Below are 113,079 nucleotides of genomic sequence, written 5' to 3'. Positions count from 1 at the left end.
AACAGCATCAGTTCGAGCAGTTTGCAGGTCGCATCGGTTGCATGGATCGGACCTTTGAAACCCTCGGCAACAAGCTTGGGCAGCAGGCCGCTATGGTCGATGTGAGCATGCGACAGGACCACGGCGTTCAGACTTTTCGGATCGAAGGGGAAGGCCGCCCGGTTGCCTTCTTCGTCCTTGCGTCGCCCCTGATGCATGCCGCAATCGAGCAGAACGCGAACCCCGTCATGAGTCTCTATCAGATAGCATGAGCCGGTGACCTGCTGAACGGCGCCGAAGAAACTGAGCAAAGCCATGGTAGGTTCCTGTCTATACGATGAACTCCAGAATGCCCGCTACCCAGGCTTCGTGTCTTGATACATATCAGCGATAGCCGGGCGAGTGCTGTCTAGACTACCGCAACCGCCAAGTTATGGAGCGACCTCATGAATCAACTACTGCCCAGTCTTGCCGAAATGGACCGCCACGCCGAACTTCAACCGGAATTTGGCGTCTGGCGAGCCGGTTATGGTCCGTTCGAGCATTCACTGGAAACCCAGGCGGCGGTTTTTCGTCTGGCCCACCAATTGGTCCAGGCTGGTTTGCAGGAGGATCTTGCCAGCGTGTATCGCCTGCTGCAGGCCATCGACCGGCTGAGTTCTGCGGGGCTCTGGCTGGTGGTGCACATGACTTATGCGCGTCAGGTCCGACTCGATGGCTCGCCGCTGGCAGCCGAGGATTTCAAGCCCTCCCCCGAGGGGCATACGGGCGGTTCGCTGAACATGGTCCCGGCCTATGCCGGCTACCTGGGGCTCAATGCCCTGACAGGAACAACCCGCGCCTGGTTGATGGGGCAGGGCCATTGCGTGGCGGCAATCGAAGCGCTGAACCTGCTCACCGACAACCTGCATCCCGAGCAGGCACAGGCCTATGGCGGTGGTGAGGCGGGCATCAATCGCCTGCTCCAGGATTTCTACGGCTATCACCTGGCGCCCGATGGCAGCCCTGCCGCGCCGCTGGGCAGTCACGTCAATCCGCATACCTCCGGTGGAATAGCCGAAGGCGGCTATCTTGGCTTCGCCGAATTGCAGTACGCGCACATGCCGCTGCCGGGCGAAACGCTGGTGGCCTTTCTTTCGGACGGCGCGGCTGAAGAGCAGCGCGGCAGTGACTGGATTCCACGCTGGTGGCGGGCCGAGGATTGCGGCATGGCGCTGCCGATCATGATTGCCAATGGCCGGCGCATCGAGCAGCGCACCCAGCTCGGCACCGATGAGGGCTTGGCAGGGTTCCGTCAGCATCTGAGTGGCTGCGGCTTCGATCCGGTTCTTTTCGATGGTCGCGATCCGGCTGCCTTCGTCTGCATGCTGTGGGAGATGGAGCAGCGCCTGGCCAGGCGCGTCGAGGAAAAGGAGCGGGGCATTCTCAACTACCCGTTGCCTATTCCCTACGGTATCGCCGAGACGGTGAAGGGCTTCGGTTTCTATGGCGCCGGCAGCAATGCCTCGCACAACCTGCCGCTGCCGGGCAATCCGTCCCGGGACGAGGTTTCACGCGATCTGTTCAACGAGCACGTCGCACCACTGTTCGTCCCGCAGGACGAGCTGCGCGCCGCGCGTGAATTGCTGCTCAAGCACCGCCAGGGACGTCCACTGGAGCGCGACAATGCGCTGGCGCGACGTCACCCCGACGAGCCGACGATGCCGGCACTCAACTATCGCGATGACAGCTGCTCGCCCATGACGGCGGTCGATGACTTCTTCGTGGCGCTGACCCAGGCCAACCCGACGCTGCGCCCGCGTGTCGGCAACCCCGACGAGCTTGCCAGCAACCGCCTGGGTGGCGTGCTCAAAGCGCTCAAGCATCGTGTGATCGACCCGGAAAGCGAGCTTGAGGCGGTCGATGGCCAGATCATTACCGCACTCAACGAAGAGGCCGTGGTTTCCGCCTGCCTGGCCAACCAGGGCGGGCTCAACCTGGTGGCCAGCTATGAAGCGTTCTGCGTGAAGATGCTCGGCGCGGTGCGCCAGACCCTGATCTTCTCGCGTCAGCAGAAGGAAGTCGGTCGCCCGGCTGGCTGGCTCGGCTGGCCGCTGATCGCGACGTCGCACACCTGGGAAAATGGCAAGAATCAGCAATCCCATCAGGACACGACCTTCTGCGAGGCGCTGCTGGGAGAAATGAACGACATGGTGCGGGTGCTCTTTCCCGCCGACCACAACAGTGCCCTGGCGCTGCTGCCATCGATCTATCAGGCACGAGGTGAGCTGGCCTGCCTGGTGATGCCCAAGCGAGATCGACCGGCGTTCTTCAATCGCGATCAGGCCGAGCAGTTGGCCAGGGATGGCGCGCTCGTCGTCGATGAACAGATCGGCGACAGCCCCGTCCTGCTGATCGCCAACGGCAGCTACCAACTGAGCGAAATGCAGCGGGCGGCGCTGCGTCTGAAGGAGGCGGGTGTCGCCTATCGACTGGTTTATCTACAGGAACCGGGGCGTTTCCGCGCACCGCGCGACCGCTGGGAAATCGATGCGCTGGCGGCAGATGGCGTCAGCGAGCGACTGTTTCCCGAACGGATGGCGCTTAGGGTCATGCTGACGCACATGCGCCCCGAGGTGCTGCGTGGCCATCTCTGGCCCATCCTGCCGGATGCGCGTTGCAGCTCGGTGCTGGGTTATCGCAATCGGGGCGGGACGTTGGACGAAGCGGGCATGCAGTTCGCCAACCGTGCCTCCTGGGCGAACGTGCTGGCCGCCTGCGCACGGCTACTGGGTATGCCGCGCACTGCGCTGCTCAAGACCGACGAGGCCGCTGCCGTGGCCGGCAAGGGCGATCCGGGCGTGCTGCGCTAAAACTACCTGCGTTGGCATACGGCGTTAAAAACAGGCTCGGCAAGCCGCTTGCGGCTAACGCGCTTCAGCGCGGCCCGGAGGGCGAACGAAGTGAGTACTGCTCATTTAGGCCACTAAACTCGTACGCGAGCCCGGTTCGTTCCTCGCCTGTTTTGACTCGTTGCACTCGCCCTTCGGGCCAGCCTTCGGCTGTTACTCCCGTTGGTCGTTGCGCCTTGTCTTGCCTGCCTCGCCTACGTTTTTTTCAATGGTTCGCTGAAGTTGAGAGGCCGGGGCGGTTTACGCTGCTCCGGCACTTCATGTCTAGCAGTCGCTGGCGCGGTAGCGCTCGCGGGTGATCGGCTTCTTGCTCTGGTATTCGTTGAACTCGAAGCGCAGCACGGCACCCTGGGCCATCAACTGGCGCAGGCCGTCGTTATTGCACACGCTCGATGCCAGTTGGCTACGGACCTGCTGGGGGTTGTCGCGCATCTGCGCGGCATGACGTGGTCGGACGCTCAGGTGGTTGACCAGCTCGTTGCCATCGACGGTGTAGCCTTCGTCAAGAAGGTCTTCATTGATGGCGCGGGGCGTGCCGACGCTGCTTTCGTGAGCGACCTTTTCGAGCAGTTGGGTCAGTGTCTGCTGCTCCTGCGCCGCGGCGATGTGGCTGAAGGGCAGGGCGAGACAGAGTGTGAATAAAGCGGTCGTGCGGTACATGGCGATCTCCTGATGACTGCCGTCGTTCGACCGATGGCTGCCTGCGCGGTTCATTGCCCTTTGCTAGACTGCCGGCCCACTCGCAGCCTCAGTCGTTTCAATACCCATGCCCCATGCCGTAGCCCGTCTGCGCGAGGCGCGCCTTGCGCGCAGCCTCAAGCCCTTCATTGCCAGAGGCTCGCGTGCTCCGCGCTGCGTCCGTTGTCGTGTCCGGGACAGCCACTGCCTGTGCGCCTGGCTACCGCAGGTGGAGGCGCACAGTGCGGTATGCCTGATCATGCACGATATCGAGCCGCTGAAGCCGAGCAACACCGGCTGGCTGATCGCCGACGTGGTCGCTGATACCCATGCCTTCGGCTGGCAGCGCACGGCGGTCGAACCGGCGCTGATCGAATTGCTGGCCGATCCGCAATACCAGCCGTTCGTGGTCTTTCCCGGCGAGTATGCCGCGCCTGAGCGCGTGGTCGAAACGGTTCAGGTCGATACGGGCAAGCGGCCACTGTTCATCCTGCTCGATGCGACCTGGACCGAGGCGCGCAAGATGTTTCGCAAGAGTGCATACCTGAACAGCCTGCCGGTGCTGAGTCTGCAGGCCGAGGTGTTGTCGCGCTATCGACTGAGACGTTCCACGCGCAGCGAACATCTGTGTACCGCCGAAGTGGCGGCGTTGTGTCTGGGGCTGGCGGGGGATGCCCAGGCCTCGACTGCGCTGGACGCCTGGCTCGACGTCTTCACCGATCACTATCTGGCGGCCAAGCATCAGCGCGCGCCCAGTCTGGACGATGCCGCCCATCGGATGTTGGCGGCTAGGTTTTAGACACGGCTGGCGCGACGTCGCTGTCCGTCATTGGCGGGGCTGGCTTGCGTGGCCAGAGCTGGGCGGCGAGCATGCCGATGAACATCAGGGCGCAGCCGAAATAACCGCGCAGGCTGAGGCTTTCATCGAGAAACAGCGCGCCGGCGATTGCCGCGAACACCGCTTCGAGCGAGAGAATGATGGCCGCGTGGGAGGCAATCGCATGTTTCTGTGCGACGACCTGCAGCGTGTAGCCGACGCCGACGGCGAACATGCCGCCATAGATGAGTGCCGGCGCGGCCAGCCAGATGCTGTTCAGGCTGGTTTCCTCGAACAGCGCCGCCAGTGCCAGGCTCACCACCGCGCAGGTGACGAATTGCACGAATGCCAGACGAATGGCGTCGTGTCGACCGACGAAAAAGCTCACCAGCAGGACGTGGACACCCCAGACGAAGGCGCCGGCCAGCTGGATCCAGTCGCCGGAGGCCACCGTGAAGTCATCACCGATACTCAGCAACGCCATGCCCACGACCGCCAGGGTCGCGCCCAGCCAGGTGCCCATTCCGGTTCTTTGACCGATGATCAGCCCCAGCAGGGGCACCACGATGACGTAGAGTCCGGTAATGAAGCCGGAGTTGGTCACGCTGGTGAACAGCAGGCCGACCTGTTGCAGGTTGATGCCCAGCGTCAGTGCGAGCCCCATGCACAAGCCACCCAGCAGCATGCTGCGTTTGAGGAATGGCTCGTGCCGTGCGGGGCCGCGGCCCTGGCGCAGCAGCAGCGGCAGCAGAACCATGGCGCCCAAGGCGAAGCGCAGGCCGGTGAACAGGAACGGACCGATGTTATCCATGCCGATCCGCTGCGCAACAAAGCCGGTACCCCAGATCATCGCAGTGATCAGCATCAGAAAGTCGGCGCGAAGGGCCTGGTTGCGCATGTCTGGACTCGTCGGGAAAAGGCGGGAACTTTGCCTCAAAACGATTGACTTGACCACTTATTCCCAGGCCGGCATGCTTGCGCCGCCTGATTTAAATGCGGGTTGCCAATCGAATTCCGGATGGTGGCGCGATATCATCACGCCATACCATTTCCGAACTATAATTTCGGGCTCCCCCTGACGACAGTCTGTCGGATTCGGCTCAGGCCGATGAAAGCGCCAATAAAAACTATAGGTCTGCCAATGGCTGCTTACGAAATCCTTATCGCCGATGATCATCCACTGTTTCGTAGTGCGCTCCAGCAAGCGCTGACGCTTGGACTGGGGAGCGAGGTACGGCTCTGCGAAGCAGCCAGCATTGCCGAGCTGGAAACATTACTGAACCGAACCTCGGACTGGGATCTGGTGCTGCTGGACCTGAATATGCCGGGCGCCTATGGGTTTTCCGGGCTGGTCCTGCTCAGGGGACAATATCCGCAGTTGCCAGTCGTGATGATCTCCGCCCAGGAGGATGCCGCGGTGGTTGCCCGCTCTCGCGAGTTCGGCGCCAGTGGCTTCATTCCCAAATCCAGTTCGCTGGAGACTATTCAGGAAGCGGTGCGAGCCGTGCTTGACGGCGACGCCTGGTGGCCCAGCAACATTCAGGACGTAGCGCATGTCAGTCCCGAGGCCAAGGCGGCCAGCGAAGGCCTTGCCAGTCTCACGCCCCAGCAGTTCCGAGTGTTGACCATGGTCTGCGACGGTTTGCTGAACAAGCAGATCGCCTATGAACTGAGCGTCTCCGAGGCGACCATCAAGGCGCATGTGACGGCGATCTTTCGCAAGCTCGGTGTTCGCACCCGGACCCAGGCAGCCTTGCTGCTGCAGCAGATGGGTTCCATTCCAGCCAATTGATGACGGCCTGATTGCCTTGACTGGCGCGAAGCTTCGGTGCACGGCATGCAGTGCAGACGTTGCTCAGGCAATTGCCGGCAGCACTATTTCGTCGCTGCGCCGCACCCCCTCGGTAAGTGCCTGACAGAGTTCGGTAAATTCGCGCATGGCGGCTGTCTGGTACTTCTGCGCATGCCAGATGAAATTGAACTGCCGGGTCAGGTCCAGATCGGGTGTTTCCAGCGCCACCAGACTCCCGCGTCGAAAAGCATCGCGCAGCGCCAGGCGGGAAATGCAGCCGATCCCCAGCCCTGACTCGACGGCGCGCTTAATTGCTTCGGTGTGCTCCAGTTCGAGGCGGATATTGAGTCTGAGCGAGTGGCTGTCAATGGCGTGGTCGAAGGTTCGCCGGGTTCCCGAGCCCTGTTCACGCAGAATCCAGGCTTCTCGTGACAAGTCTTCCAGCGTGATCATCGAACGCCCGGCCAGAGGATGCTGCGGCGCGCAGAACACTACCAGCTCATCTTCGACCCAGGGCAGCACCTCTATATCGGGGTGCTGGCAATCGCCTTCGATCAGGCCCAGATCAAGTTCATATTGCGCGACCTGCTGGACAATATGCGCCGTGTTTTGAACGTGCAGTTTCACCCGGCATTCGGGGTGGCGCTGCATGAAGCTGCCGATCAGCAGGGTCGCGAGATAATTGCCGATAGTCAGTGTCGCTCCGACATGGAGGGAGCCAAAGCCTGTCTTGCCGGCAAGCAGGTCCTCGATGGCCTTGGCCTGGTCGAGCAGGCTGACCGCTTGCGGCAGCAGCTGACGGCCCAGGGCGTTGAGCCACAAGCGTTTTCCGGCGCGGTCGAACAGCTGGCAGCCGGACTGGCGTTCCAGCTCGGCCAGCGAAGTGCTGGTCGCCGATTGCGAAAGTGCCAGGCTTTGCGCCGCGCGTGAAACGCTCTCCTGGCGGGCGACGGAAACGAATACCTGAAGTTGCCTCAAAGTAAAGTGCATATCTATATAACCGATAAAGCATATCGTTAATATTCATTTAACGAATATTAGTCGTCCCGCTAGACTTCGCATAGATTTGATGCGCCATCGCGCACTAGAAGGGGTATCCATACATGAGCAACCTGAACGTCGAGCGAGTCCTCAGTGTGCATCACTGGAACGACACGCTGTTCAGTTTCAAAACCACCCGCAATCCCGGGCTGCGCTTCGAGAATGGCCAGTTCGTGATGATCGGCCTGGAGGTGGCAGGCCGCCCCCTGATGCGGGCTTACAGCATTGCCAGTCCGAACTACGAAGAGCACCTGGAGTTCTTCAGCATCAAGGTGCCGGATGGGCCGCTGACATCGCGTCTGCAGCATCTCCAGGAAGGGGATTCGCTGATGATCAGTCGCAAGCCGACCGGCACCCTGGTGCTCGATGATCTGCTGCCGGGCAAGCACCTGTATCTGCTCAGTACCGGTACCGGTCTCGCACCTTTCATGAGCGTCATCCAGGACCCGGAAGTCTATGAGCGCTTCGAGAAGGTCGTGCTCGTACATGGTGTGCGCTACGTCAACGAAGTCGCCTACCGTGATTTCATCACCAGCCATCTTCCGCAAAACGAGTTTTTCGGCGAAGCGCTGAAGGAGAAGCTGATCTACTACCCGACGGTCACGCGCGAACCCTTCGAGAATCAGGGCCGGCTCACCGATCTGATGCGCAGTGGCAAGCTGTTCCGTGACATCGGCCTGCCACCGATCAATCCCGAGGATGACCGCGCGATGATCTGCGGTAGCCCGAGCATGCTGAGCGAAACCAGCGAAGTGCTGAACAGCTTCGGGCTCAAGGCTTCGCCGCGAATGGGCGATCCGGGGCACTACCTGATCGAGCGGGCCTTCGTCGAGAAGTAGCAGCTCGCACGTATTGACGAAGGCTGGCTGGCGCGATGCGTCTGCCAGCCTTTTTCATAGATAGGCCGCGCAACATTTCTTGAACTTCTGCTCGCTGCCGCATGGGCAGGGATCGTTCCGGCCTGCTTTCAGCGCAACGGTCGGATCGATGAAATACCACTGGCCGCCATGTTGCACAAAAGCCGAGCGCTCGTGCTGGGCGTGCTCTCCCGTCTGGTCGTGCCAGCGGGCGGTGAAGGTCACCAGAGCATGTTCCGGCTGGCCGCCGAGCACCTGGCTATGCTCCACCTCCAGCCCCAGCCAGGTGCTGGCGGCGCTCCAGTCTCGCATTGACTGCAGGTCCAGCGATGCTTGCTGGGCAGGCAGGGTGGTAGCCTGCAGGTAATCGATCAGACCCAGTACATAGGCGCTGTAACGCGAGCGCATCAGCAATTCCGCGCTGGGTGCCGGTGCTCCGGCGTGATAGCGCCCGCAGCAGGCATCGAGTATGTCGCCGCTGCCGCAGGGGCAACTGGCATTGCCGGGATTCTCAATGTTCATCGTTCACTCACTATCAGTCTTGTTTCGGCAGCTGTGGATCAGACCCGGTTTGCACGTCAACGATTCGGAACCTGCTAGCGCCCAGGCGGGTCACACATGCAGTGAGCAGGGCCTGTTCGTTCGTTGTTGCGGCCTGCGCGTCTTTTTGCAGCCTCTATGGGCTTAAAGACTAGCGCGGCGGCGCTTGCCGGCCTAGTCTCGTTCTAACTGGAGCCGCTTGTGCTTGCTGCATGCGCTCTAGCCGATTTCAAACCAGGAGGCTTTACCGATGAGTAGCTTACGGACAGCAGTACCCGTGATTGTAATGACCACCTTTCTGGCCGGTTGTGCAGGAGTACAAAAACAGGATTGGCCCACCTGCGCTGCGGTCGGCGGCGTGACGGGGGCGGCCCTGGGCGCGATAGAAAGCAGTACCTACACCGGTTACGGGGCGTTGATTGGTGCAGGCGTAGGCGCGGCTTATTGCTGGGCCAACGGCACCGAGGAGCAGACCGTCGCGCTGGTCGAGACGGTCGAACCCACCCCGGTTGCCGAGCCGGAACCCGAGCCGATGGCCGAGCCTGTGCGTGTCGAACTTGACGTCAAATTCGATTTCGATCGCGCCGTGGTCAAGCAGGACAGCATGAGCGACATCCAGGATCTGGCGGACTTCATGAAGCAGTACGGCCAGACCTCCACCGTCGTTGAAGGCCACACCGACTCGGTAGGCACTGACGCCTACAACCAGCGCCTATCCGAGCGTCGGGCCAATGCCGTGCGCGATGTGCTGGTCAATCAGCACGGCCTCGATGCCAGCCGTGTCGACGCAGTCGGCTATGGTGAATCCCGCCCGGTTGCCGACAACTCGACCGCGGAAGGCCGCGCCATCAACCGCCGCGTGGAAGCCGAGGTAGAAGCGCGTCCTTGACGGACTGGTGAAACCACGAAGCCGGGCACCTCGCCCGGCTTTTTCATGCGTGAAAAAACTGTTAGAACAGCGGACGAGCACTGGCCAGCGCCACCACGCCCAGCCCCAGCAACAGGTTGATGCCCACCAGCCGGCGAATGCGCCCCAGGGTTGCACCACCTTCAGGCCAGTTCTGCGCGGCAATTGCGCGCTTGAGTTGGGGAAGCTGCAGCATCTGGATGCGCAGGAACAGCGCCAGCATGACCAGGAACAGGCCCGCCATGACATGCACATAGCGAGGCGCCGCGACCAGGCTGTCGAAACGCATGTGCCAGAGGCCGATACCGCTGATCGGCAACAGCAGCACCGCGGCCCAGACCCACTGGAAGAAACGGCGAAACACCTCGGCCCAGAGTTTCAGGCGTTCGGGCGGCTGCAGTTCGGACACGGCGGCAGGGCGCAGCACCATCCAGGCGAAGAACATGCCGCCTACCCAGATCACGGCGGCCAGTACATGCAGCGAATAGAGCAGGGCGAAAGGGGTCATGGAAATCTCCGGTGGCAGTTGGGAAAACGCGCGCTATCATAGCCATCCCTTCGAAGTACTGAAAATATATACAGCCCCCACGCCCATGCTCAGCACTGAACTCAAGACCCAGATCCAGGGCGCCTACTCCCGCTTTCTCGAGGCCAAAAATCTGAAGCCTCGTTATGGCCAGCGCCTGATGATTGCCGAGGTGGCGAAAGTGCTGGGCGCGATCAAGGCTGACGACGAAGGCCGTCGTGATGGCGAACCTGCAGTCGTCGCGGTCGAGGCCGGCACCGGGACCGGCAAGACGGTCGCCTACAGCCTGGCGGCGATTCCTGCGGCCAAGGCGGCTGGCAAGCGGCTGGTCATCGCCACCGCCACGGTCGCCTTGCAGGAGCAGATCGTGCACAAGGATCTACCGGATCTGATGCGCAACAGTGGCCTGAGCTTTTCCTTCGCACTGGCCAAGGGGCGAGGACGCTATCTGTGCCTGTCCAAGCTCGATCTGCTATTGCAGGAAGGCCAGGCGCAAAGCGCCACCGCTCAGCTGTTCGAGGAGGAGGGCTTTCGCATCGATGTGGACGAGCGCAGCCAGAAGCTCTTCGGCAACATGATCGAGAAGCTCGCCGGCAATCGCTGGGATGGTGACCGCGACAGCTGGCCGGAAGAACTGGCCGACCCCGACTGGGCGCGGCTGACCACCGATCACAGCCAGTGCACGGGTCGCCACTGCCCGAATTTCCAGCAGTGCGCCTTCTACAAGGCCCGCGAAGGCATGACCAAGGTCGATGTGATCGTCACCAACCACGACATGGTGCTGGCCGACCTGGCGCTGGGCGGCGGCGCGGTGCTGCCCGATCCGCGTGACACGCTTTATGTGTTCGACGAAGGCCACCATCTGCCGGACAAGGCCATCGGTCATTTCGCTCATTTCACCCGCCTGCGCTCCACGGCAGACTGGCTTGGGCAGGTCGAAAAGAATCTGACCAAACTGCTGGCCCAGCATCCCTTGCCAGGCGATTTGGGGCGATTGATCGAGGCGGTGCCGGAAATCGCCCGCGATCTGCGCGGCCAGCAGCAGTTCATGTTCAGCGCCTGTGAACAACTGGCCGATTTCAAGGCCGGCGAGGACATGGAGGGCCGAGAGCGGCCCAGGCACCGTTTCGTTGGCGGCGTGGTGCCCGAGCATCTGCTTGAAATGGGCGTCGAGCTGAAGAAGGGTTTTTCCAAACTGACCGATCTGTTCACGCGCCTGGCCGAGCTGCTCAAGGAAGCGATGGATGGCGAGTCCGGGGTCGGCATTGCCAGTCATCAGGCCGAGGAGTGGTATCCGCTGTTCGGCAGCCTGCTGACACGTGCCCAGGGCAACTGGGAGCTGTGGACCGCATTCACCGTCGACGATCCCGAAGACAGTCCGCCGATGGCCCGCTGGCTGACGCTGGCCGAGGGCGGCGCGCTGTTCGATATCGAGGTCAATGCCAGCCCGATCCTCGCGGCTGAAACCCTGCGGCGCAATCTGTGGAACGTCTGCTACGGCGCGCTGGTGACTTCCGCGACGCTCACCGCGCTGAACAGTTTCGACCGTTATCGCATGCGCGCCGGCCTGCCGCGCTGCGCGGTGACCGCCGTGGTGCCGAGCCCCTTCCAGCATGCCGATGCCGGCGTGCTGCGGGTCCCTGATCTGAATGCCGATCCGCGTGACGCCACGGCGCATACCGCGGCCATCGTGCGCGAACTGCCGCAACTGGTGGAAGGTTCACGCGGCACCCTTGTGCTGTTTTCGTCGCGCAAGCAGATGCAGGATGTATTCGATGGCCTGGAGCGCGACTGGCGCAAGCGGGTGCTTATCCAGGGCAACCTGTCCAAGCAGGAAACCCTCAACAAGCACAAGGCGCGTGTGGACGAGGGCCAGGACAGTGTGCTCTTCGGGCTGGCCAGCTTTTCCGAGGGGGTCGATCTGCCCGGCGCTTACTGCGAGCATGTGGTGATTGCCAAAATCCCCTTTGCGGTGCCCGACGACCCGGTCGAGGCGGCGCTGGCGGAGTGGATCGAGGCGCGCGGCGGCAATCCGTTCATGGAGATCGCAGTGCCGGATGCCTCCCTGCGCCTGGTGCAGGCCTGTGGTCGGTTGCTGCGTAGCGAAGAGGATCGCGGCACCATAACCCTGCTCGACCGGCGGGTGGTGACCCAGCGTTATGGCAAGGCGATTCTCAATGCGCTGCCGCCGTTTCGCCGGGAAATCGGCTAGCAAGCATTTGAAAACTACCTGCGTTGGCAAGACTGCGTTAAAAACAGGTTCGGCAAGCCGCTTGCGGCTAGCGCGCTTCAGCGCGGCCCGAAGGGCGAACGAAGTGAGTACTGCTCATTTAGACCACTAAACTCCGCGTCCTCGCCTGTTTTGGCCTTGTCTTGCCTGCCTCGGCTACGTTTTCAAAGGCTTGCTCGCAGGCCCGCTGAATATTATCGGAGAAGCGAACACATGCAGATTCAGGGCTATTTCGATTTGCGTTTCGAGGCGGTCAGGGACTGTTTTGAGGAATTATTCGAACAGACCGGCCAGCGTGGCGCGGCGGTTTGCGTGATGATTGGTGGTGAAACCCTGGTCGATCTCTGGGCCGGCAGCGCCGACAATGCCGGCGAGCAGGTCTGGCAAAGTGACACCCTGGTCAATCTGTTTTCCTGCACCAAGACCCTCACCGCCGTGGCGGCGATGCAGTTGGTGGAGGAGGGCAAGCTCCAGCTCGATGCACCGGTTGCACGGTTGTGGCCCGAATTTGCCGCAAACGGCAAGCGGGACATCACCCTGCGCCACTTGCTCAGCCATCAGGCCGGGTTGCCGGCGATTCGTCAGCCGTTGCCCGCTGAGGCGCTGTACGACTGGGACACCATGGTTGCCGCGCTGGCCGCCGAGCGCCCATGGTGGACGCCGGGCGAAGGGCATGGCTACGCCGCGATTACCTATGGCTGGCTGCTGGGCGAGCTGATTCGTCGCGCCGATGGCCGTGAGCCGGGCGAGGCGATAGTCGCGCGCATCGCCCGTCCGCTGAATCTGGATCTGCATATCGGGCTCGATGCCGCCGAGGACCATCGTGTCGCCTATCTGACACGGCAGAAGAACGACTTTGGCGATGAGGCCAGCCAGCGCCTGCTCAAGGCGATGATGGGCGATCCGCAGTCGCTCACGGGGCGGGCCTTCACCAATCCGCCGTCGGTCATGAACAGCGCCAACAAGCCTGAATGGCGACGCATGACGCAGCCTGCGGCCAACGGGCATGGCAATGCGCGCTCACTGGCAGGTTTTTACCAGGGGCTGCTGAACGGCGACCTGCTTGATCCGATGTCGCTTACGGAAATGACACGCGAGCACAGTATCGGCGAAGATCGCACCCTGCTGGCGCGCACCCGCTTCGCTCTGGGTTGCTGGCTGGACCAGCCGGGTGTGGCCAATGCTACCTTCGGCATGGGGCCGGGCGCCTTTGGCCATCCGGGCGCGGGCGGCTGCATTGGCTTCGCCGATCCGCAGCGTGAACTGGCATTCGGTTTTGTCACCAATACCTTGGGGCCTTATGTGCTGATGGACCCGCGAGCGCAGCGCCTGGCGCGGGTGGTGAACGCTTGTCTGGGCTGAGCCGCTCGTCTGTTTGTGCCAACACGACTTTTCAGAACAAGGACCTGCGTCCACAATCTGAAGCAAATCCTTGCTTAAGCTGTCCCACCCGTTATCTGCCGCATCAACATTCACATTCATGGAATCCGCTACATGAACCTGCTGAAAAGCACCTCCCTGATCCTGCTCATGATCCTTGCCGGCTGCAGTTCCAAAAGCGAGAAGCCAACCGAAGCGGCGGCGCTGCCGGAACCGGTGATCGATCATGCCTGGCTGGATGACTACGAGCCACGCCTGCGCGATGCCCTGAAAGAAAGCCGTTTCGAAGTCGAGCGGCGCAAGGAAGGGATGCTGGTGGTCACGGCACCAGTGGATGCCAGCTTCAACCCGGATCGCCCTGGCATGTTGCTGCCAGTGACGCTGGGGCCGATCAGCCGCGTGGCGAAGATGGTCGAAGGGGATGAGAAAACTGCAGTCGTGGTGCTGGGGCATGCGGACAGCACGGGTTCGCTGGAAATCAATCGCACCATCAGTCGCCAGCGCGCGGGTGCCGTGGCGGCTATCTTCCGCCTCAGCGGGCTCAAGCATGACCGGTTGCGCATTCGGGGCATGGGCTCGGATATGCCGCGAGCGTCGAACGAGCATGAAGAAGGTCGCGCGTTGAATCGTCGCGTGGAGATGATGCTTGCACCGCAAGCCACGCTGCTCGCCCTGATCAGTCAATACAATACGCCGCCGACCGAGCAGACTCAGGTCGCAGCCGCCGAGGTGAGCAAGGCCAAGTAACCCATGCCGTTGCTGCCTTGTGCAGGTAACTGTTTGGGTTTGTTTTGCGCTGAGTCAAGCGGAGTATGGCGCCAAACCGACTAAGCTTCGACTCCGACTGTTTCAGGAATGCCTGCGATGACCCAGACCTTGGCCGATATGCGCCGCGACTACACGCGTAATGGACTCAGTGAAGCCAATGCGCCGAACGAGCCTTTCGGCCTGTTCCGTCAGTGGTTCAGCGATGCCGTGCAGACCGAGCAGTTGCCGGTCGAGCCGAACGCCATGACCCTGGCCACGGTCGATGCCCAGGGTCGTCCGCATTGTCGCGTGCTGCTGCTCAAGGCGCTGGACGAACGCGGCTTCACCTTTTTCAGCAACTACGAAAGCGCCAAGGCCGAACAGCTTGATGTCTGCCCGTTTGCAGCGATGACCTTCTTCTGGCCTAGCCTTGAACGGCAGGTGCGCATCGAGGGGCGAGTCGAGAAGGTCAGTGCTGCCGATTCGGACGCCTACTATCAGGTACGACCGCTGGGCAGTCGCCTGGGTGCCTGGGCTTCGCCGCAAAGCCGGGTGATCCGTGATCGAGCCGAACTGGAGCGGATGCTGGCCGAAGCCGAGCAGCGGTTTCTCGACAAACAGCCGCATTGTCCGCCGCACTGGGGCGGTTATCGGTTGCTCCCGGAACGGATGGAGTTCTGGCAGGGGCGTTCGAGTCGGTTGCATGATCGACTCAATTACCGGCTCGTTGCCAGTGATTGGCAGCGTGAGCGTCTCGCTCCCTGATCAGGTAAGACTGCTCCGGCGCAACGCCGGAGCATTGGCCGGCTCGTTCAGGTGTGATTTTCCAGCTCCCGTTCCAGCCAGCTTTGCAAATCCTTTCTTTTGACTTTCGCCGCTTTGGCGGCTGCCAGTCTTTCCAATATCCAGGTGCGTCTATCCGGGTCATTCCCTGCCAGGGAAAGTGCCAGGTCGCGGTCGGCCCAGCGTCTGAAACGCACGAACAGCCAGGCATGAAATGCCAGACCGGCAATGGTGGTGACGGCTATGATGAAGTAATCCATGGAGAAGTCTCATGAGTTGCAGAGGGCTTTTCGCCTGTGCGGGGCGCTATAGCCTCGGGTACAGTAGGGCCTTGCCAAGGTCTGTTATGTTTCATCGGACCGGGATGAAGGACCAGGATAGCCTGAACATGCTGAGTCAGGACGAGTCTGTTGCCAAGGGGTTCTTCGCCACAGGCCTACCCAGCGCCGGGTCAATATCGTTTCAGGAGAGTACATATGCGCAACCCTGTCTTAGTTGCTTCGTTCACCGTCATGGCGCTGGCCGTGGGCGGTTGTACATCCAATCTGACCGGTGATTCCTATTCCCGCGATGAAGCGCGAACGGTGCAGACCGTTCGCTATGGAACCATCGAGTCGCTCCGTCCGGTCCAGATCGAAGGGACCAAGACGCCCATAGGCGGCGGCGCTGGCGCCGTTGTGGGTGGCATAGCTGGCAGTGGTGTCGGTGGTGGACGTGGCAGTGCGGTGGCCGCCGTGATCGGCGCGGTGGCTGGCGGTATGCTGGGTGCCGCAGCGGAAGAAGGTATCACGCGCACCCAGGGCGTCGAGATTACGCTGCGTGAGGACGATGGCAGCCTGCGTGCCTATGTGCAGCAGGTCGAGCCCAATCAGGTATTTCGAGTGGGCCAGCGGGTGCGGGTCATGACCGTCAATGGCACCAGTCGTATAGCGCCCTGATACTTTCGGCTGGTGCGGTGGTTTTGTACCGCTCCAGTTGTTAGGTTGAGCCCGTCATGCGAAGAAGTGCGATCCACGCAAGCGGATCGCGCTTTCGTTTTTAGAAATATATCAATCCATGACGTTACGGTAGTCGGTGTGGATAATCGTCGCACGCCGTCATGCCTCTTTGGGCTGAGTGCTGGCCTACCAAAGGATATAACCGCTGCGCACTTGCGCGGCTCAAGGGGTTTTGCTCATGGCGCTTGCGCTGATAATCGCTCTGCCATTCCTCGGAATCTGCCTGCCGTTGCTGTTCGAAAGGCTTGGCCGGTCCGCCTGTGCTTTCGGTGCAGGCCTGGCTCCACTGGCGGCGCTGATTCTCCTCATGACCAAACGTGCCGCGGTGTTCGACGGCGAAGTCGAAGTGCAGATGTTGCCCTGGCTATCGGAGCTCGGTCTGAATCTGAGCCTGAGGCTCGACGGGCTGGGCTTCCTGTTTGCCCTGTTGATTCTGGGCATTGGCTTGCTGGTCATTCTCTATGCGCGTTACTACCTGTCGAAACATGAGCCGATGGGGCGCTTTTACAGTTTTTTCCTGCTGTTCATGGGCGCGATGCTTGGCGTGGTGCTGTCCGAAAACCTGTTGCTGATGCTGATGTTCTGGGAGCTGACGAGCCTCTCTTCCTTTCTGCTGATCGGCTTCTGGAATCATCGCTCCGATGCGCGCCAGGGCGCTCGCATGGCGCTGGCGGTGACGGGGGGCGGCGGGCTGGCATTGCTGGCCGGCATCCTGCTGATCGGTCATATCGTTGGCAGCTACGAATTGAGTGCGGTGCTGGTCTCCGGCGACCTGATTCGGGCGCATGCCTTGTATCCGTTGACGCTGATTCTGGTGCTGCTCGGGGTTTTCACCAAGTCCGCACAGTTCCCGTTCCATTTCTGGCTGCCGCAGGCGATGGCCGCGCCGACGCCGGTTTCGGCCTTTCTGCATTCGGCCACCATGGTCAAGGCCGGGGTGTTCCTGCTGGCGCGCTTGTATCCGGCGCTGTCGGATTCGGAGTGGTGGTTCTACCTGGTCAGCATGACCGGGCTGGCAACGCTGCTGATCGGCGCCGTGATGGCGCTGTTTCAGCACGATCTCAAGGGGCTGCTGGCCTACTCGACCATCAGCCATCTGGGGCTGATCACCCTGTTGTTCGGTCTCGACTCGCGGCTGGCGGCGGTGGCGGCGATTTTTCACATCATCAACCACGCCACCTTCAAGGCCTCGCTGTTCATGGCCGCAGGGATCATCGATCACGAGACCGGAACCCGCGACATGCGGCGTATCAACGGCATGCTGAAATACATGCCGCACACGGCAGTACTGGCGATGATCGCCTCGCTGGCGATGGCTGGCGTGCCCCTGCTCAATGGCTTCCTGAGCAAGGAAATGTTCTTCGCCGAGACCCTCGACCAGCATCTGCTGGGCAGCTTCTACTGGACCATCCCGGCGCTGGCGACCCTGGCTGGCGCTTTCTCGGTAGCCTATTCGCTTCGCTTCGTGCATGACGTGTTCTTCAATGGCGAGCCGATCGACCTGCCCAAATACCCACCGCATGAGCCGGCGCGCTACATGAAGATTCCGGTGGAGATCCTGGTGCTGCTCTGCCTGATGGTCGGCATGTTGCCGGCCTATACCGTGGCGCCTCTGCTGGCGACTGCGGTTGCCGGAACCCTGAATGGCACGGTGCCCGAATACAGCCTGTCGATCTGGCACGGCTTCAACCTGCCGCTGTTGATGAGTTTTGTCGCGTTGCTCGGTGGGGTGCTCATCTATGGACTGCGCAAGTGGATATTCCTTTGGTACGAGGGGCTTCCCCGGGTCGATTCGCTGGAGGTTTTCAGGCGTGTGATCAGCGACCTTACCGCAGGCGCGCGCTGGGTGACCGAGCGCCTGGAGAACGGTTCATTGCAGCGCTACCTGATGCTGGTATTGTTCAGTTCGCTGCTGTTGGTGATCTATGCCCTGACGCCGCTGAAGATTTTCAGTGGTCCGGTTGCACTCACCCCTCTGGATATCATCACTGTCGGCGGAATGGCGATCCTCAGTCTGGCATCGCTGCTGACAGTGCTTTTCCACCGTCGGCGACTTGTGGCGCTCATGGTGCTGAGCGTGGTCGGGCTGATGGTGGCGCTGGCCTTCGCTCGCTATTCGGCGCCAGACCTCGCCTTGACGCAACTGTCGGTCGAGGTGGTGACCATCATCCTGCTCATCCTGGCGCTGTTCTTCATGCCTGACCGAACTCCGGCGGAGTCGAGCAGCCTGCGCAGCTTCCGTGACCTGATCCTTGCCGGCAGTTTCGGCACCATGATCGCCTTGCTCACGTATGCGGTACTGACGCGGCCTTACGAGAGCATCGCATCCTTCTTTCTGGAGAACAGCGTTTCGGGGGGCGGCGGCACCAACGTGGTCAACGTGATTCTGGTGGACTTCCGTGGCTTCGATACGCTCGGCGAAATATCGGTCCTGGCCATCGCTGCGGTGGGCATCTATGGATTGCTCTATGGATTGCATCTGCCCCATCCGCTGCGTGACTACGGCGGTAGGCTGTGGAGCACCGACAGCCACCCGATGGTCCTGGACACACTGGCCCGTGCGTTGCTGCCGATGGCCTTGCTGATTTCCGTGTTCATTTTCCTGCGTGGGCACAACCTGCCGGGTGGCGGTTTCATTGCAGGCCTGATTACGGCGGTCGCATTGATCCTGCAATACATTTCCCACGGCGTGACCTGGGCGCAGCAGCGCCAACCCTTCAGCTACCACGGCATCGCCGGCCTCGGTGTTCTCACCGCAGGTCTGACCGGGTTGGGCAGCTGGCTGTTCGGTTATCCGTTCCTGACCTCAGCCTTCGACCATTTCCATCTTCCATTCATTGGTGAGTTCGAGCTGGCTACGGCCATGCTGTTCGACCTGGGCGTATATCTGGCGGTAGTCGGTGCAACCCTGCTGATCCTGTCCAATATCGGCCACGTCAGCCAGGATGAATCGTGCAAGGAGGTGCTCTGATGGAAGCTGTACTGGCGATAACGCTGGGAATCATGATGGCCAGCGGTGTCTATCTGCTGTTGCGTGCGCGAATATTTCCGGTGGTGATGGGGCTGACGCTCATATCCTACGCTGTGAACCTGTTCATTTTTTCCATGGGCCGGCTGACCACGGGCATGCCGGCTGTCATCGGCAGAAGCGCGGAATATGGCGATCCGCTCCCGCAGGCGCTGGTACTGACCGCCATCGTCATCGGCTTTGCCATGACTGCATTTGTCGTGGTGCTGTCTCTGCGTGGTCTGGGTGAGCTGAAAACCGATCATGTGGACGGTCGGGAGCCGCGCGAATGAATCATGTGTTGATCCTTCCGATCCTGCTGCCGTTGCTCGTCGGCAGTCTGCTGTTGCTGACCCATAGAATGGGTACGCCTTTCAAGCGTCTGCTGTCCTTGCTGGCGACCTGGTTGCTTGTGCCGCTGGCCCTGTGGCTGCTGCTGCAGGCCAATAGCGGAACGCTGTTCGTCTACCAGCTTGGCAATTGGTTGCCACCGTTCGGCATCATGCTGCTGCTCGATCGCCTGAGTGCGATGATGCTGTTGGTGACGGCAGTGCTGGCGGGCTTTGCGGTTCTTTACGCCTCGCGTGGAGACGATGAAAAAGGCCCGAATTTCCATGCGCTGTTCCAGTTTCAGCTGGCTGGCATCAACGGCGCCTTCCTGACTGGTGACCTGTTCAACCTGTTCGTGTTCTTCGAGATCCTGCTGATTTCATCCTATGCGCTGTTGCTGCATGGCAACGGGGCGAAGCGCGTGCAGGCCGGTATTCACTATGTGGTGTTGAACCTGCTGGGTTCGGGGTTGTTCCTGATCGGGGTCAGCATGCTGTACGGCCTCACCGGAACCTTGAACATGGCCGATCTGGCCATCCGGGTCGGCGCGACCGATCCGGCCGATGCACCCCTGCTGGCGGCGGCGGGCTATCTGCTGCTGATCGTATTTGCGCTGAAAGGTGCGATTCTGCCGTTGTACTTCTGGTTGCCGCGCGCCTATGCCGCGGCGACGGCACCGGTTGCGGCGCTGTTCGCGATCATGACCAAGCTCGGTCTGTATGCGATTGTCCGGGTATTCACGCTGGTTTACGGCAGCGAGGCAGGCATCCTGAACAATATGGTGCTCGACTGGCTGTGGCCGCTGGCGATGCTCACCCTTGCCGCTGGCGTGCTGGGCGCGCTCGCGGCGCGCAATCTGCAGATGCTGTTGGCGTATCTGGTGGTGGTTTCGGTGGGAACCCTGCTGGCCGGGTTTGCCCTGGGCACCGAGCAGGGTCTGAGCGCTGCGCTCTACTACCTGCTGCACAGTACGCTGGTCGCCGGTGGGCTGTTCCTGCTGGCGGATCTGATTGCCTGTCAGCGGGGTGAGAAGGGCTCAGAGCTGGTATCGGCGCCAGCGCTGAGGCAGCCGTTGCTGCTGGGGGCGCTGTTCTTTTTTGGTGCCATTTCGGTTGCCGGACTGCCACCTTTTTCCGGCTTTCTGGGCAAGGTGATGCTGTTGCAGGCGGTATCGCCCGGTAACGGCGCTCTGGCGCTCTGGCCCGTGGTGCTGGTGGGCGGGCTGGGCATGGTAATCACCCTGAGCCGCGCTGGGAGCACGATCTTCTGGCGACCGAGCGATGCGGTAGCAGAGGTTGTAGGGGCGCCGTCCGATTCGCTGCGCTTGCTGGCGACTCTTGGCTTGCTGCTGGGCAGCGTGCTGCTGGTCGTTTCCGCACAGCCGGTGCAGGCGTATGTCCAGGCCACGGCTGCACAGTTGTTCGACCTCGGTCCTTATCTGCAGATCATTCAGGGAGGTGGTGCATGAAGAGGTTCCGTCTGCTGCCCAATCCCATGCTGACGCTGCTGTTGGCTGCACTCTGGCTGCTGATGAACAATACCCTGGGGGTCGGTCATATCGTACTGGGGTTGTTCCTCGGCTGGGTGATCCCGCTGTTGGTCGCAGGCTTCCTGATCGATGTACCGCCTGTGCGCAAGCCGCTCAAGCTGTGCCTGTTCATGCTGATGGTGTTCTATGACATCGTGATCGCCAACATTCATGTGGCCAGGCTGGTGCTCGGGTCGAAGGAGAAACTGCAGCCTGCGTTCATCGAAGTACCGATGCTGATTGAAAACGAATTCGTACTGGCGACGCTGACCAGCATCATCTCGCTGACACCCGGTACGGTATCGGCTGGCCTCAGTGCCGATCACAGGAGCTTGCTTCTGCATGCGCTGGATGCACCCGATATAGAGACGGTGGTCGCCGAGGTGAAGAGCCGCTATGAGGCGCCGCTGCTGGAGATTTTCGAATGCTAGCCTACGTGATTCTCTTCTGTATGGGCCTGCTGGGTGTGGCGGTGCTGCTCAATCTCATTCGCCTGGTCAGGGGGCCGGACATGCCAGACCGGGTGCTGGCGCTCGATACGCTGTATATCAATGGCCTGGCGCTGATCGTGCTGTTCGGTATCTGGCTGGCTTCCGATCTGTTCTTCGAGGCCGCGCTGCTGATTGCGGTGATGGGCTTCGTCAGTACCGTTGCGGTAGGCAAGCATTTGCTGCACGGCGACATCATCGATTGAGGAGAGCACATGCCGTTCTGGATTGAATTGCTGGTCAGCGTCTGCCTGATCGTCGGAAGCATCTTTGCGCTGGTCGGAGCGATAGGCCTGTATCGCCTGCCCGACTTCTATACTCGTCTGCATGGGCCGACCAAGGCCACCACCCTCGGAGTGGGTGGGATACTTGTCGCCTCGATGCTTTTCTTCAGCTATCAAAACGATGGCCTGAGCCTGCACGAGTTGCTGATAACCCTGTTCCTGTTCATCACCGCCCCGGTCAGCGCTCACATGCTGGCCAAGGCGGCCATGCAGCAGAAGCTGTTCAGCGTCGAGCGCACCAAGGGCCGGCCTTGGGATTGAACGGCGCTTGGCAAGGTGGGCTGTTCAGATTTCGATGCTGCTGGGCGATGCCTGATGCTCGTTTTCCTGTGATAGCTGCCTGACCAGCGCCTCCTGCAGCTGGAGGCACAACTGCGGGTCAGACAGTGGCTGATTGTCGGCATTGGTCACGAAGAACACGTCTTCCACCCGCTCGCCCATGGTGGCGATCTTGGCATTCTGCACCGACAGGTCGAAGTCCAGGAACAGCTGGCCAATACGTGCCAGCAGGCCGGGGCGATCCGGCGCGATGACCTCGATGATGGTCTGTGGTCGCTGGGTGTCGTTGTGGATGGTGACCTGCGGCGGAAAGGCGAAGTGCTTGAGTTGCCGGGGCACGTGCCGCTTGATGATCGTCAGGTACTCTTCCGGTCTACGCAGCGCCTCGATCAGCCCGTGGCGAATCTCCCGGATGCGTTCAGGGTCGTGGCCGATCGGCGTGCCATTGACGTCCAATACGATATAGGTGTCGAGGGTGAACTGGCTGCTTGAGGTGATGATGCGGGCGTCATGGATGTTCAGGTTGAGCTGATCCATGGCGGCCACGGTCACGGCAAAGAAGTCATGCTGGTCGGCGGCGTAGATGAAGATCTGGGTGCCACCCTCGAACTCGCGCTGGGTGGTTTCCTTGATCAGTACCAGCGGCTCGCTGCTGTCGCCATGCTGGAGTATGGCTTCGGTATGCCAGGCCACATCGGTCGGCGAGTGACGCATGAAATAGTCATCGCCCAGTTGCGCCCAGAGCTGTTCGGCATCGTCCGGGTCGGTGCCGTTGCGTACCAGGCTGTCGAGCGCGGCGCGCTGGGTCTGGCGGATCTGTTCCTCGCGCTCCAGCGGGTTTTCCAGACCGCGCCGCAGGGCTCGCCTGGTCTCGTTGTGCAATTGGCGCAGCAGGCTGGCGCGCCAGGAGTTCCAGAGCGTCGGGTTGGTAGCGTTGATGTCCGCCACGGTGAGCACGTAGAGATAGTCCAGATGCGTCTCGTCACCGACCATCTGGGCAAAATCGTTGATCACCTGTGGATCGGAAAGATCCTTGCGTTGTGCCGTGGTGGACATGATCAGGTGATTGGCCACCAGCCAGACCACCAGGCGCGTGTCCCAGGCCGGCAGCTTGTGCCGCACGCAGAACGCCTGGGCATCGACCGCCCCGAGTTCGGAGTGATCGCCGCCGCGGCCCTTGGCGATATCGTGGTAAAGACCGGCGATGTAGATGAGTTCCGGCTTGGGCAGCAGCCCCACCAGTTTGCTGGCCAGCGGGTATTTCTCGGCGACGCCGGGCTTGCTCAGCTTGCGCAGGTACTTGATGACGTTGAGCGTGTGGGCGTCGACGGTATAGATGTGGAAAAGATCGTGCTGCATCTGCCCGACGATATGGCCGAACTCCGGCAGATAGCGCCCGAGAATGCCGTAGCGGTTCATCCGCCGCAGGTTGCGGTGGATGCCTTCCTTGCATTTGAACAGTTCGATGAACAGGCTGGTGTTGCGGATATCGCTGCGAAATTCGTCGTCGATCAGGTGGCGGTGATCGCGCAGCAGGCGGATGGTCTCGGCGCGCACGCCCTTGATCTCGGGGTGCTGTGCGAGCAGCACGAAGACTTCCAGCAGGGCAAAGGGGCGATGGACGAAGACCGAGTCCCTGGCGACTTCCAGGTAACGATCACGCACCAGAAAGCGACTGTTGAGCGGGACGGCATCGCCACTGTCGCCTTCCCAGAGAATCACTTCGGCGAAGTGCTGGCCCACCAGGTCGCTGAGTTCGGAAATGCTCATCACCACCCGGTAGTACTTCTGCATGAAGCGTTCGATGGCCAGCTTGGCATCGCTGTCTTCATAGCCGAGCAGGGCGGCGAGGCTGCGCTGGTGATCGAACAGCAGGCGGTCCTCGGCGCGCCCGGCGAGCATGTGCAACCCGTAGCGGACCCGCCAGATAAAGGCCTGGCTGGACACCAGCAGCGAATATTCTCCTTCGGTGAGAAAGCCCTGGTCGACGATGGCGCTCAGGTTCAGGCTGCCGAACTGGCGCCGCGCGATCCACAGGATCGTCTGGATGTCGCGCAATCCGCCCGGGGAGCCTTTGACGTTGGGTTCCAGGTTGTATTCGGTATTGTTGTATTTTGCATGGCGGGCGCGCTGCTCGTTGCGCTTGGCGAGGAAGAACTCCTTGCTTGGCCACATTTCACTCGGGCTGGTGACCTTCAGCATGTTCTGCCTCAGGCGCTCGGGACCGGCAATGGTGCGGCTTTCCATCAGGTTGGTGATGACGGTGAGGTCTGCGCGAGCCTCTTCGGCGCATTCGGCCACCGAGCGCACGCTCTGGCCGACCTCCAGGCCGATGTCCCAGAGCAGGGTCAGAAAACCTTCGATGGCGTCGCGGAACAGTTCCTGATCGCTGTCGTCGAGCAGGATCAGCAGGTCGATATCGGAATAGGGGTGCAACTCGCCGCGCCCGTAGCCGCCCACGGCCACCAGGGCGATGTCGGCCCCCTTGTTCCAGTCGAAGCGCGACCAGGCGGCGCGCAGGATCTGATCGACGAACCAGGCGCGGTCGACGATCAGGCGGCGAATGTCGCAACCTGCGATAAAGCGTGCGTCCAGCACCTGACGTGCCTTGCTGATGACCTTCTTGAATGCGGGAATCGGGCTGGCCTTGAGCGCCAGCTCCGCCTGGAACTGGCTGCGGTCGAAGAGTCCGGGATCAACCTGTGGCATGCCAGTTCTCCATCAAGCAGTATTCAGGGGCGGGTGCGGGCTATGGTGTCATCGCTGCGCAGGGTGAAGATTTCGTAGCCATCGGCGGTGACCACCAGCGTGTGCTCCCATTGCGCGGACAGCTTGCGGTCCTTGGTGATGGCCGTCCAGCCGTCGCCCAGCAGGCGGGTTTCCGAGCGGCCCTGGTTGATCATCGGTTCGATGGTGAAAGTCATGCCTTCCTTCAGCTCCAGGCCGGTGCCGGCACGTCCGTAATGCAGCACCTGCGGCTCCTCGTGGAACACCTTGCCGATGCCATGACCGCAGTATTCGCGCACCACGGAGAAGCCGTTCTTCTCGGCGTGCTTCTGGATCACTTCGCCGATATCGCCGAGGCGCGCGCCGGGGCGCACGAGTTCGATACCTTTATAGAGGCACTCCTGGGTCACCCTGCACAGGCGCTCGGCCCATTCGGGGGCTTTGCCGACGATGAACATCTTGCTGGTGTCGCCGTGATAGCCGTCCTTGATCACGGTGATGTCGATATTGAGGATGTCGCCATCCTTCAGTGGCTTGTCGTTGGGAATGCCATGGCAGACCACGTGATTGATCGAGGTGCAGATCGACTTCGGGTAGCCCTTGTAGTTGAGCGGCGCCGGAATGGCCTGCTGCACATTGACGATATGCTCGTGGCAGAGTCGATCCAGCTCTTCGGTGGTGACGCCCGGCTTCACATGTTCACCGATCATTTCCAGCACTTCGGCCGCCAGGCGGCCGGCAATGCGCATCTTCTCGATATCTTCAGGCGTCTTGATGGTGACAGTCATGCAAAACCTCAGAGGGTGCCGGGAAGCCCGGCGAAAAAAGGAAAGTTCGAATGATAAACCAAATAGGCGCAGAGCCGACAAAAGCGCTGGAAGGCTGGAGGCTGAACGACAAGTGATCCAGGTTCGGCATTTTCGTCCAGCCTCCAGCTTGTAGCTTGTAGCTTGTAGCTTGTAGCTTGTAGCTGCTTTCTATGCTATAAAACGCGCCGCTCGACGGGACAGCCCGTTGCGCCTGACCCCACACACGTGTCGACACGGTATCCTGGGTGCTCGAAAGAGTTGGATATCGGGGCGCGTGGAGGCCTAACCCGTTTTATCCGAGGAAGTATCAATGACTCAAGTCACCATGCGCGACATGCTGAAGGCCGGTGTGCACTTCGGCCACCAGACCCGTTACTGGAACCCGAAAATGAACAAGTTCATCTTCGGTGCGCGCAACAAGATTCATATCATCAATCTTGAAAAAACCCTGCCGATGTTCAACGACGCACTGCAGTTCGTCGAGAAGCTGGCCGCAGGCAAGAACAAGATTCTGTTCGTCGGCACCAAGCGTTCCGCTGGCAAGATCGTTCGCGAAGAGGCTGCTCGTTGCGGCTCGCCGTATGTCGATCATCGCTGGTTGGGCGGCATGCTGACCAACTACAAGACCATCCGCGCCTCGATCAAGCGCCTGCGTGAGCTGGAAGCCCAGTCCCAGGACGGCACTTTCGACAAGCTGACCAAGAAAGAAGCACTGATGCGCACCCGCGATCTGGAAAAACTGGATCGCAGCCTGGGCGGCATCAAGGACATGGGTGGTCTGCCGGACGCCATGTTCGTCGTTGACGTCGATCACGAGCGCATTGCCATCTCCGAAGCCAACAAGCTGGGCATCCCGGTCATCGGCATCGTCGATACCAACAGCAGCCCGGAAGGCGTCGATTACATCATCCCCGGTAACGATGATGCCATCCGCGCCGTGCAACTCTACCTCGGCGCAATGGCCGACGCCGTAGTGCGTGGCCGTCAGAATGGCGCCGGTGGTGCTGACGAATTCGTCGAAGAAGCCGCCCCTGAGGCCGCTCAAGGCTGAGTGAGCAGTACCGCCTAGTTGAACCCGGTGAACAAGAAGGGGGCTATGCCCCCTTTTTGCCACTTCCGAATTTGATCGCTCTGGTGAAGGGCGATGATCGATAACGAATCGAGAGGATTTGCGAACATGGCAGAGATTACTGCAGCCCTGGTTAAAGAACTGCGCGAGCGTACCGGCCAAGGCATGATGGATTGCAAAAAGGCACTCACCGCTGCTGGTGGTGATATCGAAAAAGCCATCGACGACATGCGTGCTGCGGGTGCCATCAAGGCAGCCAAGAAAGCCGGCAACATTGCCGCCGAAGGTTCCATCGCGATCAAGGTCGCCGATGACAACTCGCGTGCCGTGATCATCGAAGTCAACTCCCAGACCGATTTCCTGGCCCTGCAGGAAGACTTCAAGAATTTCGTCAACAACAGCGTCGAGCAGGCTTTCGCCGAAAACCTGACTGATGCCGCTCCGCTGATCGCCGCTCAGGAAAGCAATCGCGAAGCGCTGGTCGCCAAGTGCGGCGAGAACGTCAACATTCGTCGCCTGACCGCCGTTGCCGGCGAAACCGTGGGTGCCTACCTGCATGGTCACCGCATCGGTGTCCTGGTGGTGCTCAAGGGTGGTAGCGAAGAGCTGGCCAAGCATGTTGCCATGCACGTCGCCGCCAGCAACCCGGCCGTAGTCAGCCCGGATCAGGTGTCCGAAGAGCTGATTGCCAAGGAAAAGGAAATCTTCCTGCAGCTGAACGCCGAGAAGATCGCCGGCAAGCCGGAAAACATCGTCGAGAACATGGTCAAGGGCCGCATCAACAAGTTCCTCGCCGAAGCCAGCCTGGTCGAGCAGGCCTTCATCATGGACCCGGAAGTCAAGGTCGGTGAGCTGGTGAAGAAAGCCGGCGCCGAAATCGTTTCCTTCGTGCGTTACGAAGTGGGCGAAGGCATCGAGCGTGCCGAGGTCGACTTCGCTGCCGAAGTGGCCGCTCAGGTCGCCGCGACCAAGCAGTAACAGCTCCCTGCTGTCCCTCGAAGAGGCTGCCCGCTCACGCGCGCGGCCTCTTTGTCGAACTGGGATAAAGAAATGGTTATTTGTCCCTGTATAGTTACCGCTTGGCACCAAAACGCAGTCGCGCTGTCATAGCGCAGATATTTCTGGTTGTGTGGCCCGAACCGACATGCAACCTGGTCATAACGCCGCAGGAGAAACAACGCCAATGGCTCAGCAGATGAGTGCACGCAACCCACGCTACAAACGCATTCTGCTCAAATTGAGTGGCGAAGCCCTGATGGGTTCGGAAGATTTCGGCATCGATCCCAAAGTGCTCGATCGCATGGCTCTGGAAGTTGGGCAACTGGTCGGCATCGGCGTTGAGGTGGGGCTGGTCATTGGTGGTGGCAACCTGTTCCGTGGCGCGGCGCTGTCGGCTGCCGGGATGGATCGGGTCACCGGCGATCACATGGGCATGCTGGCGACCGTAATGAACGCCCTGGCCATGCGCGATGCCCTGGAGCGCTCGAATATTCCTGCGCTGGTGATGTCCGCCATTTCCATGGTCGGCGTGACCGATCATTACGACCGTCGCAAGGCGATGCGTCATCTGAAGACCGGTGAGGTGGTGATTTTCTCCGCCGGGACCGGCAACCCCTTCTTCACCACCGATTCGGCGGCATGCCTGCGCGCTATCGAGATCCATGCCGACGTCGTGCTCAAGGCCACCAAGGTCGATGGTGTCTACACCGCCGACCCTTTCAAGGATCCTAATGCCGAGAAGTTCGAGCAACTGACTTATGATGACGTGCTCGACCGCAAGCTCGGCGTGATGGACCTGACCGCCATCTGCCTGTGTCGCGACCACGAGATGCCGCTGCGGGTATTCAACATGAACAAACCCGGCGCCCTGCTCAATATCGTGCTTGGCGGTGCCGAAGGAACCCTGATCGAGGAGCCGAATCAATGATCAACGAGATCAAGCAAGATGCGCAGGAGCGCATGAAGAAAACCCTGGAGTCGCTGGCAGGCGCCTTCGCCAAGATCCGCACTGGCCGCGCGCATCCGAGCATTCTCGATGGCGTGATGGTGTCCTACTACGGCAGCGATACACCGCTGCGTCAGGTTGCCAACGTCACCGTCGAGGATTCGCGCACCCTGGCTCTGACCATCTTCGACAAGAGCATGATCCAGGCGGTGGAAAAAGCCATCATGACCTCCGACCTGGGCCTGAACCCGGCCACTGCCGGCACCACCATCCGCGTACCGATGCCGGCGCTGACCGAGGAAACGCGCAAGGGCTTCACCAAGCAGGCGCGTAGCGAGGCCGAGAATGCCCGTGTCGCGGTGCGCAACATCCGTCGTGACGCCATTGCCCAGCTCAAGGATCTGGTGAAGGAAAAGGAAATCAGCGAAGACGAGGAACGTCGTGGCCAGGATGACGTTCAAAAGCTCACCGACAAGTACGTTACGGAAATCGACAAGGCGCTGGAAAACAAGGAAAACGACTTGATGGCGGTTTGACCGAGCCGTGTCGGCACCCTTCGTACTGCTCGCTTGTACAGCATGCCAGGCCGCATCGGACTGGCATGCGTGGGGCTGATGAGTCGTATCCCCGGAATTCCGCTGGTTGTTTCTCCTATTGTTTGCAGCGTGATTGAGCGCAGGTAGTCGTTTCATGGAAAAGGTCAGGCCGATTGCCGGGCGGAATGTACCCCGTCATGTCGCAATTATCATGGATGGCAACAATCGCTGGGCAAAGCGGCGTCTCCTGCCTGGCGTGGCCGGGCACAAGGCGGGCGTCGATGCGGTGCGGGCGGTCATCGAGGTATGTGCCGAGGAGGGCGTCGAAGTCCTGACCCTGTTCGCCTTTTCCAGCGAGAACTGGCAAAGACCGGCTGATGAAGTGGGCGCGCTGATGGAGCTGTTTCTGTCGGCCCTGCGCCGCGAAGCGCGCAAGCTCAATGAAAACGGTATCAGTCTGCGCATCATTGGCGACCGCACGCGTTTCCATCACGAATTACAGATGGCGATGGCCGAGGCCGAGGCGATGACGGCTGGCAATGACCGCTTCGTGCTTCAGGTGGCGGCCAACTATGGCGGGCAGTGGGACATTCTCCAGGCTACGCAGCGCATGGCACGCGAGGTTCGGTCGGGCCAGCTTGATGCCGACGCGATCACCGCATCGCTTTTCCAGAGCTACCTGGCCACCGGCGATATGCCGCTGCCGGATTTATGCATCCGCACGGGTGGCGAGCGGCGCATCAGCAATTTTCTGCTGTGGCAGATGGCTTACGCCGAACTCTATTTCTCCGACCTGTTCTGGCCGGATTTCAAGCACGAAGCAATGCGCACCGCACTGGCTGATTTCGCCAGGCGGCAGCGGCGCTTCGGCAGAACCGGCGATCAGCTCGAAACAGAGGTTCGTGCAGAATGTTGAAGCAACGCATCATCACCGCTGCGATTCTCCTGCCGATCGCGCTGATCGGCTTTTTCCTGCTCGAAGGGCTCGCCTTCGCCCTGTTCATCGGTGTGGTGGTGAGCCTCGGCGCCTGGGAGTGGGCAAGGCTGGCCGGGCATGTCGGTCAGCCAGCGCGGGTGGCTTATGCGCTGTTCGTGGTCGCGCTGCTGGCCGTGCTCTACCAGCTTCCGGCACTGGCGCCCTGGCTGCTGGCCGCCAGCGTGCTCTGGTGGCTGGCGGCGACGGCACTGGTGCTGAATTACCCGGACAGCCAGCGCCACTGGCGTGGCCGGACAGGCAGCCTGGTGATCGGCCTGCTGATCCTGCTGCCGGCCTGGCAGGCGCTGGTTGTGCTCAAGCAGTGGCCGCAAGGCAACTGGCTTATCGTTGCCGTCATGGTGCTGGTCTGGGTCGCCGATATCGGTGCCTATTTTTCCGGCAAGCGTTTCGGGCGGCGCAAGCTGGCGCCACAGGTCAGTCCCGGCAAGAGCTGGGAAGGGCTGGTGGGCGGTCTGCTGACCAGCCTGCTGGTTACGCTCGGGGTCGGCCTCTATCGCGGCTGGTCCGCACGTGAGCTGGTGCTGGCGCTGCTGGGGACGACAGTGGTGGTACTGATATCGGTGGTGGGTGACCTGACCGAAAGCATGTTCAAGCGCAGTGCGGGGATCAAGGACAGCAGTCAACTGCTGCCGGGCCACGGCGGCGTCATGGATCGTATCGATAGCCTGACCGCAGCCGTGCCCGTATTTGCCGTTCTGCTGTGGCTCGCCGGCTGGGGTGCCTGGTGACTGAGCCCTTGCAGATAACGGTGCTCGGCGCGACGGGTTCGATCGGTCTGAGCACGCTGGACGTGATCGCGCGTCATCCGGGGCGCTATCAGGCTTTCGCCCTGACGGCCTTCAATCGCATTGCTGAGTTGCGCGAGTTGTGTCGCCTGCATCGTCCGCGTTACGCGGTGGTGGCGAACAGCGATCAGGCGCGGCTGTTGCAGGATCAGTTGATCGGCGATGACCTGCAGACCCGTGTGCTGGTGGGTGAGGGTGGGTTGAGCGAAGTGGCGGCCCATCCCGAAACCGATGTGGTGATGGCGGCCATCGTCGGTGCGGCGGGTTTGCGTCCGACCCTGTCGGCGGTGCAGGCCGACAAGCGCGTATTGCTGGCGAACAAGGAAGCCCTGGTCATGTCCGGCGCGCTGTTCATGCAGGCGCTGCGCCAGAGCAAGGCGGTGCTGCTGCCCATCGACAGCGAACACAATGCGATTTTCCAGTGCCTGCCCGGTGATTATGCCCAGGGCCTTGCGGGCGTCGGCGTCAGGCGCATATTGCTCACCGCGTCCGGTGGGCCGTTTCGCGAGTGGCCGCTGGAGCAGTTGGTTGACGTGACTGTCGAGCAGGCCTGCACGCATCCCAACTGGTCCATGGGGCGCAAGATTTCGGTGGATTCGGCGAGCATGATGAACAAGGGCCTGGAGCTGATCGAGGCGTGCTGGCTGTTCGATGCGCGCCCGGATCAGGTCGAGGTGGTGATCCATCCCCAGAGCGTCATCCACTCGATGGTCGATTATGTCGACGGCTCGGTGCTGGCGCAGTTGGGCAATCCCGACATGCGCACGCCGATTGCCCATGCGCTGGCCTGGCCGGAGCGCATCGACTCTGGCGTATCCGCGCTGGATCTGGTGCGCATTGGTCGGCTGGATTTCCATGCGCCGGATGAGCGGCGCTTTCCCTGTCTGCGCATGGCGCGTCAGGCAGCGCACAATGGCGGGACGGCGCCGGCGATGCTCAATGCCGCCAACGAGGTGGCCGTCGATGCCTTCCTTGATGGACGGATTCGCTTCACTGAAATCGCGAGTATCATCGAAGACGTGCTGAATCGTGAGGCGGCGGTTGCGGTGCACTGCCTCGGTGATGTCCTGGGCGCCGATGCGCAGGCGCGCAGGCTGGCGTCGCACTGGCTTGAGGGGCGCAATCGCTAGCGGGTCGGTCTTGGACCGGCGGAGCGGGCGAGCCCCATCGCTGCAGAACGGCCTTTCGAGGCAGAGGAATTTATGAGCGCGCTGTACATGCTTGCCGGCACCCTGGTTGCTCTGGGTGTACTGGTCACCTTTCACGAATACGGGCATTTCTGGGTCGCGCGGCGTTGTGGCGTCAAGGTGCTGCGCTTCTCGGTAGGCTTCGGGCGGCCCCTGGTGCGCTGGCACGATCGCCAGGGCACCGAGTTCGTCATCGCGGCCATCCCGCTCGGCGGTTATGTGAAGATGCTCGACGAGCGCGAGGGCGATGTGCCGCCCGCACTGCTCGATCAGACCTTCAATCGCAAGACGGTGAAGCAGCGCTTCGCCATCGTCTCTGCCGGGCCGCTGGCCAACTTCCTGCTTGCGCTGGTGTTTTTCTGGGCGCTGGCGCTGCTCGGCAGCGAGCAGATCCGGCCGGTAGTGGGCGCCGTTGAGGCGGGCAGCCTTGCCGAACGTGCTGGTTTGGTATCGGGACAGGAGATCATCGAGGTCAACGGCAAGCCCACCTCCGGCTGGGCCGAGGTCAACCTGCAACTGATCCGCCGGCTGGGCGAGAGCGGTTCGCTGGACATGCGTGTGCGCAGCCTTGGCAGCACTCAGGAACAGTCCATACGGCTGGAGCTGAACGACTGGCTGAGAGGCGCCGAAGAGCCCGACCCGATCGGCTCGCTGGGCATCCGTCCCTGGCGACCGGCCATCGCCCCGGTGGTCGCACAGCTGGACCCCGAAGGTCCTGCGCAGGCTGCCGGCGTGCGTCTGGGGGATCGACTGATCAGTCTCGATGGCGAGCCGCTGCAGGAATGGCAGGAGGTCATCGACCGGGTCCGGTTGCTGCCCGGCAAGTCCGCGCAGCTGGAAGTGGAGCGTGAAGGGCGGCGTCTGGAACTGCCCCTGACCCTGGCGACACGTGGCGAAGGTGAGGATTTGCGCGGCTACCTGGGGGCCGGTGTTGCCGCCGGAGAATGGCCGGACGACATGCTGCGCACCATCAGTTACGGGCCTCTGGAAGCCATTGGCGAGGGGCTTCGGCGGACCTGGGCGATGAGCCTTCTGACCCTCGATTCCTTGAAGAAAATGCTCTTTGGCGAGCTCTCGGTAAAAAACTTGAGCGGCCCGATAACCATTGCTAAAGTGGCGGGCGCTTCTGCACAGTCCGGCCTGGGTGACTTTCTAAACTTCCTCGCCTACCTGAGCATCAGCCTTGGAGTACTCAATCTTTTGCCTATCCCGGTTCTGGATGGCGGGCATCTGCTCTTCTATCTGGTCGAGTGGGTCCGTGGACGTCCCCTGTCGGACAGGGTCCAGGGTTGGGGAGTACAGATTGGTATCAGCCTGGTTATCGGGGTGATGCTGCTTGCGTTGGTCAATGATATTGGCCGGCTTTAATCGCCTACAACTTGATGTCGCCGCGCCCTGCGCAGGTTCAATTTTCAGGTTTGAAAAGAAAGGACTTCATGAAACGTCTGCTGCTACCTGCGGTGATTTCCGCACTGATGATTGCCGAAGTTCACGCCGAGTCCTTCACCATCTCCGATATACGCGTCAACGGCCTGCAGCGGGTTTCCGCCGGCAGCGTCTTCGGTGCCCTGCCGCTGAACGTTGGCCAGGCCGCTGATGACCGTCGCCTGGTCGATGCGACCCGTGCGTTGTTCCGCACCGGTTTCTTCGAAGACATTGAGTTGGGCCGAGAAGGCGATGTGCTGGTCATCAGCGTAGTGGAGCGACCTTCGATCTCCGGTATCGAAATCGAGGGTAACAAGGCGATCAAGACCGAAGACCTGCTTTCCGGTTTGCAGCAGTCAGGCCTGGCCGAGGGCGAGATTTTCCAGCGCGCCACCCTTGAGGGCGTGCGCAACGAGCTGCAGCGCCAGTATGTGGCCCAGGGTCGTTACTCGGCCACCATCGAAACCGAAGCCGTACCGCAGCCGCGCAACCGTGTCGCGTTGAAGATCACCATCAACGAAGGCTCGGTCGCTTCGATCAAACACATCAATGTGGTGGGCAACACGGTCTTTGCTGATGAGGACCTGACCGACCTGTTCGAGCTGAAGACCAGCAACTGGCTGTCGTTCTTCCGCAACGACGACAAGTATGCCCGTGAAAAGCTCTCCGGCGATCTTGAGCGCCTGCGTTCCTATTATCTGGATCGCGGCTACATCAACATGGATATCACCTCTACCCAAGTATCCATTACGCCGGACAAGAAAGACGTCTACGTCACGGTGAACATCGACGAAGGCGACCGCTATACCGTCAGCGACGTCAAACTGAGCGGTGACCTGAAGGTCCCTCAGGAAGAGTTGCAGGCGCTGCTACTGGCGAAGGAAGGTCAGGTTTTCTCGCGCAAGGTCATGACCACCACCTCGGAACTGATCACGCGGCGGCTCGGCAACGAGGGTTACACCTTCGCCAACGTCAACGGTATCCCCGAAGCCAATGACCAGGACAATACCGTCTCGATCACCTTCATGGTCGATCCCGGCAAGCGTGCCTACGTCAACCGCATCAACTTCCGCGGCAACACCAAGACCGAGGACGAAGTACTGCGCCGCGAAATGCGCCAGATGGAAGGTGGCTGGGCCTCGACCTATCTGATCGACCAGTCCAAGACCCGCCTGGAGCGTCTGGGCTTCTTCAAGGAAGTCAACGTCGAAACCCCGCAGGTACCAGGGACCGACGACCAGATCGACGTCAACTACAGCGTCGAGGAGCAGCCCTCCGGCTCGATCATGGCGAGTATCGGTTTCGCCCAGAACGCCGGTCTGATCCTCGGTGGCTCGATCAGCCAGAACAACTTCCTCGGCACCGGCAACCGCGTCAGCATCGGCCTCAACCGCAGCGAATACCAGACGCGCTACAACTTCGGCTTCGTCGATCCCTACTGGACCGAAGATGGCGTGAGCCTGGGCTACAACGCCTTCTACCGCACCACCGACTACGACGAGCTCGATTACGACGTGTCCAGCTACTCGGTGGACAGTCTGGGTGGCGGCATCAATATCGGTTATCCGATCAGCGAGACCTCGCGCCTGTCCTTCGGGCTTACCGTGCAGCAGGACGATCTGGGCACAGGTCGTTATACCGTCGACGAGATCTACGATTTCATGGAAGAGGAAGGCGACAGCTTCCTCAACTTCAAGGCGTCGGTGGGCTGGTCCGAATCGACCCTGAACCGTGGTGTGCTGGCAACCCGTGGTCATTCGCAGAGCCTGGTGTTCGAAACCACCATTCCGGGCAGCGACCTGTCGTTCTACAAGCTCGACTACAACGGTCAGCTGTTCGTGCCCATGACTCAGAACTATACCCTGCGCATGCACACGCGCCTGGGTTATGGGGACGCCTATGGCTCCACTTCGCGCCTGCCGTTCTATGAGCATTACTATGCCGGCGGCTTCAACTCGGTACGCGGTTTCGAGGACAGCAGCCTCGGCCCGCGCAGTACGCCGAGCCAGGCTTATGATCCTGTCACTGGAGCTCCATTGAATGGTGAAGGCCAGTGTGGCGTCGATAGAAAGGGCCGACCGACCTGTACCGATGACCAGGACCCAAGGCCCTTCGGTGGCAACGTACTGGTCCAGGGTGGCCTCGAAGTACTGTTCCCGATGCCGTTCGTCAAGGACCAGCGGTCGCTGCGTACCTCTGTCTTCTGGGATGTTGGTAATGTGTTCGACACCAACTGCCCCTCCGGTTCGAACAATTGCAGCGATATCGACTTCGGCGACATGGCCAGCTCGGTCGGCGTAGGCCTGACCTGGATCACCGCCATGGGCCCGCTGAGCTTCAGCCTGGCGATGCCGGTGGTCAAGCCGGATGATGCCGATACCCAAGTCTTCCAGTTCTCCCTGGGACAAACCTTTTAACGACCTGGGGCGTTTCGCTCCAGGGCTTTCTTTCAAGAGTGGTATATACCGTGCGTAAGTTGACCCAACTGCTTTTCGTTGTTGCTGCACTGGCAGCCGCCCCTGCATTCGCCGATATGAAAATCGCCGTGCTGAACTACCAGATGGCATTGCTCGAATCCGACGCCGCCAAGCGTTATTCGGTCGATGCGGAAAAGAAATTCGGCCCTCAGCTGGACAAGCTCAAAGGGCTTGAAAACGATGCCAAGCGCATTCAGGACCGTCTCGGCAAGGACGGCGACAAGATGCAGCAGGCCGAGCGTGAGCGCCTCGAACTGGAGTTCAAGCAGAAGGCCCGTGATTTCCAGTTCCTCTCCAAGGAGCTCAATGAATCCAAGGCTGCAGCCGATCGCGACATGCTCAAGCAGCTCAAGCCGAAGCTGGACAAGGCCGTCGAGGAAGTCATCAAGAAAGGCGACTACGATCTGGTTCTGGAGCGTGGCGCGGTGGTCGATGTCAAACCTCAGCTCGACATTACCCGCCAGGTCATCGAGCGCATGAATCAGCTGCGCTAATGAACGGGCCTGTCTATACGCTCGGTGAACTTGCCGAGCAGCTGGGCGCCACATTGCGTGGCGAGGCGGCACAATCGGTGACGGGGCTGGCTACGCTGCAGGATGCCGGCCCGCAGCAGCTGAGCTTTCTGGCCAACGCGCAGTACCGCAAGTATCTCGCCAGCACCCGCGCCGGGGCCGTCCTGCTTACACCGAAGGATGCCGAAGGTTACCCCGGTACCGCGTTGCTCGTTGCCAATCCCTATCTTGCCTATGCGCGCATCTCGCACCTGTTCGAGACGCGGCCAAAGGCAGCGGGCGGCATTCACCCCAGTGCCATCGTCGATCCGCGCGCGAAGATCGATCCCAGTGCCAGCATCGGCGCTCAGGTCGTGATCGAGGCGGATGCATGGATTGGCGCGGATGTGGTGATCGGCGCCCAGTCGTTCGTCGGCGCACGTAGCCGGGTGGGCGCGGGTGGTCGTCTGGCTTCGCGCGTCACCCTCTGCCATGACGTCTGCATCGGGGAACGGGTCGTGATACAGCCGGGGGCGGTGATCGGTGGTGAAGGTTTCGGCTTCGCCAACGAAAAGGGCAACTGGGAGAAGATCGCCCAGCTCGGCGGCGTGCGGATCGGCGATGACGTCGAAATCGGCGCCAACACCACGATCGATCGTGGGGCGCTTTCCGACACGCTTATCGGCAACGGCGTCAAGCTGGATAACCAGATCATGATCGCGCACAACGTGCAGATCGGCGACAACACGGCCATAGCCGGTTGTGCCGGGATTTCGGGAAGCGCCAAGATCGGTCGCAACTGCATGCTGGCGGGTGGTGTCGGGCTCGTCGGGCATATCGAGATATGTGACAACGTATTCGTCACCGGTATGACCATGGTGACCCGCTCGATCACCGAGCCAGGCAGCTATTCATCGGGCACTGCCATGCAGCCTGCCGCTGAATGGCGCAAGAGTGCCGCCAGAATACGGCATCTCGACGAGATGGCCCGCCGACTGCAACAGGTGGAAAAAAGCCTGGCTGCCGTGACCCCGGACGGGGATTCGTCTTCAGATGCCTGATCCTATCCTCTGATTGCCCTGCCAGCCACTCAGCGACTGGCTGCACAGCCGTGATGGCGTGCTGCTTCCCTACTCATTACAGGCATTTCCCCACATGATGGACATCAACGAAATCCGCGAATACCTTCCGCACCGCTATCCTTTTCTGCTGGTTGATCGGGTGGTGGAGCTGGATACGGAAAGCAAGCGTGTTCGCGCCTACAAGAACGTCACCATCAACGAACCGTTTTTCAATGGGCACTTTCCGCAACATCCCATCATGCCGGGCGTGTTGATCATCGAGGCGATGGCGCAGGCGGCTGGATTGCTCGGTTTCAAGATGATGGGCGTCAAACCGGCTGACGGCACGCTCTACTACTTCGTCGGCTCGGACAAGCTGCGTTTTCGCCAGCCCGTGGTGCCGGGCGATCAGCTTGTGCTTGAAGCGTCCTTCATCAGTGCCAAGCGCGGCATCTGGAAGTTCGATTGCCGCGCCAGCGTTGATGGCAAACCTGTATGCTCGGCTGAAATCATCTGTGCGGAACAGAAGATATGAGCTTGATTGACCCTCGCGCCATCGTCGACCCTGCCGCACGGCTGGCCGACGACGTTCAGGTCGGACCGTGGTCGATCATCGGCCCGGACGTCGAGATAGGCGAGGGCACGGTGATCGCGTCTCATGTGGTCATCAAAGGGCCGACCCGGATCGGTCGACACAATCGTATCTACCAGTTCTCCTCGGTAGGCGAGGACACCCCCGATCTCAAATACAAGGGCGAGCCAACGCGCCTGGTGATGGGCGATCACAACGTGATTCGCGAAGGAGTGACCATTCACCGGGGCACCATACAGGACCGCAGCGAAACCACCATTGGGGATCACAACCTGATCATGGCCTATGCGCATATCGGTCATGACAGCGTCATCGCCAATCACTGCATTCTGGTCAACAACACAGCGCTCGCCGGCCACGTGCATGTCGGTGACTGGGCGATTCTTTCCGGCTACACCCTGGTGCATCAGTACTGCCATATTGGCGCCTTCAGCTTCTCCGGGATGGGCACCGCCATCGGCAAGGATGTCCCCGCGTTCGTCACGGTATTCGGCAGCCCGGCAGCGGCGCGCAGCATGAACTTCGAAGGCATGCGTCGTCGTGGTTTCAGTGCCGAGACCATTGCGGCTCTGCGCAACGCCTACAAGATCGTCTATCGCAAAGGGCTTACCGTCGAGCAGGCGCTTGGCGAGCTGGCCGGCGATGCAGGGATCTTTCCGGAAGTGGCGCTGTTCCGTGATTCGATCCAGGCATCCAGCCGTGGTATCACCCGCTGATATGTCCAGACCTCTGGTAGTGGCGCTGGTCGCTGGTGAGGCTTCAGGCGACATCCTCGGTGCGGGCCTGATGCAGGCGCTCAGGGCGCAACGACCGGATGTTCGTTTCGTCGGCGTCGGTGGGCCGCGCATGGAGGCTCAGGGCCTCACTTCCTATTTTCCGCTTGAACGCCTGTCCGTGATGGGGCTGGTGGAAGTGCTCGGTCGCCTGCCGGAGCTGCTGATGCGTCGCAAGCGTCTGGTGCAGACGCTGTGCGAGCTGCGTCCCGATGTATTCATCGGTATCGACGCGCCGGATTTCAACCTGGATCTGGCCCTCAAACTGCGACGTTCCGGCATCAAGACCGTGCATTACGTCAGCCCTTCGGTGTGGGCCTGGCGGCAGAAGCGCGTGCTGAAGATTCGCGCCGCCTGCGACCTGATGCTTACCCTGTTCCCCTTCGAGGCGAAGTTCTACGACGAGCATCAGGTGGCCGTATGTTTCGTTGGCCATCCACTGGCCGATGCCATCCCGCTGGAGCCTGATCGCGATGCCGCGCGGGATGCGCTCAACCTGCCCCGGGAAGGCCAGGTCGTGGCGCTGATGCCGGGCAGTCGTGGTGGCGAGGTCGGGCGGCTTGGCGAGCTGTTCCTGGATGCGGCTGACCGCCTGCGGGCGATGCGCCCCGGCATCCATTTCGTGATGCCCTGCGCGAGCCCCGAGCGTCGGGCGCAGCTTGAGCAGATGCTGGCAGGGCGCGACCTGCCGCTGACATTGCTCGATGGTCGTTCCCACGAGGCACTCGCTGCGTGCAATGCGGTGCTGATCGCTTCCGGTACGGCAACGCTCGAAGCCCTGCTGTACAAGCGCCCGATGGTGGTGGCCTACAGCGTTGCGCCGCTGACCTTCGCCATTCTCAAGCGTATGGTAAAAAGCCCCTACGTCGCACTGCCCAACCTGCTTGCACAGCGCCTGCTGGTGCCCGAGCTGTTGCAGGATGCGGCAACTCCCGAGGCCATGGCGCAATTGCTGTCGCCCTTGCTGAGCAACGGCGAGGTGCAAACCGAAGGCTTTGACGCCATTCATCGCACGCTGCGCCGCGACGCGTCGGATCGGGCTGCCCAGGCGGTGCTCGAACTGGTCGAGGCAAGCTGATGCAGATGGGGCTGGATTTCAATCTCGTCGAGGAACTGGTGGCGGGAGTCGATGAGGTGGGCCGGGGGCCACTGTGCGGGCCTGTCGTCACCGCTGCGGTGATCCTCGATCCCAGGCGTCCGATTGAGGGCCTCAACGATTCCAAGAAGCTCACCGCCGCGCGCCGCGAAGTATTGTTCGACGAGATCTGCGAGAAGGCCCTGGCCTGGTGCATTGCCCGTGCCGAGGTGGACGAAATCGACCGTCTCAACATTCTCCACGCCACCATGCTGGCCATGCAGCGTGCTGTGGAGGGGCTGAGCATTACCCCGAAGCTGGCACTGATCGACGGCAACCGATGCCCGCAGCTTGGCGTGCCCTGTGCACCTGTGATCCAGGGAGACGGTCGAGTGCCGGCGATTGCCGCCGCCTCGATCCTGGCCAAGGTCAGCCGCGACCGTGAGATGCAGGCCTTCGATCTGGTTTATCCCGGTTACGGCCTGGCCGGACACAAGGGCTATCCCACACCGGCCCACCTCGAAGCCCTGCAACGCCTTGGCGCCACCCCGATTCATCGCCGCAGCTTTGCGCCGGTGCGGATGGCGCTGGAGGTCGAAAACCTGGCGTGCGCTGAGCAAGTCACGGTCTGAAGACATGTCTGCTCGCAGCGTGTTGCGCGAGAAAGAATGGGTTTTGCGGAAAGTCCCTTCCTGGAGCAAAGCAGCAAGCCGCCTCGGCAAAGTCGGTCGCTATCTTCTGTGACAGAATTCCGTTGCGACGTTATGCCAGGGAATCAGGGGCTGAAGTGAGAGAGCGTGCCAAGTATCTGTTGACGTTGTTGCAAAGCGATATCGCAGCCAACCGGCTGATATTGCCGTCGCTGCCCGAGGTGGGGTTGCGCGTTCGTTTGATCACCCTGCAGGAAAACTGCACCCTCGGTGAACTGGAGCGCGAAATCGCTACCGATCCTGCCCTCGCTGCCCGTCTGGTCAAGGTAGCCAGTAGCTCGGTCATGCGCCGGGGCGTTCCCGTCAGTTCCCTGAAGCAGGCCATCGCCGGCCTGGGTTTCGACCTGGTGCGCCTGCTGGTCAGCCAATTGGCCATCCTGCAAACAATGAAGAGTACCCAGGGTGACAAGGTGCGCCTACGTGGTTTCGTTGCCAGCGGTTCGCATATCAGTGCGCTCTGCCGTGCTCTGTCCGCCCCGTTTCCGCATCTGGATGCCGAGCTGGCCACCCTTGGCGGGCTGCTGCACGACATCGGTAAGCTGCCCCTGCGTGATTTCCTTCAGCGCCAGGAAAACCTGACGCCGATCGAGCGGCTGCATTTCGAGCTGATGCTGCATCCCCATGTGGGCGCCATGATGCTGCGCCAGTGGAAGGTGTCCGAGGAGCTGGTGCAGATGGCGCGCGGGCATGAGTCTATCCTGCGTGAAACCGGGCAGCCCTTGCCCGACTATGTGGACTTGGTGATCGCCGCCAACCTGCTGCACTACGGCGTGGAAAAGGGCCGTTATGCGCGCTTCGCCGGTCTCGACATTCCGGCGCTGAGAAAATGCACTGGCGGCACCCATACCCGCGAAGACGCCCAGCGCGCTGACGAATGCCTTCGCATGGCGCAGCTGCTGGCCTGCGCCTGATGTCGGCCTGTTTTTCCGTTTATTAAGTATTGTAAGAGTTAAAATTTTTGCGCATTGACACCAAGCTCTCTCTGAATTGTTTGGGATAGTCGGGTTACCCAGTTGTTATAGTTTCTGTGTATTCGTTCATTGCGATGGCCAAGTTTTTCGCTGCTTTTATAATAAATGCTGTAGTTGCTTTTTGAGTACGGGATGCTTATCTCCGCGCGATGAGTGCGGACCGAAATTCTGGCTTCTATGAGGCCCGGCCTGACTATGCGCGAACTCCAGCCACGCTTCTGGGATGCGGATAGTATTGCTTTCTCTATTTCTTCAATAGCAAAATCCTTTCCGCTCCATCCTGTTGGTATGACTTCATTCTTTATGTTGTTTGTTGGTGCGCTGGTGCGCTGGTGCAGCCGAATAGGAACAAGCTAATTGCAAGTAATATGATTTTCATGCCGTTCTAATGTTCTATTGTTTGTGCAGTAGGTAGATGTCTGTATTCATTGAGGCCTATTAGATGAGTTTCGGCCACCAGCGAGGTGTCGTTCGGCAGTATTCACGATATTCGTCACCGAAGATTCTCACCAGATAAGGCTCTTCGTAGCGGTCAATATAAATTGCTGCGAAGCGACTCCATATCAGCAGCCAGAGTGCCAGCAGCGGCGAGCTGTATATCAGCATGAGTCCGATCAGCACGAAGTTGCCCGCCCACATCATGGGGTGTCGCACCCAGGCATGCATAAGGTCCTCGGCGCACCAGCTCGGTCGGTCGAACGAAAGGGCTGATCGTGCCGCTTTTGCGGGTGTGCATGAATAGTGCGCAGGTAATCGCCAGCAGGCCGCCGAGGTTCATCAGCAAGACCCCGGTATATTTCAGTGCGAGGATGCGCGGCAGTTCGATGTCCAGGTTCTGTTCCAAGCCGAGAAAGAAGCGCGGGAACACATAGAGGACTCCGAAAGGGGCGACGAAACCATAGATAAGCGTATCGAGGGATTTGATAAGTCTCTGCATGCGTATCAATTATGCTCGTTGTAGACATAAAAACATGTATCAAGGCAAATTACCTCATTCAACATAATGTGTCTATAGGCAACGATTTACGGCATACTCCTCAGGGCGCCAACCATGTCAAAACCCAAGAACAGATCTTCTCGTATCGCCCAGTTGCTTGGAGCACAGGTGCGGGGGTATCGGCAGGCGCGGGGCCTGACTCAGAGCCAGCTGGCTGAGCGCGTGGGGGTGGAAACAGAAACCATCTCGCGACTGGAGCGAGGTAGCGCGTTGCCGTCGCTGCTGAAGATCGAAGAGCTGGCAGCCGCGCTGGACGTATCGGTTGCCGCGCTCGTCGGCGGCAGCTCCACGTTGCCCAGTGACCAGGCCCGGCAGATGGAAAGCCTGTTCGAGGGGCTTGATGAGGCAAGCCGCAGTTTCATTCTCGATATCGCCCGCAGGCAGCGGGAGTTCCTGCTTGGGCGCGGTCAGTAAGTCGCTCGAAGCCTTGATATTGCTGCTCCGAACCTGAGGCGAGACGGGCGTCTCTGCAACTGCGGCTATGCAATCGCAGTTCGGTTCCCGGCGGCAGCTGTGGTTTCCGGCAAGGGCCGGTACAATCCCCGGCCTGTCGTTTCACCAGCTCAAGGTTCGTCCATGCCCGTCTCGTTCGTCCATCTCCGTCTGCACACCGAATTCTCCCTGGTCGATGGGCTGGTGCGCGTCAAGCCACTGATCAAGGCGGTGGCTGCGGCGGGAATGCCGGCAGTGGCGGTCACCGACATGAGCAACATGTGCTCGCTGGTGAAGTTCTACAAGACAGCGCAGGGGGCGGGGATCAAGCCGATCTGCGGCGCCGATATCTGGCTGGCCAGCCGTGAGGGCGACGGCCCGTTGACTCGTCTGACCCTGCTGGCGATGAATGTCCAGGGTTATCGCAACCTTACCGAGCTGATTTCGCGTGGCTGGACCGAAGGCCAGCGCAATGACCAGGTGATCATCGAGCGCGACTGGGTGAAGCAGGCAGCTGAAGGGCTGATTGCGTTGTCCGGCGCCAAGGAGGGCGAGATCGGGCTGGCCTTGCTCGACGGTGAAGAATCCCTTGCCGAGGCGCTGCTGGCCGAGTGGCAATCGGTGTTCCCCGAGCGCTTTTATCTGGAGTTGCAGCGCACCAGCCGGGTCAACGACGAGGAGCACTTGCACGCGGCGGTGGCGCTGGCCGAGCGCTGCGGCGTGCCGCTGGTGGCGACCAATGACGTGCGTTTCCTCAAACAGGATGATTTCGAGGCCCATGAAACCCGCGTCTGCATCGGCGAAAGCCGCACCCTCGATGACTCGCGGCGACCGCGCAACTACTCCGATCAGCAGTACCTGAAAACGCCCGAGGAAATGCACGAGCTATTCAGCGACCTGCCCGAGGCGCTGGAAAATACGGTCGAGATCGCCAAACGCTGCAACATCGAGGTGCAACTGGGTACTTATTTCCTGCCCGATTTCCCGGTGCCGGACGGCATGACCATGGATGATTACTTCCGCAAGGTCTCGTTCGACGGCCTCGAAGAGCGCCTGGAAGTGTTGCTGCCCAAGGATACGCCCGACTACGAGGCGAAGAAGCAGGTCTATGTCGACCGGCTGAATTTCGAGCTGGATATCATCATCCAGATGGGCTTTCCGGGTTACTTCCTGATCGTCATGGACTTTATCCAGTGGGCCAAGAACAACGGCGTACCGGTGGGGCCGGGGCGTGGTTCGGGCGCCGGTTCGCTGGTGGCCTATGTGCAGAAGATCACCGATCTGGACCCGCTGGCCTACGACCTGCTGTTCGAGCGCTTCCTCAATCCCGAACGGATCTCCATGCCCGACTTCGACGTCGACTTCTGCATGGATGGCCGCGACCGGGTCATCGACTACGTGGCCGAGAAGTATGGCCGCAATGCGGTCAGCCAGATCATCACCTTCGGCACCATGGCGGCCAAGGCGGTGGTGCGCGACGTGGCGCGGGTGCAGGGCAAGTCCTACGGCCTGGCTGACCGGCTGTCGAAGATGATTCCCTTCGAAGTGGGCATGACCCTGGAGAAAGCCTACGAGATGGAAGAGCCGTTGCGTGATTTCCTCGCCGTCGATGAAGACGCCAAGGAAATCTGGGACATGGCGCTCAAGCTCGAAGGCATCACCCGCGGCACCGGCAAGCACGCCGGCGGCGTGGTGATCGCGCCGACGAAACTGACCGACTTTGCGCCGATTGCCTGCGATGAAGAGGGCGGCAGCCTGGTCACCCAGTTCGACAAGGACGACGTCGAGTCAGCCGGGCTGGTCAAGTTCGACTTTCTCGGCCTGCGTACCCTGACCATCATCAAGTGGGCCATGGAGACGATCAACCGCGAACAGGCCAGGAAAGGCCTGGAGCCGCTGAATATCGACTTCATTCCTCTGGATGACAAGCCGACCTTCTCGTTGCTGCAGAAAGCCGAAACCACCGCCGTGTTCCAGCTCGAATCGCGGGGCATGAAGGAGCTGATCAAGAAGCTCAAGCCCGACTGCCTGGAAGATCTGATCGCCCTGGTGGCGCTGTTCCGCCCCGGCCCGTTGCAGTCGGGCATGGTCGACGACTTCATCAACCGCAAGCATGGTCGTGCGGAAATCTCCTATCCGCACTCTGACTATCAGTACGACGGTCTCAAGCCGGTACTGGCGCCCACCTACGGCATCATCCTGTACCAGGAGCAGGTGATGCAGATCGCCCAGGTCATGGCCGGCTATACCCTCGGCGGCGCCGACATGCTGCGTCGCGCCATGGGCAAGAAAAAGCCCGAGGAAATGGCCAAGCAGCGCGGCGGTTTCATCGAGGGCTGCAAGAACAATGGTATCGACGCCGACCTGGCAGGCAACATCTTCGATCTGGTGGAGAAGTTCGCCGGTTACGGCTTCAATAAATCGCACTCGGCGGCCTATGGTCTGGTGTCCTACCAGACGGCCTGGCTCAAGGCGCACCACCCCTCGCCGTTCATGGCGGCGGTGCTTTCGGCGGACATGCACAACACCGACAAGGTGGTCACGCTGATCGAGGAATGCCGCAGCATGAAGCTGCGCATCGATGCGCCGGACGTGAACAACTCCGAATTCAAGTTCACCGTCGGCGATGACGGGCGGATCATCTATGGCCTGGGTGCGATCAAGGGTGTGGGTGAAGGGCCGGTGGAAGCCATCGCCGAATGTCGCAGCGAAGGCGGGCCGTTCAAGGACCTGTTCGATTTCTGCAGCCGGGTCGATCTCAAGCGCATCAACAAGCGCACCCTCGAAGCCTTGATCCGTGGCGGCGCGCTGGATCGCCTCGGGCCGTATTTTTCCGATGAGCCGAAGCTCTATCAGGCCGGTATCGATCGCAACCGGGCGGTGCTGCTGTCTGCCATGGAGGAGGCGATCCAGGCGGCGGAACAGACCGCGCGCAGCGAGGAAAGCGGCCACATGGACCTGTTCGGCGGGCTGTTCGCCGAGCCCGAGGCGGATGTCTACGCCAACCATCGCAAGGCCCGCGAGCTGACGCTCAAGGAGCGCCTCAAGGGCGAGAAGGACACCCTGGGTCTGTACCTCACCGGCCATCCGATCGATGAATACGAAGGCGAGGTGCGCCGCTTTGCTCGCCAGCGCATCATCGACCTGCGTCCGGCGCGCGATACCCAGACCGTCGCGGGGTTGATCGTCAACCTGCGGGTGATGAAGAACAAGAAAGGCGACAAGATGGGTTTCATCACATTGGACGACCGCTCCGGGCGCATCGAGGCCTCGCTGTTCGCCGAAGCCTTCAATACGGCCCAGGCGCTGTTGCAGACCGATGCGCTGGTGGTGGTCGAGGGCGAGGTCAGCAACGACGACTTCTCCGGTGGTCTGCGTCTGCGTGCCAAGCGCGTGCTGAGCCTGGAGGAAGCGCGCACCGGCCTGGCCGAGAGCCTGCGTGTCAAGGTCGCCAGCGATGCGCTCAAGGGTGACCGGGTGCGCTGGCTGGCGGACGTCTGCGGTCGTCATCGCGGCGCCTGTCCGATCACCCTGGAGTACACCGGCAGCGATGCGAAGGCGCTGCTGCAGTTCGGCGAGAGCTGGCGCATCGACCCGGCTGACAACCTGATCCAGGCATTGCGTGACCAGTTCGGGCGCGACAACGTCTTCCTGCAATACCGATAGCGGCCAGCATCGCGTCGGCGCCGGAAAAGGGGCGCATGAACCGACCGCTGCCGAAGACCCGATCCGATCGGGTCACGATTACGAACATTTTTTGTTCGACCTGAAAGCGCCCGTCCCGTAAGGTAGGGCGCAAAAAAACGGAACAGCTCCCGGCCACCTAGGCCGACGACGCATGACGGATGACTATGAACCCGAATTTTCTCGATTTCGAACAGCCGATCGCCGACCTGCAAGCCAAGATCGAAGAATTGCGCCTGGTTGGTAATGACAACTCGCTGAACATTGGCGAAGAAATCACCCGCCTGCAGGACAAGAGCGAGTCGCTCACCGAGAGCATCTTCGGCAATCTGACCAGCTGGCAGATCGCTCGTCTGGCCCGGCACCCGCAGCGGCCTTATACCCTCGACTACATCAGGCATCTGTTCACCGAGTTCGAAGAACTGCACGGTGACCGGCATTTCTCCGATGACGCCGCCATCGTTGGCGGTACCGCGCGCCTGAACGGTGAGCCGGTGATGATCATCGGTCACCAGAAGGGCCGCGAGGTGCGCGAGAAGGTGCGTCGCAACTTCGGCATGCCGCGCCCCGAAGGCTACCGCAAGGCCTGCCGCCTGATGGAGCTGGCCGAGCGCTTCAAGATGCCGATCCTGACCTTCATCGATACGCCCGGCGCCTATCCGGGCATCGATGCCGAAGAGCGCAACCAGAGCGAGGCCATCGCCTGGAACCTGCGTGTGATGGCGCGGCTGAAGACCCCGATCATCGCAACCGTGATCGGCGAGGGTGGTTCCGGCGGCGCGCTGGCCATCGGTGTCTGCGATCAGCTGAACATGCTGCAGTATTCCACCTACGCGGTGATTTCGCCGGAAGGCTGTGCCTCGATCCTCTGGCGTACCGCCGAGAAGGCGCCAGAAGCCGCCGAAGCCATGGGCGTCACGGCTGAGCGCCTGCAGAGCCTGGGTATCGTCGATCAGGTCATTCCCGAGCCGCTCGGTGGCGCGCATCGCAACCCGGTCGCCACTGCGGCCTCCGTTCGCGAAGCACTGACCTCGCAGCTGGACATGCTCAAGGGACTCGACACCGACGCGCTGCTGGCTCGACGTTACGAGCGTCTGATGAGTTACGGCATTCAGCAATAACAGGCTGCACGCGACAGGCAGGGTGAAAGGCAGGTGACTCTGGAATCCCGTCTTTTTGAGGCCCTGTCTCAATGGCGCCAGGCTCCGGCCTGGCGCGTTGCGTTTTCAGGCGGGCTGGATTCCACGGTGTTGCTGCACGCCCTGGTGCGGCTTGCCGAGCGACATCGGCTTCCGCCCATTTCCGCGATCCATATCCATCATGGCCTGCAAGCCGTGGCTGATGCCTGGCCCGAGCATTGCCGGCAGTTCTGTGCGCGGCTGGGCGTGCCGCTGCAGGTCATTCCTGTGCAGGTTCGGGCGGGCGCCAGCCTGGAGCGGGCCGCGCGCGAGGCGCGTTATGCGGCCTTTGCCTCCTGCCTGCAGAATGGCGAGCTGCTGCTGACCGCGCAGCACCGCGACGATCAGGCCGAAACCCTGCTGTTCCGCCTGCTGCGTGGCGCTGGGGTGCGTGGGCTGGCGGCCATGCCGGCAAGCCGGGCGCTGGGGGCTGGCTGGCTGCTGCGGCCCTTGCTGGATGTGGGCCGTGCGGAACTGGAGGTCCATGCCCAGGCGCATCGGTTGCCATGGGTCGATGATCCTTCCAACCAGTCGCTCGACCACTCGCGCAATTATCTGCGTCATCAGGTCGTGCCGCTGCTGCAACGGCGCTGGCCGCAGGCGTCGGCGAATATGGCGCGAACCGCTGCGCATCTGGCAGAAGCGCAGTCGCTGCTCGATGAATTGGCCGAGATGGATCTGCTGGCGGCTCGGATATCGGACGACTGGTCCTGGTTGCCGCTGCCAAGCCTGGATTTGCCGGCCCTGCGTTCACTGAGCCTGGCCCGTCAGCGCAACGCGCTACGTCACTGGCTGGCCCCTTTTACCCCGCTGCCGGACACTGGCCATTGGGCTGGCTGGGACGCATTGCGCGATGCCGCTGCCGATGCCGCACCGTGCTGGCGCCTGGCGGGTGGCGAGCTGCATCGTACGGGGAGTCGTGTGTGGTGGCTGTCCGGGGCCTGGCTTGAGCCGGTTGCGGGTGTGCTTGTCTGGCTGGACACTTCTGCGGCGCTGAGGCTGCCCGGTAATGGTATGGTCAGCCTTGAGGGGGCGGAACAAGGGTCGTTCGAGGTGCGTTATCGGCAGGGCGGCGAGGCGCTGGCGTTGCCTGGTCGCGGCAGGCGCGATCTGAAACGTCTGCTCAATGAGGCTGCGGTGCCCGGCTTTGCCCGCTCGCGCCTGCCGTTGCTCTACCGCAATGGCGAACTGGTCGCCGTCGCCAATCTGCCGCAATTCGATGTCGCACAGGCGTCACTCGTCTGGACGCCACCAACGTGAAGCGTGTTTGAGCTGATGGGGGCTTTCCAGTAGACTACGCTCCCGTCTCAATACAGCTTCTGCGGTTTCTTCGAATCCGTGGCAGTTGCGCTATTGCCGCCTGGGGCGCAATGGCATCTTCGCTTTCCCCCGGCGGCGCTGACCGCTTAACGCAGACTTCTAGGGTTTTTCATGACGCGCTACATCTTCGTCACGGGTGGTGTTGTTTCTTCATTGGGGAAAGGCATCGCCTCGGCTTCATTGGCGGCCATCCTGGAGGCGCGGGGCCTGAAGGTCACGATGCTCAAGCTGGACCCTTACATCAACGTCGATCCGGGCACCATGAGTCCGTTCCAGCACGGCGAGGTGTTCGTCACCCACGACGGCGCCGAGACCGACCTCGACCTGGGTCACTACGAGCGCTTCATTCGCACGCGCATGACCCAGAACAACAACTTCACCACCGGTCGCGTCTACGAGGACGTGCTGCGCCGCGAGCGCCGTGGTGACTATCTGGGCGCGACCATCCAGGTCATCCCGCACATCACCGACGAGATCAAGCGCCGCGTCATCAAGGGTGCCGGCGATGCCGACGTGGCCCTGGTGGAAGTGGGCGGTACCGTCGGCGACATCGAGTCGCAGCCGTTCCTGGAGGCGATTCGCCAGTTGCGTGTGGAAGTCGGCGCCAAGCGCGCCATGCTGATGCACCTGACGCTGGTGCCCTACATCGCCACCGCCGGCGAGACCAAGACCAAGCCGACCCAGCATTCGGTGAAGGAGCTGCGCTCCATCGGCCTGCAGCCGGACGTGCTGGTATGCCGTTCGGAAGTGCCGATCGACCTGTCCTCGCGGCGCAAGATCGCCCTGTTCACCAACGTCGAAGAGCGAGCGGTGATCAGCCTGCCGGACGCCGACACCATCTACAAGATTCCCGGCATGCTGCATGCCCAGGGCCTGGACGACTATGTGCTCGAGCGTTTCGGCCTTGAATGCCGTGGCGCCGATCTCTCCGAATGGGACCGCGTGGTCGATGCCAAGCTGAACCCGGAGAAGGAAGTCACCATCGCCATGGTCGGCAAGTACATGGAACTTCTCGATGCCTACAAATCTCTGATCGAGGCCATGAGCCACGCCGGCATCCAGAGCCGTACCAAAGTGAATCTCCGTTATATCGACTCCGAAGACATCGAGAACCAGGGCACCGGCCTGCTCGAAGGCATGGACGCGATCCTGGTGCCGGGCGGTTTCGGCCTGCGCGGCGTCGAAGGCAAGATCGCCACGGTGCAGTACGCACGCGAGAACAAGATTCCCTATCTCGGCATCTGCCTCGGCATGCAGGTGGCGGTGATCGAGTTCGCCCGCAATGTGCTGGGCTGGACCGACGCCAACTCCACCGAGTTCGACAAGGACAGTGGCCATCCGGTTGTGGGCCTGATCACCGAGTGGGCCGATGCCACCGGCGCCGTGGAAACCCGCAGCGACGCTTCCGACCTTGGCGGTACCATGCGCCTGGGCGCCCAGGAATGTGGTCTTGAAGCAGGCTCCAAGGTGTTTGCCTGCTATGGCGAGGAGCGCATCGTCGAGCGTCACCGCCATCGTTACGAGGTGAACAACAACCTGCTGCCGCAGCTGCAGGAAGCCGGCCTGAAGATCACCGGGCGCTCCGGTGACGGCGCGCTGGTGGAAGTGGTCGAGGCGCCGGATCATCCCTGGTTCGTGGCCTGCCAGTTCCACCCCGAATTCACCTCCACGCCCCGCGACGGTCATCCGCTGTTCAGCGGCTTCGTCCAGGCGGCGCTGGATTACAAGGCGAGCAAGGCATGAGCCAGAAGATCATCCGCGTCGGCAATATCGAGATCGCCAACGACAAGCCGTTCGTGCTGTTCGGCGGCATGAACGTGCTGGAGTCCCGCGACCTGGCGCTGCAGATCTGCGAAACCTATGTGAAGGTGACCGAGAAGCTCGGTATCCCCTACGTGTTCAAGGCCAGTTTCGACAAGGCCAACCGCTCGTCCATCAACTCCTTCCGTGGCCCCGGGCTGGAAGAGGGCATGCGGATTTTCGAGGACGTTAAGAAAGCCTTCGGCGTGCCGGTGATCACCGACGTGCACGAGCCGCACCAGGCGCAGCCGGTGGCCGATGTCTGCGACATCATCCAGCTGCCGGCCTTCCTTTCCCGCCAGACCGATCTGGTGGTGGCCATGGCCAAGACCGGCGCCGTCATCAACATCAAGAAGGCACAGTTCCTGGCACCCCAGGAAATGAAGCACATCCTGAAGAAGTGCGAGGAAGCGGGCAACGACCAACTGATCCTCTGCGAGCGCGGCTCGTCCTTCGGCTACAACAACCTGGTGGTCGACATGCTTGGCTTCGGCATCATGAAGCAGTTCGAGTACCCGGTGTTCTTCGACGTGACCCACGCGCTGCAGATGCCAGGCGGTCGTGCCGATTCCGCGGGCGGGCGCCGCGCCCAGGTCACCGAGCTGGCCAGGGCCGGCCTGTCCCAGGGCCTGGCCGGCCTGTTCCTGGAAGCGCATCCTGATCCCGATAATGCCAAGTGCGATGGTCCCTGCGCGTTGCGCCTGGACAAGCTCGAGCCATTCCTCTCCCAGCTCAAGCAGCTGGATGACCTGATCAAGAATTTTTCGCCAATCGAAACTGCTTGAAGCCTTGCAGCTATCTACGGAGTGTTAATAAAAATGGCAAAGATCGTCGACATCAAAGGGCGTGAAGTTCTCGACTCCCGTGGCAACCCCACCGTGGAAGCGGACGTTATCCTCGATAACGGCATCGTCGGCAGCGCCTGTGCGCCGTCCGGTGCGTCCACCGGCTCGCGCGAGGCGCTGGAGCTGCGCGATGGCGACAAGAGCCGTTACATGGGCAAGGGCGTGCTGAAGGCGGTCGGCAACATCAACGGCCCGATTCGCGATCTGCTGCTGGGCAAGGACCCGGCCGACCAGAAGGCGCTGGACCGCGCGATGATCGAGCTGGACGGCACCGAGAACAAGGCCAAGCTGGGTGCCAATGCCATCCTCGCCGTGTCCCTCGCCGCCGCCAAGGCCGCTGCCCAGGACCAGGACCTGCCGCTCTACGCGCACATCGCCAACCTCAACGGCACGCCGGGCCAGTACTCCATGCCGGTGCCGATGATGAACATCATCAACGGCGGCGAGCATGCCGACAACAACGTCGACATTCAGGAATTCATGGTCCAGCCGGTCGGTGCCAAGACCTTTGCCGATGCGCTGCGCATGGGCACCGAAATCTTCCATAACCTCAAGGCTGTCCTCAAGGCCCGTGGCCTGAGCACTTCCGTGGGCGACGAAGGCGGTTTCGCACCGAACCTGGCGTCCAACGAAGACGCCCTCGGCGCCATCGCCGAAGCGGTCGAGAAGGCCGGCTACACGCTGGGCACCGACGTGACCCTGGCGCTGGATTGCGCTTCCAGCGAGTTCTACAAGGACGGCAAGTACGACCTGGCCGGCGAAGGCAAGGCGTTCGACGCCGCCGGTTTCGCCGATTACCTGGCCGGCCTGGCCCAGCGTTATCCGATCATCTCCATCGAAGACGGCATGGACGAGTCCGACTGGGCTGGCTGGAAAGTGCTGACCGACAAGATCGGCGCCAAGGTGCAACTGGTCGGTGACGACCTGTTCGTGACCAACACCCGCATCCTCAAGGAAGGCATCGAGAAGGGCATCGGCAACTCGATCCTGATCAAGTTCAACCAGATCGGCTCGCTGACCGAGACCCTGGAAGCCATCCAGATGGCCAAGGCCGCCGGCTACACCGCGGTGATCTCGCACCGCAGCGGCGAAACCGAAGACCACACCATCGCCGACCTCGCCGTGGGCACTGCCGCTGGTCAGATCAAGACTGGCTCGCTGTGCCGCTCCGACCGCGTTTCCAAGTACAACCAGCTGCTGCGCATCGAAGAGCAGCTGGCCGGCAAGGCGCCGTATAAGGGACGTGCCGAGTTCCGCGGCTGACAGGCTGTTGAAAAACTAGCTGCGTTGGCAATACTGCGTTAAAAACAGGCTCGGACTGCTCATTTAGATCACTAAACTCCGCGTCCTCGCCTGTTTTTGCCTTGTCTTGCCTGCCTCGCTTACGTTTTTCCACTAGCCTGTTAAACCCGACGTGGTAGAAAGGGCGGCGTAAGCCGCCCTTTTTTGTGAAAGCTTAAGTCCGGTTCTGATGCGGGTGACTAACATCGTGGATCAATCGGCGATTGAAAGGGTCGGATGATGTCGCCGCTTGCCTTTACACCCTCATTGGAACCCAACCGAATTCATTCAATGCCGTCCATGCGTACTCCCTACTGGTTGTTCGTCGTTCTGATCCTGCTGCTGGGTGGCCTTCAGTATCGCCTCTGGGTGGGCGAGGGCAGCATGGCCCAGGTCAGCGGGCTGAACCGTCAGATCGCCGAACAGAAGGGCGAGAACCAGCGCCTGCTGGAACGCAATCGCATCCTCGAAGCCGAGGTGATGGAGCTCAAGCAGGGCATGGAAACCGTGGAGGAACGCGCCCGCCAGGAGCTGGGCATGGTCAAAGAGGGTGAAACCCTCTATCAGCTCAGCGAATGAGCGCCGCGCCATCCTTCTGGGTCGTGATCCCGGCGGCCGGTGTGGGCAGCCGCATGCGCGCCGACCGTCCCAAGCAGTATCTGCCACTGGCCGGGCGGACCATTCTCGAACACACCCTCGACTGTTTTCTCGGGCATCCGGGCTTGCGAGACCTGGTTGTAAGCCTGGCTGGCGACGATCCCTGGTGGCCGTCCTTGGGGTGCGCTATCGATCCGCGGATTCATCGTGCCGAGGGCGGTGCCGAGCGAGCCGATTCAGTGTTGAGAGGGCTGCGCCTGCTCGGTGAGCTGGGAGCCGGCACCGACGACTGGGTGCTGGTTCACGACGCGGCGCGACCCAACCTGACACCTGAGGATCTCGACAGGCTGCTGACCGAGTTGGCGGACGATCCGGTCGGAGGCCTGCTCGCCGTTCCGGTGCGCGACACGCTCAAGCGTGCCGGCCCTGACGGTCGCGTGCTGGAAACCGTGGACCGCAGCGTGATCTGGCAGGCCTATACGCCGCAGATGTTTCGTTTCGGCGCGCTGCAAGGTGCGCTTGCTGATGCGCTGGCACAAAAGGTGGTGATCACCGATGAAGCCTCGGCGCTGGAGTGGGCCGGGCAATCACCGCGCCTGATCGAAGGACGGGCGGACAACCTGAAGATTACCCGCCCGGAAGACCTGCAGTGGCTGGAGCAGCGCTGGAAATCCTGACCAACGCTGCCTTACCGATCAGAAGCGATAGATCGCCGCCGCACCGCTCTGTGTAGGCATTCGTTCCACCGGAACGACAATGACCTCGCCACCTTGCTCCAGCGTCCAGATGGTCAGTTCGTCCAACAGGTCGGGCGTTGTCGCGTCCCCATTTTCCGCCGGTGTTGCCTTGCCTTCGGTCTTGTCGACGCAACCGGGTATCTGCCGCTCGGCTTCCACCAGCAAGGTCGCCACGCGGCCTTGCACGGCGGCCTGACCGATTTCCTCCAACTGATCCGAGGCCAGGCCTTTGCCGTGAGAGGTGCCGAACTGGTTGACCAGCCCTTCGAGTCGCTTCAGGTAGCGCGGCTGCATCACCAGCCAGCTGTCTTCCCTGATTTCGTTGAGCGTCAGTGCGCCCTGGCCGATCTCGATGCCTTCGGGCAGCAGGTATTCGTTGTGGCTGATGCGGCGGAAATGCGATTGCTGTTCCGGCAGTGCGGCCAGGATCAGCGGCAGGCCGCTGGGGCGTGAATGATGTTCGAGAATGGTCCGGTCCACCTCGCGGAAATAGCGGTCGCGGTCGCGGTCGATTTCCGCCTGCTTGCCGCTGCCACCTGCCTCGACCTGCATGGCGTCGCCTCTCTCGCTGGCGCGGCTATAGCCTTGGGCAAGACCGCTCTGGCTCTTGTCGGTCAGTTCGGCGCCGAGGGCTTCGGCGAGCGTGCGGGGGACGTTCTCGTGCAAAGGAATCTCGTCGAGCGCATCGCGGTTGCCGCCCAGCAGGCGTACCGAGTCGCGTGACAGACAGAGAATCTGATAGCGATCCGCCGATTGCGCGATGCGTACCAGGGGTTTGACATGCATGCGGTCACTGGCGACGGCCAGTTCCGGCACGCCGCGCTGCAGCCGGAAGAACTGGAAATAGCCGGGGCAAGCGAACACCGCCAACCCATCCAGGTTGTGATTCCAGAATTCGGCATCATTCATCAGTTCCAGAAACGGGCGGAGCAGGGCCTCGGCCTGGCCGTTCCAGCCCTGTTGCCTGAGCGAGTCTTCCAGCTGGCGAACCAGATGCCTGAAGCGGATGGGGTCCTGTTGGCGCTCAGGAAAGCTGCGGTGAGTAGGCTGGTAGAGGGACAGGCAGGGGGCCTCACGCTGGGCCAGCAACTGATTGAGGGTTTTACTATCGAGCAGTCTGTTCATGCACGGCCTCGTTCGTTTGGGTGGTTGGGGTCCTCGCGGGATGTACCGATGATCGGTGCGCGGAAGCGACTTCGATCAAAGCGGGTGAAGGGACTGGTTACTGGTTACGACGTAGTTGCAGGAAGGGGGTTCCTGTCCCGAGCAGGTAGTCGGACGCACGGGCAGTAAGACATTGTTTCAGGGCGGCCTGGCTCAGGTGCGCAGGTATTCCGGACGACTGGCCAGGCCGTCCTTCAGTGCCTGAATCAGCAGGCGCACCTTCGGCAGTGGATAGCGGCGCTGCGGGTAGACGGCCCAGACGGCGGTATTGGGCGGCTGATGGGCTTCGAGCAGCGACACCAGTTCGCCCCGGCGCAGCGGCTCCTGCACGTAGTAGTCCGGCAACTGGCAGAGACCGAAACCGCGCAGAGCGGCATCCAGCACCGCCTGGCCGCTGTTGCAGCGCCAGTTGCCGCTGGGCTTGAAGGGTTGCTCGCGGCCATCGACCTGCAGCATCCAGGTATCGCCGGTGCCCACCAGGCAGTTGTGTCGCGCCAGTTCGGAAAGGGTGTGCGGGCGCCCGTAGCGTTCCAGATAGGCCGGTGCGGCACAAAGGTACATGGCCCGTGGCGCGATGCGGGTCGCCACCAGCCGCGATTCGCCGAGACGGCCCAGGCGTATCGCCAGATCGAAGCCTTCCTGCACCATGTCCAGGGTGCGGTTGGACAGGTCTATTTCCACCCGCAACTGCGGATGTTGCGCCATGAAGTCGTTCACCAGCGGGACGATAAAGCGCTCGCCGTAAGCCACCGCGGCGGTCATGCGCAGCAGCCCGGTGGGGGCTGTGTGCAGGTCGCTGATGGCATGGAAGGCTTCGTCGCGTTCTTCGATCAGGCGCTGGCAGCGTGCGAGGAAGGTGTGTCCGGCCTCGGTCAGCGAGACGCGCCGCGTGGTGCGGTAGAGCAGACGGGCCTGCAATCGCTCTTCGAGACGGGCTACCTGGCGGCTGACGTGTGAAGACGACACCCGCAATTGCTCGGCGGCACGCATGAAGCTGCCGCATTCGGCGACGGCGACGAACTCGTCGAGACCTTCCCAGCGATTCATATCGGCTCCTGGCTGAAAGACTCGATTATCCCTGTGGGGCAACAATGTTTCCACGCTTGGCTCATTAACCCAAAGCGCGGATGAAACTACACTCTGTCCCATTCACCCAGGAGGATTCCTTCATGAGCATCAAATCACGCGCTGCCGTCGCCTTCGGCCCCAATCAACCCCTGCAGATCGTCGAAGTGGATGTCGAGCCGCCCAAGGCCGGCGAGGTGCTGGTACGCATCGTCGCCACCGGTGTTTGCCACACCGACGCCTATACCCTCTCCGGCGAGGACTCCGAAGGCGTCTTCCCCTGCATCCTCGGCCACGAAGGCGGTGGCATCGTCGAGGCGATCGGCGAGGGCGTGACCTCGGTAGCCGTGGGCGATCACGTGATCCCGCTGTATACCGCCGAGTGCCGCCAGTGCAAGTTCTGCACCTCCGGCAAGACCAACCTCTGCAGCTCGGTGCGCGCCACCCAGGGCAAGGGCCTGATGCCCGACGGCACGACCCGTTTCAGCTACAACGGCGAGCCGATCTACCACTACATGGGCTGCTCGACCTTCTCCGAGTACACCGTGCTGCCGGAGGTGTCGGTCGCGGTGATCCCGAAGGAGGCACCGCTGGACAAGGTCTGCCTGCTGGGCTGTGGCGTGACCACCGGCATCGGTGCTGTGCTCAACACGGCCAAGGTGGAAGCGGGCGCGACGGTGGCCATCTTCGGCCTCGGCGGCATCGGCCTGGCGGCGATCATCGGCGCGAAGATGGCCGGCGCCAGCCGCATCATCGCCATCGACATCAACCCGTCGAAGTTCCCCATCGCCGAGGAGCTGGGCGCCACCGATTTCGTCAACCCGAAGGATCATGACAAGCCGATCCAGGAGGTCATCGTCGAGATGACCGATGGTGGCGTGGACTACAGCTTCGAATGCGTGGGCAACGTGCAACTGATGCGCGCCGCGCTGGAGTGTGCGCACAAGGGCTGGGGCGAGTCGGTGATCATCGGCGTCGCCGGCGCGGGGCAGGAGATCAGCACCCGTCCGTTCCAGCTGGTCACCGGTCGGGTCTGGCGCGGCAGCGCCTTCGGTGGCGTCAAGGGTCGCACCGAGCTGCCGGGCTATGTGGAGAAGGCGCAGAGTGGCGAGATCCCGCTGGATACCTTCATCACCCACAACATGGGGCTCGATGAAATCAACCAGGCGTTCGACCTGATGCACGAAGGCAAGAGCATTCGTACAGTTATTCACTTTTGAAAAGACGATTGAAAGCGCCATAGGCTGAAGGCTGGACGATTCGCTTCTTCGTTCAGCCTCCAGCCTTCAGCGCTTTTCTCGGCTTTACGGAGTTTTCATGGAAATCATTTCCTGCCAGAAAAGCTTCGGCGGCTGGCACAAGCGTTACCGTCACCGCTCCAGCAGCCTGAACTGCGACATGGTGTTCGCCGTGTACCTGCCGCCGCAGGCGGAACAGGGCGAGAAACTGCCAGTGCTGTACTGGCTGTCGGGCCTGACCTGCACCGACGAGAACTTCATGCAGAAGGCCGGCGCGCATCGGCTGGCCGCCGAGCTGGGGCTGATCATCGTCGCACCCGATACCAGCCCGCGCGGGCCGGACGTGCCGGACGATCCGGACGGCGCCTGGGATTTCGGCCTGGGCGCGGGGTTCTATCTGAACGCCACCCAGCAGCCCTGGGCGCAGCACTACCGCATGTACGACTACGTGGTGCAGGAGCTGCCGGCGCTGATCGAGGCGAATTTCCCGGTGTCCGACAGGCGCAGCATCAGCGGGCATTCCATGGGTGGCCATGGCGCGCTGGTCTGTGCGTTGAAGAATCCCGGTCGCTATCGCTCGGTGTCGGCTTTCGCGCCCATCACCAATCCCCTCAATTGCCCCTGGGGCGAAAAGGCGTTTTCCTGCTACCTGGGCGAGGACCGCTCGCGCTGGCGCGAATGGGACGCCTGCGCGCTGCTGGCCGAGGCGGGCGAGAAGCTGCCGCTGCTGGTGGACCAGGGCGACCGCGACGATTTCATGGAAAACCAGCTCAAGCCCGAGGCGCTGGAAGCCGCGGCCAAAGCAGCTGGCCATCCGTTGACGCTACGTATCCAGCCCGGCTACGACCACAGCTACTACTTCATCGCCAGCTTCATCGACGACCATCTGCGGCATCATGCCGAGGCCCTGAAGGCCTGAGTTCTGGCTCCGGTAGGGTGGATGTCGCGAAGCACATCCACGCGTTCGGTTGGCCTGACACCAACGCGTGGAAGATGCTTCGCAGTCTTCCACCCTACGATCTGCTCAACCGCCAGCCAGATCTATAGCGGCCTGACGGTGGTCGGCTTTCAGCCGTTCCAGGTCGAGCCCTTCGATCTGGCCGTCGATGACCTTCCAGCGACCCGCGATCATCACCCGGTCGGCCCTGTCGGCGCCGCACAGCAGCAGGGCGGCGATGGGGTCGTGGCTGCCGGAAAAGCGCAGCTCATCGAGCCGGCACAGCGCCAGGTCGGCCTGTTTGCCCGGCGCGATCTCGCCGATATCACGGCGTCCGAGCAGCCGTGCCGAGCCTCGGGTGGCCCAGCCGAGTACCTTGTGCGGAGTGATTTTCTCCGCTCCGTAGCGCAGGCGCTGCAGCAACAGCGCCTGGCGGGCTTCGAGCAGCATGTTCGAGGTGTCGTTCGAGGCCGCGCCATCGACGCCCAGGCCGATGGTCGCGCCCTCGTCTTCCAGTTGCAGCGTCCGGCAGATGCCCGAGGCCAGGCGCATGTTGGAGCTGGGGCAGTGGCAGATGCCGACGCCCGCCGCGCCGAGGCGGTCGATCTCGATCTGGTTGAAGTGGATGCCGTGGGCCAGCCAGGTCTGCGGTCCCAGCCAGCCGACGCTTTTCAGGTAGTCGACGCTGCGCATGCCGAAGCGGCGGATGCAGGCTTGCTGCTCGTCGGGCGTTTCGCCCAGGTGGGTATGCAGGCGCAGGTCGTGGGTCTGGGCCAGTTCGGCACTGGCGCGCATGAGTTCGCGGGTCACCGCGAAGGGTGAGGAGGGGGCTAGGGCGATCTGGATCTGCGCACCTTCGCCGCGCTCATGGTAGCGCTCGGCCAGGCGCTGGCTGTCGGCCAGGACCGCTTCGGCGCTCTGCACGCAGGCGCTATTGTGCGACCCGGCGACGTTCATCGAGCCACGACTCAGAGTGGCGCGCATGCCCATTTCGCGCACCGCCTCGACCTGGATGTCGATGGCCTGCTCCAACCCTGCGGGAAACAGGTAATGCTGGTCCGCCGTCGTGGTGCAGCCCGAGAGCAGCAACTCGGCCAGCGCCACCCGGCTGGCCAGCGCGAGCTGCCGTGGCGTCAGCCTGGACCAGAGCGGATACAGCGCCGGCAGCCAGTCGAGCACCGGCTTGTTGACCGCCGGTCCCCAGGCGCGGGTCAGGGTCTGGTGGAAATGATGATGCGCATTGACCAGCCCCGGCAGCACCACGTGGTCGCGGGCATCGAAGGTTTCATCGACCGGGCTGGCGGGTACAGCGCCGGCGCCCAGCAGTTCGACGATCACGCCGTTTTCGATCACCAGGCCAGCGGGCGCCTGGTGATCGTTGGCGGTGAAAAGCGCGCGTGGATTGCTGATCCAGAGCCGCATGCTTTCCCCTAGCCGCCCAGGTAGGCGTCGCGGACCCTGGGGTCGCTCAGCAGTTCTTCGCCGCTGCCCTGCATGACGATGTGACCGTTCTCCAGCACATAGCCGCGATCAGCCAGCTTCAGCGCCTGATTGGCGTTCTGTTCGACCAGGAAGATGGTCACGCCGTCTTCGCGCAGTTGCTCGATGATCTCGAATATCTGCTGGATGATGATCGGCGCCAGACCCAGCGACGGTTCATCGAGCAGCAGCAGGCGGGGCTTGCTCATCAGCGCGCGGGCGATGGCCAGCATCTGTTGCTCGCCACCGGACATGGTGCCGCCGCGCTGCTGATAACGCTCCTTCAGGCGCGGGAACAGCAGCAGCACCTTGTCCAGCTGCTCCTGGAAATCCGCCTTGCCGGTGAAGAAACCGCCCATGGCGAGATTTTCCTCCACGGTCAGGCGGGCGAAGATGCGCCGGCCTTCGGGCACCACGGCGATGTCCTTGCGCATGATGTCGCAGGTCTGCTGGCCCACCAGTTCTTCGCCCTCGAAGCGGATGCTGCCTCCGGAGGCCCGGGGCGAGCCACAGAGCGTCATCAGCAGGGTGGATTTGCCGGCGCCGTTGGCTCCGATCAGGGTGACGATTTCGCCCTTGCGGATTTCGACATTGACGCTGTGCAGCGCCTGGATCTTGCCGTAGCAGGTCGAGACGTTTTCGAAATACAGCATGCTTACGCCTCTCCCAGATAGGCTTTGATCACGTCCGGATTGTCACGCACCTGCTCCGGTGTGCCGTCGGCCAGCGGGCAGCCCTGGTTGATCACGACGATATGGTCGGAGATGCTCATGACCAGTTTCATGTCGTGTTCGATCAGCAGCACCGTGACGTTGTGCGAGTCGCGCAGCAGGCTGATCAGCGCTTTCAGGTCTTCGGTTTCCTTCGGATTGAGGCCGGCTGCCGGCTCATCGAGCATGAGGATGCGCGGGCGCGTCATCATGCAGCGGGCAATCTCCAGGCGCCGCTGCTGGCCATAGGCGAGCGTGCCGGCGGGGCGGTTGGCCACGTCGGTAAGGTTGACCTGTTCGAGCCAGTGCGCGGCAAACTCCATCGCTGCACGCTCGCTCCGGCGAAAGCCCTTGGTCTTCAGCAGGCCGGACAGAAGTCCGGTGTCGAGATGCCGATGCTGGGCCACCAGCAGGTTTTCCACGACGGTCATGTCCTTGAACAGGCGTACGTTCTGAAAGGTACGGACCACGCCCTTGCGCGCGATCTTGTGTCCCGGCAGGCCCTGGATCGGTTCGCCGTCCAGCAGGATTTCCCCCGAGGTCGGCTGGTAGAAGCCGGTCAGGCAGTTGAATACGGTGGTCTTGCCGGCGCCGTTGGGGCCGATCATCGAGACCACCTGTTTATCCTGTACGCTCAGGCCCACTCCGTTGACGGCCAGCAGGCCGCCGAAGCGCATGGTCAGGCCGCGTACTTCAAGAATCGGGCGGCTCATTGCTTCAGCTCCATGTGTGGGCGCTGCATGGGCAGCAGGCCCTGCGGACGCCAGATCATCATCAGCACCATCATGGCGCCGAACATCAGCATGCGGTACTCGCTGAACTCACGCATCAGCTCCGGCAGCAGGATCATCACGATGGCGGCGAGAATCACCCCCAACTGCGAACCCATGCCGCCCAACACGACGATGGCGAGGATGATCGCCGATTCGATGAAGGTGAAGGACTCCGGCGACACCAGCCCCTGGCGCGCGGCGAAGAAGCTGCCGGCGAAACCGGCGAAGGTCGCGCCGATGGTGAAGGCCGAGAGTTTGATCACCGTGGGGTTCATGCCCAGTGCGCGGCAGGCGATTTCGTCCTCGCGCAGCGCTTCCCAGGCGCGACCGATGGGCATGCGCAGCAGGCGGTTGATCACGAACAGCGTCAGCAGCACCAGCAGCAGGGCGATCAGATAGAGGAAGATCACCTTGTTGATGGAGTTGTAGGCGACACCGAAGAACTCGTGGAAGGTCTGCATGCCTTCGGCGGCGCGGCGGTCGAAGCTCAGGCCGAACAGGGTCGGCTTGTCGATGCCGCTGATGCCGTTGGGGCCGCCGGTGAACTCGGTCATGTTGCGCAGCAGCAGGCGGATGATCTCGCCGAAGCCCAGGGTCACGATGGCCAGGTAGTCACCGCGCAGGCGCAGCACCGGAAAGCCCAGCACGAAGCCGAACAGCGCCGCCATGGCGCCGGCGATGGGCAGGCTGAGCCAGAAGCCGAAACCGTAGTAGTGCGACAGCAGGGCGTAGGTGTAGGCGCCGACCGCGTAGAAACCGACGTAACCCAGATCCAGCAGGCCAGCCAGCCCCACGACGATGTTCAGGCCCAGGCCGAGCATCACGTAGATCAGGATCAGCGTGGCGATGTCCACCGCCCCGCGCGAGGCGTAGAAGGGCCAGACCAGCGCCACCAGCACCAGGGCGATGATGATCCAGCGCTGGGTGGAAGGCAGGGTCAGGAAGTTGCCGGCCCCGGCGGGCACGGTCGGCAGGTTCGGGCTGGCCGCCCAGCCTGCTGTCAGGTGGGTGCGAAACAACTGCCAGATGAACATGGCCACGGCGCAGGCGGCGATGATCCAGAAGGTATCGGCGTCGGCGCCCCGCACTTCGATGCGGATACCGACCGTGGTGAGCTTCAGGCCGAATACCGGCACCGCGACGGCGATGACCAGCAGGGCGCTGAAGAAGGCTGTGCGCAGATTGCGAGTCATACCTTTTCCACCTCCGGGCGACCAAGAATGCCGGTGGGGCGGAACAGCAGGACCAGGATCAGCAGCGTGAAGGCCACCACGTCCTTGTACTGGTCGCCGAAGATATCGGCGCCGAACGCCTCGGCCACGCCCAGCACCAGGCCGCCGAGCATGGCGCCGGGAATGCTGCCGATGCCACCCAGCACCGCCGCGGTGAAAGCCTTGATGCCGGCGAGGAAGCCGATGTGCGGGTTGATCACCCCGTACTGCATGCTGATCAGCACGGCGGCAATGGCGGCCAGGGCGGCGCCGATGACGAACGTCAGGGAGATGATGCTGTTGGTATTGATGCCCAGCAGATTGGCCATCTTCAGGTCTTCGGCGCAGGCGCGGCAGGCGCGACCCAGGCGCGAGCGCGAGATGAACAGCGTCAGGCCCATCATGGCGACGATGGTGACGATGAAGATCAGCACCTGCATGTAGGAAATCACCACGCCGTTCATCAGGCTCTCGCCGATCACGAAGTTACCCGGCATCGGGTTGGGGATGGCCTTGTCCTTGGAGTCCTGGGCCAGCAGGACGAGGTTCTGCAGGAAGATCGACATGCCGATGGCGGAGATCAGCGGGATCAGCCGGTTGCCGCCGCGCAGCGGACGGTAGGCGACCCGTTCGATGCTGTAGCCGTAGGCGCTGGTGACGATCATGCTTGCGATGAAGGCGCCGATCATCAGCAGAGGCAGGGCATCGAGCCCCATCATCGACAGCCCGACGATGGCGATGAAGGTCACATAGGAGCCGATCATGTATACCTCGCCATGGGCGAAGTTGATCATGCCGATGATCCCGTAGACCATCGTGTAGCCGATGGCGATCAGGGCGTAGGTGCTGCCAACGGTGAGGCCGTTGATCAGCTGTTGGAAGTAGTGGTAAAGCTCAGGCATCACGTCTCTCCTGAACACCAGGCATCCAATGCTCGACCCCGCCAGGGCAGGCCTGCTTCGAACACGCTGCATGGAGAATGCAGTGCCAAGGGCTGGGTGCGGATCACGCACGCGCCAGGTTCGAGGCGGGCCGGCTGTGCAGGCCACTCGCTTGGTTGAAGGTGTTGCTGGGGTGGTCCGAATGGCTTGTGGCCGGGGCCGCCCCGATCAGCTGAAACGAAGCCCACTGCGGCTGCGGTGGGCTTCGGTCGGGTGGTTACCGGCTCATTGGGCTTCGGATTTGCTGCCGTCCTGGTGCCACTCGTAGATCACGAAGTTGAAGTCCTTCAGATCACCCTTTTCATCGAACGTGAGGTGGCCGGTCGGCGTATCGAAGGTATTGCTGCGCAGAGCCGCGGCCACCTTGTCGGTGTCGGTGCTGCCGGCTTTCTCGATGCCTTCGGCAATGACCTGTACGGCGGCGTAGGAGGGGAACACGAAGGGGCCGCTCGGGTCCTGCTTCTTGGCCTTGAATGCCTCGACCAGCGCCTGGTTGCGCGGGTCCTGGTCGAAGGATTTCGGCAGGGTGACCAGCATGCCTTCCGAAGACGGGCCGGCGATGGCGGAGATTTCCGAGTTGCCGACGCCTTCAGGCCCCATGAAGCGCACATTCAGACCCTTTTCCCTGGACTGACGCAGCAGCAGGCCCATTTCCGGGTGGTAGCCGCCGTAATAGACGAAATCGACGCCTTCACGCCTGAGTTTGGCGATCAGCGAGGAAAAGTCCTTGTCGCCGGCGTTGATGCCTTCGAACAGGCCAACCTTGACGTTCTTGCTTTCCAGGATCTGCTTGACCGAGGTGGCGATGCCTTCGCCGTACTGCTGCTTGTCATGGATGACCGCGACGTTGCTCGGCTTGATCTTGTCGGCGATGAAATTGCCTGCGGTCGGGCCTTGCAGGCTGTCCAGGCCGATGGTGCGGAAGATCAGCTCGTAGCCGCGTGCGGTGATGTCCGGGCTGGTGGACGCGGCGGTAATCATCAGGATGCCTTCATCTTCGTAGATGTCGGATGCCGGCTGGGTGGAGCTGGAGCATAGATGCCCGACCACGAAGTTGACCCCGTCATTGACGATCTTGTTGGCCACCGCAACCGCCTGCTTGGGGTCGCAGGCATCGTCGTAGACCACGCTTTGCAGCTGCTGGCCGTTGACGCCGCCCTTCTTGTTGATCTGCTCGATGGCCATCTGGGCGCCCATGAACTGCATGTCCCCGTACTGGGCGACCGCTCCGGTGACCGGGCCGGCCAGCGCAATCTTTATGGTGTCGGCGGCCAGGGTATAGCTCGTCGCGCCCGCCAAGGCGATGGCCAGGAACAGTTTGCAAAGAGGCTGCTTGGTCTTCATATGCGCTCCACTTTCATAATTATTGTTTGAACCCTGTGGGTTGCGGTGTCGCCTGGGCGCAAGCGTCCCTGAACGCACGGCAACTGTACCGGCACAGTGTAGAAGCGTCAGCACTCGTTTGCACAGTCAGGAACGTCATGGCTTGATGGCGCTCACCCGGACGCTATCATGGCGCCGCCCCCTTATTGAGCGAGTCCCATGAGCGAAGAATCAAGCATCCTTTATGCCAAATTGCTGGCTGAAACCGCCTCCATCACCTGGGAGGAGCTGCAACCCTTCTTCGCGCGTGGCGCGTTGCTGCGGGTCGCCAGCGATTTCGACCTGATCGCGGCGGCCCAGGCGGTTGCCGAGGATGATCGGGAAAAGGTTGCGGCATGGCTGAGCGAAGGGTGCCTGGGGCGGCTCGAAACGGAGCAGGCCCAGGATTGGCTGGCGCGTGACCCATCGCTGTGGGCCGTGGTGGTTGCTCCCTGGGTGCTGGTTCAGGAGAGAGCGACGAAGCCTGGTCTGAACTGATTCAAATCACGAATGATGTCGAAGTGGCATGATGAAATACGCGTTTTCCCGGAGCACAAAACAAGGGGTCGCATGTTCAAGCCTGGTCGTCTTTCTCGTGTCTACTTTCCCGACGGCTGCTCTCGGCAGCATTTTGCCTGCGATATCGAATACAGCGTGCACAATGATCCGAACAGGGGGCAGGTGCTGCAGGTCAGCATGCGTGGTGAGGTGGATGGCAAGCCCTTCGCCGAGGTATTCGAGCTGCACCGCGACGTCGCCTACAATGTTTTCAGCACCATTGCGCGGGTAGCCGTGCGCCACGGTCTGTGCCTGCCGGGCGGGCCGGTGCTGCATGGGCGCAGCGACTACGATGCGATGTTCGCCGATATCCGCAGCAAGCTGAGCCTGCTGTCGGGCGAGCCGCTGCCCTGGTAAGGCGGTCGCTTCCTTGGTCTTTCAGCCGCGTACCCAGCGCTGGCGCGCCCATCCACTGAGCGCATCGACCGCCAGCACCATCAGCAGCATGGCAAGGATCACCGTCGAGGCCTGGGCTTCCTGGAACAGGCTCAGGCTCATGTAGAGCATCTGCCCCAGACCGCCCGCACCGACGAAGCCGAGCACGCTGGCCATGCGGATATTGTTTTCCCAGCGGTACAGCGTATAGGCCACCAGCTGCGGCCAGAGCATGGGCAGGGTGCCGTAGCAGAACGCGGCGATGCGCCCGCTGCCGGCCAGCCGCAAGGCCTCGGCGGGCGCTCCGGGGGTGTTTTCCAGGGCTTCGGCGAACAGCCTGCCCAGGACGCCGGCGGTGTGCAGCGCCAGCGCCAGGGTGCCGGCATTCGGCCCCAGCCCGGCGGCCAGCACCATCAGCGCGGCCCAGACCAGCTCCGGGATGGCGCGCAGGGCATTGAGCAGCAACCGCGCGCCGCCCTTGGCGACCAGGCCGAAACGACCGGCGGCGGGCAACGCCAGCAGCAGGCCGAGCAGCGCCGCCAATAGCGTGCCGATGGCCGACATCGCCAGGGTTTCCAGGGTGCCATAGCCGATGGCTCGCAGATGACCGGTCGACAGGTCCGGGCTGAGGAAGCCCGAGGCATAGCTGGCCATCTGGCCCAGCCCGTCCCGGCTGATCAGGGCGCTGGCTTCGAGCTGCAGCCAGGCGAAGGAACCGATCACGGCGGCGATCAGCAATAGCGGCAGGGCGTAGCGCGACAGCGATTTCACACGAACCTCCGCCGCAGCAACTGGCTGAGCAGATCGGCCAGCAATACCAGCAGCAGGAAGGTCAGCAGCATGCTCGCCACCTCGCCGCCGGCGAACATGCGCATCGACAGGTCCATCTGCTGGCCGAGGCCGCCGGCGCCGACGAAGCCCATTACCACCGAGGCGCGGATCGCGCATTCCCAGCGGTAGACCGTGTACGACAGCATCTCGCCCGAGGCCTGCGGCAGCACGGCGTAGGCGAAAGCCTGCAGGCGTGTGCTGCCGGCGCCGAGCAGTGCGCGGGTCGGCAGCGGATCGACCGACTCGAAGATTTCCGCATAGACCTTGCCGAGCATGCCGGCGTAGGTGATGGCGATGGCCAGCACCCCGGCGGTAGGGCCGAGGCCGACGGCGCGGACGAACAGCAGCGCCCAGACGATTTCCGGCACGCTGCGCAGGATGATCAGCAGGCCACGCACCGGCCAGCGCAGCGCCTGCGCCCAACGTCGTGGACGCCCCCCTCGGCTGAGCGCGGAAATCGACAGGGCGCGGGTGGCGAGCAGCGCGCAGGGCAGCGCGACGGCCAGCGCCAGGGCCATGCCGGCGGTGGCGATGGCCAGGGTTTCCAGCGTCGCCTGCCAGAGCAGGGTGAGAAAATCGCGACCATGCTCGGGCGGCCAGAAGGCCGAGAGGAAGGCGCCCATGGTGTCGGCGTTGCTGCCATCGAAGAGCACGCCGATATCCAGCTCGCTCAGCGACAGTCCCGGCCACAGCAGTGCCAGTGCCAGTACGGTCAGCAGCAGGCGCGAGGTGGCGGCGGGGTCGCGCGGGGCGAGGGCGGGATTCAGCATCGTGGAATGAGCAGGGTCTGCTGCAGCTGGGTCTCGACGGCAACGGTGCCGGTCAGTTGCTCGTTGGCATAGAGCGCATCGAGTTCGGCCTGGCTGACTTCCGTGGATGGCTTGTCGAACAGGATGCGTCCGCCCCGTACGCCGATCACGCGCGGGAAGTGTTCCAGTGCCAGCTCCACCGCGTGCAGGCTGGCGAGCAGCGTGGCCTGGCGGCGGGCGGCTTCGCGGTTGAGGATGTTCAGCGACCAGCTGGCCAGCACCGGGTCCATGGCCGAGACCGGCTCGTCGGCGAGCATCAGTTCGGGCGCCTGGTACAGCACCCGCGCGATGCCCACACGCTGCAGCTGGCCACCGGAGAGCTGGTCGCAGCGCTGGTAGAGCTTGTCGGCCAGGTCCAGCCGGCTCAGCGCCTCGGCAGCGCCCTGTCGGTCCAGCGGATAGAGCAGGCTGAGCAGGCTGCGGCCCAGCGACCATTGGCCAAGCCGCCCGGCCAGCACCGAGGTGATGACCCGTTGCCGGGGCGGCAGGGGCGGCGCCTGGTGGATCAGGCCGATACGAGTACGCACGTTTTGTCGGGCGCTGACAGACAGCGACCAGGGCTCGCAATCGAGTAGCGTGAACTGTCCGGCGTGCGGCTGCAGATGGGTCGCCAGCAGGCGCAGCAGCGTCGTCTTGCCGGCCCCGGAAGGGCCGATGATGGCGACGCGCTCGCCTCTGTCGACCTGAAGGTCGATGCCCTGCAGCGCTGCCTGGCCGTTGGCGTGGGCATAGCCCACGCCGGACAGGCGTAGCGTCACTTCAGCAGGCCGGCGGCGCGGGCTGCTTCTTCGATGCCTTCGTAGTTCTCCGGGCGGGTCTCGATGAAACGGCTGGCGGCCTGCAGGTCGAGGATCGCCTTGTGCTCGGGGTTGGCCGGATCGAGGGCAAGGAAGGCTGCCTTGATCTTTGCAGTCAGTTCCGGGTCGAGGCTACCGCGCACGGTCCAGTTGTAGTCGTAGTAGGGCGGGGTGGTGGAAATCACCCGTACCTTGTCTGTATCGACCTTGCCGGCCTCGACCAGCTTGTCCCAGACGGAGGCATTGAGCACGCCGGCATCTGCCTTGCCGGCCTCGACCCAGGCCGCGGTGGCGTCATGCGCGCCGGAATAGGCGATGCGCTTGAAGAACTGCTCGGGGTCGATGCCGTCCTTGAGCATGAAATAGCGCGGCATCAGGCTGCCGGACGTGGACGATACGGAGCCGAAAGCAAAGGTCTTGCCCTTGAGGTCCTGAAGCGTTTTCACCTCGGGGTTGGCGGTGATGAATTTGCTGGTGAACTTCTCGTCCTGCTCGCGCTGCACCAGCGGGATCGCATCGCCGGTTTTCAGGCGGGTCTGGACGAAGGTGAAACCACCCAGCCAGGCCAGGTCGAGACGATCGGAGGCGAGGGATTCGACCACGGCGGCGTAGTCGGAAACCGGCGTGAATTTCACCGGCATGCCCAGTTCTTTCTCCAGATATTTGCCCAGCGGCTCGAACTTGCGGATCAGTTCGGTCGGGGCTTCGTCGGGAATGGCCGACACGCGGAGGGTCTCGGCGGCATGAGCGGTGGCAAAGGAAAGGGAAACAGCAAGGCCGGCAACGGCTGCCAAGGTGCGCTTTATCATTGTGGTTCTCCGGTTAAATAGCGGAAAAAGCGCGGCGATTATAGGGCTACATGGGTGTCTGGGGGCAACAGGCTGCACGGAGCATGCGGGACGCTCGGTAGGCACATGAAATCAAATCTTGCACTCAGGAATGCAAGTCGATGGATTGTTTTTTGCTGTCGCATCTACCATGAGTCTTCTTTGGCAACCTACCGACACCATGACCCTTCTGATAGCGTTTGCTGTCCTGTCCATTTGCGTATCCTTTCTCTGTTCCATCCTCGAGGCTGCGCTGCTTTCCATCACTCCCAGCTTCATTGCCAGCCAAAAGGTCGAAAAGCCCAGGCTCTACGGGCGCCTGAAAAACCTGAAAGATCAGGTCGATCAGCCGCTGGCGGCGATCCTTACGCTCAATACCGTTGCGCATACCGTGGGCGCGACAGGCGTCGGCGCGCAGGTCACGGTGGTGTTCGGTGATGGTTACCTGGGGCTTGCATCGGCGGTCATGACCATTCTGATCCTGGTCCTGTCGGAAATCCTGCCGAAGTCGATCGGTGCCCGTTACTGGCGGCAACTTGCACCCTATCTGCCCTCGTTGCTTGGCGCGATGATCCTGCTGCTTAAGCCTTTCATCCTGTTGTCCGATCAGATCATGCGGATGTTTGCCGGGAAGGCCCCCACGCATGACGTGCGTGAGGAAATCAAGGCGCTGACTGTTCTCGGTCGCGAAGTCGGTGAGCTGGACGAGGATGAGCAGCGCGTCATCAGCAATATCCTCGATCTGCACGAGATCAAGGTGCGAGCAGTCATGACCCCGAGAACCGTCTGCGAGTTCGTATCGCCGGATGAGACGGTTGCCGCTGTGAAGCAGAAGATTCGCCACAGTCAGTTTTCGCGCTACCCGGTCATTGGCGAGGGCGAGACGCCCCTGGGCGTGATCTTCCGCTACGACGCGCTGGCAGTGGAAGACGACAGTCTGCCGGTTTCCAGCCTTGTCAAACCGCTCAAGGTCGTTCACGAAACGGCCAATGTCGAGCAGTTGATGACTCAACTCATGCAGGAGCGTCAGCATATGTGCCTCGTGTACGACGAGTTCGGCGGTTGGCAGGGATTGGTGACCCTTGAAGACATCATTGAAACCATCATCGGCAAACCGATACTCGACGAAACCGACGACATTCCCAACATGCGCCGTTTCGCCAAGCGCCGCTGGGAACACCGGATCAAGGCGACTCGCTGAGGACTTTACGGGCGACGACTTGGCGGTCTGCGCCTGCGCGGCGCTAGAATCCTCATCCCCAGCCTTCGAGGAGTTGCGTCATGTCCGATCTGCCTTCCATTGCCTTCGCCGGTATCGGCCTGATGGGCTTGCGCATGTGCCGCCGGCTGCTGGCCGCCGGTTATCCATTGACGGTCTGGAACCGCTCGCCGGACAAATGCGCGCCCCTCGTCGAGGCGGGCGCGCGGCAGGCGAACAGCCCCGCCGAACTCTGCGCTGCAGCCGATATCGTGCTGCTGTGCCTGGCCGATACCGCCGTGGTGCGCGAGGTGGTGTTCGGCCCGGGCGGCATCGTTGAAGGCGCCCGAGCGGGGCAATTGCTGGTCGATCACTCCAGCCTGGAGCCTGCCGCCACCCGTGCGATGGCTGCTGAGCTGGAATCGCGTGGCGGCATGCGTTGGGTCGATGCGCCGGTTTCAGGTGGCACAGCAGGGGCCGAGGCGGGCAGCCTGGCGATCATGGCCGGTGGGCGTACCGAGGATATCGAGCGAGTACAGCCCGTGCTGATGAACCTGGGCCAGCGTCTGACCCGCATGGGCGAGATCGGCGCCGGCCAGGTGACCAAGGCCTGCAACCAGATGATCGTCGCCTGCAACGCGCTGGTGATTGCCGAAGTGGTGGCGCTGGCCGAGCGTTCGGGTGTCGATGCCAGCCTGATCGCGCCGGCGCTGGCCGGTGGCTTTGCCGATTCGAAGCCGCTGCAGATTCTCGCGCCGCAGATGGCCAGCAGCGAGTTCGAACCGATCAAGTGGCACGTGCGTACCCTGCTCAAGGATCTGGACACCGCCGTGCAGCTGTCTCGCGAAGAAGGCAGCGCCACACCCATGACCGGCCTGGCGGCACAGCTGATGCGCCTGCATGGCAGCCAGGGCCATCTTGACCGTGACCCGGCCACGCTGGTGCGGATGTACCGGGAGCATGACGTATGAAGATCGCTGCCAATCTGTCCATGTTGTTTGGCGAACTGCCGCTGGCCGAGCGTGTGCTGGCCGCGAAGGTGGCCGGCTTCGATGGCGTGGAGATCCAGTTTCCCTACGAATTGCCGGCCATCCGCCTGAAGGAGTCGCTCGAACGCGCCGACGCGCCGCTGGTGCTGATCAACCTGCCGGCGGGCGACCTGTTGCAGGGCGGCGCCGGGCTGGCGGCGGTTCCGGCATGTCAGGAGGCATTCGACGCGGCCCTGCAGGAAGCCCTGACCTATGCGGCCATGACCCGGCCCCTGTGCGTGAACGTGTTGCCGGGCCGGCTGGCCGAGGGCGTCAGCCGCGAGCAGGCGCTGACGACCTTGGCCGACAACCTGCGCAAGAGCGCCGAAGCCTTTGCGCCGCTGGGCATCGGCGTGCTCTGCGAGGCGATCAATCCGCTGGACATGCCGGGCTTTCTGATCAACACCCCTGAGCATCTGCTGGAACTGCTGGAGCGGGTCGATCACCCCAACTGCCGGGCTCAGCTGGATCTTTATCATATGGCGCGGCAGGAACTGGATATTGCTGCTGGCATTCGACTGCTGGGCCAGCGCATTGGCCATGTGCAGTTTGCCGACTGCCCCGGGCGTGGCGCGCCTGGTTCCGGCCAGGTGGCATTCGCGCCTCTGCTCGAAGCGCTGCAGACGGTCGGCTACGACGGCTGGCTGGCTGCCGAATACCGCCCCGGCGAGCAGGGGACGGCGGCAAGTCTGGGTTGGCTGGCGCAATGGCGGCAGGAATAACAGGCCTGTTGGAAAGACCCATTGCGCGGCATAAGTGGGGCTGATGGTCACAGACAGGCGGCTGACCGCGCTTTAGAGTCATGCTCGGACACCGACCGATAACAATAAATCGAGAGCGACGTCATGCAGCAATCCACCCAAGCCGCCAATGCCTGGCGCGTGTTGTTCCTGCTGTTCCTGGCGAACCTGTTCAATTTCTTCGATCGCACCATCCCTGCGATCATCAACGAGCCGATTCGCCTGGAATGGAACCTCAACGACTTCCAGTTGGGGCTTATCGGCACCGCCTTCACCATTGTTTACGCCATCGCCGGCTTGCCGCTGGGGCGCATGGCCGATAACGGCTCGCGGCGCAAGATCATGGGCTGGGGCCTGACGGCCTGGAGCGGGCTGACGGCGGTCAACGGTCTGGCGTGGAATTTCTGGAGCTTTCTGCTGGTGCGCATGGGCGTCGGCATTGGCGAGGCCAGCTACGCCCCTGCCGCCAACTCGCTGATCGGTGATCTGTTCCCGGCGCACAAGCGCGCCCGCGCCATGGGCATTTTCATGCTCGGTTTGCCGTTCGGCCTGCTGCTGGCCTTTTTCAGTATCGGCTGGATGGTTCAGGTCTTCGATAGCTGGCGTGCGCCTTTCTTTATCGCGGCAGTGCCGGGGTTGATCCTGGCGGTGTTCATTTTCCTGATCAAGGAACCGCAGCGCGGCGCGGCGGAAGCGGTGAAGATTTCCCAGGCGCGCATCGAGCGCCCGATACGCAAGGTGCTGGCGATACGCACGTTCTGGTGGCTGGTGATGGCCGGCCTGGCATTCAACTTCGCTACTTATGCTTGCAACGCCTTCATGGTGCCGATGTTGATGCGCTACTTCGCCGTGCCGCTGGTGGAAGCCTCGGTGGCGACCGGGGTGATCGTCGGTGTGACCGGGCTGTTCGGTCTGACCCTCGGTGGCTGGGTCGCCGACCGCATCCATGCACGCTTCGAGCGTGGCCGCCTGCTGTTCGCCACCGCGAGCATGCTGGTGGCCAGTCTGTGTACCGGCTACGCACTGTTCGCCGGGCAGATTGCCGTTGGCCTGTTCGTCGCGGTGTTCAGCATCGGCTGGTTGTTCGCCTACAACTTCTACACCTGCGTCTATACCGCTATCCAGGACGTGGTCGAGCCGCGCCTGCGCGCCACCGCCATGGCGCTGTTCTTCGCTGGTCTGTATCTGCTGGGCGGCGGCATGGGCACTGTGGTGGTGGGACTGCTCTCTGATCATTTCGCCCACGCGGCGATGCTTGCGGCGGGCGCCAGCGAAATGAGCGAGGCGTTCCGCGCGGTCGGTCTGCACGATGCCATGTACCTGATCCCCGCAACCCTGCTGCTGACCATGGTGTTTCTGTTCTGCGCTTCGCGGAGTTTTTGCCAGGATGCCAAACGGATGACCGCCGGCATGGCCGCGAGTGCCGAGCAGGCCGAGGCGGTGCCGAGCTGAGGATGCATCATGGAATTTGTGACCGGTTAGGCTCAGGCTGATTGGCCAGGGTTTAGGGCCGGGAAGAGTGCTTGAGGGCTCTTCTCTTCGTTGCTGATGCTAAGGGCCTTAATGCGTTCATTCTCCGCGAGGAATACTGTTTTTTTCGGGCGATATGCTCGCTTTCTGCACCGCGTTCCCCTTTGGCTTGCTTATTGGCGAGCTTGGGGAGGCCAAGCGGGGGACTATCTCGGCGGTGCCGGTCGTTGGCCGTTCAGCGCCCACAAGCTGAGAGAAGTAGCGGAGGCTCATTTTCACACCGTCCTCTTCGCACGCTGCAAGGGTGCACTTCCGCGCATGGGGCGGCTCCTTTCAAACCCCAGAAGCCGCCTCTACGAGTCGAACCACCGCTGGTTGCGTACACTGCCAACGGCCACTCGGCACCGTGGATACCAACTAGATCCTATCATTTCGGCTTTTAGAGCCCCAGAAGAATCCGGCTACACCGCGTGGCTAAACCAGCCGCGCCAATATCCTGGCCGCAAGAGGAGTTCGCATTATGCCAATGCACAACCCACCTCACCCTGGCGAAGCGTTACGTGAAGACGTGCTGCCGACCTTGGGTATGACGAAGGCGGAGCTGGCTGAACACCTGGAATATCCCGTCGAGCGGCTTGAAGTCGTGCTGAACTGCTGCGCCCCAATTAACACCGATCTGGCTCAATGCCTGGAGCTGGCCGGACTGGGCAGCGCCAGAACCTGGCTGGCAGAACAAGCCGCTTACGACTTGTGGCGGTCGCAACACTAGAGCCAGTTCCTTTCTGCAAAGGCATCACATCTATGGGGGGAAAGATTCCGGCTGTACCAGATGGCGGCGCCGCGGTACCTGGTACAACCAGAGCAGCAAGGGCACCTCTCCAAGCCAGAATTGGACAGTGAGCCGAATAGCCGGCATTATCAGCTCACCAAATGAGCCGAATAAGCCCGCTAATCGGCTCACAGACGAGCAGCCACATGAATGACCCTTGCTGGATCTGGCAGCAGATCAACTGGCCGAACTTCACTTGGCAAACCGACGCGCTTGCTCCGCAGCTGCGTGCCTGCGCCCATGCACAAGGGCGCTTGCTGGGCATGCTTGGCGCCGTGGGAAGTGACACACAAGTGCAGAGCAGCTTGGATGCCATGCTGCAGAACATCGTTACGTCGTCAGCCATCGAAGGCGAACAACTGAATGTTGGTTCGGTGCGTTCCTCACTGGCCAGGCGCCTGGGTTTGAACGAAGCTGGTCGCACGACACCGCGCTCGGAAGGGCTGGCAGAGCTACTGATTGATGCCACCCAAGAATGTCAGTCATCTCTAGATTTGCCGCGCTTGCTCAACTGGCATTGCTGGCTGTTTCCAGTCGATGAGAATCTATCGGCTCGACCTCTGCGCATTGGCGAGCTGCGTGGTGAGGAACCGATGCAGGTCGTGTCTGGCCGGATCGATCAGCCGACTGTTCACTTCGAAGCACCGCCACGCGACGGGCTGGATCAGCAACTGACGGACTTCCTCGCTTGGTTCGAGAACAGCCGCAACGATGCAGACCTCGATCCGTTGCTGCGAGCTGGCGTTGCTCACTTCTGGTTCGTCACCCTCCATCCGTTCGATGACGGCAATGGCCGGCTTACACGAGCCATCACCGATATGGCCCTGGCGCAAAGCGACCAGCAGGCCATCCGCTTCTACGCCATGTCGGCGAGTATCCTAGACGACCGCGCCGGCTATTACCGCATCCTCGAAGCCAGCCAGAAAGGCACGCTGGATATCACCGTCTGGCTGCAGTGGTTTCTCGGCACACTGCTCAAGAGCTTGGAGCAGGCCCTTACCCGCATCGACCATGTGCTGGCCAAGGCGCGCTTCTGGCAGGCGCACCGTGGTCACGCCCTGTCAGCCGAGCAAATCAAAGTGCTCAACCGCCTGCTCGATGGCGGCGAGCGCGGCTTCGAAAACGGCATCAGCGCCGCCCAGTACCAGGCCGTGGCCAAGGTTTCCAAAGCTACTGCTACCCGCCATCTGGGCGATCTTCTTGAAAAAGGCTGCATCGTGCGTCTGCCAGGCGGCGGGCGTAGTACCCGCTATCAAGTTAATAGCCCAGGCAACACCGCCATCTGAGAGCCACTCGTAAGCTTCCTGTGCGAGCCCAGTCCGTTCCTCGGCCCTTTTTGCCACCGTTTATCTCTAGCTCGCGAGATCGTAAACAGCTTCTGAAGCCTCGTCCCCTTCTTGCATAGAGCCATATCCGGCGGCCCGTATCCCAAAACAAGTAGAGCTACCGCCTCTGGTGGTAGCCAAGGTCATTGCCATGCCTTTCCAAGCAAGCGCTTTCGACCCGCGCGCCTTTCGCCGTGCCCTGGGCAATTTCGCCACCGGCGTAACCATCGTCACCGCCGCCACACCCGACGGTGCCAAGGCGGGCGTCACTGCCAACAGTTTCAACTCGGTATCGCTGGAACCGCCGCTGGTGCTCTGGAGCATCGACAAACGTTCGGGCAGCTGCGTCCTGCCCGCACACACATCTGCTCGGCTCCAAGGTGCTTGTAGGTATTACCTGAGTGCTGGAGCGTACCTCCGAAAGTGGCTGCGTGCTGGCCCTCCCCTGAACGAAGCGCTACGGTGGAGGTCATCTGAGACCCGCCAGCATGGGCCGGGGCAAGCGATTCGGGGAAGTCTCATGGCTTACAGGTTGCATCTTCGGGATACCGCTGGCGGCGTGCGCAAGGTCGCTCACCAGCGTATCGACAAGGCCATGGCTGCGCTGAGCGTGCCGGAGTCCGGCTATGGCGTGCACCAGGCGCGCAAGCGTTTCAAGGAATTGCGTGCCCTGCTGCGTCTGGTGCGCAAGCCGCTGGGCGTGGTGTTCAAGCCGCACAGCGAGCGGCTGCGCGATCTGGGCCGTGTACTGGCGCAGGCTCGTGATGCCGGCGCCATGCTGGAAAGCTGGGATCTGCTGGCCAAGCGTTTTCCTGAGCCCTTCGCCGAGGCCGGTTTCAGGAAGGTTCGCCAGCGGCTGGCGGCGCGTGCACGAGGCGAGCATGCCGAGGCAGGCCTCGATGAGCGGATTGCCGAGGTCATCGCCCAGTTGCGCGTCATCCACGAGGGCATCGATGACTGGCCTTTGCAGGAGCAGGGTTTCGATCTGTTGCGTGCCGGTATCGAGCGCACCTACGCCGATGGCTGTACGGAGCTGGCCAAGGCGCGGTTCGATCGCAGCGCCGAGCAGTTGCATGAGTGGCGCAAGCGGGTCAAGGATCACTGGTATCAGACCCAGTTGATGACACCGATCTGGCCATCGCTGATGCGCTTGCGCAGCCAGTCGTTGAAACAGCTGGCGGATAGGCTGGGTGACGATCACGACCTGGCGATGATGCGGCAGCTGATGCAGTTGCAGCCCGCGCTGTTCGGCGACGAGTCGCTGCATGAGCGCCTTGGCAAGGCTATCGAGCAGCGTCGTGGCGAGCTACAGGAGGCTGCGTTCCAGCTGGGTGACGAGCTCTACCTGGAATCACCCGAGAAGCTGGTGGCGCGCTGGCGTCGCTACTGGCAGGCGGCGGGCTGAGCCGCCTCCGCGTCAGTGGGCCGTAAAAATGCAGCTTGCGTAGGGCGGATCAACGCTTCACCGATCCGCCGGACGGAGATTGCGGCGCGTGAAATGCTGAGGCTTGCACGTCGGATCAGGCCTCGCCCCCGGATTACGCCTACGGCTAATCCAGGCGGCCTGTCAGGCGGCGGCACTGTTCACTTCATGTATATGCAGCATCTTTTCCAGCTCGCCGCGAATCAGCGCGTCCTCGCAGCCGGGCAGGTATTCGCGCAGCTTGCGGATGACCCATTGCTGGCCCTTGTCGACGAAGGGCAGGCGCTCGTCCAGTGACTCGATGGCCATCGCCTTGCCGTAGAAGGCCCCGGTTTCCCGGTTGGGTTCGATAGCCAGGTGCTTGAGGCAGTTGAGCACCAGCTTGCAACTGTCGACTTCGCCCTGGCGAATCCGCTCCAGCAACGCGCGCTGCGCCGGGTCGCTGCATTGCTGCAGGCTTTCTCCGGCAACCTTGGCGCCGGCGCGTTCGGCGCTGAGCAGGTCCTGGAGCAGTTTCGCTTCGCCTTCCGGGGTGTTCAGGTAGTTCTGTTCGCTCATTGCGCGTCCTCCCGTTGCGATTGGCGTTACTGGCGCACGGGGCTCCGTGCGCCACGCCGTGGAATTACAGTTTCTTCGCGGAGATGATCTTCACCGGCGACAGCGGAACGTTCTGCATCATGTTGCGATTGCCGGTCGGCACCTGGGCGATCTGGTCGACTACCTCCATGCCGCGTACCACCTTGGCGAACACGGCATAGCCGAAGTCGCGGCTGCCATGATCGAGGAAGTCATTGTCGCGGTGATTGATGAAGAACTGGCTGGTGGCCGAATCGACGTTCTGCGTGCGGGCCATGGCCAGCGTGCCGCGGACGTTGTGCAGGCCGTTGTCGGCCTCGTTCTTGATCGGCGCTCTGGTGGACTTTTGCCCGAGGCCGTCATTGAAGCCGCCACCCTGGATCATGAAGCCGGGAATCACGCGATGGAACACGGTGTCGTCGTAGAAGCCGCTTTCCACATACTCAAGAAAGTTCTTCACGCTGATCGGCGCCTTTTCGGCCTCCAGCTCGATTTCTATTTCGCCCATGCTGGTGTTCAGCAGTACGTGCGGGTTGTCCGCCGCAAGCAGATTTCCGGCGAGCAGCAATGAGCAGGCGGCAAGTACGAGTCGTTTCATGGTGTAGTCCTGGTGTGGTTGGAAGCCTGGTTCAGCAGGTCGTTTTTCAACGGGCTGCCAGCCTGCCCGGTGCAGACTGTGATTGCGCATCGTACGTCTTGATCAGCTCGATGAGAATCTGTGTTGCCGGGCCGAGTGGCTTGTCGGGATTAGTGTAAAGGTAGAAAAGCGGGCGGCGAATGCTGCCCTGGATCAGTGGCAGCGGTTTGAGCAGGCCGTCTGCCAGTTCGCGCCCGATCATGTGCCTCGGCAGCCAGGCGAAACCCAGGCCGCTGCTGACGAAGGCCACCGAGGTGGCCAGGCTGCCTACGGTCCAGCGCTGCTCGGCGCCCAGCCAGCCGGCATCACGCGGCTGACGCTGGCCGGAGTCGCGTACCACCACCTGCATCTGGTTCTGCAGGTCCTGCACGCTGAGCTTGCGCTGGAGCTGGTGCAGCGGATGGTCGGCATGGGCGACGGCGATGAACTCGACGGTGCCCAGTTCCGTGCCCAGGTAGCCGGTGATGTCCAGTCCGGTGATGGCCAGATCGGCAGTGCCATCCTTGAGTACGTCCTCGACACCCGAGAGGACTTCCTCGCGCAGCCGTACCCGACAGCCACGGCTGCGCGGCATGAATTCGGTCAGCGCGCGAATCAGCTGGGCGTTGGGGTAGGCGGCGTCCACCACCAGCCGCACCTCGGCTTCCCAGCCCAGTTCCATGTGATGCGCCAGCTCTTCCAGCTGACCGGCCTGGCTCACCAGTTGCCGGGAACGGCGCAGCAGCACCTCGCCCGCCTCGGTGAGCACAGCCTTGCGCCCCTCGATGCGCAGCAGAGGGATGCCGAGCTGTTCCTGCATGCGCGCCACGGTGTAGCTGACCGAGGATTGCGAGCGATGCAGGACTTCGGCGGCCTGGGCGAAGCCGCCGTGGTCCACCACCGCCTGCAGGGTTCGCCACTGATCGAGGGTTACGCGGGGCACTTTCATTCCGTTGCTTTCCTGTTGCATCTGTCTGGTAGGCTGGCGTCCGCCTTAACGAGGAGCCGCACACAATGAAAAGAATCTGCTTCGCTGCGTTGGCCATCATCCCACTGAGCGCCCTGGCCGTCAGCTATCCGGTGGAAATGGAGCAGCAGCTCAATGGCACGGAGGTCCTGGCCAGCGCCTCGTCCATCGACCGTGACATGGCCGCACTGCACCTGCACAACCTCGGCGCCGCGCCGGTGGCCTGCAAGGCGGTGTTCCGCAACGGTCCCGAGGCGCCGCGTACCCGCCGCACCACGCTGCAGGCCGGCGAGCAGAGGGCGCTGACCGCCAAGTTCAAGCGTGATGTGATCCGCCTGCGCATCCAACTCGATTGCGAGGCGCAATAGCCGATGTCGCGTGCATAAAGACGCCTCTCGGCGGGCAGACGGGTTACTCTATGCGGCGTTTTCGACCCGTTTCCCGATCTGCCCGAGGTAATCCCCTTGTTTGACCAATTCGCCCTGCACGAACGCCTGCTCAAGGCGGTCGCCGAACTCAAATTCGTCGAGCCGACTCCCGTGCAGAGTGCGGCCATTCCGCCTGCGTTGGAAGGGCGTGATCTGCGTGTCACGGCGCAGACCGGCAGCGGCAAGACCGCGGCGTTTGTGCTGCCGATGCTCAACCGTCTGATCGGGGATGCCGTGGTGCGTACCGATGTGCGCGCGCTGATCCTGCTGCCGACCCGCGAGCTGGCGCAACAGACGCTCAAGGAAGTCGAGCGCTTCTCGCAGTTCACCTTCATCAAGTCGGCGATGATCACCGGTGGCGAGGACTTCAAGGTCCAGGCGGCGATCCTGCGCAAGGTACCGGACATCCTCATCGGCACGCCGGGACGGATGATCGAGCATCTCAATGCCGGCACCCTTATCCTCAAGGACGTGGAGCTGCTGATCCTCGACGAAGCCGACCGCATGCTCGACATGGGCTTCGCCGACGACGTGCAGCGCCTGGTGGGCGAATGCGCCAAGCGCCAGCAGACCCTGCTGTTCTCCGCCACCAGCGGTGGCGCCGCCCTGCGCGAGATGGCGGCCAGTGTGCTGCGTGACCCGCTGCACCTGCAACTCAACCGCGTCAGCGAGCTCAACGAAGGCACACGGCAGCAGATCATCACCGCCGAGAACGTCGAGCATAAGGAAAAGCTGGTGCACTGGCTGCTGGCCAACGAGACCTACAAGAAAGCCGTGATCTTCACCAACACCCGCGTGCAGGCCGATCGCCTGTACGGGCGGCTGGTGGCAGAGGGTGTGAAAGCCTTCGTGCTGCACGGTGACAAGGACCAGAAGGACCGCAAGCTGGCCATCGACCGTGTCAAGGAAGGCGGCATGAAGGTGCTGGTGGCCACCGATGTGGCGGCGCGCGGCCTGGATATCGAAGGGCTGGATCTGGTGATCAACTTCGACATGCCGCGCTCCGGCGACGAATACGTGCACCGCATCGGTCGCACCGGGCGCGCCGGCGCCGAAGGGCTGGCGATCTCGCTGATCTGTCATAACGACTGGAACCTGATGTCGAGCATCGAGCGCTACCTCAAGCAGCGCTTCGAGCATCGCGTGGTCAAGGGGCTGAAGGGCGGCTACATGGGCCCGAAGAATCTCAAGGCCTCAGGCAAGGCTGCGGGTACCAAGAAGAAAAAAGAAGACAAGAAAAAGGCGGGCGACAAGAAAGCCAAACCAGCCGCCAAGCGCCCGAAGAACGCCAAGCGTGAAGCCCCTTCGCAGGTGGTGAGCGGTGACGGCATGGCACCGCTCAAGCGCAAGAGGCCTGAAGGGCAATAACGGCCAGTTGCTCCCACCGCGGGGCCTGTTCAGCCGTAGGTCGGGTTAGCCGAAGGCATAACCCGACTGTTGCATCGCTCAGCGCTCCTTGGCTGGCGGTATATCCGCTTCCTTTTCGGCCTGCTCGATATGTTGCAGGCGCCGCTCATAGGCTTGGCATTCGTCGCCGAGTTCGTCCGCAGTCCGCTTGACCTCCATTTCCCGCAATTGCTCGTTGATCTCGGCGGCACGCTCCGGGTCGCGCTCGGTCAACTGCTCGACGCGCTCGGCCAGTTCCGCTGCCTTGTCGTTGATCTGGTCGGTGGTGCACTCGGCAAATACCGGCTGGCTTGCCATCAGGGCGGCTGCGAGAGGAATCATCAGGTATTTCATGGCTGCGCTCCTGTTAACGACCTGTACGGTGGATCATCGCGCTACTGCTTTGGTTCAGCCTTGAGCTGATCGAACCATGCCGGGATCGGCATGGTCCCTATAGCAGAGCCGCTGCCCTTGAGCGGCGACAAGCAACGGGAGAATGCTCATGACCTACAACTGGAGCCTGATGCTGCGCCTGCTGCAGGAAGCGCAGAAGCCCGGCAACGAACCCTTCACACCCCGCCAGTACGCCGAGGAACATGCGGTCGCGCTGGAGGACGGCGGCCAGCCGATGCCCAACCTCGATTCGCTCAAGGCTGATGCCCAGAACTACGAGAGCCTGCTGTTCGAGGGGGGGTTCATCGTATCGCGCCCCGAGGAGCAGGGCGGTAACGGCGAGAATTTCATCCTGACCGAACGTGGCCAGCGGTTGCTGGACATCCTCCAAGAGCGTGGGGCGGATGTCGGGTTGCGCCAGCAACTGGATGACAAGGGGCAGGCGGCGCTGGTGCCGGAAGTATTCGATGAACTGACCCGTTAAGCGAATCGCCCCGCACCAGGCGGGGCGATTCATCGTCGGTCAGAGCGGGCCTATGCTCGCGCAGGACTTGTTGCCCGCGTGCTTGCGCAGCACCGGCAGTTGCGGGCGTGCCTTGCCGCCGTTGACATCCAGCGACAGCGCGTAATCGTTCCACCAGGGCCCTGCCGCCCAGTAGGTGCTGGGGATGCAGTTCCGGCCTAGGTACTTCAGCAGGTTGTCGGTGGCGACTATTGCTGACGGTGAGTAGTCCGGCGCGCCGTGCTCGCCGATAAAACCCCGCAGTCTGTGCTTGCGCAGCCATTCGACGAAAGGCTTGGCGCGGTCGACGCCGGTGTTGGGGGCGTAGACGGCGCGGCGGTCCGCATAGGTTCCCGAGAAGTCCTTGTCCAGATACAGGTGCGCTTCGTACACCAGGTTGTTCTTCGGATCACGCATCCAGGGGTCGTTCACCAACCGGGTGTTGTAGGACGGCCAGTGATAGGCGCTGGACCAGCGATCCCCGGCGACATAGATCCAGCGCGTGCGATCGATCTCGCGGATGGCTTTCGACGCTGCCAGCGCGGCCTCGGGCCACTTGCCATTGGTGGAGTGCGGCTCGTTCATCAGGCCGTAGCCATATACCGCAGGGTGGTTGGCCACCTTCTGGGCGATACGCCGCCAGCTGTCGGCGAAGGTGCTGATCGGTACCTCGCGTGAGGCGATCAGCTTGCCGTAGTAACGGTAGTAGTTGTGCATGTCCAGGATGACCTGGACGTCGTGCTTGCGCGCATGATCGAGGGTGGTCATCAGCCGGCCCAGTTCTGCGGCATTGAGCTCGGTATTCAGCTTTGGCTGGATCCGCTCCCAGCGGAAGGGCAGGCGAACCAGCTTCATGCCCATATCGGCATAGCGTTTGAAGTCGGCTTCGCCAGGGTAGATGTAGTGGATCTGGTAGCGACCGGGCAGGCTGGCGCTGGCGCTGTTGCCGGCACTGAATTCGGCGCCGGCGAGGTTGACGCCCACCAGGTTGATCGGATTGCCCGGCGCCGTTGTGCCCTGCGAAGGCGAGCTGCTGCCAGGGATCGGCTGGCCGAAACCATTGCTGCTCACCGATAGGGTGCGCGGGTAACCTACGGCCTTGCCGTTGATGGCGCCGCCATCGACCAGCACCGTCATGTTGTCACCGGAGCGGTAGACGGTTTTCACGGTGCGGATCTGGCCGTCGGCGAACCTGACCTTCGCGCCCTTGTGGAAGGCGGCCAGGTTGGCGGAGGTGCTCTTGATGGAGAAGCCTGGGGAGGTCAGGTAGATGCCGCCGGTGAAGTCCTTGCCGTTGAATGCATTCAGGACAACCGTCAGCGATGTGTCTGGTGAAGGCGTGCCTGAGGGTGGCGCGAAGCCTGGTGCGGGTGTGCTCGGGGCGCTTGGAAGAGAGGCGGCGGTTCCGGCGAACAGCTTGTTGGGATGGCCGAGATTGCCGCTGATTGCGGCGCCCGTGAGCATCACGCTCATGTTGCTGCCGGAGAGGTAGATTGCATTGATGGTGCGAACCTGGCCGTCGGCCAGCCTGACCGAGGTGCCGGGCTTGAATGCCGCCCGGTTGGCGCTGGTGGCCGCCAACGAGAAGCCCGCGGACTTGCGCCATACACCATTGAGCCAGTCGCTATTGGTGAAGTTGTTGATCTGAGCTGCTTGCTGAACGTTCGCGGCGGCCTGTGTGGCCGGTGCGGCTGCGCTCACCGGGCTGATGCTGATGAGCCCGAACAGTGCACTCAGGGTGATGGCGCCGAACAGGCTTTTTCGCGAGCCTGACACTGCGTTGAGGAACATGCTTATCTCCGGAACTTGATACGACAAAAGGCCGTGCGCCTTTTAAAAAGTACGGAAGCAACCTGGGGTGATTCAACGAACGAAGCACTGACCCGATGCCGCCTGGTTTGCCTGAACGCATCCACATGGCGGAAGGTTCGTTGGCATGGATAGGCTTTATATAGATTTGCTCTGGGAAATTGAAATTAGCTTGGCGCCACTAATTCGACGGAAAGCCATGCATCCATAGCGATGCTGTCAATTGGCAGGTCATGACTGTTGCGGTCGTTTGTGTATTGTTCTTATAAGTTGCTGAAAAGCATCGTTTAAAATTTTCAGCTAGATGAGCCGTAATAATGGCGGCGGCTTTCTGCTCTGGAAAAGATACTGACGAGCGTCAGTTTCATTTTATTTCTTTCTATTACAGAGGCCTCAGGCGCTATCGTTTCTGTTCCAGGCTTTCTATGGTCAGCTCCAGGGCCTTGCGCATGTCCAGTCGGGCCGAACGTCCGATATCCCGGTCGTCCAGTTGATAGCCGCGCTCCGATGGCAGGATAGGTGCGGTCAGGTCGTCTGCTTCGGTGGGTTCGAAATCGCTGCCGCGGCCTATGGTCAGGGCGCTGCGGCGCAGCAGTTCACGCACCTGGGACGGCTCCAGGCGGGGGTTGATCGACAGCATTGCCGCCACGATGCCGGCCACCATGGGCGTGGCGTAGGAGGTGCCGCAATGCACCTCGCCGCGTTTGCCGGTTTCCAGCGTCGCGGCGCGGGTGCAGGCAGAGGCGGTGATGTCGACGCGCATGTCGACATTCGATGAAGGCCGCTTGGTGACGTATGCCGGGTCTTCCACCGGGATATCCCGCTTGTCGCTGCGCTGATGGCCGCCAACGACCAGCAACTGGTCGGTGATGAAGGAAGAGGGCAGGCGATAGTCGTCCTGACCGGATCGGGCTGAGCCGTTACCGGCGGAATTCACCACCAGCACCTGGGGATGCTCGCGGCGCAGCCAGAGGAAGAACTCTTCCAGCAGTTCTTCGTAGCCGCTCATGGCGATGCCGGAGCGGATCAGCGAATCGACTTCCTCGCCCTCGACATCCCGCGCACCAATGCGATGGATGCCCCAGCTCCAGTTGAGAATCCGCACGCCGTCCTCGACCAGGTTGACTGACGCGGCGATGTTCGCGGTGATGCCGGCATCGGAGTTGCGCTCGACGATCACCTGGTAGCCGGCGCTGACCGGCTCCAAGGCGCTGAGGAAACCGCTGTCGGCAGGCTCGTCGCTGCGTGCGGCGAGGATGCCGGTGACGGTGGTGCCATGCCCGGCAGGCGCGCCGGCATCCCTGGCGTAGACACAGGTTCGCGGCTTGCGCGGGTCGCAGTCGTCGATATAGGAGGAGAACTCGGGCGAATCGAAATCGACGTCGCGCTCGATGATGCCGATGCGCACCGGGTGGGCCTCGACCGGTGCCTGCTCGGACGGCAGTCGGTGCCGGTAGTAGTCCACGGCGTCGAGGAAGCGATTGGCGATCCACTCGCTGTTGCGCGGCTTTTCTTCCTGATCGCTTTCGATGGGCTCTTCAGCCCCGGACTCCTCGATCACCACCGCATCCACGCTCACCTCGTTGCCCAGCCGCAGTATCAGGGCATCGCGCTCGGTCAGGTTCCTGACCGGCAGGCGCAGCTGGTAGGTATTGAGGGGGGCGATGGCACCGACGACTTCGGCACCATATCTGTCGGCCAGGCGGCGCGACTCGTCCAGGCCATCGTATTTTTCCTCGATGATCAGGCTGACCAGGTCGAGGTAGGTGGTCAGCCCGTCCATGTTCTTCGCCACCTCGTCAGGGCTCGCCGCGATCACATGGCTGCCGTTCAGGGTCAGCCAGACCGGATTGCTGCGGCGCTTGCCCTGCTCCAGCCAGAGCGGCCCACTTTCATGCTCGGCCTTGCGCAGGGTCAGGCGTAGCTGACCATCATCACGACGCTCGGCCTCGACGGGCTTGCCGTTCAGCATCAGCCTCGGTTCACCCTTGGCCAGGCCTTCGCTGCGCAGGCAGAAGGTCAGCTCCTGGGTGGCAAACAGGTCGCCACAGCGCTGCAGATCCTTGAGCCTGAGAGGCTCGTCGGCAGCGCTTGCCAGGGGTGAACCCAAAACGAGCAGCAGGCTGCCCAGGCAGGCGAGCGAAAGTTTTTTCATGGGCGTCGTTGCAGGTAGTGCACGCTGAACAGCTCGCCGGAGTCGGTCCATTGGCCGCTGCAATCGAAGCCGGCGCTGCTGGCGAGATTGGAGAAGGACTCCAGGGTGTATTTGTAGGAATTCTCGGTATGCAGGCTTTCGCCGGAGTCGAAGTGAAACCGCTGGCCGTCGACGGATACGTCCTGCGCCTCGCGACTGATCAGGTGCATTTCGATGCGTGAGTCGTTTTCATTGAAGAAAGCGTGATGAGCGAAACGTGATGGATCGATGTCGCTGTTCAGTTCCCGGCGAATGCGTCGTAGCAGGTTGAGGTTGAACGCCGCCGTGACATGCGCGCGGTCGTTATAGGCCGCTTCGAGCACGTCGCGGTCCTTGACCAGGTCGACGCCAATCAGCACGCCGCCTCCGGGCGGAAGGATGTCGTGCAGGTGGCCGAGCAGTTTGCGTGCCTGCAGCGGCGTGAAGTTACCGATGCTGGAGCCGGGAAAGAACACCAGCGGCTGATGAATGGTGAAGTCGTTCGGAAGGGTCAGCTCATCCGAGAAATCGGCGCAGGCGGCATGGACTTCCAGCCACGGATAGTCGGCGGCCAGGCGCTGCGTGCTGGTGAGCAGGAACTGCTCCGAGATGTCGATGCCCAGATAACTGATCGGTCGCAGCCCTTCGAGCAGCAAACGCACCTTGCGGCTGGCACCGCTGCCCAGCTCGATCAGGTCGGTCTGTGGTCCGGCGATCTCACGGATGTCATTGGCCGCGCCGGCGAGAATCTGCTCTTCGGCGCGGGTCAGGTAGTACTCGGGCTGCAGGCATATCTGCTCGAAGAGCTCCGATCCACGCTGGTCATAGAAGAACTTCGGCGAGATATGTTTTGGCGAGGCCGCGAAACCAGCCAGCGTTTCATCACGCAGCGAAGCCTCGTGAGGTTGCTGGGTCTGGTCATGGAAATGCACGGCTAATGCCATCGTCATAGCTCCCTGGCCAGGCGTAGCCCGGCGAATTGCCAGCGCATGGCCGGCTGGAAAAAGTTGCGGTAGGTGGCGCGAATATGTGCCAGCGGTGTGGCGCAACAACCGCCGCGCAGCACCATCTGCCCGGACATGAACTTGCCGTTGTACTCGCCCAGGCTGCCTTCCAGTGGGCGGAAGCCGGGATAGGGCCGGTAGGCGCTGGCCGTCCATTCCCAGACATCCCCGAACAGCTGCGCCGGCCCTTCGCCGGGCGCAGCGGCAACGGGCTGCAGGTGATCGTTTTCAAGGAAGTTGCCCTGTCGGGGCAGGTCGCTGGCGGCCACTTCCCACTCGGCTTCGGTGGGCAGTCGGGCGCAGGCCCAGCGGGCATAGGCGTCCGCCTCATAGAAACTGATGTGGCAGACCGGCGCCTCCATATCCAGCGGTCGTAGCCCGCCAAGGGTCATTTCGTACCAGGCGCCGTCGTCGCGATGCCAATACAGCGGGGCGTTCCAGCCATGCTGACGGATATGCGCCCAGCCGTCGGACAGCCAGAGTTCACTGCGCGCATAACCGCCGTCGGCGATGAACGACAGGTATTCGCGATTGCTCACCAGTCGATCGGCCAGCTGGAAATCCTCGATGAACTGCCGGTGCCGCGGTGTCTCGCAATCGAAGGCGAAACCGCTGTCGTCGTGGCCGATATGGCGTACCCCGCCGCCAAAGTCGTGCCAGCGCAGGCGGTCATTCTGCGGCCTCGGTGCCGGCTTCAGATCGTTGCGATAGACCGGGTGCAGGGGGTTTTGCGCCAGGATGTGCTTGATGTCCATCAGCAGCAGCTCCTGATGCTGCTGTTCATGCTCCAGCCCCAGCTCGACCCGGCACAGGATTTCAGTGGCATGCTGCTGGGGAGGATTGGCCAGAAGCTCGCCCAGCGCCTGATCGACGTGATGGCGAAAGCGGTAGACGTCGTTCACGCCGGGCCGCGAAATCAGCCCGCGCTGGGCCCGCGGAAATGGCGTGCCGTGGGTTTCGTAGTAGGAATTGAACAAGTGGTCATAGGCCGCGTCGAGCGGCTTGTAGCCCGCCAGATAAGGCTTGAGCAAGAACGCCTCGAAGAACCAGCTGACGTGCGCCAGGTGCCATTTCGGCGGGCTGACGTCGGGCATGCTCTGGATGATGTAATCCTCGATCTGCAAGGGTGCGCAGATTGCTTCGCTGGCGGCGCGTACCTGCCGGAAGCGCTGCAGCAGGCGATCCGGTTCGGCGTGCGCCGGTTGCTGGTTTGGCTGTGCTGCCAGATTGCCCATCGGCGTTCCCCTGTTCGATGCCCGGATGTTCGATGCTGGAACGGTCGAAAACCGCCTCTATAGCGACCCGAAGCGAGGCGCAAAAGTTTCTGCGAGGCTGATGCGAGCGCGCCGCAATGGCGTCGCTTCGCCTGTGATGTAAAGCCTGATCGAGGCGCCGGCTTAGCCTTCTTCGACTGGCGGGGTAGGGCGTATCAGCATTTCGTTGACATCCACATGCGCCGGCTGCGACAGCGCGTAAACCACTGCCCGACCGATGTCCTCCGGTTGCATCGCGTACGCCGGCGGTTCGTCGAACAGCGGCGTGTCGACCATGCCAGGCTCGATCAAGGTGACCCGCACACCCGTGCCGCGCAATTCCTCGCGCACGCTGAGGCCCATGCCGGTCACCGCCCATTTGCTGGCGCTGTACATCGAGCCGGGAATGACGAAGCGGCCTGCGGCAGAACCTGTCAGTAGCAAGTGACCGCGACTGGCTTTGAGCGCCTCGATACTGCAACGCAGGGTCAGGCCGACGCCGTAGACGTTGGTAAGCAACATGTCGCGCCAGACGTCCGGGTCGGCGCCGCTGAAGCCGCCTTCGCCGCCTGGGATACCGGCATTGGCATACACCGCATCGAGCTGGCCGAAATGCTCCAGAACCTGCCGCACCATGGCCTGTTGTTCGGCGTATTCCTTCACGTCACAGCGGATCGCCAGCGCGCGTTGCGGGCCACCGAGTTCGCTTACCAGCTTCGTGAGCTTGTGCTCGGAGCGTGCCGCCAGGGCAACGCGATACCCGGCTTCTGCGGCGAGCCGTGCGGTGGCCGCGCCGATTCCGGAGGATGCGCCGGTGATCAGCAGAACCGGATCGCTCATGGTCACCTCCAGCCTCAGTAGTTCGGTGGGGTTTCCGGAATGCCGGTGTCGTCGCTCAGTGCCGGCATGGTCCAGGGTTCGAGGCGCTGGTCCTTGTCTTCAACGTCGAGCCGCGCCTGCTCGATGACGCTGCCGAGCCGCTGTGCGCTGCTGTACTCCTCACGCGGCACGCTGGGCACTCGCAGCATCTCGGCGCCGCTGCTGGACATCACGGTAAAGCCGAAACTGTCGTCGTCCGGATTGGCGCTGGTCACGCAGCCGCACGGCAGAAAGGCTTCGGTGACCAGCTGCATCGCATCGTCGAGTGTCAGGGGTTGGGCGTTCATGGTGCTCTCCATTGGCGGGCTGTCTCAAGTTGACCGCCGGGGCGGGCGACCGTTTCCGAGCAGGCGACGGGCTGCGGTCGAGCGCCCTTGTGGACACGCTGTGGCGCCAGCATATTCAGATGCATGAAAACAATTTCCGTGCACGATGCCGTTACCGCGTTCCATCCAGCGGTAGCTGGCTGGTTCAGCCGCAGCTTTCCTTCGCCTACACCGGCTCAGATAGCCGCCTGGCCCTTGATTCGTTCCGGCCAATCGACATTGATCGCCGCGCCCACCGGCTCGGGCAAGACCCTGACGGCCTTCCTCGCCGCGATCGATCAGCTGGTCCGGCAGAGTCTGGGCGAGGGCGGCTTGGCGGACCAGACAGCCGTGCTTTACGTCTCGCCGCTCAAGGCGCTGTCCAACGATATCCATGTGAATCTCGAACAACCGTTGCGGGGAATATCCGCCGAACTGGAGCAGCTTGGCCTGCCGGCGCTGCAGATCCGCACCGCCGTGCGCACCGGCGATACGCCGCAGGCCGAGCGGGCGGCGATGCGCAAGCGGGTGCCGCATATTCTGGTGACGACGCCGGAATCGCTCTATGTGCTGCTGGGCTCCGACTCTGGCCGGCAGATGCTTGCGGGAGTGCACAGCGTGATCGTCGACGAGATCCATGCCATTGCCGGCAACAAGCGTGGCAGCCATCTGGCCTTGTCGCTGGAACGACTGGAGGCGTTGTGCCGGCGACCGCTGGTGCGCATCGGGCTGTCGGCCACACAGAAGCCCATCGAGGCGGTAGCGGGCTTCCTGGCCGGCACCGGGCGGCGCTGCGAAATCGTCGATATCGGCCACGGTCGTGCGCGTGACCTGGCACTGGAGGTGCCGCCGGTGCCGCTGGAAGCGGTAATGAGCAATGCGGTGTGGGACCTGGTCTACGATCGCTTGGCGACGCTGGTCGGCGAACACCGGACCACACTCGTCTTCGTCAATACGCGGCGCATGGCCGAACGCGCTGCGCGGCATCTGAGCGAGCGTCTCGGCAATGCCGTGGTCGCCGCCCATCACGGCAGCCTGGCGCGTGAGCAGCGGCTGGATGCCGAGCAGAAGCTCAAGCGTGGCGAGCTGCGGGTATTGGTGGCCACCGCCTCGCTGGAACTGGGCATCGATATCGGTGACGTCGAGCTGGTCTGCCAGCTGGGTTCGCCGCGCTCTATAGCAGCCTTTCTACAACGCGTTGGCCGTGCCGGACACCAGGTTGGCGGCATTTCCAGGGGCCGTTTGTTTCCCAGCTCGCGCGACGACCTGATCGAATGCGCCGCCTTGCTCGACAGTGTGCGCCGTGGCGAGCTGGATACGCTGACGATTCCCGTGGCGCCGCTGGACGTGCTGGCGCAACAGATCGTCGCCGAGGTGTCGTGCCGCGAGTGGCAGGAGGACGCGCTATTGGCGTCGATCCACCGCGCCATGCCCTACACCGATTTGAGCGAGGCGAACTACCAGGCGCTGCTGGCGATGCTCGCCGAAGGCTACACCACCCGCCACGGTGCACGCGGCGCCTATCTGCACCGCGACTTGGCCAGCCGCAGCCTACGAGGCCGACGTGGCGGGCGCCTGACCGCGTTGACGTCGGGCGGCACCATTGCCGACAACGCCGACTATGCGGTGCTGCTCGAACCCCAGGCATTCAACATCGGCACGGTGAACGAAGATTTCGCGGTGGAAAGCCTTGCCGGCGACGTCTTCCAGCTGGGCAACACTTCTTATCGCATCCTCAAGATCGAGCCTGGCCGGGTCCGGGTCGAGGATGCCCAGGGCCAGCCACCGAACATCCCGTTCTGGCTCGGCGAGGCGCCGGGGCGTAGTGATGAGTTGTCGGTAGCCGTGGCGAGGCTGCGGGAGGCAGTCGAGGAACGGCTGGGGCATACGCTGGACCTGACTCCCGCCATCGACTGGCTAACCGGCATCCTCGGTCTGCCAGACTCCGCCGCCCGGCAGATCGTCGAATACCTGGCCCGTACACGCTCGGCGCTGGGTGCGCTGCCGACGCAAAGCCGGCTGATCATGGAGCGCTTCTTCGACGAATCAGGCGGCACCCAACTGGTCATTCATTCGCCCTACGGCAGCCGGATCAACCGTGCCTGGGGCCTGGCCCTGCGCAAGCGGTTCTGCCGCACGTTCAACTTCGAGCTGCAGGCGGCGGCGACCGAGGATGCGATCATCTTTTCGCTGTCCACCAGCCACAGTTTTCCGCTCGAAGAGGTCTGGCGTTATCTGCATTCCAGCAGTGCTGAACATGTCCTGATCCAGGCATTGCTCGACGCGCCGCTGTTCGGCGTGCGCTGGCGCTGGAACGCCACCACAGCCCTGGCGCTGCCGCGCATGGCCGGTGGGCGCAAGGTGGCGCCGCAGCTACAGCGGATGAAGAGCGAAGACCTGCTTGCCACCGTCTTTCCCGATCAGGTCGCCTGCCTGGAAAACATCGTCGGCGAACGCGAGATTCCTGAGCATCCACTGGTGGCGCAGACCCTGGATGACTGTCTGCACGAGGCCATGGACAGCGAAGGCTGGCTGGCACTGTTGCGGCGCATCGAGGCGGGTGAAGTCGAGCTGCTGGCGCGTGACCTGCCGGCGCCGTCACCGCTGGCCATGGAGGTGCTTGGCGCACGGCCCTATGCCTTTCTCGACGATGCGCCGCTGGAAGAACGCCGCACCCAGGCGGTGCTCAATCGACGCTGGACCGATCCCGAGTCCAGTGACGATCTAGGCGCGCTGGATGCCGCCGCCATCGAAGCGGTGCGTGAGCAAGCCTGGCCGCAAGCGCGCAATCCGGACGAACTGCATGAGGCGCTGGTCGGCCTCGGCGGTATCGCCGAGAGCGAGGCGCTGGCCGAACAGGATTGGTTCGCCTGGCTGCATGAACTGGCCCGGGGAGGTCGCGCAACCCGGCTGGGAATCGCGCAGGAGCGCGCGCTCTGGCTGCCGCTGGAACGGCTCGCGCTTGGCCAGGCCATCTATCCGGGCGCGTCACACGAGCCGGTCTTGCAGCCGTTGCCCGGCTTCGATGGAGTGCCGGCCGAGGACGATGCCGTGCTGGAACTGGTACGCGCGCGGCTGACCGGCTTCGGACCCTTGCCGGTCTCGCTGATCACCCGGCCGCTGGCCTTGCCGGCCTCGGCCGTCGCCCAGGCCCTGATCCGTCTGGAATCCGAAGGTTATGTATTGCGTGGTCGCTTCACACCCGGTGCGAGCGAAGACGAATGGTGCGAGCGGCATTTGCTGGCGCGCATCCATCGTTATACGGTCAAGCGCCTGCGCCGCGAGATCGAGCCGGTGGAGCGCGCCGATTTCATGCGCTTTCTGTTCGACTGGCAGCACCTGTCCGAGGCGACACGAATGCAGGGCCGCGACGCGCTCGGCACGGTGGTCGAGCAGCTCGAAGGCTTTCAGGCCGCCGCCGGGGCCTGGGAGAGCGACCTGTTGCCTGCGCGGTTGAAGGATTACGGTCGCACCTGGCTGGACGAACTCTGCCAAGCCGGGCGCATCGTCTGGACACGCCTGGCCGGGCGGGTCAAAGCCAGCAGCGGCCCGGTACGCGGCACGCCCATCGTGCTGTTGCCGCGCCGGCATCTCGCGGCCTGGTACGCGCTGGCTGGCGACGCGCCGCAGCCGGAGCTTTCGTCGCGGGCGCAGCGGGTCTTCGAGACGCTGCAGGGGCAGGGCGCGTTGTTCTTCGATGAGCTGCGGCAGGATGCGCATCTGCTGCGCAGCGAACTGGAAGATGCGCTCGGTGAGCTGGTCGCGGTCGGGCTGGTCAACGCCGACAGCTTCGCCGGTCTGCGCGCCTTGCTGGCGCCCGCCGCCAAGCGTTCACGCAGTGCTCGGCAGAGTCGTGGCGGCGCCTTTATCGGCGGCATGGCCGATGCGGGGCGCTGGGCACTGGTTCGCAAGGGTACGAGGGCGCCGGTCGAAACGGCCATGCCGCGCTCGGCTGCGCTCGATTCAGAAGCGCTGGAACACATCGCCATGACCCTGCTGCGCCGCTACGGCGTGGTGTTCTGGCGATTGCTGGATCGCGAGGCGGACTGGCTGCCGCCCTGGCGTGAGCTGCTGCGCGTCTACCACCGGCTCGAAGCGCGTGGCGAGATTCGCGGCGGGCGCTTCGTTGCGGGCGTGCCGGGCGAACAGTTCGCTTTACCGGAGGCGGTCGGCCTGCTGCGCGAGGTACGCAAGCGGCCACTGACGGGCGAAATGATCGCCGTCTCGGCAGTCGATCCGCTCAATCAGGTCGGTACCTTGCTGCCTGGTGAGCGCGTGCCGGCAGTGGCTGGCAATCGCGTGCTCTATCGCGACGGTGCACCGCTGGGATTACTGATCGCCGGCAAGCCTGAACTGCTGGCTGAACTGGATGAAGACGATCAGCGCAAGGCGCGGCAACTGCTGGCGATGGCGCGGCGCTAGCGCCGAGGCGAAACGAAAAGGCCGGCTGCGATCACTCGCAGCCGGCCTTTCTTCTCGCGGGACGAATCAGCCTGCGACCAGCACGCGAATCGCCTCCAGGCGCAGCGCCGCTTTCTCCAGCATCGCCAGACCTTCTTCACGCTGCTTGCGCAGGGCCTCGATTTCGCTGTCACGCACGCTGGGGTTGACCGCCTGCAGCGCGGTCAGGCGCGCCAGTTCTTCATCGAGGCTGGCTTTCAACCGGCGCTGTGCTTCGGCCACGCGCTCGCTGTGACGCGGGGCGATCTTGGCTTCGGCATCGGAAATCTGCACCGCCAGCACGTCGCGTTGGGCTTGCACGAACTTGTTGGCGCTGGCCCGCGGCACGCTTTCCAGCTGGTCGGTGAGAGTTTCGAAGGCAACCTTGGGGGCCAGGTCGTTGCCGTTGGAATCGAGCAGGCAGCGCAGCGCCAGCGGCGGCAGGAAGCGATTGAGCTGCAGCGCACGCGGCGCCACCACTTCGCTGACGAACAGCAGTTCCAGCAGCACGGTGCCGGGTTTGAGTGCCTTGTTCTTGATCAGCGCCACGGCGGTGTTGCCCATGGAGCCGGACAGCACCAGGTCCATGCCGCCCTGCACCATGGGGTGTTCCCAGGTGAGGAACTGCATGTCCTCGCGGGCCAGCGCCTGCTCACGGTCGTAGGTGATGGTCACGGCTTCGTCGTCGCCGAGCGGGAAGCTGGCATCCAGCATCTTCTCGCTGGGGCGCAGGATCAGGGCGTTCTCGGAATGGTCCTCGCTGTCGATGCCGAAGGCGTCGAACAACTCTTCCATATAGATCGGCAGGGCGAACTGGTCGTCCTGTTCCTCGATGGCTTCGACCAGCGCGGCGCCCTGTTCGCCACCGGCGGAGTTGAGTTCCAGCAAGCGGTCGCGACCGGCATGCAGCTCGGCTTCCAGGCGTTCGCGCTCGACACGGGCCTCTTCGATCAGCTGGCCGAATTCGTCGTCGTCGCCTTCTTCCAGCTGGCTCAGCAGGCGCGGACCGAACTGATGCTGCAGGGCGTTGCCGGTTGGACAGGTATTGAGGAAGGCATTCAGCGCCTGGTGGTACCACTGGAACAGGCGTTCCTGCGGGCTGGTTTCCAGGTAGGGCACATGCAACTGGATGACATGCGCCTGACCGATGCGGTCGAGACGACCGATGCGCTGTTCGAGCAGGTCCGGGTGCGCCGGCAGATCGAACAGCACCAGATGGTGGGCGAACTGGAAGTTGCGGCCTTCGCTGCCGATTTCCGAGCAGATCAGCACCTGCGCGCCGAATTCCTCGTCGGCGAAGTAGGCGGCGGCGCGGTCGCGTTCGAGGATGCTCATGCCTTCATGGAACACCGTGGCCGGAATGCCGGAGCGCACGCGCAGGGCGTCTTCCAGGTCCAGTGCGGTCTCGGCGTGGGCACAGATGACCAGCACCTTGAACTTCTTCAGCATCTTCAGCGTGTCGATCAGCCACTCGACGCGCGGATCGAAGGTCCACCAGCGGTTCTGCGCCTCGGGCTCGTCCTGCTGGCTCTGGAAGGCGACTTCCGGGTACAGCTCGGCGCGATCGCCCAGCGGCAACTCCAGATACTCGGCTGGGCAGGGCAGCGGATAGGGATGCAGCTGGCGCTCGGGGAAACCGCGCACGGCGGCGCGGGTGTTGCGGAACAGCAGGCGTCCGGTGCCGTGGCGGTCGAGCAGCTCGCGGATCAGCCGGCTACTGGCGTCGATGTCGCCATCGGTAGCCGCTGCCAGCAATGCTTCGCCTTCGGCACCGAGGAATTCATGGATGGTCTGATGAGCGCGTTCGGACAGCCGACCCTCGTCGAGCAGCTCCTGCACGGCTTCGGCGACCGGCTGGTAGCTGGCGCTTTCGGCACGGAAGGCTTCCAGGTCATGGAAACGGTTCGGGTCGAGCAGGCGCAGGCGGGCGAAATGGCTTTCCTGGCCCAGCTGTTCCGGGGTGGCGGTCAGCAGCAATACGCCGGGAATCACCTCGGCCAGCTGTTCGACCAACTGGTATTCGGCACTGGCGTTTTCCGGGTGCCAGACCAGGTGATGCGCCTCGTCCACCACCAGCAGGTCCCAGCCGGCAGCGAAGGCGGCGTCCTGGGCGCGCTCGTCGTCCTTCAGCCATTCCAGAGAGACCAGCGCCAGCTGGGTGTCCTCGAAGGGATTGCTGGCATCGCTCTCGATGAAGCGCTCGTCGTCGAACAGCGCGACTTCCAGGTTGAAGCGGCGGCGCATTTCCACCAGCCACTGATGCTGGAGGTTTTCCGGCACTAGGATGAGTACCCGCTTGGCGCGACCGGAGAGCAACTGACGATGGATTACCAGGCCGGCTTCGATGGTCTTGCCCAGGCCCACTTCGTCGGCCAGCAGCACGCGCGGGGCGATGCGGTCGGCGACTTCGCGGGCGATATGCAACTGATGCGCGATGGGTTGCGCACGCACGCCGCCCAGCCCCCACAGCGAGGAAGTTAGTTGTTTGCTCTGGTTTTCCAGCGTGTGGTAACGCAGCTTGAACCAGTTCAGCGGATCGATCTGCCCGGCGAACAGGCGATCACTGGCCAGGCGGAACTGGATGAAGTTGGACAGCTGGGTTTCCGGCAGGGTGCGGGCTTCGTTCTGCGCGGTCAGGCCGTGATAGACCAGCAGGCCGTCGACGTCGTCGACCTCGCGCACGGTCATCTTCCAGCCTTCGAAATGGGTGACTTCATCGCCGGGGACGAAGCGCACGCGGGTCAGCGGGGCGCTGCGGGCCGCATATTGACGGGTTTCGCCGGTGGCCGGATAGAGCACGGTGAGCATCCGCCCGTCCAGCGTCAGGATGGTTCCCAGACCGAGTTCCGCTTCGCTGTCGCTGATCCAGCGTTGCCCCGGTAGATACTGCTGCGCCATGCTGCCTCCCGCTGTGAAAAAAGCGCGCTATGGTAACGGAACACTGCCGCCAGAGCGACGATAGATGCCGACGAATCAAGGCAGGAGCCCATTTCCGTTTCGCTGCAGGATGATGAAACGGGAACTGACCCAAAGGCAGTGTAGTCTTGCGGTTAAAGTCGTCGGCGGTTCAGCCGATCAATCGGTACGGGCTCTGTTCAGGCACGGGCCGGTCATGCTGCACGGAGAGCGAAGATGCTGCCAGTCATCCCAGCCGGAGTCGTTCAAGTCAATGCCCAGCAAGACGTGGTCAAGCCGCGTCCGGATATCGCGCCTGTCACACCGGTGGAACCGAGCGTCAAGGAAAGCGAGGTGGAACTGGATCGCCGACATCATCAGGAGGCTGAACAGATGCAGCGCGACGAGCAGCGTCGGCGTCAGCGGCGTGGCTATACGGCAGAGGAACTGGCCGAAGGCGAAACCGCCGAAGAGGATCAGCAGGCACTCGGCGAGCTGCCACGTCAGGGGCTCTGGGTCGATGTACAAGTCTGAAGCAGTATTATTGAAGACACCTGGTAGCCGGAACGCGAGTCAGTCTTATGAGCAGTGAAGTAAAGCTGATCGATTTCAGCGCAGAGCGTGAAAAGCGTATTCACGACATCAAGGACAAGCGCCTTGAGGAGATGCGCCAGGCTTTCGAGCAGGCGTTGCCGCTGGGCAAGCCGAAGAAGAAAGCCAGAGGCAAGCCGAAGAAGCGTTCGTAAAAGTGTTGTTACCCTCTCGCAACATCCCTCCGATACCCCTGTTTTCTTGATCCAGGTCAGCTTGCGTGGCGCCTGTGTTCCAAGGCTTTGCGCCTATTGACATCGGTCAATTTTTTATCCGCTCAGCGGAGTAACGTGCAGCCATCGGACAAGCACAACGGTTTGGAGGAAGGTAATCATGTTCGTCGATAATGTGGTGCTCGCCGGGGTTGTCACAGTCGGCCTGATGGTCGTCTTCCTCGGGGGCTTCGGATATTTCATCTGGCGGGATGCGCAAAAGAAGCGCTGATCCGGCTGGTGCAACAGAGCACGCAAGGCATTTGGGCGACTTAGGTCGCCCTTTTTTTCGTTCGCTTTTTCGACAATGGCGGGAAGATCGATGTCCTGGCTGGCCAGGGCGTTCTGCGTCTATCCGAAGCGCAGGCTGTCGCAGGTCGAATTAGCCGAAGGCGTAATCCGACGATCCGACGGTGTAATGCGACCATCCATATCTGACCGCTCAACATCTAATCGCGTCTGGCTGCTCGCCCGTTGGGTCGGTGAAGCGTGACCCGACCTACCCGATAAGATGAACCGCCTGTGGAAGATCTATCGCCCCTTATGTACTGCTTGAAGGGGAACATAGAGTCTCCCACACGTTCGGACGTGCATGTCGTGGGAGCGGTCGGGCGGCGCTCCTCTTCAAGTCGCGACGGGCTATCAGCCGAAGCTGATCGGCGGCAGCTCCTTCAGCTCGACGGTTTCCGCCCGGCGCGGCGCCAGCACTTGTGCTTCGCCTTCCACGACCAGTTCATCGTTCTGGTTGAATACGTTGGTTGCGATGCGCACGCGGTTCTTGGGCAGCTTTTCGAGGATCTCGATACGGACGGTGATGGTATCGCCGATCTTCACCGGTCTGACGAAGCTCATCGTCTGGCCCAGGTAGATGGTGCCCGGTCCTGGCAGGGTGCAAGCCACTGCGGCACTGATGAGCGCGCCGCTGAGCATGCCGTGGGCGATACGGTCCTTGAACAGGGTGCCAGCGGCATATTCCGCATCCAGATGCACCGGATTACGGTCACCCGACAGGGCCGCGAACAGCTGGATATCCCGCTCCTCGACGGTTTTTTCGTATTGTGCCGTCTGACCGACTTCCAGAGCGGCATAGGGCGTGTTGCTGATGGTGGTCATCATGTTTCCTCGGGTGTAGGGCCGGATCGCTGCGGGGTGCTGCCTGCCGGTCCGGTAGGGCATGAGCGCGCCGAAGCGACCGCAACATATAAGATGGCGGTCGCATTCTAGAGGCATGCTGCGATCTTGTCCTCAGAGCACTGTCGTGCAGGGAGACGAGATTCAGGCGTTCGACCTGTTTGACGAGCCTCCCTTCGCCTGGCTGCCAAGAGGCGCAGCGCCAGCCCTGATGCAAGATTCACGACAGTGATCCAGCTCCCCCGGTCAGCCATCAAGCCTTGTTTTGGCGGAGCCGGTCATTCAGGAAGCCAATGACTGTTCTCTTCTTGTTGGTCACTTTATGTCGATTTTCTATATTCCGGACGCTGTTCGGACAGTTTTAAAGCTGCTAACCTCGCCCCACTTTTTGCCCGTTTTAATGGCGCAAAATTAACAAATCACAACAAAATAGCTGCCATGCGCAGAAAGCTGTCGCTTAGGAGTGGGGTCATGACCGAGAACTTCTGGAAGGATAAGTATCCTGTCGGGGTCGAAAGCGAAATCAATTCCGGCGAATACCAGAACATCCAGGCTGTGCTCAAGCAGTCCTGCGAGCGTTTCTCAGACAAGCCGGCTTTCAGCAACCTCGGCATGACTTTGACCTACGGTGAGCTGTACCGGCTGTCCGGCGAATTCGCCGCCTATCTCCAGCAGCACACCGACCTGCAGCCGGGCGACCGCATTGCCGTCCAGCTGCCCAACCTGCTGCAGTACCCCGTCGTCGTGTTCGGCGCCATGCGTGCTGGCCTGATCGTGGTCAACACCAACCCGCTGTACACCGCTCGCGAGATGGAGCATCAGTTCAACGATTCCGGTGCCAAGGCACTGCTCTGCCTGGCCAATATGGCGCACCTGGCCGAAAGCGTATTGCCCAAGACCGGTATCAGGCACGTCATCATCACCGAAGTCGGCGACATGCTGCCGACCTTCAAACGCCTGCTGGTCAATGCCGTGATCAAGCATGTGAAAAAGATGGTGCCGCCCTACAACCTGCCGAAAGCGGTCAGGTTCAACGACGCTCTGGCGCTTGGGCGTGGCAAGACCCCGCAGGAGGCCAATCCGGCCCGCGACGACATCGCCGTGCTGCAATACACCGGCGGCACCACCGGCGTGGCCAAGGGTGCGATGCTGACTCACAGCAATATCGTCTCGAACATGCTGCAATGCCGGGCGCTGATGGGTTCGAACCTGAACGAGGGCAGCGAGATCCTCATCGCGCCGCTGCCGCTCTACCACATCTACGCCTTCACCTTCCATTGCATGGCGATGATGCTGATCGGCAATCACAACATCCTCATCACCAACCCACGCGATCTGCCGTCGATGGTCAAGGACCTGTCGAAGTACCGCTTCACAGGTTTCGTTGGGCTCAATACCCTGTTCGTGGCCCTGTGCAATAACCAGGATTTCCAGAAACTGGACTTCTCCGGACTCAAGATCACGCTGTCGGGCGGTATGGCGCTGCAGCTGGCCGCTGCCGAGCGCTGGAAGCAGGTTACCGGCTGCGCCATCTGTGAAGGCTATGGCCTGACCGAAACCAGCCCGGCGGCCTCGGTCAACCCGATCGAGCACATCCAGATCGGCACCATCGGCATCCCGGTGCCTTCGACCCGCTTCAAGGTCATCAGCGATGACGGTCAGGACCTGCCGCTGGGCGAGATCGGCGAACTGTGTATCAAGGGTCCACAGGTGATGAAGGGTTACTGGCAGCGGCAGGAAGCCACCGACGAAGTGCTCGACGCTGACGGCTGGTTCAAGACCGGCGACATTGGCCTGATTCAGGAAGACGGCTACATCCGTATTGTCGACCGCAAGAAGGACATGATTCTGGTGTCCGGCTTCAATGTGTATCCCAACGAGCTGGAAGACGTGCTTGCGACCCTGCCGGGTGTGCTGCAATGCGCCGCGATTGGCGTCCCGGACGAGAAATCCGGCGAGGCGATCAAGGTGTTCATCGTGGTCAAGCCCGGCGAGAGCCTGACCAGGGAGCAGGTGATGCAGCACATGCATGACAACCTGACCGGCTACAAACGGCCCAAGGCCGTCGAGTTTCGTGACAGCCTGCCGACGACCAACGTCGGCAAGATCCTGCGCCGCGAACTGCGTGACGAGGAGTTGCGCAAGCTCGGCAAGAAGTGACCGCCTATCCGCCGATTCCCGGCGGCACGCAGGCAACCGGCTGAGCCAGCGGCAACCACAGCGCCCCGATAATCATCGGGGCGTTGGCGTTCATGCGGCACGGAAAATGTACGAGCCGGACCGCCGGTCCGCGTCTGCCTGCAGGTCGGAACAGGGCTGTGAGGCCCGTTCTAGAGGTTTTTCTCCTTGCCAGGGTAAAGAAGCCGTAGCCGCTGCCGACAAGCGTTCCCCGACATCCCGATACCTTCGTCCGCGCCGGTCGATGGTTGCTTTAGGAATAGACGATATGCTTGCGAGCCTGCGCCTCCGAACGAAACTCCTGCTGTTGGCCCTTGGGCCTATCCTGCTGCTGGCGATCCTGCTCAGTGCCATTAGCGTTCAAAGGCTTCAGCTCCTTGCCGAGGAGCAGGAGGCGCAAACACGTGACAGCCTGATCCGGGATCGACAGGCCGAGCTCAAGCACTACGTGGACATCGGCTACAACGCCATCAAGCCGATCTACGAAGCCTCTGCCGCGATGGATCTGGACGCCCGCGCCAAGGCCGTCGCCGTGCTGCAGGAACTGAACTACGGCACGGAAGGCTACTTCTGGGGCTACGACAGCAAGACCTTGCGTATTTTCCAGGGCAACACCGGTGATCGCATCGGCGAGAGCTTCTACGGTTTTCAGGACGCCGAAGGCCGCTACCCCATTCGCGAACTGGTCCGCGCCGGCATGGATGGCAGCCATTACGTTCGCTACAGCTTCCTGCTCGGCGCGGACAAGGTCATCGTGCCCAAGGTGGGCTACTCGTTGCATCTACCCAAGTGGGACATGGTCTTCGGCACCGCGCTCAACCTCGACGGCGTCGAGCGTGACGTGCAGGCGGCGCGTGCGGAGTTCCAGGCGCGGATCGATGCGCTGGTGATGATCATGCTGGGCTCGGCGGCCGCGCTGCTGGCGCTGATGGGACTGCTGGTGCTGATGATGAGCAACGCATTGCTGCGCCCGCTGCTGCTGATCAAGCGTAACCTCGACGACATGGCTGCCGGCGACGGCGATCTGACCCAGCGCCTGCCGGTTACCAGCACGGATGAGCTGGGTGACCTGGCAGCGTCGTTCAACCGTTTCGTCGCGAAAATCCACGTCCTGGTGCAGCAGGTGGCTGGCACCACCACCCAGCTCGCCGGATTGGTGGGCGCCGTGGCCGAGCAGGCCCATCGTTCCGAGCAGGCCATGGAAAGCCAGCGCCACGAGACCGACCAGGTGGCTACCGCGATCAACGAGATGTCCGCTGCTGCCAGCGAAGTCGCCATGAGTGCCCAGCGTGCCGCCGAGGCCGCGCGCGAGACCGATCAGCAGGGGCTCGCAGCCAAGCGCGTGGTCGACAGCAGTATCGAGCAGATCCACGAGCTGGTCGGCGAATTGCGTGGCAGTGGTGAATCGCTGCAAGGCCTGCAGCAGGATGTGCAGGGTATCGTCGGAGTGCTCGACGTGATCCGCGCCATCGCCGAGCAGACCAACCTGCTGGCGCTCAACGCAGCCATCGAGGCGGCGCGGGCTGGCGAGGCCGGGCGTGGTTTCGCCGTGGTCGCCGACGAGGTGCGCGCGCTGGCCAGCCGCACCCAGCAGAGCACCGGAGAAATTCAGGGCATGATCGACCGTCTGCGGAGCGCTACCAGCCACAGCGTGGCGACCATGCTGCGTACGGGGGAAAAGGGTGAGGCCAGCCAGGCCCAGGCCAACCAGGCCGGCGAGTCGCTGGACGCCATCGCCGCGCTGATCGGCACCATCAACTCGATGAACGCCCAGATCGCCAGCGCTGCCGAGGAGCAGACCGCCGTGGCCGAAGAGATCAACCGCAGCGTGCACCACATTGCCGATGCCGTTGATGGTGTCGCCAGAGACGCCGCCCAGGGCGCGCACACCTCCCGCGAACTCAACGCGCTGGCGGAAAACCTCCAGCGCGTGGTGGGTCAGTTCCGTATCTGATCCTTGCCGATGGCGCTTCCGGGGCCGAACGCTCGGCCCCGGCAGTATGCGACAATCGCGTCCTTCACGAATTGCCCCACGGCTGTCCATGACCGACGCAACGCCCGCTTTCGACACCCTGTTCAAGAACCTCGACCAAGCCTTCAACGCCGACCGCCATCGCCTGCGCCGGCAGTTGCACGAGCTGCGCAAGAAACCGGACGAGGGCAAACTCGCCCAGTGGCTGGAGCGCTTCCAGACCTCGGCGGCCAAGGTCGAGGCGCGCCGACAGAGCGTGCCCGCCATCCGCTACGATGATGCCTTGCCCATCGCCGCCAAGCGCGACGAGATCAAGGCTGCGCTGGAAAAGCATCAGGTGCTGGTGATCGCCGGTGAAACCGGCTCGGGCAAAACCACTCAACTGCCGAAGATCTGCCTGGAAATCGGTCGCGGCGTACACGGTCTGATCGGCCACACCCAACCGCGCCGGCTGGCCGCGCGCAGCGTTGCCATGCGTGTCGCTGAGGAAATCGGTACGCCGCTGGGCGAGCTGGTGGGCTATCAGGTGCGTTTCGAGGACCAGAGCACCGACAGCACGCTGATCAAACTGATGACCGACGGCATTCTGCTGGCCGAGACCCAGCACGACCGCTTCCTGGAGAAGTACGACACGATCATCGTCGACGAGGCCCACGAGCGCTCGTTGAACATCGACTTCCTGCTGGGCTTCCTCAAGACGCTGCTGCCGCGCCGGCCCGATCTGAAGGTCATCATCACCTCGGCGACCATCGATCTGGAGCGTTTTTCCAAGCATTTTGATAATGCACCGATCATCGAGGTCTCCGGGCGCACCTATCCGGTGGAGACCTGGTATCGACCCTTGGCCGCCGAGACCGACGAGGACGGCAACCGCGTCGAGGACGATCTGACTGTCGATCAGGGCATCCTCGCCGCGCTCGATGAGATCGAGGCTCACGAGCGATCCATCGGCAAGCGCCCCGGAGACGTACTGGTGTTTCTGCCCGGCGAGCGCGAAATTCGCGACGCCGCCGAGGTGCTGCGCAAGGCCAATCTGCGTTTTACCGAGGTGCTGCCGCTGTATGCCCGCCTGAGTCCTGCCGAGCAGCAGCGCATCTTCCGGCCCGCCGCCGGGCGCAAGATCGTGTTGGCCACCAACGTCGCGGAAACTTCGCTGACCGTGCCGGGCATCCGCTACGTGATCGACTCCGGCACCGCGCGCATCAGCCGCTACAGCTACCGCGCCAAGGTTCAGCGCCTGCCCATCGAGGCGGTGTCACAGGCCAGCGCCAACCAGCGCAAGGGCCGTTGCGGGCGGGTCGAGCCGGGTATCTGCATCCGCCTGTACAGCGAGGAGGATTTTCTCTCTCGCCCCGAATTCACCGATCCGGAAATCCTGCGTACCAACCTGGCTGCGGTCATTCTGCAGATGCTCCATCTGCGGCTGGGCGACATTCAGGACTTCCCCTTCATCGAACCGCCGGATGGCAAGGCCATCAGCGACGGCTTCAACCTGTTGCAGGAGCTTTCGGCGGTCAGCCGCGAGAACCAGCTGACGCCGCTCGGTCGGCAACTGGCGCGCCTGCCCATCGACCCACGCCTCGGTCGCATGCTGCTGGAAGCCGCGCAGCAGGGCAGCCTGACGGAGGTGCTGATCGTCGCCAGCGCGCTTTCCGTGCAGGACGTGCGCGAGCGTCCGGCGGATCGCCAGCAGCAGGCCGACCAGGCGCATGCGCAGTGGAAGGACCCTGACTCGGACTTTGCCGCGCTGATCAACCTCTGGCGCGGCTTCGAGGAAAAGCGCCAGGAGCTGGGCTCCGGTGCGCTGCGCAGTTGGTGCCGTAAGAACTTCCTCAACTACCTGCGCCTTCGTGAGTGGCGTGACGCCCACCGGCAGCTGCTGCTGATCGTGCGTGAACTCAAACTTGGCGCGGGCAAGGCCGTGGAAGCTGCTGTGCCTTCACCCGCCAAGGGCCGAAAAGCAAGTGCCGAGCAAATCACGCCGACCACCGATACAAAGGTCAACGTCCTCCTCCGCCAGCAGGCGGAGGCCAGCGAAGCTGCGCAAAAGGCCAAGGGCTACGCCGCCGTGCACAAGGCGATCCTCGCTGGCCTGCTCAGCCAGGTCGGTCACAAGACTGAAGAGGGGGATTTTCTCGGCGCGCGCCAGCGGCGCTTCTGGGTGCACCCGTCCAGCGTCATCGGGCGCAAGAAACCCAGCTGGGTGATGGCCGCCGAACTGGTGGAAACCACCAAGCTGTTCGCACGCATGGTGGCGAAGATCGAGCCGGACTGGATTGAGCCCCTGGCCGGGCACCTGATCAAGAAGAACCACTTCGAGCCGCACTGGGAGAAGAAGCGCGGCCAGGTGGTGGCCTACGAACAGGTCACGCTCTACGGCCTGATCGTGGTCGGCAAGCGCCCGGTGCATTACGGCCCGGTCGACCCGCCCACGGCCCGCGAACTCTTTATTCGCGAGGGATTGGTGCGCGGCGATATCAGCAGCCGCGCCAAAGCACTTGCCGCCAACCGCGAACTGCTGGCGCGCATGGACGAGCTGGAAGCCAAGGCGCGCCGGCGCGACATTCTCGCCGATGAGGAAACCCTGTTCGGTTACTACGACGCGCGACTGCCGGCGGACATCTACCAGACCGCAAGTTTCGACAACTGGTACAAGCGCGAAAGCGTGAACAACCCGCAGTTGCTGATCATGCGCGAGGAAGACGTGCTCGCCCGCGAGGCCAGCGAAATCACCGCCGCACAATACCCCGACCATCTGCGTATCGGCGAGCTGCAACTGCCGCTCGAATACCACTTCGAACCCAACCACCCGCGCGACGGTGTGACCCTGCGTGTGCCCGCGCCGCTGTTGCCGCAACTACGCCGCGAGCGGCTGGACTGGCTGGTACCTGGGCTGATCGAGGCCAAGGCGGTGGCGCTGGTGCGCAACCTGCCCAAGGCGATGCGCAAGAACTTCGTGCCGGTGCCGGATTTCGTCGGTGCGGCGCTGGGCAAGATCAGCTTCGGTGACGGTGCGTTGCCCGAGGCGCTCGGTCGCGAATTGCTGCGCATGACCGGCGCCCGTGTAACCGACGAAGCCTGGGCCGAGGCTGCCGCCGGGCTCGATGAACACCTGAAGATGAACATCGAGGTGGTGGATGCGCGTGGCAAGTTCCTCGGCGAAGGGCGCGATCTGGCCGAGCTCACCGCGCGTTTCAATGAGGCCAGCCAGGCCGCACTGGCCCCGCCGCAGCAGAAAGCCGAGCAGAAGCCGGTGGAGGCCAAGGGCTTCGCCCAGGTGGCGCAAAAAGCCCAGGCGAAGATGGCCGGGCTGTCCATGACCGTCTACCCGGCGTTGGTGGAAGAGGGTGGGGTAGTCAAGGAAGGCCGCTTCCCGACCCAGGCCGAAGCCGACTGGCAGCATCGCCGCGCACTGCAACGCCTGCTGCTGCAGCAACTGGCCGAGCTTGCCAAGTACCTGCGCAGCAAGCTGCCGGGACTGACCGAGCTGGGCCTGCTGTATCGCGACATGGGCAAGGTCGATGCGTTGGTGGAAGACATCCTGCTGGCCAGCCTGGACAGCTGCATCCTCGACGATGAAGCCCACTTGCCCCGCGACGGCGCCGCCCTGGCCTCGCTTGCCGAGAAAAAGCGCGGTGGCTGGAGTGATCACGCCGAGCGCCTGGCGCGCCTGGTGCTGGAGATCCTCAAACACTGGCACGGCCTGCAGAAGCGCTTCAAGGGCAAGATAGACCTGGCCCAGGCGGTGGCGCTCAACGATATCAAGGCGCAGCTGGGCAACCTCGTCTATCCCGGCTTCGTCCGCGAAACACCCGGCGAATGGCTCAGGGAATATCCGCGTTATCTCAAGGCCATCGAACAGCGCTTCGAGAAGATCGGCGCCCAATTGCAGCGTGATCGGGTATGGTCCGGTGAGCTGGCTGGCTATTGGGAGCAGTACCAGGCCCGCCTGAAAAAGCACCAGCAGGAAGGCAAGCGCGACCCGGAGCTGGTCCAGTACCGCTGGATGCTGGAGGAATACCGCGTCTCGCTCTGGGCGCAGCAGCTCGGGACGAAGATGCCGGTGTCGGACAAGCGCTTGAACAAGCAGTGGGCGCAGGTCGAGCCTTAGCCGGTTGTGGGGCCGAACTCGTTCGGCCAGTGCACTCCGTGCCGAATGAATTCGGCCCTACGGAATATGAGTCGTGGCGGAGCCAGCCCTTGCGGGGATGCCGTAAACCCGTGGACGGCTGAATGCGTAACAAAGACGTTGTGAATCTGGAATCTTGCATGCAAAGCCGTAACAGTCTGCCGGGCGTGGCCAGTTCGATCGGGGCCTCGGTGCTCTTCGCCACGCTGTACTACTACACCTCGCTGCTCGAACCGCTGGATGGCCAGCAGATCTACGGCTGGCGCATCCTGCTCACCGCGCCTTGCCTGGCGTTGCTGCTCCTGGGCTTCGGGCGCTGGGGCGAGGTGCGCCAGATTCTTGCGCGCCTGACCGCCGAGCCGCGGCTATGGCTCGTATTGCCGCTGTCCTCGGCGCTGGTCGGAATGCAGCTCTGGCTGTTCATGTGGGCGCCGATCAATGGCCACGGACTGGACGTTTCCCTTGGCTACTTTCTGCTGCCGCTGACCCTGGTGCTGACCGGGCGGCTGGTCTTCGGCGAGGCGATCAGCCGCTTGCAGCGCCTGGCCTGCGTGCTGGCGGCGATTGGCGTCGGCAACGAGCTGCTGCTGGCCTCGTCGCTGTCCTGGCCGGTGCTGGCGGTCGCCCTCGGCTATCCCTGCTACTTCGCCCTGCGCCGCTGGGTCGGCACCGCCAATCTCGGCGGCCTCTTGCTCGATCTCCTCATCAGCCTGCCGGTCGCCGCCACCTTCGCCCTGGCCGACACCGGCACCCTGCAACAGGTTGTCGCTAGTCCGAAACTGGCCCTGCTGATCGTCGGGCTGGGTACCCTGAGCGCTCTGGCGCTGGCCCTGATGATCATCGCCGGCAAGCTGCTCGATCTCGGCCTGTTCGGCCTGCTCAGCTACGTCGAGCCGGTGCTGCTGGTGGTCGTGGCGCTGCTGCTCGGCGAAAGCATCGCGCCGGATCAATGGCTGACCTACGGCGCGATCTGGCTGGCGATCGTGGTGCTGGTGGTGGAGGGGGGGAGGGCGTTGGGGCGGTCGCGGACCTAGCTGCCAGTCCGGCCCGCTTTTTCCTCCAGGCGCTGGACGAACCGCTGCAGGTCGATGATCGCGCGGCGATGAGTGCCTTCGCCGATGACCCCGCTTTCGTCCCGGCATTCCACCCTGAACACCAGCGCCTTGCCCTCGATGGCGGTGAGTTCGACGTTCGCCGTGACCTTCATCCCGACCGGCGTCGCGGCGACGTGGCTGACATCGACATGGATGCCCACCGTGCGTTGCGCCGTCGAGAGAAACGGGCGCAGTCCTTCGATGCAGGTCTGCTCGATGAAACCGATCATCATCGCGGTGGCCAGCACCGGCGGCATGTCGGCGAAGCCCGACCAGCTCGGCTCCACCTGGGGAACCGTGTGCCGTTCAGCCACGACGAGGGTTTCGCTGTGGGTCAGCCCCACTGAAAGTGGCGCGGGGTGCAGGTTGCTCATAGTCGTCCAATCCTCATGTTGATGGGCCAGGTGATCGAGTGTCGGGTCGCGGGGTCGCCCCATTGCCTGGCGATGTCGGTGGCGAATCGATGCAGCAGTTCCTCGCGCCCGGCTTCCCTGGCGCTGCGCACCGCCGACCAGGTCGAGATGTAGCCGAGGAACTCTTCGAGGCGCCACTCCAGGTGAATGGCTATCGAAGGGCCTTGCAGCTCGGTAAAGGGAAAGTCGAGGGTCGAGTAGCCGCTGTCCACCAGCTTGCGCTCGGCGGGCCAGTACGGGCCGATCTCGTGCCAGTAGAAATGCTCGAAACGGGCATCCAGTTCGCCGTTCAGACGCAGCACGCCATAGCTGATCAGCGCCAGGATCGCGTTCGGCGCCGCTACCCGGCGCGCCTCGGCATAGAACCTGGGCAGGTCGAACCAGTGCGCCGCCTGGGCGGCGGTGATCAGGCTGGCGCTGTGGCTCGGGAGCGGAAGGTTTTCGGCCGGGGCGCAGCCATAGTCGATGTTCTCCTGCGGTGCGGCGTGGGCGATCTGGTCCTCGCTTGGATCGAACCCGGCCACCGCGCTGAAATGTGCGGCAAGGTGCCTGGTCAGTTGCCCGTTGCCACAGCCGACATCGACAGCCAGCGCCGTATCGGGAGCCAGCGAGGCCAGGCAGGCCGCAAGTTCCGGCGGATATTCGGGCCTGAAGCGCGCATAGGCCTGCCCACCCTGATCGAACCAGTTCTTCAGTTCCGCGGTGGGGTTATTCATGGTTGGGAAGCTCCGGCTGCGAGGCTTCGCTTGATGTCGATCAGGCGCTGGGAGAACCTCCGCTGCTCCAGGGCGCTTGCCGTATCCGCCAGCACCTGGCGCAGCGGGTGGCCGATTTCCTCTTCGAGCTGCCCGATGACCTCGAAGGTCGCGCTCCAGTGCGAGTCCAGCCTCGCCACCAGCTGCTCTCCATTGGGCGTCAGGCGGATAACGCTCTTGCGGCCATCTTCGCAGCGCTGGCGGGAAATCACCCCGTCAGCCTCCATCTGGCCGACTGTCTGGCTGATGGCGCCCTGGGTCAGGCGGGTGTGCGCGGTGATTTCCGTAACCGTCTGCGCGCCCGAGCGGATGGCCCGCAGCACGGGGGTATAACGCGCGCGGTAGTTCAGGCCCATCTGCTGGTAATGCTCCTCGGCGCCAAGCTCTACCAGCTCCGATACGTAACGCAGCAGTTCGCCCAGGCCGGGCTCGTTTTTTCTGTTCATGGCAGCTTCTCCGACACTGGGCGGCAAATTACATTAGAGCTAATGTAATTTGCAAGCCGGGCTGCTGAACAGGATTGGCTCTGCTGAGGCAGGGGGGAGTGCGGCAAAAATGGGCAAGGTTCCAACGTCGCGCATTCGATGGCGTTTTCACGGCGTACCCGAAAGCCTCAGCGTCCTGATCAGCAGATCGTGCAGGCTGTCCACGGCCTTGGAGCCTTGCGAGGCGCGGCTTCGGTATACCGCGCCTTCCATCGGCTCAAGCACTCCCAGGCCCTGGTCGCTGCCGAGGATGTCCAGGTGCGGCGGTGCGCTGCAGCGGGTCAGCGCGGCGATGGCCAGGCCGCTTTCGACCGCTGCGATCTGGCCCGCCAGGCTGGAGCTGTTGTACACCACCTTGTAGCGACGCCCCTGCAGCGCCAGCGAATGGATGGCGCTACGCCGGGCCAGGCTGGTTTCTTCGTAGACGGCGATGGGCAGCGGGTCGCGCCGCCAGAGCTGGAACTGGGCGGCACCGACCCACACCATCGGCTCGTGGAACAGCAGGGTGCCGTGGCGGGAGTGCTCCCGTGACACCAGCGCCAGGTCGAGTTCACCGCGCTCGATACGGGGAATCAGCGAGGTCGATTGCTCGCAGTCCAGCTCGATCTCCACCGCGCCATGGTGAGGTGCGAAGCGCTTGAGCACCGGCGTGAGGTAGCGCTCGGCATAGTCATCCGGGACGCCCAGGCGGATGCGGCCACTCAGCTCTTCCCCATGAAAGGCGGCCTGGGTTTCGGCATGCAGGTCGAGCATCCGCCGCGCATAGCCCAGCAGCAACTGCCCTTGCGGAGTGAGCCGGTGCTGCCGGGGGCCGCGCAGCAGCAACTGACAGCCCAAGGCGGTTTCGAGCTTCCTGAGTTGCATGCTGACTGCCGATTGGGAGCGATGCACATGGGGCGCCGCGCCGGACAGCGAGCCGGCATCCACCACGGCAACGAAACACTTCAACCAGTCGATCTGCAGGTCCTGGAAGGTCATGGGTCATGCTCGCCATTCGTTTAGCGAATAGCATACAAGCGAATTATGCGTTTTTCTTGATTGGGTCTCCGGCGCATTGTGGAAAGCCCTCAGCACTTCCGAATACAAGGCCGCGATATGGCAGGCGCCGATGACACTCTGCATGAATTCGACCGCCGGATGGTCTGGTCCGGCTTCAGGAAACTCGTCCCTCTGTCCGTGTTCGTCACGATATTCGGCGCGGCCTTCGGGCTGGCGGCGGTCCAGACGGGGCTGGAGTCTTCGCTGATCGTGGCGATGAGCACGCTGGTCTTCGCTGGCGCTTCGCAGTTCGCGGCGCTGGAGCTTTGGGGTAATCAGGTCCCGGTGTTCACGCTGGCGATCACCGTGTTTGCGATCAATGCCCGGCATCTGCTGATGGGGGCGACGCTCTATCCGTGGCTACGCCACCTGCCGCCGCGCAGGCGCTATGGCGTCATGCTGCTGGCCTCGGATGCCAACTGGGCGATGTCCTTGCAGGCGCTCGCGCGCGGCCAGCCAGGCATGGGCATCCTGTTCGGTGGCGGCATTGCGTTGTGGACATTCTGGGTGCTGGGCACCTGGCTGGGCGTCCACTTCGGCGGGGCCATTCGCGATCCGCTCAGCCTGGGGCTGGACATGGTGATGGGCTGCTTCCTGCTCGCGATGGTGGTGGGTGGGGAGAAGAACCTGCGGCTGCTGGTGATCTGGATTATCGCCGCCTGCACCTCGCTGCTGGCCTATCGGTATTTGCCGGAAAACAGTCATGTCGTGGCGGGCGCATTGGCGGGCGGCCTGGCAGGCGTGTTCTGGATGGAGAAGGCCGATGAGCATTGAGCCGACGGGCTTCGGCGCACTGGCCCTGGTCTTGCTGATGGCAGGGGTGACGCTGGCGACCCGCTGGGGCGGGGTCTACGTGATGGCGTTCGTGCCCATCGGCCAACGGGTCAGGCGCTTCATCGGCGCCATGTCCGGTTCCGTGCTGGTGGCGCTGCTGGCACCCATGGCGCTCGAAGGGGACAACGGCGCACGGCTGGCGATGCTGAGCACGGCCATCACCATGCTGCTGCTGAAGAAGCCGCTGCCCGCGATTGCCGCCGGCATTGCGACGGCGGCGCTGTGCCGGCAGTTCTGACAGGTCACTGGCGCTCCTTTATCAGGGCGGGAATCGCCTTCAGGTAGATCAGTTCGCCGATCAGCTCCACCAGGGTCTGGCAGATCACGGCAGCCGCGGCAAGTCCACGGATGGACTCCGGAAGGGCCAGCGCCAGAGGCAGCACCACCAGTGAATTGCGCGTGGCCGCACTGAACGCCACGGCCCGGGTCGCCGTCGTGCCCAGGCCGAACAGCCTGGCGCTGAAGGCTCCAAGCGCAGGCGCCAGCATCAGGAATGCGCCGTACACCGGCAGCAGCGGCGCCAGGATTTCGAGCTGTGCCGTCACGGCTCCGATCTGCGATGCGACAACGACGACTAGGACCGCCGCCATTGCCGGTACTGGCAGCCAGGCCCAGCCAGCGCTCCATGAGCGGAGCAGGGCGGAGCGCCGCCCGCCGAATTCCGTGGCCACGGCTGCCAGCAGCGGAATGACGATCAGCAGCACGAAGGCTTCGGCGAAGGGCCACACATCGATGACCGCAGCGGCCTGCGCGCCGAGCATCACCTGGAGATACAGCGGCAGCAGCAGAAGCTGGAGCAGCAACAGCAGCGGTGTCGCCGCGAGCACCAGGCGCGAATCACCCTTGCCCAGGTGAGTGAAGACCACCACATAGTCGATACAAGGCGTCAGCAGCACCAGCAGCGCGCCGGCCAGCAGGGCCTTGTTCGACGCCAGCGGCAGGGTCAGC

Annotated in this window: 105 protein-coding genes and 1 pseudogene (2 of these 106 cut by a window edge); 66 read left to right on the top strand and 40 right to left on the bottom strand. The window is 62.6% G+C overall.

Going from position 1 to position 113,079, the window contains the following annotated elements; all coding sequences use genetic code 11:
* Positions 1-296, bottom strand: the beginning of a protein-coding gene (locus ACYCFC_RS11685) for an MBL fold metallo-hydrolase RNA specificity domain-containing protein (protein ID WP_459651700.1). It extends 1,114 nt beyond the left edge of the window; the window shows 296 of its 1,410 coding nt (coding positions 1-296); it begins with the start codon at positions 294-296; its stop codon lies beyond the left edge, outside the window.
* 129 nt (positions 297-425) lie between these two features.
* On the opposite strand from ACYCFC_RS11685, the gene ACYCFC_RS11680 reads away from it, so the two are divergent.
* Entirely contained in the window at positions 426-2,831 is a 2,406-nt protein-coding gene (locus ACYCFC_RS11680; protein ID WP_459651699.1) for a phosphoketolase family protein, read from the top strand.
* A gap of 303 nt (positions 2,832-3,134) precedes the next feature.
* Here the strand turns inward: ACYCFC_RS11680 and ACYCFC_RS11675 are convergent, their stop codons facing one another.
* Positions 3,135-3,530 (bottom strand): PA3611 family quorum-sensing-regulated virulence factor, encoded by a 396-nt coding sequence (locus ACYCFC_RS11675; protein WP_181083582.1) that lies wholly within the window; start codon positions 3,528-3,530, stop codon positions 3,135-3,137.
* Between the two features lie 106 nt (positions 3,531-3,636).
* Here ACYCFC_RS11675 and ACYCFC_RS11670 point away from each other — a divergent pair, with 106 nt between their 5' ends.
* On the top strand, positions 3,637-4,347 hold the full coding sequence (locus ACYCFC_RS11670; RefSeq protein ID WP_459651698.1) for a tRNA-uridine aminocarboxypropyltransferase: 711 nt from the start codon (positions 3,637-3,639) through the stop codon (positions 4,345-4,347).
* On the opposite strand, the gene ACYCFC_RS11665 is transcribed toward ACYCFC_RS11670, so the two are convergent.
* Positions 4,337-5,263 (bottom strand): DMT family transporter, encoded by a 927-nt coding sequence (locus tag ACYCFC_RS11665; protein WP_459651697.1) that lies wholly within the window; start codon positions 5,261-5,263, stop codon positions 4,337-4,339. The genes ACYCFC_RS11670 and ACYCFC_RS11665 overlap by 11 nt on opposite strands.
* A 243-nt stretch (positions 5,264-5,506) precedes the next feature.
* Between ACYCFC_RS11665 and erdR the strand changes: the two genes are divergently transcribed.
* Entirely contained in the window at positions 5,507-6,157 is a 651-nt protein-coding gene (gene erdR / locus ACYCFC_RS11660; RefSeq protein WP_181083576.1) for a response regulator transcription factor ErdR, read from the top strand.
* A 63-nt stretch (positions 6,158-6,220) separates the two neighbouring features.
* Here the strand turns inward: erdR and ACYCFC_RS11655 are convergent, their stop codons facing one another.
* The gene (locus ACYCFC_RS11655) at positions 6,221-7,147 is read right to left on the bottom strand and encodes a LysR family transcriptional regulator (RefSeq protein WP_181083574.1); all 927 of its coding nucleotides are present in this window, start codon (positions 7,145-7,147) and stop codon (positions 6,221-6,223) included.
* A 113-nt stretch (positions 7,148-7,260) separates the two neighbouring features.
* Between ACYCFC_RS11655 and fpr the strand changes: the two genes are divergently transcribed.
* Positions 7,261-8,037, top strand: coding sequence for a ferredoxin-NADP reductase (gene fpr, locus ACYCFC_RS11650; RefSeq protein WP_181083572.1), 777 nt, complete (start codon positions 7,261-7,263; stop codon positions 8,035-8,037).
* A 54-nt stretch (positions 8,038-8,091) separates the two neighbouring features.
* On the opposite strand, the gene ACYCFC_RS11645 is transcribed toward fpr, so the two are convergent.
* Positions 8,092-8,577, bottom strand: a complete 486-nt coding sequence (locus tag ACYCFC_RS11645) for a YchJ family protein (protein WP_459651696.1) — start codon at positions 8,575-8,577, stop codon at positions 8,092-8,094.
* Positions 8,578-8,881: 304 nt separating this feature from the next.
* On the opposite strand from ACYCFC_RS11645, the gene ACYCFC_RS11640 reads away from it, so the two are divergent.
* The gene (locus ACYCFC_RS11640; protein ID WP_181083569.1) at positions 8,882-9,484 is read left to right on the top strand and encodes an OmpA family protein; all 603 of its coding nucleotides are present in this window, start codon (positions 8,882-8,884) and stop codon (positions 9,482-9,484) included.
* 61 nt (positions 9,485-9,545) lie between these two features.
* Here the strand turns inward: ACYCFC_RS11640 and ACYCFC_RS11635 are convergent, their stop codons facing one another.
* A complete protein-coding gene (locus ACYCFC_RS11635; protein ID WP_459651695.1) occupies positions 9,546-10,010 on the bottom strand; it encodes a CopD family protein in 465 nt (154 codons plus the stop codon).
* Positions 10,011-10,095: 85 nt separating this feature from the next.
* Here ACYCFC_RS11635 and dinG point away from each other — a divergent pair, with 85 nt between their 5' ends.
* The 4 genes from dinG to pdxH all read left to right on the top strand — a co-directional run bounded on the left by dinG (position 10,096) and on the right by pdxH (position 15,150).
* The gene (gene dinG, locus ACYCFC_RS11630) at positions 10,096-12,240 is read left to right on the top strand and encodes an ATP-dependent DNA helicase DinG (RefSeq protein WP_459653984.1); all 2,145 of its coding nucleotides are present in this window, start codon (positions 10,096-10,098) and stop codon (positions 12,238-12,240) included.
* Positions 12,241-12,471: 231 nt separating this feature from the next.
* Entirely contained in the window at positions 12,472-13,620 is a 1,149-nt protein-coding gene (locus ACYCFC_RS11625) for a serine hydrolase domain-containing protein (protein ID WP_459651694.1), read from the top strand.
* Positions 13,621-13,752: 132 nt separating this feature from the next.
* Positions 13,753-14,385, top strand: coding sequence for an OmpA family protein (locus ACYCFC_RS11620; RefSeq protein ID WP_181083564.1), 633 nt, complete (start codon positions 13,753-13,755; stop codon positions 14,383-14,385).
* Between the two features lie 117 nt (positions 14,386-14,502).
* Positions 14,503-15,150 carry a pyridoxamine 5'-phosphate oxidase gene (gene pdxH, locus ACYCFC_RS11615; RefSeq protein ID WP_459651693.1) on the top strand — a complete coding sequence of 216 codons (648 nt, stop codon included), beginning with the start codon at positions 14,503-14,505 and terminating at the stop codon, positions 15,148-15,150.
* A gap of 47 nt (positions 15,151-15,197) precedes the next feature.
* Here pdxH and ACYCFC_RS11610 read toward each other — a convergent pair whose 3' ends face one another.
* On the bottom strand, positions 15,198-15,428 hold the full coding sequence (locus ACYCFC_RS11610; RefSeq protein WP_181083560.1) for a hypothetical protein: 231 nt from the start codon (positions 15,426-15,428) through the stop codon (positions 15,198-15,200).
* 216 nt (positions 15,429-15,644) lie between these two features.
* Between ACYCFC_RS11610 and ACYCFC_RS11605 the strand changes: the two genes are divergently transcribed.
* From ACYCFC_RS11605 to ACYCFC_RS11575, 7 genes are all read left to right on the top strand, one after another.
* Complete coding sequence (locus tag ACYCFC_RS11605; RefSeq protein ID WP_181083558.1) at positions 15,645-16,106, top strand: outer membrane lipoprotein; 462 nt, start codon at positions 15,645-15,647, stop codon at positions 16,104-16,106.
* Positions 16,107-16,344: 238 nt separating this feature from the next.
* Positions 16,345-19,137: a monovalent cation/H+ antiporter subunit A gene (locus ACYCFC_RS11600; protein WP_181083556.1), complete on the top strand. Its 2,793-nt coding sequence runs from the start codon at positions 16,345-16,347 to the stop codon at positions 19,135-19,137.
* Entirely contained in the window at positions 19,137-19,466 is a 330-nt protein-coding gene (locus ACYCFC_RS11595) for a Na+/H+ antiporter subunit C (protein ID WP_181083553.1), read from the top strand. The genes ACYCFC_RS11600 and ACYCFC_RS11595 overlap by 1 nt, the downstream gene beginning before the upstream one ends.
* Entirely contained in the window at positions 19,463-20,971 is a 1,509-nt protein-coding gene (locus ACYCFC_RS11590) for a monovalent cation/H+ antiporter subunit D (protein WP_181083551.1), read from the top strand. Before ACYCFC_RS11595 ends, ACYCFC_RS11590 begins: the two co-directional genes overlap by 4 nt.
* The gene (locus tag ACYCFC_RS11585) at positions 20,968-21,462 is read left to right on the top strand and encodes a Na+/H+ antiporter subunit E (protein ID WP_459651692.1); all 495 of its coding nucleotides are present in this window, start codon (positions 20,968-20,970) and stop codon (positions 21,460-21,462) included. Before ACYCFC_RS11590 ends, ACYCFC_RS11585 begins: the two co-directional genes overlap by 4 nt.
* Positions 21,456-21,725 (top strand): K+/H+ antiporter subunit F, encoded by a 270-nt coding sequence (locus ACYCFC_RS11580; RefSeq protein WP_181083547.1) that lies wholly within the window; start codon positions 21,456-21,458, stop codon positions 21,723-21,725. Before ACYCFC_RS11585 ends, ACYCFC_RS11580 begins: the two co-directional genes overlap by 7 nt.
* A gap of 9 nt (positions 21,726-21,734) precedes the next feature.
* Entirely contained in the window at positions 21,735-22,064 is a 330-nt protein-coding gene (locus ACYCFC_RS11575) for a Na+/H+ antiporter subunit G (protein WP_459651691.1), read from the top strand.
* 24 nt (positions 22,065-22,088) lie between these two features.
* Here ACYCFC_RS11575 and ACYCFC_RS11570 read toward each other — a convergent pair whose 3' ends face one another.
* Entirely contained in the window at positions 22,089-24,791 is a 2,703-nt protein-coding gene (locus ACYCFC_RS11570; RefSeq protein WP_459651690.1) for a [protein-PII] uridylyltransferase, read from the bottom strand.
* A gap of 23 nt (positions 24,792-24,814) precedes the next feature.
* Positions 24,815-25,597: a type I methionyl aminopeptidase gene (gene map / locus ACYCFC_RS11565; RefSeq protein ID WP_181083541.1), complete on the bottom strand. Its 783-nt coding sequence runs from the start codon at positions 25,595-25,597 to the stop codon at positions 24,815-24,817.
* 331 nt (positions 25,598-25,928) lie between these two features.
* Between map and rpsB the strand changes: the two genes are divergently transcribed.
* The 16 genes from rpsB to ACYCFC_RS11485 all read left to right on the top strand — a co-directional run bounded on the left by rpsB (position 25,929) and on the right by ACYCFC_RS11485 (position 41,652).
* Entirely contained in the window at positions 25,929-26,669 is a 741-nt protein-coding gene (gene rpsB / locus ACYCFC_RS11560) for a 30S ribosomal protein S2 (RefSeq protein ID WP_181083539.1), read from the top strand.
* A gap of 126 nt (positions 26,670-26,795) precedes the next feature.
* On the top strand, positions 26,796-27,665 hold the full coding sequence (gene tsf / locus ACYCFC_RS11555; protein ID WP_181083537.1) for a translation elongation factor Ts: 870 nt from the start codon (positions 26,796-26,798) through the stop codon (positions 27,663-27,665).
* A gap of 205 nt (positions 27,666-27,870) precedes the next feature.
* Complete coding sequence (pyrH, locus tag ACYCFC_RS11550; protein WP_181083535.1) at positions 27,871-28,614, top strand: UMP kinase; 744 nt, start codon at positions 27,871-27,873, stop codon at positions 28,612-28,614.
* On the top strand, positions 28,611-29,168 hold the full coding sequence (gene frr, locus ACYCFC_RS11545) for a ribosome recycling factor (RefSeq protein WP_181083533.1): 558 nt from the start codon (positions 28,611-28,613) through the stop codon (positions 29,166-29,168). The genes pyrH and frr overlap by 4 nt, the downstream gene beginning before the upstream one ends.
* Positions 29,169-29,322: 154 nt before the next feature.
* The gene (gene uppS, locus ACYCFC_RS11540; RefSeq protein WP_459651689.1) at positions 29,323-30,084 is read left to right on the top strand and encodes a polyprenyl diphosphate synthase; all 762 of its coding nucleotides are present in this window, start codon (positions 29,323-29,325) and stop codon (positions 30,082-30,084) included.
* Positions 30,078-30,893 carry a phosphatidate cytidylyltransferase gene (locus tag ACYCFC_RS11535; RefSeq protein WP_459651688.1) on the top strand — a complete coding sequence of 272 codons (816 nt, stop codon included), beginning with the start codon at positions 30,078-30,080 and terminating at the stop codon, positions 30,891-30,893. The genes uppS and ACYCFC_RS11535 overlap by 7 nt, the downstream gene beginning before the upstream one ends.
* The gene (ispC, locus tag ACYCFC_RS11530; RefSeq protein ID WP_459651687.1) at positions 30,890-32,080 is read left to right on the top strand and encodes a 1-deoxy-D-xylulose-5-phosphate reductoisomerase; all 1,191 of its coding nucleotides are present in this window, start codon (positions 30,890-30,892) and stop codon (positions 32,078-32,080) included. The genes ACYCFC_RS11535 and ispC overlap by 4 nt, the downstream gene beginning before the upstream one ends.
* 72 nt (positions 32,081-32,152) lie before the next feature.
* On the top strand, positions 32,153-33,505 hold the full coding sequence (gene rseP, locus ACYCFC_RS11525; protein WP_459651686.1) for an RIP metalloprotease RseP: 1,353 nt from the start codon (positions 32,153-32,155) through the stop codon (positions 33,503-33,505).
* A 68-nt stretch (positions 33,506-33,573) separates the two neighbouring features.
* Positions 33,574-35,979 (top strand): outer membrane protein assembly factor BamA, encoded by a 2,406-nt coding sequence (bamA, locus tag ACYCFC_RS11520; protein WP_459651685.1) that lies wholly within the window; start codon positions 33,574-33,576, stop codon positions 35,977-35,979.
* Between the two features lie 50 nt (positions 35,980-36,029).
* Complete coding sequence (locus ACYCFC_RS11515) at positions 36,030-36,533, top strand: OmpH family outer membrane protein (RefSeq protein WP_181083521.1); 504 nt, start codon at positions 36,030-36,032, stop codon at positions 36,531-36,533.
* The gene (gene lpxD / locus ACYCFC_RS11510) at positions 36,533-37,591 is read left to right on the top strand and encodes a UDP-3-O-(3-hydroxymyristoyl)glucosamine N-acyltransferase (RefSeq protein WP_181083519.1); all 1,059 of its coding nucleotides are present in this window, start codon (positions 36,533-36,535) and stop codon (positions 37,589-37,591) included. Before ACYCFC_RS11515 ends, lpxD begins: the two co-directional genes overlap by 1 nt.
* A 94-nt stretch (positions 37,592-37,685) precedes the next feature.
* Complete coding sequence (fabZ, locus tag ACYCFC_RS11505) at positions 37,686-38,126, top strand: 3-hydroxyacyl-ACP dehydratase FabZ (protein ID WP_181083517.1); 441 nt, start codon at positions 37,686-37,688, stop codon at positions 38,124-38,126.
* Positions 38,123-38,899: an acyl-ACP--UDP-N-acetylglucosamine O-acyltransferase gene (gene lpxA / locus ACYCFC_RS11500; RefSeq protein ID WP_181083515.1), complete on the top strand. Its 777-nt coding sequence runs from the start codon at positions 38,123-38,125 to the stop codon at positions 38,897-38,899. Before fabZ ends, lpxA begins: the two co-directional genes overlap by 4 nt.
* A gap of 1 nt (position 38,900) precedes the next feature.
* On the top strand, positions 38,901-40,034 hold the full coding sequence (lpxB, locus tag ACYCFC_RS11495) for a lipid-A-disaccharide synthase (protein ID WP_459651684.1): 1,134 nt from the start codon (positions 38,901-38,903) through the stop codon (positions 40,032-40,034).
* Positions 40,034-40,663, top strand: a complete 630-nt coding sequence (gene rnhB, locus ACYCFC_RS11490) for a ribonuclease HII (RefSeq protein WP_459651683.1) — start codon at positions 40,034-40,036, stop codon at positions 40,661-40,663. Before lpxB ends, rnhB begins: the two co-directional genes overlap by 1 nt.
* A 155-nt stretch (positions 40,664-40,818) precedes the next feature.
* The gene (locus tag ACYCFC_RS11485; RefSeq protein ID WP_459651682.1) at positions 40,819-41,652 is read left to right on the top strand and encodes an HDOD domain-containing protein; all 834 of its coding nucleotides are present in this window, start codon (positions 40,819-40,821) and stop codon (positions 41,650-41,652) included.
* A gap of 498 nt (positions 41,653-42,150) precedes the next feature.
* On the opposite strand, the gene ACYCFC_RS11480 is transcribed toward ACYCFC_RS11485, so the two are convergent.
* Together ACYCFC_RS11480 and ACYCFC_RS11475 are read right to left on the bottom strand one after the other, a co-directional pair.
* Complete coding sequence (locus ACYCFC_RS11480) at positions 42,151-42,318, bottom strand: methyltransferase family protein (protein WP_459653983.1); 168 nt, start codon at positions 42,316-42,318, stop codon at positions 42,151-42,153.
* Complete coding sequence (locus ACYCFC_RS11475; protein ID WP_459654037.1) at positions 42,245-42,658, bottom strand: hypothetical protein; 414 nt, start codon at positions 42,656-42,658, stop codon at positions 42,245-42,247. The genes ACYCFC_RS11480 and ACYCFC_RS11475 overlap by 74 nt, the downstream gene beginning before the upstream one ends.
* Before the next feature lie 105 nt (positions 42,659-42,763).
* On the opposite strand from ACYCFC_RS11475, the gene ACYCFC_RS11470 reads away from it, so the two are divergent.
* The 9 genes from ACYCFC_RS11470 (at position 42,764) to ispD (ending at position 54,523) form a co-directional block, all read left to right on the top strand.
* Positions 42,764-43,123, top strand: a complete 360-nt coding sequence (locus ACYCFC_RS11470; RefSeq protein WP_181083505.1) for a helix-turn-helix domain-containing protein — start codon at positions 42,764-42,766, stop codon at positions 43,121-43,123.
* Positions 43,124-43,285: 162 nt separating this feature from the next.
* Positions 43,286-46,807: a DNA polymerase III subunit alpha gene (gene dnaE / locus ACYCFC_RS11465; protein WP_459651681.1), complete on the top strand. Its 3,522-nt coding sequence runs from the start codon at positions 43,286-43,288 to the stop codon at positions 46,805-46,807.
* Between the two features lie 185 nt (positions 46,808-46,992).
* Positions 46,993-47,946, top strand: a complete 954-nt coding sequence (locus ACYCFC_RS11460; RefSeq protein ID WP_459653982.1) for an acetyl-CoA carboxylase carboxyltransferase subunit alpha — start codon at positions 46,993-46,995, stop codon at positions 47,944-47,946.
* A gap of 33 nt (positions 47,947-47,979) precedes the next feature.
* Positions 47,980-49,263: a tRNA lysidine(34) synthetase TilS gene (gene tilS / locus ACYCFC_RS11455; protein ID WP_459651680.1), complete on the top strand. Its 1,284-nt coding sequence runs from the start codon at positions 47,980-47,982 to the stop codon at positions 49,261-49,263.
* Between the two features lie 171 nt (positions 49,264-49,434).
* The gene (locus tag ACYCFC_RS11450; RefSeq protein ID WP_459651679.1) at positions 49,435-51,066 is read left to right on the top strand and encodes a CTP synthase; all 1,632 of its coding nucleotides are present in this window, start codon (positions 49,435-49,437) and stop codon (positions 51,064-51,066) included.
* Positions 51,063-51,908, top strand: coding sequence for a 3-deoxy-8-phosphooctulonate synthase (gene kdsA / locus ACYCFC_RS11445; RefSeq protein WP_014853633.1), 846 nt, complete (start codon positions 51,063-51,065; stop codon positions 51,906-51,908). The genes ACYCFC_RS11450 and kdsA overlap by 4 nt, the downstream gene beginning before the upstream one ends.
* A 33-nt stretch (positions 51,909-51,941) precedes the next feature.
* Positions 51,942-53,231: a phosphopyruvate hydratase gene (eno, locus tag ACYCFC_RS11440; protein ID WP_014853632.1), complete on the top strand. Its 1,290-nt coding sequence runs from the start codon at positions 51,942-51,944 to the stop codon at positions 53,229-53,231.
* Between the two features lie 318 nt (positions 53,232-53,549).
* Positions 53,550-53,828 (top strand): cell division protein FtsB, encoded by a 279-nt coding sequence (ftsB, locus tag ACYCFC_RS11435; RefSeq protein ID WP_014853631.1) that lies wholly within the window; start codon positions 53,550-53,552, stop codon positions 53,826-53,828.
* Positions 53,825-54,523 carry a 2-C-methyl-D-erythritol 4-phosphate cytidylyltransferase gene (gene ispD / locus ACYCFC_RS11430; protein ID WP_459651678.1) on the top strand — a complete coding sequence of 233 codons (699 nt, stop codon included), beginning with the start codon at positions 53,825-53,827 and terminating at the stop codon, positions 54,521-54,523. The genes ftsB and ispD overlap by 4 nt, the downstream gene beginning before the upstream one ends.
* A gap of 18 nt (positions 54,524-54,541) precedes the next feature.
* Here ispD and ACYCFC_RS11425 read toward each other — a convergent pair whose 3' ends face one another.
* Together ACYCFC_RS11425 and ACYCFC_RS11420 are read right to left on the bottom strand one after the other, a co-directional pair.
* On the bottom strand, positions 54,542-55,708 hold the full coding sequence (locus tag ACYCFC_RS11425; RefSeq protein ID WP_459651677.1) for a baeRF3 domain-containing protein: 1,167 nt from the start codon (positions 55,706-55,708) through the stop codon (positions 54,542-54,544).
* Positions 55,709-55,900: 192 nt separating this feature from the next.
* On the bottom strand, positions 55,901-56,794 hold the full coding sequence (locus ACYCFC_RS11420; RefSeq protein WP_181083492.1) for a LysR family transcriptional regulator: 894 nt from the start codon (positions 56,792-56,794) through the stop codon (positions 55,901-55,903).
* Between the two features lie 122 nt (positions 56,795-56,916).
* Between ACYCFC_RS11420 and ACYCFC_RS11415 the strand changes: the two genes are divergently transcribed.
* Together ACYCFC_RS11415 and fghA are read left to right on the top strand one after the other, a co-directional pair.
* Positions 56,917-58,032 (top strand): S-(hydroxymethyl)glutathione dehydrogenase/class III alcohol dehydrogenase, encoded by a 1,116-nt coding sequence (locus ACYCFC_RS11415; protein WP_459651676.1) that lies wholly within the window; start codon positions 56,917-56,919, stop codon positions 58,030-58,032.
* A gap of 97 nt (positions 58,033-58,129) precedes the next feature.
* Positions 58,130-58,969, top strand: coding sequence for an S-formylglutathione hydrolase (gene fghA / locus ACYCFC_RS11410; protein WP_459651675.1), 840 nt, complete (start codon positions 58,130-58,132; stop codon positions 58,967-58,969).
* A 105-nt stretch (positions 58,970-59,074) separates the two neighbouring features.
* On the opposite strand, the gene ACYCFC_RS11405 is transcribed toward fghA, so the two are convergent.
* The 6 genes from ACYCFC_RS11405 to ACYCFC_RS11380 all read right to left on the bottom strand — a co-directional run bounded on the left by ACYCFC_RS11405 (position 59,075) and on the right by ACYCFC_RS11380 (position 65,445).
* Positions 59,075-60,409 (bottom strand): 8-oxoguanine deaminase, encoded by a 1,335-nt coding sequence (locus ACYCFC_RS11405; protein WP_459651674.1) that lies wholly within the window; start codon positions 60,407-60,409, stop codon positions 59,075-59,077.
* 8 nt (positions 60,410-60,417) lie between these two features.
* Entirely contained in the window at positions 60,418-61,119 is a 702-nt protein-coding gene (locus ACYCFC_RS11400; RefSeq protein ID WP_459651673.1) for an ABC transporter ATP-binding protein, read from the bottom strand.
* A 2-nt stretch (positions 61,120-61,121) separates the two neighbouring features.
* On the bottom strand, positions 61,122-61,889 hold the full coding sequence (livG, locus tag ACYCFC_RS11395; protein ID WP_459651672.1) for a high-affinity branched-chain amino acid ABC transporter ATP-binding protein LivG: 768 nt from the start codon (positions 61,887-61,889) through the stop codon (positions 61,122-61,124).
* The gene (locus ACYCFC_RS11390) at positions 61,886-63,142 is read right to left on the bottom strand and encodes a high-affinity branched-chain amino acid ABC transporter permease LivM (RefSeq protein WP_459651671.1); all 1,257 of its coding nucleotides are present in this window, start codon (positions 63,140-63,142) and stop codon (positions 61,886-61,888) included. Before ACYCFC_RS11390 ends, livG begins: the two co-directional genes overlap by 4 nt.
* On the bottom strand, positions 63,139-64,062 hold the full coding sequence (gene livH, locus ACYCFC_RS11385) for a high-affinity branched-chain amino acid ABC transporter permease LivH (protein WP_181083478.1): 924 nt from the start codon (positions 64,060-64,062) through the stop codon (positions 63,139-63,141). Before livH ends, ACYCFC_RS11390 begins: the two co-directional genes overlap by 4 nt.
* 264 nt (positions 64,063-64,326) lie before the next feature.
* A complete protein-coding gene (locus tag ACYCFC_RS11380; protein WP_459651670.1) occupies positions 64,327-65,445 on the bottom strand; it encodes a branched-chain amino acid ABC transporter substrate-binding protein in 1,119 nt (372 codons plus the stop codon).
* A gap of 198 nt (positions 65,446-65,643) precedes the next feature.
* Between ACYCFC_RS11380 and ACYCFC_RS11375 the strand changes: the two genes are divergently transcribed.
* Complete coding sequence (locus tag ACYCFC_RS11375; RefSeq protein ID WP_181083474.1) at positions 65,644-65,961, top strand: DUF2288 domain-containing protein; 318 nt, start codon at positions 65,644-65,646, stop codon at positions 65,959-65,961.
* Between the two features lie 72 nt (positions 65,962-66,033).
* A complete protein-coding gene (locus tag ACYCFC_RS11370; RefSeq protein WP_459651669.1) occupies positions 66,034-66,378 on the top strand; it encodes a DUF5064 family protein in 345 nt (114 codons plus the stop codon).
* Positions 66,379-66,399: 21 nt separating this feature from the next.
* Here the strand turns inward: ACYCFC_RS11370 and phnE are convergent, their stop codons facing one another.
* From phnE to ACYCFC_RS11350, 4 genes are read right to left on the bottom strand one after another with little or no spacing between them, the layout of a single operon-like run.
* A complete protein-coding gene (phnE, locus tag ACYCFC_RS11365) occupies positions 66,400-67,167 on the bottom strand; it encodes a phosphonate ABC transporter, permease protein PhnE (RefSeq protein WP_181083469.1) in 768 nt (255 codons plus the stop codon).
* The gene (locus tag ACYCFC_RS11360) at positions 67,164-67,997 is read right to left on the bottom strand and encodes a PhnE/PtxC family ABC transporter permease (RefSeq protein ID WP_459651668.1); all 834 of its coding nucleotides are present in this window, start codon (positions 67,995-67,997) and stop codon (positions 67,164-67,166) included. The genes phnE and ACYCFC_RS11360 overlap by 4 nt, the downstream gene beginning before the upstream one ends.
* Complete coding sequence (locus ACYCFC_RS11355) at positions 67,991-68,794, bottom strand: phosphonate ABC transporter ATP-binding protein (RefSeq protein WP_459651667.1); 804 nt, start codon at positions 68,792-68,794, stop codon at positions 67,991-67,993. Before ACYCFC_RS11355 ends, ACYCFC_RS11360 begins: the two co-directional genes overlap by 7 nt.
* Positions 68,791-69,642, bottom strand: coding sequence for a putative selenate ABC transporter substrate-binding protein (locus tag ACYCFC_RS11350; protein ID WP_459651666.1), 852 nt, complete (start codon positions 69,640-69,642; stop codon positions 68,791-68,793). Before ACYCFC_RS11350 ends, ACYCFC_RS11355 begins: the two co-directional genes overlap by 4 nt.
* 199 nt (positions 69,643-69,841) lie before the next feature.
* Between ACYCFC_RS11350 and ACYCFC_RS11345 the strand changes: the two genes are divergently transcribed.
* The 8 genes and pseudogenes from ACYCFC_RS11345 to ACYCFC_RS11310 all read left to right on the top strand — a co-directional run bounded on the left by ACYCFC_RS11345 (position 69,842) and on the right by ACYCFC_RS11310 (position 77,655).
* Positions 69,842-70,861: a CNNM domain-containing protein gene (locus ACYCFC_RS11345; protein ID WP_459651665.1), complete on the top strand. Its 1,020-nt coding sequence runs from the start codon at positions 69,842-69,844 to the stop codon at positions 70,859-70,861.
* Between the two features lie 80 nt (positions 70,862-70,941).
* Complete coding sequence (locus ACYCFC_RS11340) at positions 70,942-71,829, top strand: NAD(P)-dependent oxidoreductase (protein WP_459651664.1); 888 nt, start codon at positions 70,942-70,944, stop codon at positions 71,827-71,829.
* Positions 71,826-72,608 carry a hydroxypyruvate isomerase family protein gene (locus tag ACYCFC_RS11335; protein ID WP_459651663.1) on the top strand — a complete coding sequence of 261 codons (783 nt, stop codon included), beginning with the start codon at positions 71,826-71,828 and terminating at the stop codon, positions 72,606-72,608. The genes ACYCFC_RS11340 and ACYCFC_RS11335 overlap by 4 nt, the downstream gene beginning before the upstream one ends.
* Positions 72,609-72,731: 123 nt before the next feature.
* Entirely contained in the window at positions 72,732-74,078 is a 1,347-nt protein-coding gene (locus ACYCFC_RS11330) for a spinster family MFS transporter (RefSeq protein WP_459651662.1), read from the top strand.
* A 538-nt stretch (positions 74,079-74,616) separates the two neighbouring features.
* Positions 74,617-74,865, top strand: a complete 249-nt coding sequence (locus ACYCFC_RS11325) for a HigA family addiction module antitoxin (protein ID WP_181083453.1) — start codon at positions 74,617-74,619, stop codon at positions 74,863-74,865.
* 206 nt (positions 74,866-75,071) lie between these two features.
* Positions 75,072-76,211, top strand: coding sequence for a Fic family protein (locus tag ACYCFC_RS11320; protein WP_459651661.1), 1,140 nt, complete (start codon positions 75,072-75,074; stop codon positions 76,209-76,211).
* A 190-nt stretch (positions 76,212-76,401) separates the two neighbouring features.
* A pseudogene (locus tag ACYCFC_RS11315) lies at positions 76,402-76,593 on the top strand (flavin reductase family protein); the annotation flags it as partial.
* A gap of 177 nt (positions 76,594-76,770) precedes the next feature.
* The gene (locus ACYCFC_RS11310; RefSeq protein ID WP_459653981.1) at positions 76,771-77,655 is read left to right on the top strand and encodes a CHAD domain-containing protein; all 885 of its coding nucleotides are present in this window, start codon (positions 76,771-76,773) and stop codon (positions 77,653-77,655) included.
* A gap of 162 nt (positions 77,656-77,817) precedes the next feature.
* On the opposite strand, the gene ACYCFC_RS11305 is transcribed toward ACYCFC_RS11310, so the two are convergent.
* From ACYCFC_RS11305 to ACYCFC_RS11295, 3 genes are all read right to left on the bottom strand, one after another.
* Entirely contained in the window at positions 77,818-78,231 is a 414-nt protein-coding gene (locus ACYCFC_RS11305; protein WP_181083449.1) for a DUF6306 domain-containing protein, read from the bottom strand.
* 64 nt (positions 78,232-78,295) lie between these two features.
* Entirely contained in the window at positions 78,296-78,847 is a 552-nt protein-coding gene (locus ACYCFC_RS11300; protein ID WP_181083448.1) for a peptidylprolyl isomerase, read from the bottom strand.
* Between the two features lie 46 nt (positions 78,848-78,893).
* The gene (locus tag ACYCFC_RS11295; protein ID WP_459651660.1) at positions 78,894-79,814 is read right to left on the bottom strand and encodes a LysR family transcriptional regulator; all 921 of its coding nucleotides are present in this window, start codon (positions 79,812-79,814) and stop codon (positions 78,894-78,896) included.
* Positions 79,815-79,879: 65 nt separating this feature from the next.
* Here ACYCFC_RS11295 and ACYCFC_RS11290 point away from each other — a divergent pair, with 65 nt between their 5' ends.
* Positions 79,880-80,200, top strand: a complete 321-nt coding sequence (locus ACYCFC_RS11290; protein ID WP_459651659.1) for a 3-phosphoglycerate kinase — start codon at positions 79,880-79,882, stop codon at positions 80,198-80,200.
* Positions 80,201-80,296: 96 nt separating this feature from the next.
* Entirely contained in the window at positions 80,297-81,628 is a 1,332-nt protein-coding gene (locus ACYCFC_RS11285; RefSeq protein ID WP_459651658.1) for a DEAD/DEAH box helicase, read from the top strand.
* 78 nt (positions 81,629-81,706) lie between these two features.
* Here the strand turns inward: ACYCFC_RS11285 and ACYCFC_RS11280 are convergent, their stop codons facing one another.
* Positions 81,707-82,000 carry a hypothetical protein gene (locus ACYCFC_RS11280; RefSeq protein ID WP_459651657.1) on the bottom strand — a complete coding sequence of 98 codons (294 nt, stop codon included), beginning with the start codon at positions 81,998-82,000 and terminating at the stop codon, positions 81,707-81,709.
* 148 nt (positions 82,001-82,148) lie between these two features.
* On the opposite strand from ACYCFC_RS11280, the gene ACYCFC_RS11275 reads away from it, so the two are divergent.
* A complete protein-coding gene (locus tag ACYCFC_RS11275; RefSeq protein ID WP_181083438.1) occupies positions 82,149-82,523 on the top strand; it encodes a transcriptional regulator in 375 nt (124 codons plus the stop codon).
* Between the two features lie 39 nt (positions 82,524-82,562).
* Here the strand turns inward: ACYCFC_RS11275 and ACYCFC_RS11270 are convergent, their stop codons facing one another.
* The 6 genes from ACYCFC_RS11270 to ACYCFC_RS11245 form a co-directional block, all read right to left on the bottom strand.
* Positions 82,563-84,332: a glycoside hydrolase family 5 protein gene (locus ACYCFC_RS11270; protein WP_459651656.1), complete on the bottom strand. Its 1,770-nt coding sequence runs from the start codon at positions 84,330-84,332 to the stop codon at positions 82,563-82,565.
* A 418-nt stretch (positions 84,333-84,750) separates the two neighbouring features.
* Positions 84,751-86,505 carry a S8/S53 family peptidase gene (locus tag ACYCFC_RS11265; RefSeq protein WP_459651655.1) on the bottom strand — a complete coding sequence of 585 codons (1,755 nt, stop codon included), beginning with the start codon at positions 86,503-86,505 and terminating at the stop codon, positions 84,751-84,753.
* Complete coding sequence (gene egtD / locus ACYCFC_RS11260; RefSeq protein ID WP_459651654.1) at positions 86,502-87,467, bottom strand: L-histidine N(alpha)-methyltransferase; 966 nt, start codon at positions 87,465-87,467, stop codon at positions 86,502-86,504. The genes ACYCFC_RS11265 and egtD overlap by 4 nt, the downstream gene beginning before the upstream one ends.
* Before the next feature lie 2 nt (positions 87,468-87,469).
* Positions 87,470-88,762 carry an ergothioneine biosynthesis protein EgtB gene (egtB, locus tag ACYCFC_RS11255; protein WP_459651653.1) on the bottom strand — a complete coding sequence of 431 codons (1,293 nt, stop codon included), beginning with the start codon at positions 88,760-88,762 and terminating at the stop codon, positions 87,470-87,472.
* Positions 88,763-88,924: 162 nt separating this feature from the next.
* Entirely contained in the window at positions 88,925-89,620 is a 696-nt protein-coding gene (locus tag ACYCFC_RS11250) for an SDR family oxidoreductase (RefSeq protein ID WP_181083427.1), read from the bottom strand.
* 14 nt (positions 89,621-89,634) lie between these two features.
* A complete protein-coding gene (locus tag ACYCFC_RS11245) occupies positions 89,635-89,946 on the bottom strand; it encodes a hypothetical protein (RefSeq protein WP_181083425.1) in 312 nt (103 codons plus the stop codon).
* A gap of 123 nt (positions 89,947-90,069) precedes the next feature.
* Here ACYCFC_RS11245 and ACYCFC_RS11240 point away from each other — a divergent pair, with 123 nt between their 5' ends.
* Entirely contained in the window at positions 90,070-94,386 is a 4,317-nt protein-coding gene (locus ACYCFC_RS11240; RefSeq protein ID WP_459651652.1) for a DEAD/DEAH box helicase, read from the top strand.
* A gap of 66 nt (positions 94,387-94,452) precedes the next feature.
* On the opposite strand, the gene rapA is transcribed toward ACYCFC_RS11240, so the two are convergent.
* Complete coding sequence (gene rapA / locus ACYCFC_RS11235; protein ID WP_459651651.1) at positions 94,453-97,302, bottom strand: RNA polymerase-associated protein RapA; 2,850 nt, start codon at positions 97,300-97,302, stop codon at positions 94,453-94,455.
* A gap of 234 nt (positions 97,303-97,536) precedes the next feature.
* Between rapA and ACYCFC_RS11230 the strand changes: the two genes are divergently transcribed.
* The 3 genes from ACYCFC_RS11230 (at position 97,537) to ccoM (ending at position 98,334) form a co-directional block, all read left to right on the top strand.
* Positions 97,537-97,833 carry an aspartate-semialdehyde dehydrogenase gene (locus tag ACYCFC_RS11230; protein WP_459651650.1) on the top strand — a complete coding sequence of 99 codons (297 nt, stop codon included), beginning with the start codon at positions 97,537-97,539 and terminating at the stop codon, positions 97,831-97,833.
* A gap of 47 nt (positions 97,834-97,880) precedes the next feature.
* Complete coding sequence (locus ACYCFC_RS11225) at positions 97,881-98,045, top strand: hypothetical protein (RefSeq protein ID WP_459651649.1); 165 nt, start codon at positions 97,881-97,883, stop codon at positions 98,043-98,045.
* A 178-nt stretch (positions 98,046-98,223) separates the two neighbouring features.
* The gene (gene ccoM, locus ACYCFC_RS11220) at positions 98,224-98,334 is read left to right on the top strand and encodes a cytochrome c oxidase subunit CcoM (protein WP_037023259.1); all 111 of its coding nucleotides are present in this window, start codon (positions 98,224-98,226) and stop codon (positions 98,332-98,334) included.
* Between the two features lie 410 nt (positions 98,335-98,744).
* On the opposite strand, the gene ACYCFC_RS11215 is transcribed toward ccoM, so the two are convergent.
* Positions 98,745-99,215 carry a MaoC family dehydratase gene (locus ACYCFC_RS11215; RefSeq protein ID WP_181083605.1) on the bottom strand — a complete coding sequence of 157 codons (471 nt, stop codon included), beginning with the start codon at positions 99,213-99,215 and terminating at the stop codon, positions 98,745-98,747.
* 489 nt (positions 99,216-99,704) lie between these two features.
* Here ACYCFC_RS11215 and fadD1 point away from each other — a divergent pair, with 489 nt between their 5' ends.
* From fadD1 to rarD, 4 genes are all read left to right on the top strand, one after another.
* Positions 99,705-101,393, top strand: a complete 1,689-nt coding sequence (fadD1, locus tag ACYCFC_RS11210) for a long-chain-fatty-acid--CoA ligase FadD1 (RefSeq protein WP_459651648.1) — start codon at positions 99,705-99,707, stop codon at positions 101,391-101,393.
* Positions 101,394-101,679: 286 nt separating this feature from the next.
* Positions 101,680-103,365: a methyl-accepting chemotaxis protein gene (locus ACYCFC_RS11205; RefSeq protein ID WP_459651647.1), complete on the top strand. Its 1,686-nt coding sequence runs from the start codon at positions 101,680-101,682 to the stop codon at positions 103,363-103,365.
* 88 nt (positions 103,366-103,453) lie between these two features.
* Entirely contained in the window at positions 103,454-107,494 is a 4,041-nt protein-coding gene (gene hrpA, locus ACYCFC_RS11200; protein WP_459651646.1) for an ATP-dependent RNA helicase HrpA, read from the top strand.
* A 158-nt stretch (positions 107,495-107,652) separates the two neighbouring features.
* Positions 107,653-108,546, top strand: coding sequence for an EamA family transporter RarD (gene rarD / locus ACYCFC_RS11195; RefSeq protein WP_459651645.1), 894 nt, complete (start codon positions 107,653-107,655; stop codon positions 108,544-108,546).
* Here the strand turns inward: rarD and ACYCFC_RS11190 are convergent.
* The 4 genes from ACYCFC_RS11190 to ACYCFC_RS11175 all read right to left on the bottom strand — a co-directional run bounded on the left by ACYCFC_RS11190 (position 108,543) and on the right by ACYCFC_RS11175 (position 111,237).
* Positions 108,543-108,980, bottom strand: a complete 438-nt coding sequence (locus ACYCFC_RS11190) for a thioesterase family protein (RefSeq protein ID WP_459651644.1) — start codon at positions 108,978-108,980, stop codon at positions 108,543-108,545. The genes rarD and ACYCFC_RS11190 overlap by 4 nt on opposite strands.
* Positions 108,977-109,735 carry a class I SAM-dependent methyltransferase gene (locus ACYCFC_RS11185; RefSeq protein WP_459651643.1) on the bottom strand — a complete coding sequence of 253 codons (759 nt, stop codon included), beginning with the start codon at positions 109,733-109,735 and terminating at the stop codon, positions 108,977-108,979. Before ACYCFC_RS11185 ends, ACYCFC_RS11190 begins: the two co-directional genes overlap by 4 nt.
* Positions 109,732-110,220 carry a MarR family winged helix-turn-helix transcriptional regulator gene (locus ACYCFC_RS11180; protein ID WP_459651642.1) on the bottom strand — a complete coding sequence of 163 codons (489 nt, stop codon included), beginning with the start codon at positions 110,218-110,220 and terminating at the stop codon, positions 109,732-109,734. Before ACYCFC_RS11180 ends, ACYCFC_RS11185 begins: the two co-directional genes overlap by 4 nt.
* Positions 110,221-110,367: 147 nt before the next feature.
* Complete coding sequence (locus ACYCFC_RS11175) at positions 110,368-111,237, bottom strand: LysR family transcriptional regulator (RefSeq protein ID WP_459651641.1); 870 nt, start codon at positions 111,235-111,237, stop codon at positions 110,368-110,370.
* Positions 111,238-111,354: 117 nt separating this feature from the next.
* Here ACYCFC_RS11175 and ACYCFC_RS11170 point away from each other — a divergent pair, with 117 nt between their 5' ends.
* The gene (locus ACYCFC_RS11170) at positions 111,355-112,071 is read left to right on the top strand and encodes an AzlC family ABC transporter permease (protein ID WP_459651640.1); all 717 of its coding nucleotides are present in this window, start codon (positions 111,355-111,357) and stop codon (positions 112,069-112,071) included.
* Positions 112,061-112,369, top strand: coding sequence for an AzlD family protein (locus ACYCFC_RS11165; protein ID WP_459651639.1), 309 nt, complete (start codon positions 112,061-112,063; stop codon positions 112,367-112,369). The genes ACYCFC_RS11170 and ACYCFC_RS11165 overlap by 11 nt, the downstream gene beginning before the upstream one ends.
* A gap of 4 nt (positions 112,370-112,373) precedes the next feature.
* Here the strand turns inward: ACYCFC_RS11165 and ACYCFC_RS11160 are convergent, their stop codons facing one another.
* On the bottom strand, positions 112,374-113,079 hold the 3' portion of the coding sequence (locus ACYCFC_RS11160) for an arsenic resistance protein (protein ID WP_459651638.1). It continues 257 nt past the right edge of the window; 706 of the gene's 963 nt are visible here — the last part of the coding sequence; its start codon lies off the right edge, out of view; it ends in the stop codon at positions 112,374-112,376.

This window comes from Stutzerimonas sp. NM35 (genome assembly GCF_054604355.1).
The sequence above is the reverse complement of the archived record's forward strand: the minus strand, read 5'-3'. Positions and strand labels throughout refer to the sequence as shown.

Coding starts and splice junctions, on each gene's coding strand:
- ACYCFC_RS11680 (WP_459651699.1), top strand. CDS start 426: ATGAATCAACTACTGCCCAGTCTTGCCGAAATGGACCGCCACGCCGAA.
- ACYCFC_RS11675 (WP_181083582.1), bottom strand. CDS start 3,530: ATGTACCGCACGACCGCTTTATTCACACTCTGTCTCGCCCTGCCCTTC.
- ACYCFC_RS11670 (WP_459651698.1), top strand. CDS start 3,637: ATGCCCCATGCCGTAGCCCGTCTGCGCGAGGCGCGCCTTGCGCGCAGC.
- ACYCFC_RS11665 (WP_459651697.1), bottom strand. CDS start 5,263: ATGCGCAACCAGGCCCTTCGCGCCGACTTTCTGATGCTGATCACTGCG.
- erdR (WP_181083576.1), top strand. CDS start 5,507: ATGGCTGCTTACGAAATCCTTATCGCCGATGATCATCCACTGTTTCGT.
- ACYCFC_RS11655 (WP_181083574.1), bottom strand. CDS start 7,147: ATGCACTTTACTTTGAGGCAACTTCAGGTATTCGTTTCCGTCGCCCGC.
- fpr (WP_181083572.1), top strand. CDS start 7,261: ATGAGCAACCTGAACGTCGAGCGAGTCCTCAGTGTGCATCACTGGAAC.
- ACYCFC_RS11645 (WP_459651696.1), bottom strand. CDS start 8,577: ATGAACATTGAGAATCCCGGCAATGCCAGTTGCCCCTGCGGCAGCGGC.
- ACYCFC_RS11640 (WP_181083569.1), top strand. CDS start 8,882: ATGACCACCTTTCTGGCCGGTTGTGCAGGAGTACAAAAACAGGATTGG.
- ACYCFC_RS11635 (WP_459651695.1), bottom strand. CDS start 10,010: ATGACCCCTTTCGCCCTGCTCTATTCGCTGCATGTACTGGCCGCCGTG.
- dinG (WP_459653984.1), top strand. CDS start 10,096: ATGCTCAGCACTGAACTCAAGACCCAGATCCAGGGCGCCTACTCCCGC.
- ACYCFC_RS11625 (WP_459651694.1), top strand. CDS start 12,472: ATGCAGATTCAGGGCTATTTCGATTTGCGTTTCGAGGCGGTCAGGGAC.
- ACYCFC_RS11620 (WP_181083564.1), top strand. CDS start 13,753: ATGAACCTGCTGAAAAGCACCTCCCTGATCCTGCTCATGATCCTTGCC.
- pdxH (WP_459651693.1), top strand. CDS start 14,503: ATGACCCAGACCTTGGCCGATATGCGCCGCGACTACACGCGTAATGGA.
- ACYCFC_RS11610 (WP_181083560.1), bottom strand. CDS start 15,428: ATGGATTACTTCATCATAGCCGTCACCACCATTGCCGGTCTGGCATTT.
- ACYCFC_RS11605 (WP_181083558.1), top strand. CDS start 15,645: ATGCGCAACCCTGTCTTAGTTGCTTCGTTCACCGTCATGGCGCTGGCC.
- ACYCFC_RS11600 (WP_181083556.1), top strand. CDS start 16,345: ATGGCGCTTGCGCTGATAATCGCTCTGCCATTCCTCGGAATCTGCCTG.
- ACYCFC_RS11595 (WP_181083553.1), top strand. CDS start 19,137: ATGGAAGCTGTACTGGCGATAACGCTGGGAATCATGATGGCCAGCGGT.
- ACYCFC_RS11590 (WP_181083551.1), top strand. CDS start 19,463: ATGAATCATGTGTTGATCCTTCCGATCCTGCTGCCGTTGCTCGTCGGC.
- ACYCFC_RS11585 (WP_459651692.1), top strand. CDS start 20,968: ATGAAGAGGTTCCGTCTGCTGCCCAATCCCATGCTGACGCTGCTGTTG.
- ACYCFC_RS11580 (WP_181083547.1), top strand. CDS start 21,456: ATGCTAGCCTACGTGATTCTCTTCTGTATGGGCCTGCTGGGTGTGGCG.
- ACYCFC_RS11575 (WP_459651691.1), top strand. CDS start 21,735: ATGCCGTTCTGGATTGAATTGCTGGTCAGCGTCTGCCTGATCGTCGGA.
- ACYCFC_RS11570 (WP_459651690.1), bottom strand. CDS start 24,791: ATGCCACAGGTTGATCCCGGACTCTTCGACCGCAGCCAGTTCCAGGCG.
- map (WP_181083541.1), bottom strand. CDS start 25,597: ATGACTGTCACCATCAAGACGCCTGAAGATATCGAGAAGATGCGCATT.
- rpsB (WP_181083539.1), top strand. CDS start 25,929: ATGACTCAAGTCACCATGCGCGACATGCTGAAGGCCGGTGTGCACTTC.
- tsf (WP_181083537.1), top strand. CDS start 26,796: ATGGCAGAGATTACTGCAGCCCTGGTTAAAGAACTGCGCGAGCGTACC.
- pyrH (WP_181083535.1), top strand. CDS start 27,871: ATGGCTCAGCAGATGAGTGCACGCAACCCACGCTACAAACGCATTCTG.
- frr (WP_181083533.1), top strand. CDS start 28,611: ATGATCAACGAGATCAAGCAAGATGCGCAGGAGCGCATGAAGAAAACC.
- uppS (WP_459651689.1), top strand. CDS start 29,323: ATGGAAAAGGTCAGGCCGATTGCCGGGCGGAATGTACCCCGTCATGTC.
- ACYCFC_RS11535 (WP_459651688.1), top strand. CDS start 30,078: ATGTTGAAGCAACGCATCATCACCGCTGCGATTCTCCTGCCGATCGCG.
- rseP (WP_459651686.1), top strand. CDS start 32,153: ATGAGCGCGCTGTACATGCTTGCCGGCACCCTGGTTGCTCTGGGTGTA.
- bamA (WP_459651685.1), top strand. CDS start 33,574: ATGAAACGTCTGCTGCTACCTGCGGTGATTTCCGCACTGATGATTGCC.
- lpxD (WP_181083519.1), top strand. CDS start 36,533: ATGAACGGGCCTGTCTATACGCTCGGTGAACTTGCCGAGCAGCTGGGC.
- fabZ (WP_181083517.1), top strand. CDS start 37,686: ATGATGGACATCAACGAAATCCGCGAATACCTTCCGCACCGCTATCCT.
- lpxA (WP_181083515.1), top strand. CDS start 38,123: ATGAGCTTGATTGACCCTCGCGCCATCGTCGACCCTGCCGCACGGCTG.
- lpxB (WP_459651684.1), top strand. CDS start 38,901: ATGTCCAGACCTCTGGTAGTGGCGCTGGTCGCTGGTGAGGCTTCAGGC.
- rnhB (WP_459651683.1), top strand. CDS start 40,034: ATGCAGATGGGGCTGGATTTCAATCTCGTCGAGGAACTGGTGGCGGGA.
- ACYCFC_RS11480 (WP_459653983.1), bottom strand. CDS start 42,318: ATGCTGATATACAGCTCGCCGCTGCTGGCACTCTGGCTGCTGATATGG.
- ACYCFC_RS11470 (WP_181083505.1), top strand. CDS start 42,764: ATGTCAAAACCCAAGAACAGATCTTCTCGTATCGCCCAGTTGCTTGGA.
- dnaE (WP_459651681.1), top strand. CDS start 43,286: ATGCCCGTCTCGTTCGTCCATCTCCGTCTGCACACCGAATTCTCCCTG.
- ACYCFC_RS11460 (WP_459653982.1), top strand. CDS start 46,993: ATGAACCCGAATTTTCTCGATTTCGAACAGCCGATCGCCGACCTGCAA.
- ACYCFC_RS11450 (WP_459651679.1), top strand. CDS start 49,435: ATGACGCGCTACATCTTCGTCACGGGTGGTGTTGTTTCTTCATTGGGG.
- kdsA (WP_014853633.1), top strand. CDS start 51,063: ATGAGCCAGAAGATCATCCGCGTCGGCAATATCGAGATCGCCAACGAC.
- eno (WP_014853632.1), top strand. CDS start 51,942: ATGGCAAAGATCGTCGACATCAAAGGGCGTGAAGTTCTCGACTCCCGT.
- ftsB (WP_014853631.1), top strand. CDS start 53,550: ATGCGTACTCCCTACTGGTTGTTCGTCGTTCTGATCCTGCTGCTGGGT.
- ispD (WP_459651678.1), top strand. CDS start 53,825: ATGAGCGCCGCGCCATCCTTCTGGGTCGTGATCCCGGCGGCCGGTGTG.
- ACYCFC_RS11425 (WP_459651677.1), bottom strand. CDS start 55,708: ATGAACAGACTGCTCGATAGTAAAACCCTCAATCAGTTGCTGGCCCAG.
- ACYCFC_RS11420 (WP_181083492.1), bottom strand. CDS start 56,794: ATGAATCGCTGGGAAGGTCTCGACGAGTTCGTCGCCGTCGCCGAATGC.
- ACYCFC_RS11415 (WP_459651676.1), top strand. CDS start 56,917: ATGAGCATCAAATCACGCGCTGCCGTCGCCTTCGGCCCCAATCAACCC.
- fghA (WP_459651675.1), top strand. CDS start 58,130: ATGGAAATCATTTCCTGCCAGAAAAGCTTCGGCGGCTGGCACAAGCGT.
- ACYCFC_RS11405 (WP_459651674.1), bottom strand. CDS start 60,409: ATGCGGCTCTGGATCAGCAATCCACGCGCGCTTTTCACCGCCAACGAT.
- ACYCFC_RS11400 (WP_459651673.1), bottom strand. CDS start 61,119: ATGCTGTATTTCGAAAACGTCTCGACCTGCTACGGCAAGATCCAGGCG.
- livG (WP_459651672.1), bottom strand. CDS start 61,889: ATGAGCCGCCCGATTCTTGAAGTACGCGGCCTGACCATGCGCTTCGGC.
- ACYCFC_RS11390 (WP_459651671.1), bottom strand. CDS start 63,142: ATGACTCGCAATCTGCGCACAGCCTTCTTCAGCGCCCTGCTGGTCATC.
- livH (WP_181083478.1), bottom strand. CDS start 64,062: ATGCCTGAGCTTTACCACTACTTCCAACAGCTGATCAACGGCCTCACC.
- ACYCFC_RS11380 (WP_459651670.1), bottom strand. CDS start 65,445: ATGAAGACCAAGCAGCCTCTTTGCAAACTGTTCCTGGCCATCGCCTTG.
- ACYCFC_RS11375 (WP_181083474.1), top strand. CDS start 65,644: ATGAGCGAAGAATCAAGCATCCTTTATGCCAAATTGCTGGCTGAAACC.
- ACYCFC_RS11370 (WP_459651669.1), top strand. CDS start 66,034: ATGTTCAAGCCTGGTCGTCTTTCTCGTGTCTACTTTCCCGACGGCTGC.
- ACYCFC_RS11360 (WP_459651668.1), bottom strand. CDS start 67,997: ATGCTGAATCCCGCCCTCGCCCCGCGCGACCCCGCCGCCACCTCGCGC.
- ACYCFC_RS11350 (WP_459651666.1), bottom strand. CDS start 69,642: ATGATAAAGCGCACCTTGGCAGCCGTTGCCGGCCTTGCTGTTTCCCTT.
- ACYCFC_RS11345 (WP_459651665.1), top strand. CDS start 69,842: ATGACCCTTCTGATAGCGTTTGCTGTCCTGTCCATTTGCGTATCCTTT.
- ACYCFC_RS11340 (WP_459651664.1), top strand. CDS start 70,942: ATGTCCGATCTGCCTTCCATTGCCTTCGCCGGTATCGGCCTGATGGGC.
- ACYCFC_RS11335 (WP_459651663.1), top strand. CDS start 71,826: ATGAAGATCGCTGCCAATCTGTCCATGTTGTTTGGCGAACTGCCGCTG.
- ACYCFC_RS11330 (WP_459651662.1), top strand. CDS start 72,732: ATGCAGCAATCCACCCAAGCCGCCAATGCCTGGCGCGTGTTGTTCCTG.
- ACYCFC_RS11325 (WP_181083453.1), top strand. CDS start 74,617: ATGCCAATGCACAACCCACCTCACCCTGGCGAAGCGTTACGTGAAGAC.
- ACYCFC_RS11320 (WP_459651661.1), top strand. CDS start 75,072: ATGAATGACCCTTGCTGGATCTGGCAGCAGATCAACTGGCCGAACTTC.
- ACYCFC_RS11310 (WP_459653981.1), top strand. CDS start 76,771: ATGGCTTACAGGTTGCATCTTCGGGATACCGCTGGCGGCGTGCGCAAG.
- ACYCFC_RS11305 (WP_181083449.1), bottom strand. CDS start 78,231: ATGAGCGAACAGAACTACCTGAACACCCCGGAAGGCGAAGCGAAACTG.
- ACYCFC_RS11300 (WP_181083448.1), bottom strand. CDS start 78,847: ATGAAACGACTCGTACTTGCCGCCTGCTCATTGCTGCTCGCCGGAAAT.
- ACYCFC_RS11295 (WP_459651660.1), bottom strand. CDS start 79,814: ATGAAAGTGCCCCGCGTAACCCTCGATCAGTGGCGAACCCTGCAGGCG.
- ACYCFC_RS11290 (WP_459651659.1), top strand. CDS start 79,880: ATGAAAAGAATCTGCTTCGCTGCGTTGGCCATCATCCCACTGAGCGCC.
- ACYCFC_RS11280 (WP_459651657.1), bottom strand. CDS start 82,000: ATGAAATACCTGATGATTCCTCTCGCAGCCGCCCTGATGGCAAGCCAG.
- ACYCFC_RS11275 (WP_181083438.1), top strand. CDS start 82,149: ATGACCTACAACTGGAGCCTGATGCTGCGCCTGCTGCAGGAAGCGCAG.
- ACYCFC_RS11270 (WP_459651656.1), bottom strand. CDS start 84,332: ATGTTCCTCAACGCAGTGTCAGGCTCGCGAAAAAGCCTGTTCGGCGCC.
- ACYCFC_RS11265 (WP_459651655.1), bottom strand. CDS start 86,505: ATGAAAAAACTTTCGCTCGCCTGCCTGGGCAGCCTGCTGCTCGTTTTG.
- egtD (WP_459651654.1), bottom strand. CDS start 87,467: ATGGCATTAGCCGTGCATTTCCATGACCAGACCCAGCAACCTCACGAG.
- egtB (WP_459651653.1), bottom strand. CDS start 88,762: ATGGGCAATCTGGCAGCACAGCCAAACCAGCAACCGGCGCACGCCGAA.
- ACYCFC_RS11250 (WP_181083427.1), bottom strand. CDS start 89,620: ATGAGCGATCCGGTTCTGCTGATCACCGGCGCATCCTCCGGAATCGGC.
- ACYCFC_RS11245 (WP_181083425.1), bottom strand. CDS start 89,946: ATGAACGCCCAACCCCTGACACTCGACGATGCGATGCAGCTGGTCACC.
- ACYCFC_RS11240 (WP_459651652.1), top strand. CDS start 90,070: ATGAAAACAATTTCCGTGCACGATGCCGTTACCGCGTTCCATCCAGCG.
- rapA (WP_459651651.1), bottom strand. CDS start 97,302: ATGGCGCAGCAGTATCTACCGGGGCAACGCTGGATCAGCGACAGCGAA.
- ACYCFC_RS11230 (WP_459651650.1), top strand. CDS start 97,537: ATGCTGCCAGTCATCCCAGCCGGAGTCGTTCAAGTCAATGCCCAGCAA.
- ACYCFC_RS11225 (WP_459651649.1), top strand. CDS start 97,881: ATGAGCAGTGAAGTAAAGCTGATCGATTTCAGCGCAGAGCGTGAAAAG.
- ccoM (WP_037023259.1), top strand. CDS start 98,224: ATGTTCGTCGATAATGTGGTGCTCGCCGGGGTTGTCACAGTCGGCCTG.
- ACYCFC_RS11215 (WP_181083605.1), bottom strand. CDS start 99,215: ATGACCACCATCAGCAACACGCCCTATGCCGCTCTGGAAGTCGGTCAG.
- fadD1 (WP_459651648.1), top strand. CDS start 99,705: ATGACCGAGAACTTCTGGAAGGATAAGTATCCTGTCGGGGTCGAAAGC.
- ACYCFC_RS11205 (WP_459651647.1), top strand. CDS start 101,680: ATGCTTGCGAGCCTGCGCCTCCGAACGAAACTCCTGCTGTTGGCCCTT.
- hrpA (WP_459651646.1), top strand. CDS start 103,454: ATGACCGACGCAACGCCCGCTTTCGACACCCTGTTCAAGAACCTCGAC.
- rarD (WP_459651645.1), top strand. CDS start 107,653: ATGCAAAGCCGTAACAGTCTGCCGGGCGTGGCCAGTTCGATCGGGGCC.
- ACYCFC_RS11190 (WP_459651644.1), bottom strand. CDS start 108,980: ATGAGCAACCTGCACCCCGCGCCACTTTCAGTGGGGCTGACCCACAGC.
- ACYCFC_RS11185 (WP_459651643.1), bottom strand. CDS start 109,735: ATGAATAACCCCACCGCGGAACTGAAGAACTGGTTCGATCAGGGTGGG.
- ACYCFC_RS11180 (WP_459651642.1), bottom strand. CDS start 110,220: ATGAACAGAAAAAACGAGCCCGGCCTGGGCGAACTGCTGCGTTACGTA.
- ACYCFC_RS11175 (WP_459651641.1), bottom strand. CDS start 111,237: ATGACCTTCCAGGACCTGCAGATCGACTGGTTGAAGTGTTTCGTTGCC.
- ACYCFC_RS11170 (WP_459651640.1), top strand. CDS start 111,355: ATGGCAGGCGCCGATGACACTCTGCATGAATTCGACCGCCGGATGGTC.
- ACYCFC_RS11165 (WP_459651639.1), top strand. CDS start 112,061: ATGAGCATTGAGCCGACGGGCTTCGGCGCACTGGCCCTGGTCTTGCTG.